Origin of the sequence: Actinacidiphila epipremni, assembly GCF_012034175.1 — a bacterium.
GTDB classification, from domain to species: domain Bacteria; phylum Actinomycetota; class Actinomycetes; order Streptomycetales; family Streptomycetaceae; genus Actinacidiphila; species Actinacidiphila epipremni.
In genome coordinates, this window is sequence record NZ_JAATEJ010000033.1 from 1 (window position 1) to 82,007 (window position 82,007).

Annotated in this window: 76 protein-coding genes and 2 pseudogenes; 50 read left to right on the forward strand and 28 right to left on the reverse strand. The window is 72.4% G+C overall.

The genetic code is table 11. From position 1 onward, the window contains the following. The 7 genes and pseudogenes from HCN08_RS30390 to mqnP all read left to right on the forward strand — a co-directional run. A pseudogene (locus tag HCN08_RS30390) lies at window positions 1–219 on the forward strand (hypothetical protein); the annotation flags it as partial. 88 nt (window positions 220–307) lie between these two features. Next, on the forward strand, window positions 308–919 hold the full coding sequence (locus HCN08_RS30395; RefSeq protein ID WP_167986520.1) for a TlpA family protein disulfide reductase: 612 nt from the start codon (window positions 308–310) through the stop codon (window positions 917–919). A 1-nt stretch (window position 920) separates the two neighbouring features. Beyond that, window positions 921–1,697: a cytochrome c biogenesis CcdA family protein gene (locus tag HCN08_RS30400; protein WP_322974783.1), complete on the forward strand. Its 777-nt coding sequence runs from the start codon at window positions 921–923 to the stop codon at window positions 1,695–1,697. Window positions 1,698–1,701: 4 nt separating this feature from the next. Then, on the forward strand, window positions 1,702–3,435 hold the full coding sequence (gene resB, locus HCN08_RS30405; RefSeq protein WP_167986521.1) for a cytochrome c biogenesis protein ResB: 1,734 nt from the start codon (window positions 1,702–1,704) through the stop codon (window positions 3,433–3,435). Continuing rightward, window positions 3,432–4,538, forward strand: a complete 1,107-nt coding sequence (ccsB, locus tag HCN08_RS30410) for a c-type cytochrome biogenesis protein CcsB (protein ID WP_322974784.1) — start codon at window positions 3,432–3,434, stop codon at window positions 4,536–4,538. Before resB ends, ccsB begins: the two co-directional genes overlap by 4 nt. Window positions 4,539–4,574: 36 nt before the next feature. Continuing rightward, the gene (locus HCN08_RS30415; protein WP_167986522.1) at window positions 4,575–6,032 is read left to right on the forward strand and encodes a menaquinone biosynthesis decarboxylase; all 1,458 of its coding nucleotides are present in this window, start codon (window positions 4,575–4,577) and stop codon (window positions 6,030–6,032) included. Further along, window positions 6,029–6,955, forward strand: coding sequence for a menaquinone biosynthesis prenyltransferase MqnP (gene mqnP, locus HCN08_RS30420; protein ID WP_167986523.1), 927 nt, complete (start codon window positions 6,029–6,031; stop codon window positions 6,953–6,955). Before HCN08_RS30415 ends, mqnP begins: the two co-directional genes overlap by 4 nt. A gap of 38 nt (window positions 6,956–6,993) precedes the next feature. Here mqnP and HCN08_RS30425 read toward each other — a convergent pair whose 3' ends face one another. Next, window positions 6,994–8,139 (reverse strand): hypothetical protein, encoded by a 1,146-nt coding sequence (locus tag HCN08_RS30425; protein WP_167986524.1) that lies wholly within the window; start codon window positions 8,137–8,139, stop codon window positions 6,994–6,996. 163 nt (window positions 8,140–8,302) lie between these two features. Then, window positions 8,303–8,905 (reverse strand): rhomboid family intramembrane serine protease, encoded by a 603-nt coding sequence (locus tag HCN08_RS30430; RefSeq protein ID WP_167986525.1) that lies wholly within the window; start codon window positions 8,903–8,905, stop codon window positions 8,303–8,305. 260 nt (window positions 8,906–9,165) lie between these two features. Between HCN08_RS30430 and HCN08_RS30435 the strand changes: the two genes are divergently transcribed. The 7 genes from HCN08_RS30435 (at window position 9,166) to HCN08_RS30465 (ending at window position 14,649) form a co-directional block, all read left to right on the forward strand. After that, window positions 9,166–9,882: a UbiX family flavin prenyltransferase gene (locus tag HCN08_RS30435; RefSeq protein ID WP_322974790.1), complete on the forward strand. Its 717-nt coding sequence runs from the start codon at window positions 9,166–9,168 to the stop codon at window positions 9,880–9,882. 50 nt (window positions 9,883–9,932) lie between these two features. Next, window positions 9,933–10,388 (forward strand): Lrp/AsnC family transcriptional regulator, encoded by a 456-nt coding sequence (locus HCN08_RS30440; RefSeq protein ID WP_167986527.1) that lies wholly within the window; start codon window positions 9,933–9,935, stop codon window positions 10,386–10,388. Window positions 10,389–10,432: 44 nt separating this feature from the next. Continuing rightward, window positions 10,433–11,596 carry an aminofutalosine synthase MqnE gene (gene mqnE / locus HCN08_RS30445; RefSeq protein WP_167986528.1) on the forward strand — a complete coding sequence of 388 codons (1,164 nt, stop codon included), beginning with the start codon at window positions 10,433–10,435 and terminating at the stop codon, window positions 11,594–11,596. Window positions 11,597–11,679: 83 nt separating this feature from the next. Next, entirely contained in the window at window positions 11,680–12,201 is a 522-nt protein-coding gene (locus tag HCN08_RS30450; RefSeq protein ID WP_167986529.1) for a GNAT family N-acetyltransferase, read from the forward strand. Between the two features lie 732 nt (window positions 12,202–12,933). Further along, complete coding sequence (locus tag HCN08_RS30455) at window positions 12,934–13,410, forward strand: hypothetical protein (RefSeq protein WP_167986530.1); 477 nt, start codon at window positions 12,934–12,936, stop codon at window positions 13,408–13,410. Window positions 13,411–13,732: 322 nt separating this feature from the next. Then, window positions 13,733–14,035, forward strand: coding sequence for a DUF4229 domain-containing protein (locus HCN08_RS30460; protein WP_167986531.1), 303 nt, complete (start codon window positions 13,733–13,735; stop codon window positions 14,033–14,035). Then, window positions 14,035–14,649, forward strand: a complete 615-nt coding sequence (locus HCN08_RS30465; RefSeq protein ID WP_167986532.1) for a TetR/AcrR family transcriptional regulator — start codon at window positions 14,035–14,037, stop codon at window positions 14,647–14,649. The genes HCN08_RS30460 and HCN08_RS30465 overlap by 1 nt, the downstream gene beginning before the upstream one ends. On the opposite strand, the gene HCN08_RS30470 is transcribed toward HCN08_RS30465, so the two are convergent. Then, window positions 14,643–15,230 carry a TIGR03086 family metal-binding protein gene (locus tag HCN08_RS30470; RefSeq protein WP_167986533.1) on the reverse strand — a complete coding sequence of 196 codons (588 nt, stop codon included), beginning with the start codon at window positions 15,228–15,230 and terminating at the stop codon, window positions 14,643–14,645. The genes HCN08_RS30465 and HCN08_RS30470 overlap by 7 nt on opposite strands. A 49-nt stretch (window positions 15,231–15,279) precedes the next feature. On the opposite strand from HCN08_RS30470, the gene HCN08_RS30475 reads away from it, so the two are divergent. Further along, a complete protein-coding gene (locus HCN08_RS30475; RefSeq protein ID WP_167986534.1) occupies window positions 15,280–15,738 on the forward strand; it encodes a MarR family winged helix-turn-helix transcriptional regulator in 459 nt (152 codons plus the stop codon). A 491-nt stretch (window positions 15,739–16,229) separates the two neighbouring features. Here HCN08_RS30475 and HCN08_RS30480 read toward each other — a convergent pair whose 3' ends face one another. The 3 genes from HCN08_RS30480 to HCN08_RS30490 are packed head-to-tail and all read right to left on the reverse strand — an operon-like array spanning window position 16,230 to window position 17,866. Further along, window positions 16,230–17,099: a helix-turn-helix domain-containing protein gene (locus HCN08_RS30480; protein ID WP_167986535.1), complete on the reverse strand. Its 870-nt coding sequence runs from the start codon at window positions 17,097–17,099 to the stop codon at window positions 16,230–16,232. A 46-nt stretch (window positions 17,100–17,145) separates the two neighbouring features. After that, window positions 17,146–17,397 carry a helix-turn-helix transcriptional regulator gene (locus HCN08_RS30485; protein ID WP_167986587.1) on the reverse strand — a complete coding sequence of 84 codons (252 nt, stop codon included), beginning with the start codon at window positions 17,395–17,397 and terminating at the stop codon, window positions 17,146–17,148. After that, on the reverse strand, window positions 17,378–17,866 hold the full coding sequence (locus HCN08_RS30490) for an ATP-binding protein (protein WP_167986588.1): 489 nt from the start codon (window positions 17,864–17,866) through the stop codon (window positions 17,378–17,380). The genes HCN08_RS30485 and HCN08_RS30490 overlap by 20 nt, the downstream gene beginning before the upstream one ends. Before the next feature lie 427 nt (window positions 17,867–18,293). Between HCN08_RS30490 and HCN08_RS30495 the strand changes: the two genes are divergently transcribed. Further along, complete coding sequence (locus tag HCN08_RS30495) at window positions 18,294–19,067, forward strand: GntR family transcriptional regulator (RefSeq protein WP_167986536.1); 774 nt, start codon at window positions 18,294–18,296, stop codon at window positions 19,065–19,067. Between the two features lie 25 nt (window positions 19,068–19,092). Next, window positions 19,093–19,611, forward strand: coding sequence for a GNAT family N-acetyltransferase (locus HCN08_RS30500; RefSeq protein ID WP_167986537.1), 519 nt, complete (start codon window positions 19,093–19,095; stop codon window positions 19,609–19,611). Between the two features lie 145 nt (window positions 19,612–19,756). On the opposite strand, the gene HCN08_RS30505 is transcribed toward HCN08_RS30500, so the two are convergent. Together HCN08_RS30505 and HCN08_RS30510 are read right to left on the reverse strand one after the other, a co-directional pair. Next, window positions 19,757–20,638, reverse strand: coding sequence for a MaoC family dehydratase (locus tag HCN08_RS30505; RefSeq protein ID WP_322974785.1), 882 nt, complete (start codon window positions 20,636–20,638; stop codon window positions 19,757–19,759). A 1-nt stretch (window position 20,639) separates the two neighbouring features. After that, window positions 20,640–21,908, reverse strand: a complete 1,269-nt coding sequence (locus HCN08_RS30510; RefSeq protein ID WP_167986538.1) for a 3-oxoacyl-ACP reductase — start codon at window positions 21,906–21,908, stop codon at window positions 20,640–20,642. Window positions 21,909–21,998: 90 nt separating this feature from the next. Here HCN08_RS30510 and HCN08_RS30515 point away from each other — a divergent pair, with 90 nt between their 5' ends. Together HCN08_RS30515 and HCN08_RS30520 are read left to right on the forward strand one after the other, a co-directional pair. Continuing rightward, complete coding sequence (locus HCN08_RS30515; protein ID WP_167986539.1) at window positions 21,999–23,339, forward strand: acetyl-CoA C-acetyltransferase; 1,341 nt, start codon at window positions 21,999–22,001, stop codon at window positions 23,337–23,339. 718 nt (window positions 23,340–24,057) lie between these two features. Beyond that, the gene (locus HCN08_RS30520; RefSeq protein WP_407648913.1) at window positions 24,058–26,004 is read left to right on the forward strand and encodes an AMP-dependent synthetase/ligase; all 1,947 of its coding nucleotides are present in this window, start codon (window positions 24,058–24,060) and stop codon (window positions 26,002–26,004) included. Between the two features lie 249 nt (window positions 26,005–26,253). Here HCN08_RS30520 and HCN08_RS30525 read toward each other — a convergent pair whose 3' ends face one another. Continuing rightward, entirely contained in the window at window positions 26,254–26,457 is a 204-nt protein-coding gene (locus HCN08_RS30525; protein WP_167986541.1) for a cold-shock protein, read from the reverse strand. 282 nt (window positions 26,458–26,739) lie between these two features. Between HCN08_RS30525 and HCN08_RS30530 the strand changes: the two genes are divergently transcribed. From HCN08_RS30530 to HCN08_RS30555, 6 genes are all read left to right on the forward strand, one after another. After that, window positions 26,740–27,603, forward strand: a complete 864-nt coding sequence (locus tag HCN08_RS30530; RefSeq protein WP_322974786.1) for a menaquinone biosynthetic enzyme MqnA/MqnD family protein — start codon at window positions 26,740–26,742, stop codon at window positions 27,601–27,603. Window positions 27,604–27,696: 93 nt separating this feature from the next. Further along, complete coding sequence (gene mqnC / locus HCN08_RS30535; protein ID WP_167986590.1) at window positions 27,697–28,890, forward strand: cyclic dehypoxanthinyl futalosine synthase; 1,194 nt, start codon at window positions 27,697–27,699, stop codon at window positions 28,888–28,890. Between the two features lie 28 nt (window positions 28,891–28,918). Further along, the gene (locus HCN08_RS30540; RefSeq protein WP_167986543.1) at window positions 28,919–29,611 is read left to right on the forward strand and encodes a demethylmenaquinone methyltransferase; all 693 of its coding nucleotides are present in this window, start codon (window positions 28,919–28,921) and stop codon (window positions 29,609–29,611) included. A 181-nt stretch (window positions 29,612–29,792) separates the two neighbouring features. Next, complete coding sequence (locus tag HCN08_RS30545) at window positions 29,793–31,622, forward strand: zinc ribbon domain-containing protein (RefSeq protein WP_167986544.1); 1,830 nt, start codon at window positions 29,793–29,795, stop codon at window positions 31,620–31,622. A gap of 119 nt (window positions 31,623–31,741) precedes the next feature. Continuing rightward, window positions 31,742–32,317: a DinB family protein gene (locus tag HCN08_RS30550; RefSeq protein ID WP_167986545.1), complete on the forward strand. Its 576-nt coding sequence runs from the start codon at window positions 31,742–31,744 to the stop codon at window positions 32,315–32,317. A 107-nt stretch (window positions 32,318–32,424) separates the two neighbouring features. Continuing rightward, complete coding sequence (locus HCN08_RS30555; protein ID WP_167986546.1) at window positions 32,425–33,711, forward strand: geranylgeranyl reductase family protein; 1,287 nt, start codon at window positions 32,425–32,427, stop codon at window positions 33,709–33,711. Window positions 33,712–33,800: 89 nt separating this feature from the next. Here HCN08_RS30555 and HCN08_RS30560 read toward each other — a convergent pair whose 3' ends face one another. The 10 genes from HCN08_RS30560 to HCN08_RS30605 all read right to left on the reverse strand — a co-directional run bounded on the left by HCN08_RS30560 (window position 33,801) and on the right by HCN08_RS30605 (window position 40,858). Beyond that, the gene (locus tag HCN08_RS30560; protein ID WP_167986547.1) at window positions 33,801–35,879 is read right to left on the reverse strand and encodes a serine/threonine-protein kinase; all 2,079 of its coding nucleotides are present in this window, start codon (window positions 35,877–35,879) and stop codon (window positions 33,801–33,803) included. A gap of 123 nt (window positions 35,880–36,002) precedes the next feature. After that, window positions 36,003–36,449, reverse strand: coding sequence for a VOC family protein (locus HCN08_RS30565; RefSeq protein ID WP_167986548.1), 447 nt, complete (start codon window positions 36,447–36,449; stop codon window positions 36,003–36,005). A 47-nt stretch (window positions 36,450–36,496) separates the two neighbouring features. Next, window positions 36,497–36,880 carry a VOC family protein gene (locus tag HCN08_RS30570; RefSeq protein WP_167986549.1) on the reverse strand — a complete coding sequence of 128 codons (384 nt, stop codon included), beginning with the start codon at window positions 36,878–36,880 and terminating at the stop codon, window positions 36,497–36,499. Window positions 36,881–36,916: 36 nt separating this feature from the next. Beyond that, window positions 36,917–37,318 (reverse strand): PPOX class F420-dependent oxidoreductase, encoded by a 402-nt coding sequence (locus tag HCN08_RS30575; RefSeq protein ID WP_322974789.1) that lies wholly within the window; start codon window positions 37,316–37,318, stop codon window positions 36,917–36,919. Window positions 37,319–37,389: 71 nt separating this feature from the next. After that, window positions 37,390–38,547 carry an ATP-grasp peptide maturase system methyltransferase gene (tgmC, locus tag HCN08_RS30580; protein ID WP_167986550.1) on the reverse strand — a complete coding sequence of 386 codons (1,158 nt, stop codon included), beginning with the start codon at window positions 38,545–38,547 and terminating at the stop codon, window positions 37,390–37,392. Further along, window positions 38,544–39,512 carry an ATP-grasp ribosomal peptide maturase gene (gene tgmB, locus HCN08_RS30585; RefSeq protein ID WP_206319431.1) on the reverse strand — a complete coding sequence of 323 codons (969 nt, stop codon included), beginning with the start codon at window positions 39,510–39,512 and terminating at the stop codon, window positions 38,544–38,546. Before tgmB ends, tgmC begins: the two co-directional genes overlap by 4 nt. Beyond that, window positions 39,509–39,778 carry a putative ATP-grasp-modified RiPP gene (tgmA, locus tag HCN08_RS30590; protein ID WP_167986551.1) on the reverse strand — a complete coding sequence of 90 codons (270 nt, stop codon included), beginning with the start codon at window positions 39,776–39,778 and terminating at the stop codon, window positions 39,509–39,511. The genes tgmB and tgmA overlap by 4 nt, the downstream gene beginning before the upstream one ends. A gap of 40 nt (window positions 39,779–39,818) precedes the next feature. Then, window positions 39,819–40,187 (reverse strand): hypothetical protein, encoded by a 369-nt coding sequence (locus tag HCN08_RS30595; protein WP_167986552.1) that lies wholly within the window; start codon window positions 40,185–40,187, stop codon window positions 39,819–39,821. Continuing rightward, entirely contained in the window at window positions 40,184–40,612 is a 429-nt protein-coding gene (locus tag HCN08_RS30600; protein ID WP_167986553.1) for an ATP-binding protein, read from the reverse strand. The genes HCN08_RS30595 and HCN08_RS30600 overlap by 4 nt, the downstream gene beginning before the upstream one ends. A 45-nt stretch (window positions 40,613–40,657) precedes the next feature. Then, window positions 40,658–40,858 (reverse strand): hypothetical protein, encoded by a 201-nt coding sequence (locus tag HCN08_RS30605; RefSeq protein WP_167986554.1) that lies wholly within the window; start codon window positions 40,856–40,858, stop codon window positions 40,658–40,660. Window positions 40,859–41,069: 211 nt separating this feature from the next. On the opposite strand from HCN08_RS30605, the gene HCN08_RS30610 reads away from it, so the two are divergent. The 3 genes from HCN08_RS30610 to HCN08_RS30620 all read left to right on the forward strand — a co-directional run bounded on the left by HCN08_RS30610 (window position 41,070) and on the right by HCN08_RS30620 (window position 42,700). Beyond that, the gene (locus HCN08_RS30610; RefSeq protein ID WP_167986555.1) at window positions 41,070–41,951 is read left to right on the forward strand and encodes a helix-turn-helix domain-containing protein; all 882 of its coding nucleotides are present in this window, start codon (window positions 41,070–41,072) and stop codon (window positions 41,949–41,951) included. 3 nt (window positions 41,952–41,954) lie between these two features. Further along, complete coding sequence (locus HCN08_RS30615; protein ID WP_167986556.1) at window positions 41,955–42,149, forward strand: DUF397 domain-containing protein; 195 nt, start codon at window positions 41,955–41,957, stop codon at window positions 42,147–42,149. Window positions 42,150–42,232: 83 nt separating this feature from the next. Beyond that, window positions 42,233–42,700 (forward strand): pyridoxamine 5'-phosphate oxidase family protein, encoded by a 468-nt coding sequence (locus HCN08_RS30620; RefSeq protein ID WP_167986557.1) that lies wholly within the window; start codon window positions 42,233–42,235, stop codon window positions 42,698–42,700. Between the two features lie 103 nt (window positions 42,701–42,803). Here the strand turns inward: HCN08_RS30620 and HCN08_RS30625 are convergent, their stop codons facing one another. Next, the gene (locus HCN08_RS30625; protein WP_167986558.1) at window positions 42,804–43,763 is read right to left on the reverse strand and encodes a C40 family peptidase; all 960 of its coding nucleotides are present in this window, start codon (window positions 43,761–43,763) and stop codon (window positions 42,804–42,806) included. 579 nt (window positions 43,764–44,342) lie between these two features. Between HCN08_RS30625 and HCN08_RS30630 the strand changes: the two genes are divergently transcribed. The 14 genes from HCN08_RS30630 to nuoN are packed head-to-tail and all read left to right on the forward strand — an operon-like array spanning window position 44,343 to window position 60,313. After that, window positions 44,343–44,702: an NADH-quinone oxidoreductase subunit A gene (locus HCN08_RS30630; protein ID WP_167986559.1), complete on the forward strand. Its 360-nt coding sequence runs from the start codon at window positions 44,343–44,345 to the stop codon at window positions 44,700–44,702. 33 nt (window positions 44,703–44,735) lie between these two features. After that, window positions 44,736–45,290 carry a NuoB/complex I 20 kDa subunit family protein gene (locus HCN08_RS30635; RefSeq protein ID WP_167986560.1) on the forward strand — a complete coding sequence of 185 codons (555 nt, stop codon included), beginning with the start codon at window positions 44,736–44,738 and terminating at the stop codon, window positions 45,288–45,290. Further along, window positions 45,287–46,018 (forward strand): NADH-quinone oxidoreductase subunit C, encoded by a 732-nt coding sequence (locus HCN08_RS30640; RefSeq protein ID WP_167986561.1) that lies wholly within the window; start codon window positions 45,287–45,289, stop codon window positions 46,016–46,018. Before HCN08_RS30635 ends, HCN08_RS30640 begins: the two co-directional genes overlap by 4 nt. Next, on the forward strand, window positions 46,015–47,352 hold the full coding sequence (locus tag HCN08_RS30645) for an NADH-quinone oxidoreductase subunit D (protein ID WP_167986562.1): 1,338 nt from the start codon (window positions 46,015–46,017) through the stop codon (window positions 47,350–47,352). The genes HCN08_RS30640 and HCN08_RS30645 overlap by 4 nt, the downstream gene beginning before the upstream one ends. Continuing rightward, window positions 47,349–48,092 carry an NADH-quinone oxidoreductase subunit NuoE gene (gene nuoE / locus HCN08_RS30650; RefSeq protein WP_167986563.1) on the forward strand — a complete coding sequence of 248 codons (744 nt, stop codon included), beginning with the start codon at window positions 47,349–47,351 and terminating at the stop codon, window positions 48,090–48,092. The genes HCN08_RS30645 and nuoE overlap by 4 nt, the downstream gene beginning before the upstream one ends. After that, window positions 48,092–49,426 carry an NADH-quinone oxidoreductase subunit NuoF gene (gene nuoF, locus HCN08_RS30655; protein ID WP_167986564.1) on the forward strand — a complete coding sequence of 445 codons (1,335 nt, stop codon included), beginning with the start codon at window positions 48,092–48,094 and terminating at the stop codon, window positions 49,424–49,426. Before nuoE ends, nuoF begins: the two co-directional genes overlap by 1 nt. Continuing rightward, window positions 49,423–51,918 (forward strand): NADH-quinone oxidoreductase subunit G, encoded by a 2,496-nt coding sequence (locus HCN08_RS30660; protein WP_167986565.1) that lies wholly within the window; start codon window positions 49,423–49,425, stop codon window positions 51,916–51,918. Before nuoF ends, HCN08_RS30660 begins: the two co-directional genes overlap by 4 nt. Beyond that, window positions 51,915–53,288 (forward strand): NADH-quinone oxidoreductase subunit NuoH, encoded by a 1,374-nt coding sequence (gene nuoH, locus HCN08_RS30665; RefSeq protein ID WP_167986566.1) that lies wholly within the window; start codon window positions 51,915–51,917, stop codon window positions 53,286–53,288. The genes HCN08_RS30660 and nuoH overlap by 4 nt, the downstream gene beginning before the upstream one ends. Further along, entirely contained in the window at window positions 53,281–53,931 is a 651-nt protein-coding gene (gene nuoI / locus HCN08_RS30670) for an NADH-quinone oxidoreductase subunit NuoI (protein ID WP_167986567.1), read from the forward strand. The genes nuoH and nuoI overlap by 8 nt, the downstream gene beginning before the upstream one ends. Next, window positions 53,928–54,854 (forward strand): NADH-quinone oxidoreductase subunit J, encoded by a 927-nt coding sequence (locus tag HCN08_RS30675; RefSeq protein WP_167986568.1) that lies wholly within the window; start codon window positions 53,928–53,930, stop codon window positions 54,852–54,854. Before nuoI ends, HCN08_RS30675 begins: the two co-directional genes overlap by 4 nt. After that, window positions 54,851–55,150, forward strand: coding sequence for an NADH-quinone oxidoreductase subunit NuoK (gene nuoK, locus HCN08_RS30680; RefSeq protein WP_033177728.1), 300 nt, complete (start codon window positions 54,851–54,853; stop codon window positions 55,148–55,150). Before HCN08_RS30675 ends, nuoK begins: the two co-directional genes overlap by 4 nt. Before the next feature lie 14 nt (window positions 55,151–55,164). Continuing rightward, a complete protein-coding gene (nuoL, locus tag HCN08_RS30685; RefSeq protein WP_167986569.1) occupies window positions 55,165–57,069 on the forward strand; it encodes an NADH-quinone oxidoreductase subunit L in 1,905 nt (634 codons plus the stop codon). 2 nt (window positions 57,070–57,071) lie between these two features. Further along, complete coding sequence (locus tag HCN08_RS30690) at window positions 57,072–58,661, forward strand: NADH-quinone oxidoreductase subunit M (protein ID WP_167986570.1); 1,590 nt, start codon at window positions 57,072–57,074, stop codon at window positions 58,659–58,661. Then, window positions 58,658–60,313, forward strand: coding sequence for an NADH-quinone oxidoreductase subunit NuoN (gene nuoN / locus HCN08_RS30695; protein WP_167986571.1), 1,656 nt, complete (start codon window positions 58,658–58,660; stop codon window positions 60,311–60,313). Before HCN08_RS30690 ends, nuoN begins: the two co-directional genes overlap by 4 nt. Before the next feature lie 61 nt (window positions 60,314–60,374). Here the strand turns inward: nuoN and HCN08_RS30700 are convergent, their stop codons facing one another. Further along, window positions 60,375–60,836, reverse strand: a complete 462-nt coding sequence (locus HCN08_RS30700) for a chromosome partitioning protein (protein ID WP_167986572.1) — start codon at window positions 60,834–60,836, stop codon at window positions 60,375–60,377. A gap of 343 nt (window positions 60,837–61,179) precedes the next feature. Between HCN08_RS30700 and HCN08_RS36310 the strand changes: the two genes are divergently transcribed. The 3 genes from HCN08_RS36310 to HCN08_RS30715 are packed head-to-tail and all read left to right on the forward strand — an operon-like array spanning window position 61,180 to window position 67,512. Next, window positions 61,180–63,231 carry a VMAP-C domain-containing protein gene (locus HCN08_RS36310; RefSeq protein WP_167986573.1) on the forward strand — a complete coding sequence of 684 codons (2,052 nt, stop codon included), beginning with the start codon at window positions 61,180–61,182 and terminating at the stop codon, window positions 63,229–63,231. Next, on the forward strand, window positions 63,228–64,232 hold the full coding sequence (locus tag HCN08_RS30710) for an AAA family ATPase (protein ID WP_167986574.1): 1,005 nt from the start codon (window positions 63,228–63,230) through the stop codon (window positions 64,230–64,232). The genes HCN08_RS36310 and HCN08_RS30710 overlap by 4 nt, the downstream gene beginning before the upstream one ends. Beyond that, window positions 64,204–67,512: an SAV_2336 N-terminal domain-related protein gene (locus HCN08_RS30715; RefSeq protein WP_167986575.1), complete on the forward strand. Its 3,309-nt coding sequence runs from the start codon at window positions 64,204–64,206 to the stop codon at window positions 67,510–67,512. Before HCN08_RS30710 ends, HCN08_RS30715 begins: the two co-directional genes overlap by 29 nt. Before the next feature lie 50 nt (window positions 67,513–67,562). On the opposite strand, the gene egtD is transcribed toward HCN08_RS30715, so the two are convergent. From egtD to egtA, 4 genes and pseudogenes are all read right to left on the reverse strand, one after another. Beyond that, window positions 67,563–68,540, reverse strand: a complete 978-nt coding sequence (egtD, locus tag HCN08_RS35865; protein WP_167986593.1) for an L-histidine N(alpha)-methyltransferase — start codon at window positions 68,538–68,540, stop codon at window positions 67,563–67,565. A gap of 420 nt (window positions 68,541–68,960) precedes the next feature. Beyond that, window positions 68,961–69,548 (reverse strand): annotated as a pseudogene (locus HCN08_RS35870) (class II glutamine amidotransferase); the annotation flags it as partial. Beyond that, window positions 69,548–70,876, reverse strand: coding sequence for an ergothioneine biosynthesis protein EgtB (gene egtB / locus HCN08_RS30730; protein WP_167986594.1), 1,329 nt, complete (start codon window positions 70,874–70,876; stop codon window positions 69,548–69,550). The gene egtB and the pseudogene HCN08_RS35870, both read right to left, overlap by 1 nt. Before the next feature lie 213 nt (window positions 70,877–71,089). Next, on the reverse strand, window positions 71,090–72,424 hold the full coding sequence (egtA, locus tag HCN08_RS30735; protein ID WP_167986576.1) for an ergothioneine biosynthesis glutamate--cysteine ligase EgtA: 1,335 nt from the start codon (window positions 72,422–72,424) through the stop codon (window positions 71,090–71,092). Window positions 72,425–72,982: 558 nt separating this feature from the next. Here egtA and HCN08_RS30740 point away from each other — a divergent pair. From HCN08_RS30740 to HCN08_RS30760, 5 genes are all read left to right on the forward strand, one after another. After that, window positions 72,983–74,005, forward strand: coding sequence for a polyprenyl synthetase family protein (locus HCN08_RS30740; protein WP_167986577.1), 1,023 nt, complete (start codon window positions 72,983–72,985; stop codon window positions 74,003–74,005). Between the two features lie 293 nt (window positions 74,006–74,298). Continuing rightward, window positions 74,299–75,582: a LolA family protein gene (locus HCN08_RS30745; protein ID WP_167986578.1), complete on the forward strand. Its 1,284-nt coding sequence runs from the start codon at window positions 74,299–74,301 to the stop codon at window positions 75,580–75,582. A gap of 165 nt (window positions 75,583–75,747) precedes the next feature. After that, the gene (locus HCN08_RS30750; protein WP_167986579.1) at window positions 75,748–76,749 is read left to right on the forward strand and encodes an ABC transporter ATP-binding protein; all 1,002 of its coding nucleotides are present in this window, start codon (window positions 75,748–75,750) and stop codon (window positions 76,747–76,749) included. Further along, complete coding sequence (locus tag HCN08_RS30755) at window positions 76,736–77,656, forward strand: ABC transporter permease (protein WP_167986580.1); 921 nt, start codon at window positions 76,736–76,738, stop codon at window positions 77,654–77,656. Before HCN08_RS30750 ends, HCN08_RS30755 begins: the two co-directional genes overlap by 14 nt. Window positions 77,657–77,819: 163 nt before the next feature. Beyond that, window positions 77,820–78,980 (forward strand): lytic polysaccharide monooxygenase, encoded by a 1,161-nt coding sequence (locus tag HCN08_RS30760; protein WP_167986581.1) that lies wholly within the window; start codon window positions 77,820–77,822, stop codon window positions 78,978–78,980. A gap of 90 nt (window positions 78,981–79,070) precedes the next feature. Here HCN08_RS30760 and HCN08_RS30765 read toward each other — a convergent pair whose 3' ends face one another. The 3 genes from HCN08_RS30765 to HCN08_RS30775 form a co-directional block, all read right to left on the reverse strand. Continuing rightward, window positions 79,071–79,634, reverse strand: coding sequence for a flavodoxin family protein (locus tag HCN08_RS30765; protein ID WP_167986582.1), 564 nt, complete (start codon window positions 79,632–79,634; stop codon window positions 79,071–79,073). Window positions 79,635–79,722: 88 nt separating this feature from the next. Beyond that, on the reverse strand, window positions 79,723–80,739 hold the full coding sequence (gene rarD / locus HCN08_RS30770; RefSeq protein WP_167986583.1) for an EamA family transporter RarD: 1,017 nt from the start codon (window positions 80,737–80,739) through the stop codon (window positions 79,723–79,725). A 208-nt stretch (window positions 80,740–80,947) separates the two neighbouring features. Then, entirely contained in the window at window positions 80,948–81,832 is an 885-nt protein-coding gene (locus HCN08_RS30775; RefSeq protein ID WP_167986584.1) for an SDR family oxidoreductase, read from the reverse strand. Window positions 81,833–82,007: the final 175 nt, after the last annotated feature.

An 82,007-nucleotide genomic window follows, 5' to 3' on the forward strand; every position in this document is an offset into this window, starting at 1 on the left:
GAGGCGGCGTTCAAGTACATCGCCGCCGCGGGCCACGACGACGTACGGATGGTGTCCTTCCGGCAGTTGGTGGACTGGCTGGACGCGCAGGACCCGGCGGTGCTGGAGCGGCTGCGGTCGCTGGAGGTCGGCCAGAAGCCCTCGCAGGGCTGGAAGGACTTCCTCGCGGCGCCCGCGCCCGCGCCCGGCAAGGCGGTCGCGGGCGCCCCGAGCGCCTGACCCGGTCCTTACTTGGGGCGATTGCCGCTTTTGGTGCCGGTGTCGGGGGTGTGGAAGATCGCCCGAAGGCCCATGCGAAACTTTTCACATGAGTCCTTCCCGCGCCTCCCGGCGCCGCCCGGCGCGCACCGCCGCCGTGCTGGCCGGGGCAGCCGCCGTGGCGCTGTCGCTCAGCGCATGCTCCTCGGGGTCGTCGCCGACCAGCTCGCAAGGCTCGAACTACGTCGACGGCACCGGTGAGATCACCCTGGTCAAGGCCGTCGACCGCAAGCCCGCGCCGGACATCTCCGGCAAGACGGTCAGCGGCGGTCAGACCAGCCTGGCCGCGTACAAGGGCAAGGTCGTCGTCGTCAACATGTGGGGCTCGTGGTGCGACCCCTGCCGCCACGAGGCCCCGCACCTGGCCGAGGTCTCCGCCGCGGACGCCGCCAAGGGCGTGCAGTTCCTCGGCATCAACACCCGCGACCTGACCTTGTCCAACGCCGCCGCCTTCGAGAAGAGCTTCGGGATCACCTACCCGAACCTGTTCGACCCGTACGGCAAGCTGATCCTGAAGTTCCCCAAGGGCAGCGTCAACCCGCAGTCGCTGCCCTCCACGCTGGTCATCGACCGGCAGGGCCGGATCGCCGCGCGCGCCCTCAAGCCGCTCAGCACCCAGGAGCTCAACGAGCTGATCGACCCGATCGTCGCGGAGCAGTGACGTGGTCGGGAACGGCGCACTGACCGTGCTCGCGGTCGACCAGAACCAGACGGTGCTCACCGGGGCACTGCTGGCCGCCATCCCGATCGCCGCCTTCGCCGGGCTCATCTCCTTCTTCTCGCCCTGCGTGCTGCCGCTGGTGCCCGGCTACCTCAGCTACATGACCGGCGTCACCGGCACCGACCTCGGCCAGGCGCGGCGCGGCCGGATGCTGGCCGGCGCGTCGCTGTTCGTGGTCGGCTTCAGCGCCGTCTTCGTCTCCGGCGGCGCGCTGTTCGGCAACTTCGGGCAGACCCTCCAGGTGCACCGGGAGGGCCTCACCCAGATCTTCGGAGCGCTGACCATAGTGCTGGGCCTGGCCTTCATGGGCATGGTCGGCGGCATCACGCAGCGCGAGTTCCGCTTCCACGTCCGCCCCTCGACGGGCCTGGCCGGCGCGCCGCTGCTCGGCGTGCTGTTCGGCCTGGGCTGGACGCCGTGCGTCGGCCCGACGCTCGGCGCCGTCAACGCGCTGGCCTTCAACGACGCGAGCGCGCTGCGCGGCGCGGTGCTGATGGCGTTCTACTGCGCCGGGCTCGGTGTGCCCTTCATCGTGGCGGCCATAGCTTTCCGCCGTACGTTGGGCGCCTTCGGCTGGGTCAAGCGCCACTACGCGTGGGTCGTCAGGACCGGCGGGGCCATGCTCGTGGCGGTCGGCGTCCTGCTGCTCACCGGAGTGTGGGAACACATCACGTACCAGATGCAGATCTGGTCGTCCGGCTTCACCCCAGGGATCTGACCCGATGAGCATCACTGAGAAGACCGAGCGCGACGACCTCGGCGCGGCCGGCGCGCAGCTGAGCACCGCCCCCGCGGACACCCTCGCCGAGGCGCCGGGCCTGGGCGTGCTGGGCTGGCTGCGCTGGATGTGGCGGCAGCTGACCTCGATGCGGGTCGCGCTGATCCTGCTCTTCCTGCTCTCGCTCGCCGCGATCCCCGGCTCCCTGATCCCGCAGCACAACGACCAGCTCAAGGTCGACGCGTTCCGGGCCGAGCACACCACGGTCAGCCCGATCTACGACCGGCTCGGCCTCTTCCACGTCTACAGCTCGCCGTGGTTCGCGGCGATCTACATCCTGCTGTTCGTCTCGCTCGCCGGCTGCATCGTGCCGCGCAGCTGGCAGTTCGTCGGCCAGCTGCGCTCCCGCCCGCCGGCCGCGCCCCGCAACCTCACCCGGCTGCCCGCCTACAGCACCTGGCGCACCGGGTCAAGCCCCGAGCAGGTCGCCGAGGCGGCCCGCAGGGCGCTGCGCGGGCGGCGGTTCCGTACCAGCGTCGCCGGCACGTCGGTCGCCGCCGAGAAGGGCTACCTGCGCGAGTTCGGCAACCTGCTCTTCCACGTCTCGCTGTTCGGCCTGCTCATCGCGTTCGCGCTGACGTCGCTGGAGAAGGCCGAGGGCGGCAAGCTCGTCGTCGAGGGCGACGGCTTTGTCAACAACCTCACGCAGTACGACGACTTCAGCGGCGGCACCCTCTACGGCGCCGACGACCTCCAGCCGTTCGGCTTCCACCTGGACAGCTTCGACTCCAAGTACGCCACCAGCGGCCCGGAGAAGGGCACCGCGCTGCTGTTCCGGGCGAACATCCACTACTACAGCGGCACCGACGACGCGAAGTCGACCAAGGGCGAGATCTCGGTCAACCACCCGCTGAGCATCGGCGGCGAGAAGGTCTACCTGATCTCGCACGGCTACGCGCCCGTCGTCACCATCACCGACGGCAAGGGCAACAAGACGCAGTCGATCGTGCCGTTCCTGCCGCAGGACACCGCGCTGACCTCGATCGGCGTCATCAAGGCGCCCGACGGCGTCGGCAAGGACGGCACGCCCGAGCAGCTGGGCTTCCGCGGCACCTTCACCCCGACCTTCGCCGTCGACAACGTGCGCGGGCCGCACTCGACCTTCCCGACACTGCAGAACCCGGCGCTGATCCTCAACGCCTGGTACGGCGACCTCGGCATGAACCAGCCCGCGGCGCAGAACGTCTACCAGCTCGACACCACGCACCTGAAGCAGTTCACGGACGCCCAGGGCGACCCGCTGTCCGCGGCGCTGCGGCCCGGCCAGACCATGCAGCTGCCGGACGGCGCGGGCAGCCTGCGCTTCGACGGCATCAAGACCTGGGCGAGCTTCACCATCTCCCACCAGTCCGGCAACGAGGGCGCCCTCATCAGCGGGGTCGGCGCGATCCTGGGCCTGCTGGGCTCGCTGTTCATCCAGCGCCGCAGGATCTGGGTGCGCGCGCTGCCGGCGCCCGGCGGCGGCAGCGTCGTCGAGGTGGGCGGGCTCGGCCGCAGCGAGTCCGCGCGGATCGCCGACGAGATCGGCGACGTGGCCGTCCAGCTGCTGCCCGACGCACCCGTCGCCCCGGACACACCGGACACACCGGACACAGCGGGCGCGCCCGAAGAGCCCGAGCACGCCGAGAACCCAGCCGCGACCGACGACGAAACCGACGACGAAGGAGCCCGCGCGTGAACATCGCTGCCGCGGTCAACGAGAACTTCGCGAACTACAGCAACTACCTGATCCGCTCGGCGATGTTCGTCTACGCGCTCGCCTTCCTCGCCCACCTCGCCGAGTGGGTCTTCGGCGGGCGCAGCCGGATCGCGGTGCAGTCCGCCGCGCTCGTCGCCGAGGGCGCCGAGGGCGGCGACACCGGGGCCGCGGACCAGAAGGCCCAACAGGTCACGGTGAAGACCGCGGGCGGCGGCACCGTCACCCTGGAGCGGCCCGCCGTCGTCACCCGCGCCTCCGCCAGCGACCGCGGCATCGCCGACGGCCCCGGCGCGGCCGGCGAGGACGAGCAGGGCGACATGTACGGGCGCATCGCGGTGTCGTTCACCGTGCTGGCCTGGCTGCTGCACGCCGCCGGCGTCGTCTTCCGCGCCGCGTCCGTGCAGCGCGCCCCCTGGGGCAACATGTACGAGTTCTCCACCACCTTCGGCGCGGTCGCCGTGGGCACGTACCTGCTGCTGCTCGTGCTGCGCAAGAACGTCCGCTGGATCGGGCTGTTCCTGACCACGTCGGTGCTGCTGGACCTGGGCCTGGCCACCAGCGTGCTCTACACCAACAGCGAGCAGCTGGTGCCGGCGCTGCACTCGTACTGGCTGTGGATCCACGTCAGTTGCGCGATCATCTCCGGCGCGATCTTCTACCTCGCCGCGGTCGGCACCCTGCTGTTCCTCTTCCGCGACCACTACGAGGTCGCCGTCACCGCGGGCCGGGCGAGCAACGGGCGGTGGGGCGACATCATGCGCCGGCTGCCGTCGGCGGCGAGCCTGGACAAGTTCGCGTACCGGATGAACGCGCTGGTCTTCCCGCTGTGGACGTTCACCATCATCGCCGGCGCGATCTGGGCGCAGGCCGCGTGGGGCCGCTACTGGGGCTGGGACCCCAAGGAGACCTGGGCGTTCATCACATGGGTCGCCTACGCCTGCTACCTGCACGCCCGCGCCACCGCCGGCTGGAAGGGCCGCAAGGCCGCGTATCTCGCGCTGATCGCCTTCGCGTGCTTCCTGTTCAACTACTACGGCGTGAACATCTTCGTCAGCGGCAAGCACTCCTACGCCGGGGTCTGACCCGGGCGCGCGGAGCGGGATGCGAGACTGGGGCCCATGGCTTACGACGATCTCCGCTCGTTCCTGCGCGCGCTGGAGAAGGAGGGCGACCTGCGGCGGATCACCGCCGAGGTCGACCCGTACCTGGAGGTCGGCGAGATCACCGACCGGGTGAACAAGGCCGGCGGCCCCGCGCTGCTCTTCGAGAACGTACGGGGCTCGGCCGCGCCGCTGGCGATGAACGTCTACGGCACCGACCGGCGGCTGCTCAAGGCGCTCGGCCTGAAGGCGTACACCGACATCGGCGACAAGATCGCCGGGCTGCTCAAGCCCGAACTGCCGCACGGCTTCGTCGGGGTGCGGGAGGCCTTCGGCAAGCTCGCCGGGATGGTCCACGTGCCGCCGAAGAAGGTCAAGCCGGGTGACGCGCCCGTGCAGGAGGTCGTCCTGACCGGTGACGACGTCGACCTCGACGCGCTGCCGGCGCTGTTCACCTGGCCGCAGGACGGCGGGTCCTTCTTCAACCTGGGCCTGACCCACACCAAGGACCCCGAGAGCGGGGTGCGCAACCTCGGCCTCTACCGGTTGCAGCGGCACGACCGGCGCACCATCGGCATGCACTGGCAGATCCACAAGGACAGCCGCAACCACTACCAGGTCGCCCAGCGGCGCGGTGAGCGGCTGCCCGTCGCGATCGCCTTCGGCTGCCCGCCCGCCGTCACGTACGCCGCGACCGCCCCGCTGCCCGGCGACATCGACGAATACCTCTTCGCCGGCTTCGTGCAGGGCAAGCGCATCGAGCTGGTGGACTGCAAGACCGTGCCGCTCCAGGTGCCCGCGCACGCCGAGGTCGTCATCGAGGGCTGGCTGGAGCCCGGAAAGACGCTGCCGGAAGGGCCGTTCGGCGACCACACCGGCTTCTACACCCCGCAGGAGCCCTTCCCGGCGCTGACCGTCGACTGTGTGACGATGCGCCGCCGGCCGGTGCTCCAGTCCATCGTGGTGGGCCGGCCGCCGACCGAGGACGGGCCGCTGGGCCGCGCCACCGAGCGGTTCTTCCTGCCGCTGCTGAAGATCATCGTGCCGGACATCGTGGACTACCACCTGCCGGAGGCGGGCGGCTTCCACAACTGCGCGATCGTCTCGATCGACAAGAAGTACCCCAAGCACGCGCAGAAGGTCATGCACGCGGTGTGGGGCGCCCACATGATGTCGCTCACCAAGCTCATCGTGGTCGTCGACGCCGACTGCGACGTCCACGACCTGCACGAGGTCGCCTGGCGGGCGCTGGGCAACACCGACTACTCCCGCGACCTGACCGTCGTGGAAGGACCCGTCGACCACCTCGACCACGCCTCGTACCAGCAGTTCTGGGGCGGCAAGGCCGGGATCGACGCGACCCGCAAACTGCCCGAGGAGGGCTACACGCGGGACGGGGGCTGGCCGGAGATGGTGCTCTCCGACCCGGAGACGGCGGCGAAGGTCGACCGCCGATGGAGGGAGTACGGCCTGTGAGCGCGGACACCGCCACCCCGGACCTGTTCGGACCGCAGCCCAGCCCGCAGCACGGCCGGGTACGGGCCTTCCTGCGGCTGGTGATGATCGAGCACTCGGTCTTCGCGCTGCCCTTCGCCTACATCGCGGCGCTGACCGCGATGTTCCGCGACGACGGGCAGGTGCACTGGGGCGAACTGCTGCTGATCACGCTGGCGATGGTGGGCCTGCGCACCTTCGCGATGGCCTGCAACCGGATCATCGACCGGGAGATCGACGCCCGCAACCCGCGCACCGCGAGCCGCGAACTGGTCACCGGGGCGCTGTCGGTACGGACCGCGTGGACCGGCGCGCTGATCGCCGTCGTGGTCTTCCTGGGCGCCGCCGCGCTGCTCAACCCGCTGTGCCTGGCGCTCGCGCCGGTCGCGGTGGTGCCGATGGTGGTCTACCCCTACGGCAAGCGCTTCACGAACTTCCCGCACGCCATCCTGGGCCTGGCGCAGGCCATGGGCCCGATCGGGGCGTGGCTGGCGGTCACCGGCTCCTGGTCGTGGCAGGCAGTGATACTGGGCCTTGCGGTCGGGGTGTGGATCGGCGGCTTCGACCTGATCTTCGGCTGCCAGGACGTCGCCGCCGACCGGGCGCACGGCGTGAAGTCCGTGCCGGCCCGCTTCGGCATCCCCGCCGCCCTCTACGGGGCCCGCGCCAGCCATGTCGTCACCACGGCGCTGCTGGTCTGGTACGGGGCCGCGACCGGCGCGGGCGGCCTGTGGTGGACGGGCCTCGCGGTCGTCGCCGGCGCCTTCCTCTACGAGCACTCCATCGTCCGGCCGCACGACCTGAGCCGGCTGAACCGGGCCTTCTTCACCGTCAACGGCGTCATCGGCATCACGCTGTTCGTCTTCGCGCTGGCCGACCTGCTCGCGCGCGGCCTCGGCGGCTGACACCCGCCGGCCGGGGCCGCGCGCGGGCGGCGGTCCGGTCAGGCGTCGTCGTCGCCGCCCAGGCCGCCGAGCTGCGCCATGACCAGGCCGACCAGATCCTGCGGGTTGAGCGGCTGGGCGCCCTTGGGCGCCTCGACCGGGGCGGCGCCGCCGTCCAGCGACATGTCCAGCGGCAGCTTGCCGTGGACGGTGTCGTCGAGCTGCGCCATGTCGAGGGTGATGTGGGAGAGCGTGCCGTCCTTGATGGCCAGGTCCAGATCCACCGGCTTGTCCGGCACGTCCTGGAGGTCCTTGGACATGCGGCCGGGCAGCTGCCCGGCGAGCGAGCCGAGGCCCCCTTCCAGGTCCTTGACCAGGGTGCGGGCCGGGATGGTCGCCTTGACGTGGTCGGCGCCGTCGTGGGAGCCGAGGTCGGTGAGCTTGGCGTCCCGGGTGAGCGACTGCTGGAGCGGGGCGAGTAGCTGGGCCAGCGTCTTGTCGGCCAGGTCGGTGGGCAGGCCGGTCGGCAGGCCCGAGGGCAGGCCGAGGCCGTCCAGCGGTGAGCCGGCGCCGTCGTCGGAGGAGCCATCGGAGCCGGTGTCGCCGGAGCCCGTGTCGTCCTTGCCCAGCGTCTTGAAGAACTCGCCGAACGCCTCGGGGTCGACGGACACCCAGCCGCCCTTCGCGAGCGCCTTGACCGACGCGAAGGAGGACGGCATCGAGTCGACTGAGGCCAGCAGGTCGTTGATGTCGGAGAGCTCGGAATTGTCCGGGTCGAGGGACGCGATGCCCTTCAGGTCCACCTGGAGGTAGACCTTCTGGCCGACCGAGCGCACACCGGCCAGCGGCTTGCCGCCCTTGCCGTTCGAGGCCCCCGAGAGGACCTGGAGGCCGACGCTGCTGCCCTTGTCCTTGCTCTTGAGCTCCGCGAGCGGCTTGTCGGAGCTGAAGCCGGCCTTGACGCTCAGCCCGGCGAGCATCTTGGCGTCGGCGAGCTCGAAGTCGTCCTCGTCCTTCATGGCCGCGTAGATCTGCTGCGCGGTGGCGTCGAAGGACAGGCCGAGCGTGACGGACTTCTGCTCGCCGAGCTTGGTGAAGGCGTTGCTGACCTTCCCCTGCGGGGTACTGGGCTCGTCGCTGCCGCATGCGGCGGCCCCGGCGGTTATCAGCGCCACCACTCCGGCGGCGGCGAGACCCTTGCGCATGGTGTTGATGTCGAACTCCTCGGTCGCCGCGGCGCAATTCCGTACGCGCCGGCTTTACGGAAACTTGGCAGAAGACTATCTGTGGAGCCGCTGTGGGCTCCTGTGGGTATTCCGGCCGGCCCGCGGTGCTCCCGGCTGCCGGAACCCGGCAGCCGGCGCGGTGTCAGGAACGCAGGGCCACCGAGCGGTCGCGGAAGAGGAACGCCGCGACGACCCCGCCGACCAGGCCGAACAGATGCGCCTGCCACGACACCCCCGTCGCGGTCGGCAGCACGCCCCACAGGATCGACCCGTAGAGCACGCCCACGACCAGACCCACGATCACGTCCAGCGCCCGGCGGTCCACGAAGCCGCGGATCACCAGATAACCGAACAGGCCGAAGATGAGCCCGGACGCGCCGAGGGTGACGCTGTGCGCGGGCGATATCAGCCACACGCCGAGCCCGCTGATCACCGTGATCGTCAGCGCGACCGCCAGATAGCGGGCGATGCCGCCGAGCGCAGCGATGAAGCCCAGCACCAGCAACGGCAGGCTGTTGGACGCCAGATGCGAATAGCCGACGTGCAGGAACGCCGCCGGGACGATGTCCAGCAGCTCACCGGTCTTGCGCGGGGTGATCCCGTAGGTGTCCAGCCGCTGGCCGCTGAGCGCGTTGACGATCTCGATGGCCCACAGCAGCGCGAGCCAGCCGATCATCAGCAGCGCCGCGGCGGCGACCCGCCCGCCGGCCCGTACCGGGGCGAGCAGCGAACCCGGCACGCTCATCCGCGATCCGCCGGATCGGCCCGTGGTGCTTCCGTACGCCACCGAGAACCCCCTGCTGCCACGACGACCCCCCCGATCGATGCGCGTGCCCTTCACCACAGAAGACGCCCGGCCGGCGCACAGGGTTCCCGGCGCGGCGGTCCGGCGCCCGTCCGGTTACGCTTCGGCGCGTGAGCGAGGCGGAGGACACGGCGGCCGGCGGCACCGGGGAGGGCGGGCCCGGCGGCCGTACGCGCCCCCGTACGCCCTGGGTCGTCGGGGTGTCCGGGGCCTCGGGGACGCCGTACGCGGCGGCGGTCGTGCGCGGGCTGCTCGCGGCCGGCGAGGACGTGGACCTCGTCGTCAGCCGGGCCGCCCGGCTCACCCTGCTGGACGAGACCGGCGGGCCCTTCCGCGACGCCCACTGGCGCACCGACCTGGCCCGCGTCCTGGCCCGCGGCGCCGACGGCACCCCCGACGCCCACCCGGCGCAGGACCTGGCGCGGGTACGGCACTGGCCGGCCGGCGACCTGGCCGCCGGGCCGTCCTCCGGCTCGTACCCGGCCAAGGGCATGCTCGTCGTGCCGGCCAGCACCGCGTGCGTGGCCGGGGTGGCGCTGGGGCTGTCCAAGGACCTGCTCCAGCGGGCCGCGAGCGTCACGCTCAAGGAGCGCAGGCCGCTGGTCGTCGCGGTGCGCGAGACCCCGCTGAACGGCCAGACGCTGCGTCACCTGGTCGCGCTGGACGACGCCGGGGCCGTGGTGCTGCCGGCCTCGCCGGCCTTCTACACCGGCGCCCGGTACATCCAGGACCTGGTCGACTTCGTCGCCGGGCGGGTGCTGGACGCGGCGGGCGTGCCGCACGCGCTGTACCGGCGGTGGGAGGGCGGCCTCGGGCAGACCGGGCCCGCGTCCGGGGAGGGCTCCGGGCCGGCGGGTCCCGGGCAAAATGGGCCCGGGCAGGCAGATGCGCAGGGCGCGGGCCCGTCCATGCCTTAGATTCGTGTCCAGACAGCGCAGTCGCGGCACGAACAGGAGGGTCCCCCCTGATGGACGCGGTGGACAGACAGCTCATCCAGGCGTTGCGTGAGAACGGCCGGGCGTCGTACGCGGAACTGGGCCGGCTGGTGGGGCTGTCCGGCCCCAGCGTCACCGATCGCATCAACCGGCTGGAGCAGGCCGGCGTCATCACCGGCTACCGCGCCACCGTCGCCCCCGCCGCGCTCGGCCTCGGCGTCACCGCGCTCGTCGGCCTGCAGCTCAGCGACGCCGCCGACCACGAGGACGTCGCCACCCGGCTGCGCGACCTCGACGAGATCGAGGACTGCTGGTTCATCGCCGGCGACGACTCGTACATGCTCAAGGTCAGGGTCGGCGACGTGGACGGCCTGGAGCACACCATCCGCCGGCTGTCCGGCACCAAGGGCGTGGCCCGCACCCGTACCACGATCGTGCTGTCGACCAAGTGGGAGAACCGGGTCGGGGCGCTGCCCGAGGAAGTCTGAGCGTAGGGTCGAAGGCGATCGACCCCGGGCAGGAGGAGAAGCGCATGGACGCGGGGCTCAAGCGGGAGCTGGAGCAGAAGGTCTACGCAGGTGAGCGGCTGACCCGTGAGGACGGCATCGCCCTCTACGAGTCCGACGACCTGGCGTGGCTGGGCGGGCTCGCGCACCATGTGCGCACGCAGAAGAACGGTGACGTGGTCCACTTCAACGTCAACCGGCACCTGAACATGACGAACGTGTGCACCGCCTCGTGCGCGTACTGCTCCTTCCAGCGCAAGCCGGGCGAGAAGGACGCGTACACGATGCGCATCGAGGAGGCCGTGCGCCTGGCCAAGGCGATGGAGGGCGACAACCTCACCGAGCTGCACATCGTCAACGGCCTGCACCCGACGCTGCCCTGGCGCTACTACCCGCGCTCGCTCAAGGCCCTCAAGGAGGCCCTGCCGCAGGTCTCGCTCAAGGCGTTCACCGCCACCGAGATCCACCACTTCGAGACGATCTCCGGGATGTCCGCCTCCGACATCCTCGACGAACTCATCGACGCGGGGCTGGAGTCGCTGACCGGCGGCGGCGCGGAGATCTTCGACTGGGAGGTGCGCCGGCACATCGTGGACCACCGCACCCACTGGGAGGACTGGTCCCGCATCCACCGCCTGGCGCACTCCAAGGGCCTCAAGACGCCCTCGACGATGCTCTACGGCCACATCGAGGAGCCCCGGCACCGGGTCGACCACGTGCTGCGGCTGCGCGAACTGCAGGACGAGACCGGCGGCTTCCAGGTCTTCATCCCGCTGCGCTACCAGCACGACTTCGTGGACATGAAGGACGGCAAGATCCGCAACCGCCTCCAGGCGCGGACGACGATGGCGACCGGCGCGGAGGCGCTCAAGACGTTCGCGGTGTCGCGGCTGCTGTTCGACAACGTGCCGCACGTGAAGGTCTTCTGGGTGATGCACGGCCTGTCCACCGCGCAACTCGCCCTCAACCACGGGGCGGACGACATGGACGGCTCGGTCGTCGAGTACAAGATCACGCATGACGCGGACGACTTCGGCACGCCCAACAAGCTCACCCGCGACGACATCCTGGAGCTCATCCGGGACGCCGGCTTCCGGCCGGTGGAGCGCAACACGCGCTACGAGATCATCCGCGAGTACCCGGGGCCGGACGGGGAGCGGCGCGAGTCGCCGCAGCCGATGCGGGTGTGAGTTCTGCTACGGCCGCGTGGCGCGGCCGGTGGTGTGAGGCGGCTCACGGGGATGCGGCTCGGCGTAATGGCTAGTGTTGTGCCATGACCCTTACGTGCGAGCTGGACCCCGTCCTCGACGAGGAGGTCCGCGAGGGCGTCCTCGCGCTGTGGACGGACGTCTCCAACGCCGACGGCGCGGTCGGTTTCGTGCCGCCCGTCACGCCCGAGGACATCCGCCCCACCTTCGAGGACTCCCTCGCCGAGGTCGCCGCGGGCCGCCGCCGGCTCATCCTCGGCCGCGACGAGGACGGCCGCATCGCCGCGACCGCCTTCCTGGCGTACAACGAGCACCGCCTCATGACGCACTGGCTGTGGCTCTACACGCTGATGGTCCACCCCCGCCACCAGGGCCGCGGCTACGGCCGCACCCTGATGTCCGCGGTCGAGCGGACCGCCCGCACCTTCCCCGGCATCGAGGCGATCCGCCTCACCTGCCGCGGCGGCACGGGCGTCGACACCTTCTACGCCGCCTGCGGCTACAAGGAGGTCGGCCGCGTCCCGTCCGCCATCCGCGTCCGCCCGGGCGACGACCGCGACGACATCATCATGCTCCTGACCCTCTGACCCCTCGGCAGCGGCTGCGCCGCGGGGCAGCAAACCAGGGGGTGCGGGGCTGTGCCTGACGTGCGGCTGGCGCCGCGTGGGCGCGCCCCAGCCCACCACGGCCCGCGCGTCGTCACCGTCCGAAAAAGGCTGTTCGGTGCGTTCCGGACCACCGGCCGGTGACCGGTTGCGCGCGTCGTTCCCCGCGCCCCTGGGGGGCGCTTTCTGCGTTGCCGATGTCCGGGCCGAGCCCAGAGCTACCGGATCACCGGCGTTGCCCTCAGAGCTGCGAGGCGATGGTGTGCATCAGGTCGAGGGATTTCCCGGGTGGTAGGGCGATGCGTTGGATGTGGTCGAGGTGGAGGCGGAAGGCGGTCAGATGGGCTCGGGTGTGGTGGAGGTCGTCGGCCGCCGGGGTGCGGTCTGCCAGGACGGTGTCCAGGCGGGCGACGCGGGTTTCGACTTCCGGTTCGGTGAGGGCCGGGACGGCGGCGCGGAAGAGGGCGCGGGCGTAGAAGCAACGCGCCCTACTGCAACTCGACCTGGCCGCAGGACACTTCGGGAGCGGGCGTCTGGAGCTCGCTTACTTCCTCGCGACCCAAGCTGTGGAAACCGGGCTACGGTACCGATCAGGACGGGTCGTCGAGCGTGCACGGACCTTCCGCCGCCTGTACACGTCGATGACTCCTCCCAAGGCGGTCCGGGACTTTGACGACCGCCTGCATGGCGCCTACCTGTGAGCAAGGACATCGAATGCGCATCGGGATAACCGGACACCGCGGGTTGCCAGAAGGAACCGCCACCCTGGTCCAGTCGGAGATCAGCCGTATCGTCAGCAGTTACCAGCCCGTCGAACTCATTGGTGTCTCGTGCATCGCGGACGGCCCGGACGCATGGTTCGCACGCGCTGTACTCGATCACGGCGGCCACCTTGAAGTGGTGATTCCTGCTGAGGACTACCGAAGCGTCCTCCCCGATTGGCATCACGCGACGTACGACGCCCTTCTCAGTCGAGCGTCAGAGATCCACATGACAGGTCTGACCGCAGCCGACAACCACGCGTTCATGGCAGCCAGCGAGATCCTGGTGGGCCTGGTAGACGAACTCATCGCCGTTTGGGACGGCCAGCTTGCTCGCGGTTACGGCGGGACCGCTGATGTTGTCCGCTACGCGGAGAACGTGGGAGTGCCGGTTCGGGTCGTGTGGCCCGATGGGGCCGCACGGGACTGACCGGTTTCATGCCAGCCGGAGAGCCTATCTCCTGCCGGTACTGCCCACGCCACCCTCGCTTTGGCTGGGCGCCAGATTCCTCAGGGCAGCTAGGTCATTTCTGCTGGTCAGAGCGCCTTTGTGCCGGTAAGATCGAGTTAGTCTTTAGACGAAGTCCCCCCGGGGAACTGCGCGACCAGCTGAAGGGGACCGGCACATAGCCACCGGGGCCAAGGGGTGCCCCCTGCCGCCCCGCCCACCGACAGAACCGGAACCCCCCAAAAGCCGCGAGGGGGCGCCCCCCGAGGCACGGCCCGGTGGGGCCGCGTGCTTCACTGGGAGCATGCTTCGGTACACCGCCCTGCGCTTCGGCCTCATCGTCGCCAGCTTCGGTGTCATCTGGGGCCTGGTCCGGCTGCGTATCCTGCCGGCCGGGCTCGGTGACTCGAACTACCTCTGGGTCGCCCTGCTGGCCCTCATCGTGTCCGCCCCGCTCAGCTGGGTGCTGCTGCGCAACGTGCGCGAGCAGGCCGCGCTCACCGTCTCGCAGAAGGTGGAGCGCACCCGGCTGAACCTCGCCGCGAACGCGCAGCAGGAGGACGCGGTGGACGACGCCGCGAGGGACGGCGCCGCGCACACCGCCTGATGCCCGCGGCGGGCGGCAAGCGCGTGCCGCGGGCCGTACGGGAGCGGCAGATGCTGGACGCCGCCGTCGCGGTCTTCGCCCGGCGCGGTTTCCGTGCCGCCTCGATGGACGAGATCGCCGAGGCGGCGGGCGTGAGCAAGCCGCTGGTGTATCTGTACCTCAACTCCAAGGAAGACCTCTTCACCGCCTGCATCCGCCGTGAGGCGGACGCCCTGACCGCCGCGGTGCGCGACGCGGTAGAGGCCGGCGCGCCGCCGGAGCGGCAGCTGTGGGGCGGGCTGCTGGGTTTCTTCGAGCACACCGCCGCGCATCCCGACGGCTGGACGGTGCTCTACAGCCAGGCCCGCACGGTCGGTGAGCCCTTCGCCGCGGAGGTCGCGTCGCTGCGGGCGCGGATCGTCGACTTCGCCGCCGGGCTGATCGCCGCGGCCTGCGGGGGCGCGCCGGGTGCGCCGGAGGTGGCCGCGTACGCCTACGCCCTGGTCGGCGCGGCGGAATCCCTCGCGGGGTGGGCGGCGACGGCGCCGGGACCCGTACCCGCGGGGCGCGAACTGGCCGCGTCCCTCATGACGTTCGCGTGGTCGGGGCTGTCGCGGGCGGTGCCGGCTCAGTAGTCCTCCGGCCGCGGCGTACGGCCCAGGGTGCCGAGGATGCGGGCGAGCGGGCCGGCGTCCCCGGGCACGGGGACCGCGCCGGCGAAGGCGGGGGAGGCCGGCGGGACGGCGCGCGCGAGCGGCAGCACGGCGTCGGGCAGGTCGGGGCCCGGGTCGAAGGGCAGGTCGAGGGTCGCGGCGACGTCCCAGGCGTGGACGAGGTAGTCGAGCAGGTGGAAGCCGATCGCCTGTCCGGCGGGGAAGGGCGTCCGGGTGCCGAACTCCGGGAGGACGAGCCCCTGCTGCGCGTCGGTGAGGTGTGCGAACGCGGCGGTCACGTCCTCGGCGGCGGCCTCGTACGCCGTGACGGGCGTGGCGGTCGCCACGACGGCCCAGGCCGCGGCCTCGGCGCCGGCCCCCCGCGCGGCGGCGGCGAACCCGCGGTGCTGGGCCGTCATGTGCCCGAGCAGCTCCGCGAGGTCCCAGCCGGCGCAGGGAGTGGGGCGGTGCAGATCGGCTACGGTCGACTGCCGGACGAGGTCGCGGCTCAGGCGTACCGCCTGGGCGTCGAGCGCTCGGACCCGGTCGAGATTCGTAGGCATGTGCTTATCGTCTGCCCGCGCATATCATCTGTCAAGGGAGCTTTTACGGATGGCCGCCGCACGTGAGCCCCGCAGGGACCTCGCCGCCATGCTCGTCCCCCTCGGCCGCGCCCTCACCGCGGCCGAGCTGCCGCTGCTCGCCGAGCACGGCCTGAGCATGTGGGCGTACGCCGTGCTGCTCCGCCTGGAGGCGGAACCCCTGCGCAGCCAGGCCGCTCTCGCGGAGTCCATCGGCGCGGACAAGACCCGGATCATCGAGGTGCTCACCGCGCTCGAATCCCGCGGCCTCATCAGCCGCACCCCCGACCCCGCGGACCGCCGCGTCCGCCTCCTCGCCCTCACCCCGGAGGGCTCCCGCGTCCGCGACGCCGCGCAATCCGCGATCCAGTCCCGCGAGGACCGCCTCCTCGCGCATTACCTCCCCCCCACCCAACGCACCCCCTTCCTCACCGCCCTGGCCACCCTCTCCGCCCTCCCCCCGGAATCCCTGACCGACCCCGACCTCTGACGCTACGTCTGCGCCGCAGGGTGCTTTTCATGGCGCGGGGCTGCGTTTGCTGCGCGGCTGCCGCCGCGTGGGCGCGCCCGGTCTGGCGCTGCGTCTGCGCCGGACGGTGATACCCAGGGGCGCGGGGAACTGCGCGACAAGCCAGTGACCGGCGTGCAGGTCGCCACCGTCTGAAAGGGGCTGTTCGGTGCGTTCCGGACCACCAGTCGGTGGGTGGTTGCGCGCGCAGTTCCCCGCGCCTCTGAAGAGCACCCTGCGGCGCGGCGGCAGCCTCAGCCGGGTTGGCGTCGGCATGGCGCCGGACGGTGACACCCAGGGGCGCGGGGAACTGCGCGACCAGCCCACCACGGCCGGCGGGTCGTCACCGTCCGGAAGGGGCTGTTCGGTGCGATCCGGACCACCGGCCGGTGACCGGTTGCGCGTCGTTCCCCGCGCCCCTGGGGGGCGCTTTCTGCGTTGTAGATGTCCGGGCCGTTCCCAGAGCTACCGGATCACCGGCGTTGCCCTGGGAGTTGGGAGGCGATGGTGTGTATCAGGTCGAGGGTTTTTGCGGGTGGTAGGGCGATGTGTCGGATGTGGTCGAGGTGGAGGTGGTAGGTGGTCAGGTGGGCTTGGGTGTGGTGGAGGTCGTCGGGCGCCGGGGTGCGGTGTGCCAGGACGGTGTCGAGGCGGGCGACTGGGGCGTGGGCGTAGAGCACGGCTTGGCCTGGGGTGGGGTGGGCGCCGGCGGTGAAGGGGATGGCCTGGAGCGTGACGTTGTCGCGTTCGGCGGCGGTCGTCAGGCGGCGCAGTTGGGCGCGGAGCACAGCGGGGCCGCCTACCTGGGTACGCAGCGCGCTTTCGTGGACGAGGAATTCGCAGGGTGGGGCGTCGGGGCGGTCGAGGGCCCTGTGGCGTTGTACGCGGTGGGCGACGCGGGCTTCGACTTCCGGTTCGGTGAGGGCCGGGACGGCGGCGCGGAAGAGGGCGCGGGCGTAGTCCTCGGTCTGGAGCTGGTCGGGCATGTGTGTTGTCGTGCTGACCCGCAGGCCGCGGGCGTGCCATTCCAGCTCGGCGATGTCGAGGAATGCCTGGGGCAGGAGATTGCGGAAGTCCTCCCACCAGCCGCGCGTGCGGTCGCTGCACATGGCCAGGAGCGCGTCGGTCAGCGGCGGGTCGGTGGACCCGTACGCGGAGGCGATACGTCGTAGGCGCTGCGGGCTGACGCCGTGGCGGCCGGCCTCGGTGCTGGAGATCACCGTCCGCGTGGTGTCCAGCAGCGCCGCGGCCTGCTCGGTGGAAAGCCCCGCCTCCACGCGCAACGCGCGCAGCTCCGCGCCCAGGCGCCGCTGGCGTGCGCTCGGATTACTCCTCGGCGGCACAGGGATCCCCTCCTGCGTGTCTCTCGTGTCGTGCGGGCGGGGGCGCCTATGGGGCGCCGTGACGCTTGCGTTCCAGAACGACGATCGGGCAGTTCAGCGCGGCAGCGATCCTGAGAAGGTTCGCCGGAGTCGCGCTCCGCCACCCCGACTCGATCTCGCCCATCAACTGCTCGGAGATCCCTACGCACTCGGCAAGTGCCCGCTTGGTCAGACCCGCCTTCTCCCGGGCCCACGTGACAGCCTCCGGCTCATGGTTCAGCGTGAGCGGACGCGTCCGCCTACGGCCGTGCGCCGTCATCACGGATCAGCCCATCCCGCCCACCGTGCACCAACTCGGCCCCGTCGCCGACATCACCGCACTCCGCCCACACCAACTTGCCCACGCCCGCACGACCGGCGACTCCCCAACGGCCACCCGTCAGGACGTCCACCAGGGCAAGGCCACGACCGGACTCCTCACACCCGGACACCCGCCGCAATTGCGGCTCGGCCTCGCCGGCATCGTGCACCTCGATCCGCACACCGCCCCTGCGGCGCTCGAACCGCGTCTCGATGTGACGCCCCCGCGGCTCCCCCGCATGCCGAACCGCATTGCCGAAAAGCTCGGAAAGCACCAGCACCGCGGAGTCCGTCACATCGTCCGGCATGCCCCACTTCAGCAAGTGGAACCACAGGTCATCGCGGGCCCGCCGGGCATTCCTCGGGTCGTGCGTCCACCGACGGGCGACCACATCAGGACCCGCGGGGGCGTTCGGCACGGGCAGCATCACCGCGACTCCCCCTGAACCCCCAGGCCCGCCACAAAGGGCCGCACCACAGGAGAACGGCGCGCCCGCCCCGCAGACACGTCGTACTCAGGAACGAGCGCAGGCGCGCACACCGTACGCTCGCCGGCCGGCAGTTCACCGTGCCTGGCACGGTACCTGCCGACATCCAGCGGCCGACGCCGTAACCCCGTCGCATGAATCAATCGGACGATAGTCTGAATCACTGTCAGCGCTCCTCATAGCGTTGGCCATGCCCCCGGATCGGTCGCACGGTCGCGGGGGTCCTGGCACGACCTGGGGCGGCGGCTTGCTCAGCGGTAAGGTGCCGCCCCAACTGGCTTGAGCCACCTGGTGGCTTGAGCCAGTTGACCACGGGCGATTCGACCGCGTCAAGCGACTGGCTTGAGCCAGTTGCTATGCTCGCCTCATGACCTCGCCCGACACCCCTTCCGCGCAGCCGGCCAGTAGGCGTATCGCTCAGGCACTCCGATCGGCGATCGAGCGCGGCGAACTGTCTGCCGGAGACAAGCTCCCCTCCGAGCGGGTCTTGGCAGAGCAGTACGGAGCAGCCCGGAACACCGCCCGCGAGGCCGTCCGGCTCCTTGCGGAACAAGGGCTTGTCACCGCGCGCCACGGGCGCGGCGTCTTCGTTCGCGCACCCCAGCGCCTCTTCCGCTTCGGCAGTGACCGCTACTCCCGCAAGAACCGCGAGACCGGCCTCACGCCGTTTCGGCTGGAGGCCCAGCGCCAGGGAAAGACCGCGCGGATCGAGGTACTCGGCATCACTCGGGAAGTGCCTCCGCCCGACATAGCGGAGCGCCTCAAGGTTCCCAGCGACGACGAGAGCGTCGTGCACCGGGAGAACCACTACTTCGCAGACGATGACCCGGTTCAGATCGTCTCGACCTATCTCCGATGGGACGAAGCACAAGGAACCCTGTTGATGCAACCGAAGACGGGTCCCCATGGGATCTACGGTCGCCTCGAAGAGCTGGGCCATACCATGACCCGCGTACGCGACGAGATCAGCGCGAGGATGCCGACTCCGCGCGAAGCCGCGCTCCTTGATCTTCCGCCCGGCGTGCCGGTGCTCGAAGTGCTGCACACGAGCTTGGATCAAGAGCTGGAACCCTTCGAGGTTTCTCGGTACGTGCACCGCGCCGACCGGACCGGCCTTCTCTACGAACTGCCCGTCGAATGAATCACCCTGCGTACTGGAGGGTTCTGTGACCGGCCTCATCGTTCGTACCATCCGGAATGCCGACGTTCCCGGGGCAGCGGCTGCGCTGGTAGAAGTACATGCGACCGATGGCTACCCGGTCGAGGGCGTGGCGCAGCCGACGGAATGGATCTGCTCACCTGCCACTGCGCAGGCCTGGGTCGCAGAGGTCAATGAGCGGATCGTGGGACATGTAGCAGTCCTGCACCCACGTGGAGAGGACGCCGTCACGCTCTGGCTTGCGCGAGGTGGCGGCGAAAACGCTCACGTCGGTGTTCTCGCGCGTCTCTACGTCGTACGCGAAGCCCGTGGGCGCGCCGTGGGTGAAACGCTGATGCGAACAGCCATGGACTACGCCCGACAACGCGACATGCGCCTGGTCCTCGACGTAATGACCAAGGACGTCGGCGCTATACGCCTTTACGAGCGGCTGGGTTGGCAGCGGATCGGCCAAGCAGTTCACCGGTACGGGGATGGCCAGCAGGCCGCCGCTATTTGCTACGTCTCACCGGCTCAGCAGGCTTAGGCCAGATCCGTGGCCGAACTCGGCGTGCGGGTCGTCGCCGTCCGGAAGGGGCTGTTCGGGGCGTTGCGGGCCGCCGGTCGGTGGGTGGGTTGCGCGCGCCCCCTGGAGAGCACCGTGCGGCGCAGGCGCGGGCTTTGGGGAGGGGCTAGGCGGACATCGTGCCCCTGACGTGGGTGCCCAGGGGGGAGCGGAGCTCGAAGGTGGAGGCGGCGGTGGCGTATTCGACCGTCGAGGGGAGGAGGACCGCGCGGTGGAAGGTCGCGTGGAGGGATGTGGCCTCGGGGCGCTGCGCAGCAGCTTGCGCGGCGGTGCACATGCCGTGGGCGATCGCGCGGGGGAAGCCGAAGGGGCGGGCGGTCAGGGGGGAGAGGTGGATGGGGTTGAAGTCACCCGTCACGCGGGCGTAGCGGCGGCCGAGCGCCGCGTCCAACTGCCAGGTGGCCACCGTCGGGAGCGGGCTGCCGGGCCCGGCGTCGGAGGGGGCCGGGGCAGCCGGCTCAGGCACGCCGGGCTCGGGCGTCGGGCGGTCGGGCGTTGGGGGCTCCGGCGTTGGGGGGTCAGGCGTTGGGGGGTCAGGCGGTTTGTGGCGGGAGAGGTAGGTGCTGGTCGAGTGCCAGATGAGCTCGCCGGCGAGGGTGGCCTCCGTCACGAGGGTCACCTCCGTGCCGCGGGGGTGCGGGCGCAGGCCCTGCGTAGAGACGTGGAGGTCCGGGCGGTCCGTCGCTGGGAGGGGAGCGCGTGCCGTGATCGTCAGGCTCGTGTGGACCAGGCCCAGCAGCGGGAGGGGGAAGGACCTCGCGGACATCAGGCGCGCGGCCAGCGGGAAGGCCAGGACGTGCGGGTACGTCAGGGGGAGCGCGGGGCCGGGCGGGAAGCCGCAGACGCGGGCGTACGCGGCGAGCCGCGCGGGGTCGACGCGGACCGCCCGGCGGGTCAGCCGGGCCGGGGCCAGGCGCATCGCGGGGGAGGGGCGCTTCGCCAGGCCCGTGAGGGCGCCGCGGCCGAGCGTCAGCAGCAGGGGCGCCACGTCAGGCGCCCAGCAGCGACTGGCCGCACACCCGCACGACCTGCCCGTTCACCCCGCCGGACGCCGCGTCCGCGAGCCACCCCACCGTCTCGGCGACGTCGACCGGCAACCCGCCCTGCCCGAGCGAGTTCATCCGCCGCCCCGCCTCCCGGACAACGACGGGCACCGCCGCCGTCATCGCCGTCTCGATGAAGCCGGGCGCGACCGCGTTCGCGGTGATGCCGCGCCCGCGCACCTCGCCGTCCGCGGCCAGCGCCCGTACCCACCCGATGATCCCGGCCTTGGACGCCGCGTAGTTGGTCTGCCCGACGTTGCCGGCGATTCCGGCGATCGAGGCGGTGCCGACGATACGGCCGTGGTCCCGCAGTGTCCCGGCCTTCAGCAGCGCGGCGGTCGTGCGCAGCACCGCCCCGAGGTTGACGTCGACGACCGTGTCGAACCGCTCCGCGGGCATGTTCGCGAGCTTGCGGTCGCGCGTGATGCCGGCGTTGTGGACGAGCACGTCGAGGCCGTCCGGCAGCGCGGCGGCGAGCCGTTCGCCCGCGTCGTCCGCGGTGATGTCCAGGGTGAGGGCGCGCCCGCCGAGCCGGGCGGCGACCGCCGCGAGCGCCTCGCCGGCCTGCGGGACGTCGAGCAGGACGACGTCCGCGCCGCCGCGTACCAGCGTCTCGGCGACCGCCGCGCCGATGCCGCGGGCGGCGCCGGTGACCAGGGCGGTACGCGGCCCGGCCGCCGCCGGGACCTCCGGCGCCGGCCCGACCTCGACGACCTGCCCGCTGACGTACGCCGAGCGCGGCGAGAGCAGGAAGTCCAGCGCGCTGCCGGGGACGGCGCCGGGCGCGAGGCGCAGCAGGTTGACGGTGCCGCCGCGGCCGATCTCCTTGCCGAGCGAGCGCGTGAAGCCCTCCAGCGCCTGGTGCGTCGCCGCGTGCGCGAGGCCGCCGTCCTGGGGGCGGGCGCCCAGCAGCACGATCCGGCCGCAGGGGGCGAGGGAGCGGGCGAGCGGGTGCAGCGTGGCGTGGAGTCCGTGCAGGTCGGCGGGCTCGGCGAGGGCGGTGGCGTCCACGACGACCCCGCCGTACGGCTCCCCGGTCGGCGCGGGCGCGGGCGCCGGCGCCGGCTCGCCGGCGGTGAGCCGGAGGACCGGGCCGGGCAGCTCGGGCGTACCCGCGGACCAGCGGCGCAACGGGGTGGGCAGGGGGAGGCCGAGGCGGCGGGCGACGAAGCGGCCGGGTCCGGTGCCGGTGAGGCGGAGATAGCGGTCGGCCATTGGCCTTCTCCTTACTCTGGAGTAAGTTTACCGCCGGTAAGGCTACTGGTGCGTCACGCAGATCGGAAGTTCGGAAGATCGGGAGAGCTCATGCCCGCCACGCCCGCCACGCCCGCCGCCCACCCCGTACCGACCCCTGTACCGACCCTCGCCCCCGCCGTCCGCCGGGTCGCCGTCCTCGCCGGCAACCGCATCCCCTTCGCCCGCGCGGACGGCCCGTACGCGACCGCCTCCAACCAGGACATGCTCACCGCCGCGCTCGACGGCCTCGCCGAGCGGGCGGGCATCGCCGGCGAGAGAGTGGGCGAGTTCGCCGCCGGCGCGGTCCTCAAGCACAGCCGGGACTTCAACCTCGCGCGCGAGACCGTGCTCGGCTCCGTCCTCGACCCGGCGACGCCCGCGTACGACGTCCAGCAGGCGTGCGGCACCGGGCTCCAGGCGGTGTTCGCGGTCGCCGCGAAGATCGCGCTCGGCGTCATCGACAGCGGGATCGCCGGCGGCGCCGACACCGCGAGCGACGCGCCGCTCGGCGTCAACGACCAACTGCGGCGTACGCTGCTCGCCGCCCGCCGCGCGAAGACCCTCGGGGCGCGGGCCCGGGCGCTCGCCGGGGTGCGGCCCCGGCACATCGTGCCCGACATGCCGCGCAACGCGGAGCCGCGCACGGGGCTCTCGATGGGCGAGCACGCGGCGCTCACCGCCGCGCAGTGGGGCATCACCCGCGAGGCGCAGGACGAGTTGGCCGCCGCGAGCCACCGGCGGCTCGCCGCCGCGTACGACCGGGGCTTCTTCGCGCCGCTGGTCACGCCGTACCGCGGGCTCACCCGCGACCAGAACCTGCGGCCCGACTCCACGCCCGAGAAGCTCGCGAAGCTCCGGCCCGTCTACGGCGGGCCCGAGGGCACGATGACCGCGGGGAACTCGACGCCGCTCACGGACGGCGCGGCGGTGGTGCTGCTCGGTACGGAGGAGTGGGCCGCGGCGCACGGGCTGGAACCGCTCGCGTACGTCACGGCGTACGAGACGGCGGCGGTCGACTTCGCCTCCGGGGCGGAGGGGCTGCTCATGGCGCCGGCCTATGCGGTGCCGCGCATGCTCGCCCGAGCGGGGCTCGGGCTCGGTGACTTCGGCTACTACGAGATCCATGAGGCGTTCGCCTCGCAGGTGCTGGCCACGCTGGCGGCGTGGGAGGACAAGGACTTCTGCGCCTCGCGCCTGGGCCTGGACGCCCCCCTCGGCACGGTGGACCGCGCCCGCCTCAACGTCGCGGGCTCCTCCCTGGCCACGGGCCACCCCTTCGCCGCGACCGGCCCCCGCATCGTCGCCACCCTCGCCCACCACCTCGCCACCCACCCCTCCCCCACCCGCGGCCTCCTCTCCCTCTGCACAGCCGGCGGCCAGGGCTCCGCCCTGATCCTCACCACCCCATGAGCCGCAACTTGCGCTGCGGGGTGCTTTTCAGGGTGGTGGCCGCCCGGCGTCGAGGTCGCCCTCCCGGCCGGGGCCTCGCGGCTGCGCCGCGGGGTGCTTTTCGGGGGCGCGGGGCTGTGTTTGCTGCGCGGCTGCCGCCGCGTGGGCGCGATCCGCGCCGCGGGGTGCTTTTCGGGGGCGCGGGGAACTGCGCGGCCAGCCGTATGCGGCCCGCAGGTCGTCACCGTCCGAAAGGGGCTGTTGCTGTCGTGTCCGGACCACCGGCCGGTGGCCGGTTGCGCGCGCAGTTCCCCGCGCCCCTGGGTTGTGGCCGTCTGGCGTGGAGGTCGCCTTCCCGGGCGGGGGCTCGCGGCTGTGCCGCCGGGTATCCACCAGGGGCGCGGGGCTGTGTTTGTTGTGCGGCTGCCGCCGCGTGGGCGCGACCGGCGGGGGTTTGCGGCTGCGTCGGGCGTTGCTTTTCAGGGGCGCGGGGAACTGCGCGGCCAGCTGTATGCGGCGTGCAGGTCGTCACCGTCCGAAAGGGGCTGTTGCTGTCGTGTCCGGACCACCGGCCGGTGGTCGGTTGCGCGCGCAGTTCCCCGCGCCCCTGGTGGATACCCGGCGGCGCAGCCGCGAGGCCCCGCCCGGGAGTGCCGACGCGGCGGCAGCCGCGCAGCAAGCGGAGCTCCGCGCCCCGACAAAGCACCCCGCGGCGCAGCCGCGGTTGACCGCCGGGGACATGCTCAGGCAGAAAGGATTCGCTCGGATGCCCATACGCAAACCACCGCCCCCGCAGGGGCCAAGGCCGGAGGTCACGTTCGAGCGCGGCGGTGCCGTCATGGCCGTGGTGCCGGCGATCGTGGAGGTGCCGCGGCGGGGGAGCCTCGGGGACATCCCGTTCGCGAACGCGGAGGAAGCGCCCGGCGACGTCGTCATGAGCCGGAAGGGGGCGGACGGCCGGTGGCGGGACGTCAGCGCGCGGGAGTTCAGGGACGACGTGCTGGCCGTCGCGAAAGGCTTGCTCGCCGCCGGGCTCAGGAGCGGCGACCGGCTCGCGATCATGGCGCGGACCTCGTACGCCTGGACGTTGCTGGACTTCGCCGGCTGGGCCGCGGGCCTGATCACCGTGCCGGTGTACCCGACCTCCTCCGCCTCCCAGACGCAGTGGATCCTCGCGGACTCCGGCGCCGCCGCCTGCGCGGTGGAAAGCGTCGACCAGGCCCGTATCGTCAGCGCCGCCAGACCCCGCCTGCCGGAGCTCAAGCAGCTGTGGCAGCTCGACACCGGCGCCCTCGACCAGCTCGCCGCCGCCGGCCGGGAGCTGCCGGACGCCCTGGTCACGTCGCGCCGGCAGCAGATGGGGCCGGACACCGTCGCGACCCTCATCTACACCTCGGGCACCACCGGCCGCCCCAAGGGCTGCATCCTCACCCACGGCAACTTCTTCGCCGAGGTCGACAACGCCACCGAGCTGCTGCACCCGGTCTTCAAGGCCGTCAGCACCGAGCCCGCCTCGACCCTGCTCTTCCTCCCCCTCTCCCATGTCTTCGGCCGCATGGTCGCGGTCGGCTGCCTGCGGGCGCGCGTCCGGCTCGGGCACGCCCCGAGCATCGCCACCGAGGACCTCCTCGCCGACCTCGCCGGTTTCCGGCCCACCTTCCTGCTGGCGATCCCGTACGTGCTGGAGAAGGTCTACAACACCGGCCGCGCCACCGCCGAGCAGATCGGCCGCGCCGCCTCCTTCGACCGCGCCGCCCGTATCGCGCAGGCGTACGGCGAGGCGGCCGTCGCCCGGCAGGCCGGCACCGGCCCGGGGCCCGGCCTCGGGCTGCGGCTCGCGCACGCGCTGTACGACCCGCTGGTCTACCGGCGGATCAGGGCCGCGCTCGGCGGCAAGGTGCGGTACGTCATCTGCGGCGGCTCCCCGCTCGGCAAGCGCCTGGCCGCCTTCTACGCCGGCGCCGGCGTCATGGTCTTCGAGGGGTACGGCCTGACGGAGACCACCGCCGCGGCCACCGTGACGCCGCCGCTGAGCCCGCGGCTCGGCACGGTCGGCCGGCCGCTGCCCGGCACGGCGGTGCGGATCGCCCCGGACGGCGAGGTGCTGCTGCGCGGCGGCCAGGTCTTCGCCGGCTACTGGAACGACGAGGGCGCATCCCCGGCCGTCGCGGGGACGCCTGACGGGCGGGGCTCCGGGGGATGGTTCCCCACCGGCGACATCGGCGCGCTGGACGCCGACGGCTACCTCACGATCACCGGCCGCAAGAAGGAGATCATCATCACCGCGGGCGGCAAGAACGTCGCCCCCGCCCCGCTGGAGGACCGGCTGCGGGCCCACCCCCTCGTCGGCCAGTGCATGGTCGTCGGCGACAACCGCCCCTACGTCGGCGCGCTGCTCACCCTGGAGCCGGACGGACTGGCCCACTGGCAGCGCATGCGGCACAAGGAGTCCCTCAGCCGCGCGGAACTCGCCGCGGACCCCGACCTGCTCGCCGAGCTGCAGAAGGCGGTGGACGACGCCAACGCCTCGGTCTCCCGCCCGGAGTCCATCCGCCGCTTCCGCGTCCTGGCCGCCGACTTCACCGAGGACGCCGGGCACCTCACGCCGTCCATGAAGATCCGCCGGGCCGCCGTGAGCCGGGATTTCAGCGCCGATATCGAGGCGCTTTACGGACCCCGGGCGTAACGCGACGCAACCGGGCGCAACCGGACGTATCGCGGCGCAAAGGGGCGCGGAAGGCGCGGAAGGCGCGGAAGCCGCGGAAGGGTACGGGAAGGCGCGGAACGGCCGGGAAAGGCGCAGAAAGGCACAGAAAGGCGCGCGGGCGGCGGCCGAAAAGGCAGGGGCCGCTCCACCGAAGTGGGGCGGCCCCTTGGTACTACAGGTTCTGGGCGCGAAGCGCCACCGACCGGTTGGGCACCGAACTGGTAAGGACTAGTTCGGCGTGACGTTCTCCGCCTGAGGACCCTTCGGGCCCTGCGTGACGTCGAAGGTCACCGCCTGGTTCTCCTCCAGGGAGCGGAAGCCGGAGGCGTTGATCGCGGAGTAGTGAACGAAGACATCCGGGCCGCCGCCGTCCTGGGCGATGAAGCCGAAGCCCTTTTCAGCGTTGAACCACTTGACGGTTCCGGTAGCCATTTAAAGCCCTCCTTGGGCCAAAGGGTCGCCCTGCTCCAGAACCTGCATGTGCGAAGTCTGAAAACTACAAAAGCCTGCGGGTTACATGCTCCGCAGGCTCTGTACTGCAAGGGAAACCAAACTGCAACTTGCGTCGAGCCTAGCATGCCCGCTGACGGCCATGGAAGGCTTTCAAGATCGGTTTTACGCGTGGCGCGCGACACGCCCCCCGCCCGGGGTACGCCCAGGCCACGCGGGGGGCGGTGCGCCCCGCCCGGCCGCGGCAGGAGTAGCGTCCACCAGGTGGACACCTCAGCGCGCACCGACAGCGGCCCGGGCCCGATCCGCCCCCGGGTCGGGCACATCCAGTTCCTCAACTGCGCCCCGCTGTACTGGGGCCTGGCCAGAACCGGCACGCTGCTGGACCTCCAGCTCACCAAGGACACCCCCGAGAAGCTGAGCGCCCAGTTGATAGAGGGCGGCCTCGACATCGGCCCGGTCACGCTCATGGAGTACCTGCGGCACGCCGACGAGCTGGTGGCCCTGCCCGACATCGCCGTGGGCTGCGACGGCCCGGTCATGTCGTGCGTCATCGTCAGCCAGCTGCCGCTGGACCGGCTGGACGGCGAGCGGGTCGCCCTGGGCTCCACCAGCCGGACGTCCGTACGGCTCGCCGAGCTGCTGCTCACCGAGCGGCACGGCGTCCACCCCGACTACTACCGCTGCCCGCCCGACCTGTCGCTGATGATGCAGGAGGCGCAGGCCGCCGTCCTGATCGGCGACGCGGCGCTGCGGGCCTCGCTGCACGACGCGCCGCGGCTCGGCCTGGAGGTCCACGACCTCGGCCAGATGTGGAAGGACTGGACGGGCCTGCCCTTCGTCTTCGCGATCTGGGCCGTCCGCCGCGACTACCTGGCCGCCCACCCCGAGGCCGTGCACGACGTGCACAAGGCGTTCCTCGCCTCCCGCGACCTGTCGCTGGAGGAGGTCGAGAAGGTCGCCGAGCAGGCCGCCCGCTGGGAGGCGTTCGACGCCGACCTGCTGCGCCGCTACTTCACGACCCTCGACTTCTCCCTCGGCGCCGAGCAGCTCGCCGGCATCGCGGAGTTCGCCCGCCGGGTCGGCTTCCCGCGCGAGGCCGAGGTCACCCTCCTGCCCCAGAGCTGACCGTACGGTCGGCGTACGCTGACGGGGTCAGCCCGGCGTCCGCCGCAAGCCCTCCGTGCGGCTCCCCGCCTGCACCTTCCGGAAAGGGACCCCCTGGTGAGCGACCACGCAGCCGTCCTCGAACGCGCCGCCGCCGGCGGCCGTATCACCCCCGAGGAGGCGCTCGACCTCTACCGCGGCGCCCCCCTGCACGCGCTCGGCGCCGCCGCCGACGCCGTACGCCGCCGCCGGTACGCCGGGACCGAGCACATCGCGACGTACATCATCGAGCGGAACATCAACTACACCAACGTGTGCGTCACCGCGTGCAAGTTCTGCGCCTTCTACGCCGCGCCCAAGGACACCGGGAAGGGCTGGAGCCGCAGCCTGGACGACATCCTGCGGCGCTGCGCGGAGACCGTCGAGCTCGGCGGCACGCAGATCATGTTCCAGGGCGGGCACCACCCGGACTACGGCGTGGAGTACTACGAGGAGCACTTCGCCGCGATCAAGCGGGAGTTCCCGCAGCTGGTGATCCACTCGCTGGGCGCCTCCGAGGTCGAGCACATGGCCCGTATCTCCGGCGTCACCGCCGAGGAGGCCATCCGCCGCATCCACGCGGCCGGCCTGGACTCCTTCGCCGGCGCCGGCGCCGAACTGCTCCCGGAGCGGCCCCGCAAGGCCATCGCGCCGCTGAAGGAGTCGGGCGAGCGGTGGCTGGAGATCATGGAGACCGCGCACCGGCTGGGCGTGGAGTCCACCTCCACGATGCTGATGGGCACCGGCGAGACCAACGCCGAGCGCATCGAGCACCTGCGGATGATCCGCGACGTCCAGGACCGCACCGGCGGCTTCCGGGCCTTCATCCCGTACACCTACCAGCCCGAGAACAACCACCTGAAGGGGCAGACGCAGGCCACGCTCTTCGAGTACCTGCGGATGATCGCCATCGCCCGGCTGTTCCTGGACAACGTCGCCCACATCCAGGGCTCCTGGCTCACCACCGGCAAGGAGGTCGGCCAGCTGTCCCTGCACTACGGCGCCGACGACCTCGGCTCGGTGATGCTGGAGGAGAACGTCGTCTCCTCGGCGGGCGCCAAGCACCGCTCCAACCGCATGGAGCTGATCCACCTCATCCGCGCCGCCGGCCGCGTCCCCGCCCAGCGCGCCACGACGTACGAGCACCTCGTCGTGCACGACGACCCGGCGAACGACCCGGTCGACGACCATGTCGTCTCGCACCTGTCCTCGACCGCCATCCCGGGCGGCACCGCCCACCCGGAGCTGAAGCTGCTCGCCGACCGGTGAGCGGCTGCCGAGCCGTTAGGGTGACAGCGTGAGCCGTGCATCACTGGAGAAGCAGCCGGACGACGTCGCCGCGATGTTCGACGACGTCGCGGCGCGCTACGACCTGACCAACGACGTGCTGTCGCTGGGCCAGACCCGGCTGTGGCGGCGGGCCGTCGCGCAGGCGCTGGACGTCGCGCCGGGGGAGCGGGTGCTGGACCTGGGCGCCGGCACGGGCACCTCGTCGCTGCCCTTCCTCGCCGCGGGCGCCACCGTCGTGCCGTGCGACTTCTCCCTCGGCATGCTCCGGGAGGGCAAGAAGCGGCACCCCGAGCTGCCGCTCACCGCGGGCGACGCCACCCGGCTGCCGTTCGCCGACGGCGTCTTCGACGCGGTCACCATCTCCTTCGCGCTGCGCAACGTCCACGACACGGACGAGGCGCTGCGCGAGATGCGACGGGTCGTCAGGCCCGGCGGGCGGCTGGTGATCTGCGAGTTCAGCCAGCCGACGTACCGCCCCTTCCGGACCGTCTACACCGAGTACCTGATGCGGGCGCTGCCGCCGGTCGCCCGCTCGGTGAGCAGCAACCCCGAGGCGTACGTCTACCTCGCCGAGACCATCCGCGAGTGGCCGGACCAGAAGGCGCTGGCGGGGCGGTTGCAGAGTGCCGGCTGGCGCGGGGTGGCGTGGCGGAACCTGACGGGCGGGATCGTGGCGCTGCACCGGGGGACGAAGCCGTAGCGCCGCCGCCGGGCTTCGCCGGGCCGGGTGCCGGCCGGGCGCGCGGGTGAACGCGCGGTCGGCGGGAGCTGTCGCGGAGTGGGCCATTCCGGTGTGGTGGCAGGGGACTGACACCTAGGCTGCGGTGTCTGTGCCGGGGAGCGCGTGTCCCCTGCTGCCTGCGATCGACGGAGTGGCCCTTATGTCGTACTGCCCAGCGTGCGGGAATCCCGTTCCGGACGCTGCCGCCCGGTTCTGCATGAAGTGCGGGCGGGAGCTGCCCGGGGCCGTCCCGACGCCCACGCAGATATCGCCGGCGCCGCCTCCGCCGTACGTGGTGGGGACGCCCGGGCCGTCGCCGGCGGCCCAGTTCACCGGGCGGGTCTTCGCCGGCAACTGGAGCTGGGCGGCGCTGGCCGCGCTCGTCCCGGCGGTGGTGCTGCTGGTCGTCGCGGGCGGGCTCGGCACCTGGTCGCAGCACGCGTTCAAGAGCGACGAGGTCGGCTGGTCCACCCGCAGCCGGATCGCCCTCGCGCTGACCGTCCAGGGCCTCGGCGGCCACCTGACCGTCCACGACGCCTCGCGCGACAGCGGCTTCAGCGGCTTCGGCTGCGCTTCCGGCGATGACGACGACGACTCGGGCTCGGGCTACTACGACGACGGTACGTCGGGTGACGACGGGGACGACTACGGGGATGACGGGTCCTCGGATTACGGGGATGACGGCTCGGACTACGGGGACGACTACGGCGATGACGGGTCGTCCGACTACGGGGACGACGGCTCGGACTTCGGGGACGACTACGGGGACGACGGCTCGGACTTCGGCGACGACTTCGGGGACGACGGTTCCGACTTCGGTGACGGCACGACGACCGGCTTCACCCAGAGCTACGGCTACGTCCAGCCCGCCGGCTACGTCGAGCGCGCCTCCTCCGACTGCGCCGCCCGGAGCGCCGGTCTCTCCGTGGTGCCGCTGAGCTTCACGCTCGTGTGGCTGCTCGCCCTGGTCCTGGTGCTGCGCGCGGTGCGCGGGCGGGGTGCAGGGCCCGAGGCGGCGGTGCGGGTCGCGCTGCTCAGCGCGGTCGCCTCCACCGTGCTCGCGCTCATCGCGCAGCCGAGCCTGCGGGACGTGGAGGTGCACAGCGGGCCGTGGCGCGTCCTGGTGTGGTCCTTCCTGCTGAGCCTCGCGGTCGCGCTGGTCGTCCTCGACGGCCCGGCGCTGCGGGCCAGGTTCGGCGCCGCCTACCGGGTGCTGGGCGCGGCGCTGCTGGGCCTGCTGGTCACGGTGCTGTTCGCCGGCGTCGTCGTCTACGCGGTGGCCGTCGGCAACCATGAGCACCTGGAGGCCACGGGCCTGGTCGTGACGGCCACGATCCTGCCGAACCTGGGCCTGGCCGGCCTCGGCCTCGGCTGGGGCGCGCCTTTCAAGGTCAGCGAGAGCATCGGCAGCCACGAGATGAGCCGGACCTACGGCCTGACCCGGCTGAACCACTTCTGGGACGGGTCCGCCACCCCGCTCGCGGTCCTCGGCGGCGTGCTGTGCGCGCTGGCGATCGGCCTGATCGCGGCGGCCCGCACCCGCAGCCGCGCGGAGCAGTTCGCCGTGGTCGGGGCGTTCACCGCGATGTTCACGGTGCTGGTCGCGATCGGCGGGATCTCCTCGGGCGGCGTGGACGCGCTCGACGCTCTGTACACCGGCAGCGGCAGCCACAGCCACGCTGGCACCGAGGTGTCGCAGGCGCTGCTCTTCGCGCTGCTGTGGTCCTTCGGCGGGGTGCTGGTCGCGCCGGCCCTCCGCCGGCTGTTCGGCGTGGCCCCGCCGCCCCCGGTGTACTCGGCGGGCGGGCCGCAGGGCGCGTACGGGCCCCCGTCGCCGTACGCCCCGCCGCCGTTCGGCGCCCCGCACGTACCGGCGCAGCAGGCCCCGCCGCCCGCGGGGCCGTACGACCTGGGGGTCGTCCAGCCGGAGCGGCTGACCGAGCGGGAGGAGCAGGAGCGGCGCGACGAGGGCGGCGGGGCGCACCGGTGAGCCGTACCGGAGGCCGCTGACCTCAAGGACAGAAGCTGACCGCAAGGGTTCCTAGGGTGGGTGGTGAACCCGAGGCGGCCCTTGCGGGCGGCCGGCAGTCCTTGTGGAAGGCGGACCCCATGACCGGCACCATCACCGGCACCGTGACCGAGAACGGCACCCCCGGCGAGCAGCAGGCCCCGGCGGTGCGCGGGGAGCGGGCGGACCTGCTGGAGGCGCTCGCCAAGCAGCGGCACTTCCTGCGCTTCACCACCCGCGGCCTCACCGACGAGCAGGCGGCCACGCGCACCACGGTCAGCGAGCTGTGCCTGGGCGGGCTCATCAAGCACGTCGCGGCCGTCGAGCGGAACTGGGCGGATTTCATCGTCCACGGCCCGGCGCGGGACGTGGACTTCACGAACATGACGGAGGAGGACTGGGCGCGGCGGCGGGACCAGTTCGCCCTGCTGCCCGGCGAGACGCTGGCCGGTGTGCTGGAGGAGTACGCGGAGGTGGCGCGGGCCACGGACGCGCTCGTCGTCTCCTACCCCGACCTCGACACCGACCACCCGCTGCCCGAGGCGCCCTGGTTCGAGCCGGGCGCGCGCTGGTCGGCGCGGCGGTCGCTGCTGCACATCGTCGCCGAGACGGCGCAGCACGCCGGGCACGCCGACATCATCCGCGAGGCATTGGACGGCGCCAAGAGCATGGGCTGAGCGCGATCCCGGCGGCGGGGACTCATAGACTCGGGGGATGCGCGCGGCCCGCCGCCGCCCGCACCGCCCAGCCGTAGCCGTACTCGCCGCACAACGGGAGAGCCACCGTGCCCGACACCGCCTTGTCCGAGCGCACCGCCGACGTGATCGTCGTCGGCGCGGGCCCCGCCGGTTCGACGACCGCGTACTACCTGGCGAAGGCCGGGCTCGACGTCCTGCTGCTGGAGAAGACCGCCTTCCCGCGCGAGAAGGTGTGCGGCGACGGCCTGACGCCGCGCGCGACCAAGCAGTTGGTGTCCATGGGCATCGACATCTCGCCGGAGGCCGGCTGGCTGCGCAACAAGGGCCTGCGCATCATCAGCGGCGGCCTGCGGCTGGAGATGGACTGGCCGGACCTGGCGGCGTATCCGGACTACGGCCTGGTCCGGCGGCGCGAGGACTTCGACGAACTGCTCGCCCAGCAGGCGGTGAAGGCCGGCGCGCGGCTGTACGAGCGGTGCAACGTCGGGGCGCCGCTGATCGACGAGCGCACCGGGCGTATCACCGGCGTGCAGGCCAAGCTCGGCGTCGAGAAGACCCCGGTGGCCTTCAACGCGCCGCTCGTCGTCGCCGCCGACGGCAACTCCACCCGGCTGTCGCTCGCGATGGGCCTGCACCGCCGCGAGGACCGCCCGATGGGCGTCGCCGTCCGCACGTACTTCACCTCGCCGCGGCACGAGGACGACTACCTGGAGTCCTGGCTCGAACTGTGGGACCGGCGCGGTGCGACCCCGCGCCAACTCCCCGGCTACGGCTGGATCTTCGGCCTCGGCGACGGTACGTCCAACGTGGGCCTGGGCATCCTCAACTCCTCCGCGGCCTTCCGTGAGCTCGACTGGCGCGAGGTGCTCAAGGCGTGGGTCGCCGGCATGCCCGAGGACTGGGGCTACATCGAGGAGAACATGACGCAGCCCATCCGCGGCGCCGCCCTCCCGATGGCCTTCAACCGCCAGCCCCACTACACCCGCGGCCTGCTCCTGGTCGGCGACGCCGGCGGTCTCGTCAACCCCTTCAACGGCGAGGGCATCGCCTACGCGATGGAATCCGGCCAGCTCGCCGCGGACGTCATCACCCAGGCCCACGCCCGCGCCACCCCCGCCCAGCGCGAACTCGCCCTCCAGCGCTACCCGAAGATCCTCAAGGACACCTACGGCGGCTACTACACCCTCGGCCGCGCCTTCGTGAAGCTCATCGGCAACCCGAAGGTCCTCCAACTCTGCACCGAACGCGGCCTGACCCACCCCATGCTGATGCGCTTCGCCCTCAAACTCCTCGCCAACCTGACCGACCCCACGGGCGGCGACGCGATGGACCGCGTCATCAACGGCCTCACCAAGATCACCCCCAGGGCCTGATCCGCTGCTCCCTCCCGCCGCGGGCGGCCACCTCGGGTGTGCCGCCCGCGGGCGTACCGGTCGCGGAAGGTACGGGGGAGGGCGGGGGCTCAGTCGTCGTCGTTGCTGCTGTCCGGCAGGGCGTTGCGCCACAGGGTGATGTCGAGGACGACGTAGGTGCTCGCCTCGTTGGCCTTCGACGCCTGCTTGTAGGTGATGAGGGCGACCGTGCCCTCGGGGGTGCGGGCGCAGATCTGGCTGCCGGCGGTCATCCGGCCCTGGGCGATGTCCTGGGTGTAGCGGGTGTCGTGCAGGCAGGTGTCGAGCGAGCCGGCCTCGTCGTGGTCCAGCAGCACGAGCTTGGTGCTGGACGCCGACAGGCTGCAGTCGCTGAACGAGCAGGAGTACGTCAGGTCGTCGCCGGTGTCGTTCTGCGGCTGGATGTCGGTGTCGCTGAAGTCCAGGTGGTAGCCGTCCGGGAGCTGGATGCCGGTGTGCGGCTCGGGCTGCGGGTTGGGGTCGGCCTGGCTGGTCGGCTCCTCGGTCGCCGTGTCGTCGGACGGGTCGTCGTCGGCGGGCTCGGTCGTCGCCGGGGTGTCGGTGGTGGGCGCGGCGGAGGCGCTGTGGGAGGGCGGGGCGGCGTCGTCGTTCTTGCCGTCGTCGCCCTTGCCGCCGCTCAGCGCGATGGCGCCGCCGACCGCGCCGCCGATGACGACCAGGGCGGCGACGAGGGACAGGACCAGCACCTTGCGCCGGCCCTTGCGGGCGGGCTCGGCGGGGGCGGGCTGCTGGACCGCGCCGAAGGTGCCCTGGGGGGCGTACGGGGAGGGGCCGCCGGGCTGGGGGTAGCCGTACGCGGGGCCGGCGGGGGCGCCGGGGCCGCCGGGTGCGGCCGGGGCGCCGGGTTGCGTGGCCGGGTAGGCGTAGGCGGCCGGGGGCTGCTCGGCGGCGGGCGGTTGCGCGGGGTGCGTGGCCGGGTGGGTCGCGGGGTGCGGCTGGGCGTGCTGCTGAGCTGCCGCGGGCGCGGCCGGGGGCGGGGTGACGTCCGGGCGGGTCGCCGGGGGCGGGGGCGTGTGCGGGCCCTCCGCGGCGGGCGCGGCGGCGGGCCGCGGGGGAGTGGGCGGCGCGGCCGGCGCGGGCGGCGGCACGTCCTTCGCAGCCAGGGCCGCAGCGGCTCCGGCGACGGCGCCCGCACCGGCGCCTGCCACCGCACCCCCACCCGCGACGGCCGGCGGAGCCGCCGGCACCGGCGGCGCGGCAGGCGAGTCCGGCGCGGAGTGCCGGGCCGGGATCTCCGCGGCCAGCGCCCTCGGCAACCACTGGTCGGGCCGCCGCAGTTCGGTCTGCTGCGAGGCCGTACGGCACATCCCCACCACCTCGGCGAGCGACGGCCGCTCGGCCGGCACCTTCGCCAGGCAGCGCCGCACCAGCGGACGCAGGTCCTCGGGCAGCGTGGCCAGATCCGGCTCCTCGTGCACGATCCGGTAGAGCACCGCGTGCGAGGGCCCGTCGCCGTACGCGGGCGCCCCGAGCGCCGCGTACGCCGCGACCTGGCCGAGCGCGAAGACGTCCGTCGCCGGTGTGATCTCCCGCCCCGCGGCCTGCTCGGGCGACATGAAGGCCGGCGTGCCGATCGTGACCCCGCTGCCGGTCAGCGCGGTCGCGTCGGCGGCCCGCGCGATGCCGAAGTCGATGACGCGCGGCCCGTCCGAGGCGAGCAGCACGTTCGACGGCTTGAGGTCGCGGTGCACAAGCCCCGCCCCGTGCACGGCCTCCAGCGCCTCCGCGATACCCGCGACGAGCAGCAGCACCGTCTGCACCGGCAGCGGCCCGTGCGCGACGACCGCCGAGGACAGCGTCGGACCCGGTACGAACGCGGTGGCCAGCCACGGCCGCGGCCCGTCCGCGTCACTGTCGATGACCGGCGCGGTGTACAGCCCCTGCACGCGCTGCGCGGCCTGCACCTCCTGCTTGAACCGCCGGCGGAACTCCGCGTCCTCCGCGAACTCCGGCCGGATCACCTTGACCGCGACCGGCCGCCCCGCGGGCGTGTAGGACAAGTACACCTTGCCCATCCCGCCCGCGCCGAGCCGCGCCGCGAGCCGGTACGCCCCCACCGACGCCGGATCGTCCGCCTCAAGCGGCTGGAACACCTCGCCCGACCCGCTCGCCCCGCCCGCCCCGCTCATTTCGACCGCCCTCGTCCCCGTCGTTGCTGCTGGCGGCATGGAGACTACCGGCCACGGGAACCAAACCCGTCGTTTGTCGCGTAGTTGTGCCATGACAGGCATCCGGCGGTTACTGCACGGCGGTCACTGCACGGCCTCGGCCCTGAGCGGAGCGACACAGAATTCGTTGCCCTCCGGATCGCACATCACCACATGGTCGCGGTCATGCCGCGCGAGCACCCGCGCCCCCGCCCGTACCAGCCGGTCCGCCTCCGCCGCGATCCGCGCCCACCGCTCCTCCTCGGTGCCGTGCCCCGGCACCCGGATGTCTATGTGCAGCCGGTTCTTGGCCGTCTTCGGCTCCGGCACCCGCAGGATCGACAGCCGCGGACCGACGCCGTCCGGATCGCACAGCCACTCGCCGTCGTCCCGCGACTCCTCCTCGTCGATGCCGAACGAGGCCAGCCACTCCCCGCGCGTCGCGAACGGCGCGGGCGGCGGCTCGTCGACGTACCCGAGCGCGGTCTTCCAGAACGCGGTCAGGACGGCGACGTCCCCGGCGTCCAGCGTGAGATCGATATGCGCACCCATGTCCCGAACGCTACGCCCGCCCACTGACAACGGCCCCTGACCTGGGACTACGCGTCCCGCGGCGCCAGGAACTCCAGCCGGTTGCCGAACGGGTCGGCGGTGTGGAAGCGCGCGTACCCGGGAAATTCGCCGTCCCACGTCACCTCGTGCCCGCACTCCGCGAGCCGCCGGGCCAGCTCCGGCAGCGCGCTCACGAGAATCCCCGGATGCGCCTTGCGCGCCGGCGCGAAGTCCGCCTCCACGCCGAGGTGCACCTCAAGTCCCCCGCCGCGGAACCAGCACCCGCCCCGCGGCGCGAGCCCCGGCGGCTTGTCCACCTCGGCCAGCCCGAGGACCCCGCCCCAGAACTCCCGGCACGTGTCCTCGCCCCCGGGCGGGACGGCGAGCTGCACATGGTGCAGCCCGCCAAAGCCGAAACCGTACGCTGCCATGGCCGTCCCTCCGTGCCCTCCGCGCCTGTCCCGGCGTCAGAACGTGACCGCGACCCCCACCTGGTCGGTCCTGCGGCCCCGCCGCGTCAGCCTCCGGCCCAGGTCGGTGAGCCGCACGGAGACGTACTTACGGGCCAGCAGCCGGCGCGCGGCGTCCGTCCCGGCGTCGTCCAGCAGCCGCGCCGTCCCCTCCACGGCGACCGCGCCCGGCGCGACCCGCCCCCGGAAGTTGCACGGCGCGACCTGCACCCGCCCGTCGTTCCTGATCCGCTTGACCTTGCCGCTCCCCACGCCCGTCCAGAACACCAACTCCGTCTCGGACACGGCGTACCAGACCGGCGTGGCCACAGCCCTGCCGTCCCGCCGGAAGGTGGTGACGCTCACGTACTTCCCACGCCGCAGCGCCGACAATGCCTCGGAACCCTCAGTGACGGTCACACCCCCGATCGTACCGACCCCACCCCCGACCCCCGCCCAACTCCAGCCACGCGCGCCCGCGGGTTCGAGCCTCACACCGGTAGACGCCAGCCGGCCTCCTCCTCGCCCTCGCCCTCGATCCACACCCGCTGGTCGCCGTCCGGGCCGACAGCGATACGGAAATCCTCCTGGTGCGGCGCGCCCGCCTCCTGCCAGCGCAGCACTGCCGCCTCCACCTCATCCCAGAGCCGCATGGGGCCGCGCTGGACGACCCGCCATCCGTCCCCGCCGGGAGCCGGCGCGGTCCGGGCCTGCGAGCCGGTGGAGACGTCCCAGAGGATCTGTCCGCTCCCCGCCCCCATCCGCTCGGCCTGCGGCGCCGCGAGCTGCGCGATCCACCCGCCGGTCCACGTGCCCACGACCGCCGGGTCGATGCGTGTCGGCCGCTCCTCGCCCGGAAGCAGGTGCAGCACCGGGCGGGGCGGGCGCTCATGCGGCCGGGCGAGCATGAAGCTGGTGTGCCCGGGGAGGAACCGGCCCTCCGCGGTGCCGGGCCTCGTCACGGTGAGCAGCGCGAGGCCGGACGCGTAGCCCCAGCCGGAGAGGGTGGCGAGGATGCGACCGCCCGGGCGTACCTGGTGCAGCCACGCCAGGGGCACATGGCGGACCGCGCAGGTCGCGATGAGCCGGTCGTACGGCGCTCCGTCCGCAGCCCCCTGGAGTCCGTCGCCGACGACGAGCCGGGGCGCGAAACCGGCGGCCGACAGCGCGACGCGCGCGGCTGACGCCACCTGCGGGTCGTACTCGACGCTCGTCACGGCGCCGTCGCCGAGCCGGTGCGTGCCGAGGGCGGTCGAATAGCCCGTGCCGGTGCCGATCTCCAGCACCTTGTGCCCCGGCTCCACGCCCAGTTGCCGCCACATCCGCACCACGAGCGAGGGCAGGGTGGACGAGGACGTGGGCGCCCCGCCGACGTCCCCGCCGGCCGCGACATCCTGCGGCCGGACGCGCCCGTCGAGCTGGGTGACCAATGTCCGGTCGGCGTAGGCGCCCTCCAGCCAATCGCCGTCGCTCTGCCGTACCGCCCTGAAGCGGGTGGGTACGCTTCCCGCGATCTCCTCGAAGTACCCCGGCACGAACACCTCCCGCGGCACCGTGGCGACGGCACCGGCCCACGGGTCGTCCGCGCCCTCGCCTTCCAGGGCCACCAAGTGCGCGAGCGCGGCCCGCAGTTCCCTTGACCTGTTCACGGGTTGCCGCCTTTCTCCAAGCGGTCGGCGATCGCGCGGGCAATCTCGGCCGTGATGTCCGCCGGCTGCCACGCCCACTGGCCGTTGGGATTGCACTCCAGGAAATACCAGTCACCGCCGGGGGTCACGGCGAAGTCGAACGCGCCGTACACCAGCCGGAATTCGCGAAGGTAGGCGAATACCGAGCGTGTCACCGCGTCCGGCACGTCGACCGGCGTGCAGGTCATGCGGTCCTGCCGGCGACGCCAGTCGAGGTCCGGGCTGTCGATGCGCGTCCCGAACAGTCGCTCGCCCACGACCGTCACCCGTACGTCGAACGCCTTCTCGACGCGGGCCTGGAACATGTGCGGGCATGCGCGCACCGCAGGGGTCACTTCGTGCTCGGACACCGGGCGCACCCATACGGCCCGCGGTTCGCCGTCCACCTTGTAGGGCGTGTTCCACACCGGTTTGTAGAGTGCCGCCCCGGACCTGCACGCGATGAAGCGGCGTGCCTCGCTCTCGTCGCTGGTGATCAGGGTGTCGGGAATCCGGAAGGAATGCCGCCGTGCGGCTGCGAGTTGGGCGGGTTTGTACTCGGCGGCGCGGTTGTTCCAGGGGTGGTTGACGTAGTGCGCCCCGGGCAACGAGGCGAGGATGCCGCCGGACCCCCAGGACGACTGATCGGCGGCGAAGCGCCTGTCCTCGCCTCCGAGCCCGGGCGGACCCGCGTAGGTGGAGGGCCTGCGCACCCACACGGACCGGATGTCGTCCAGGGCGACTTCACGTGTCGGGGTACGCAATGTGCCGTGTCGGCCGTCTGCGCCGTAGTGGGCGGACAGCGCGGCCCCCATGTGCAGGTCGATGCCCGGGTCACAGCGCACTACCGGGACTTGGCGCTCGTGCAGTAACCGGAGCACCACGTCCGCCGTGACGTCACGGTCATTGGTGAGCACCAGGACCGATCCGGCCCGCACGGCGTTCAATCGGACTCGTCCTGGTCGTAGGACTCGGTGGTGTCCGAGTCGGTCGACCCGCCGGGCCCGGCGCCGTCCCCGGGGGACGTCTGGGTGGGCGTGACGCCGCTCGTGCTCGTCCCGTGCTTGCCCAACTCGACGGTGCGCCCCATGTCGTCGACGATCACGGCGACCTGTGTCCCGGGGTCGATGAGCACGGTTGCCGCGGGCACGGCGGGCGTGCTCTCGTACGGGGCCATCCTGCCGATGCCCCAGGGCGGGAGTGTGTGCGTCATGTCTTCCTCTGCTTTCGATCGGCGCGTGAGCGCAGGGCTTTCACGCAGTGGGCTCGGGCTGCCAGGTGTCGTGCAACTGCCAGCTGTGGGCGCCCGGGTGGGCGGTGAACTCGCAGCAGGGCTCGGCGGAAGGCGGGGGACTGGCGTGGGTGCAGTCGGGGAGGACGAAGACGGTGGTGGGGTGGTGGCCGCGGGTCCAGCGGGTCCAGACCGCGCCGGAGGTGGCGCCGGGGAGTTCCATGACGAAGGCGTGGTGGTCGCCGAGGGGGTGCTGCTCCAGGGTGCAGCGCAGCTCGCGCTGGACGTCGTCCGGGGAGGTGGCGCCGGGCGGTGCGAACTTCCGCGCGGCGGCGACCAATGAGGCCGGGAGCGCGGTGCGTTCACCGCAGAGGGTGGGGGCGTGGGTCATGCGCGGGCCTCCGGGTTTGCGGGGAGGGGGAGTTGGGCCCAGACGGCCTTGCCCGAGGTGGGCGCCGGGTACGAATAGCCCCAGCGGCGGCTGAGGCCGGCGACCAACTGGAGCCCGCGGCCACCGGGTTCGTCCTCGGCGGGGTGGCGCAGGACGGGCGGGCGGCGGTCGTCGTCGTAGACGCAGACCAGGACGTGGTCCGGCAGTCGCCGCAGGCTCAGCAGGCAGCCGGGGCTCATAGGTGAAGTGGCGGCGTGCCGCAGGCAGTTGGTGACCAGCTCGGAGATCACCAGCAGTGCGTCCTCGGTGGTCTCGGCGGGCACCTCCCACCCTTTGAGCACGTCCTGCGCCTGCACCCGCGCCCACTGGACGGCGGACGGCTCGCAGGGCAGTTCCATATGCCGGGTGCTGCTCGCATTCCTCATGTCGGAGCCTTGCGCGTAGGTGCGGCTTGTTCGGCCGCCGGGCGGTCATGGCGGGGGTGCCCCGGTGGGTCCCGACAGGGCCAGGCCCAGAGCGCGTGCCAGGTCGCTGAGCAGCGTCATGGCCTGCGCGTCGGTGATCCGCTCGATCCGGGAGCTGGTGGGGCCGAAGAGCAGAAGGAAGCCCGGTGGCTCCGCGGAGCGCCGTAACGGCACGCGCAGGCCCGGAGTCCGACCGGCTTCCTTCACGAGACCCCCGGCGGTAGTGGGCGTAACAGAGTTCCGCGTCACGGCTGTCGTACGTACCGTGACTGCGTAGTACTCACGGTAGAGCGACCGGCATAGGCTGGCAACCGATCTCCAGGAATAAGTGCGTTCTGGGGGAACGGTTCCAAGATCACTGAGTACCGTTGGCGGCCCCGAACCGGGCAGACTGTGTGCCAGAAGGAGAGGAAGAGCGATGGCGGGTGAGCAGAACCCCACCGTCAGGCGGCGACGCCTAGGGTCCGAGCTGCGCAAACTCCGGGAGGCCGCGGGGCGGTCACTGGAGGACGCCGCCGAAGTCCTGGAGTGTTCCCGTTCCAAGATCAGCCGCATCGAACTGGGTTACCTCGGAATCCGCACCCGTGACGTCCGCGACCTCCTCAACGACTACGAGGTCGAGGACGAGGCGCTGCGCACCCACCTGATGGCCCTCGCCAAGGACGGCAACAAGCGCGGATGGTGGGAGGCGTACGGGCACATCGTCACGCCGCCGTACGCCAACTTCCTTCAACTGGAGGCGGACGCCGACTACATCAGGACCTTCCAGTCGATCCTCATCCCCGGCCTGCTCCAGACCGAGGCGTACAGCCGGGCGGTCATCCGGGCCAACCCGGCGCTGGTGCGGGACGAGGAGGTCGACACCCTGATGCGCATCAAGGCGGAACGGCAGCGGCTCCTCACCCACGTCGAGAAGCCGGTGCGGTTCTGGGCGATCATCGGCGAGGCGGCGTTGCGGACCCCGATCGGCGGCCCGAAGGTCATGCGCGGCCAACTCGAGTACCTGGCCGAGGCGGTGGAGCAGAGCAACGTCACGCTCCAGGTGCTGCCGTACGCGGCCGGTGCCCACGCGGGCCTCAGCGGCCCGTTCGTCCTGTTCTCGTACAACGTGCCCAACGACACGGGGATCGTCTTCCTGGAGAACCTGACGAGCAGCCTCTACCTGGAGACGCCGGACGAGGTCGCGAACTACACCCTGGTGTTCGACGCGCTGCGGTCCTCGGCTCTCAACCCCGCCGACTCCCTCGACTTCGTCACCGCAGTGGCCGAAGAGCACACGTCCGACAGAACCACGAGGTAACTCATGAACAGCACCTCCGCGACCTGGCGCAAGTCCAGCTACAGCGGCAGCACCAACGACTGCGTCGAGGTCGCGGACGGCGTGCCCGGCGTCGTACCCGTCCGCGACTCCAAGGACCCCCAGGGCCCCGCCCTGGCGTTCACCCCCGAGGCGTGGGGCTCCTTCGTGACGGGCATCCGGCTCGGCGACTTCGACTGACCCGGCCAAGCCCCCGGTGGGGTGACGTGGCCTAGGTCCAGGGACGGATGTGGGGGTGCGGGGGTGGTCGGTAGCGTCGGGGGATGACGACGAACGGGCAGGGTGGCGGGCCGCGGAGCCGGGTGGGGCGCAAGGAGAACGCGCTGCGGCTGCTCGGCAGTGAGCTGGACGTGTGGGTGGCGACCGCGGATGCGGACGGGGGGCCGACGCTCGTGCCGCTCACGTTCTGGTGGGACGGGGAAGCGGTGTGGCTCGCCACGCGGCCGACGAATCCGACCGGGGTGAACATGGCCGCGTCCGGGACCGTACGGCTGTGCTTCGGGACGACGCGGGACGTCGTGCACGTCGAGGGCGGCGTCACCGTCTTCGCCGCCGACGCGCTGCCGGACGGCGTGGGGGACTCCTTCGCCGCCAAGGACGGCTGGGATCCGCGCAAGGACCCGGAGCCGTACTGCTTCTACCGGGTCCGGCCGCAGCAGTTGCGGGCGTGGGGGACCGTACCGGAGCTCAAGGACCGGCTGCTCATGAAGGACGGCCGCTGGCTCGTCTGACGCCCGGGCGGCGGGCCCCCGCACCCGCACGCCCGCGCACCCGTATCCGCACGCCCGCGGTCCCGATACGCCCGGAGCCCCCTGAGCCGCAAGCCCCGCAGGGCTAGAGCACCCGCACCGCCCAATCCGGCTCCGAATACGTCAGCGGCTTGATCCCCACCGGCGAGGACGGGTTCGCCGCGTCCAGGTACTGGCCGTCGCCGATGTAGACGCCGACGTGGTAGGCGCTGCCCTCGCCGCCCCAGAAGACGAGGTCGCCCGGCTGGAGGGAGTTCAGGGACACCGGCGTGCCCACCGTCGACTGCTCCTGGGAGGTGCGCGGCAGCGAGACGCCGACCTTGGAGAAGGCGACCTGCGTCAGGCCCGAGCAGTCGTAGGAGTCGGGGCCGGTCGCGCCGTAGACGTACGGCTTGCCGATCTGGGCCTTCAGGAACGCGATGAGCTGGTCGACCTTGGAGCCGGACGGCGCCGGTGCCGGCGCGGAGGAGGACGAGGCGGCCGGTGTCGCCGTGAGCGTCGCGCGCTTGCTGCTGCGCGAGGCGGCCAGCGCCGACGCGGTGGCCCGCGCCTTCGCGGCCTTGGCAGCGACGGCCGCCTTGTGCTTCGCCGCGGCGGCGGCTGCCGCCTGCTGTGCGGCGGCCTGTTGGGCCGCTTGCTGGGCCGCTTGCTGAGCCGCCTGCTGCGCGGCCACCGCCCGGGCGGCGGTGAGCTTGACGGCCATCGCGTCCTGCGCCACCGCGTCGGACGCCTGCCGGGCGCTCACGGCCGTCGCGAGCGGCGGCAGCGCGCCGGCGGCGGCCGACGCGGAAGACGCGGAAGACGCCGAAGACGCCGAAGAGCGGGACTTCGCACCGTGGTTCTCGGCGAGCGCCGGCGCCGTCGCCCCGCCGAGGGCGATCGCGCTGACGACGCCGCCGACGAGCCCGGCCCGGCGGGTCCAGTTGGGACGGCTGGGTGCGGCGTGCCGCCGCCGGCCCGAACTCGCGGACGTACGAGATATGTCGGGCGAAACAGTCGTTGGGGACGGAGCGGACACAGTGGCCCGCGGTCTGTTCTGGGACATGCGTCTCTGGCTATCAGGAACGAATGGTTCCGTTCAACAAAGGTGGGCTTCGCCACAGTTGACGTGACCACGGCTCAATTGCCCGTTTCGCGATCTTGCCGTTGGGCCGATTTGATGCGTTCTCATATGCCGAGCCCGTTATGCGCTCGTGCACGCGTTCACGCGGCGGATTCCTCGCCGCCGAGGGCGCGTTGGCGACCGCCGTCGCGCCGCCCGCGCGCTATCACGCCACCGCGTCCAAGGCGAATTTGCCCGCCGCCGCGGTCCCTTGATAAAGAGCGCACGCCTCTGACCAGCAAGAATTCACATAGATGTGACATGAAGTGATCGTTTGGGAGTGATCCGCCTCAAGATCACCGCTCATCCGACTTCATGATCATTGGCCGGGTGGTGGAGATCACAAAGGTCACCCGGTACCCCGTGTCGCAGATCACAGAGCGGGAGGCATAGGATGCAGGCGACTTGGGCTTGTGAACTGCCTCACATAGAAGCGATCTTGTCGCGGACGGTGAGGCGGCCCGCACCCTGGGTCGCGGTCCGTATACGTCAGTCACTGCCGACTGGAAGGAGCGGGGGACGGTGAACGCCTACGCGCCCATTCTCGTGCTGGGGGGCATCGCGGCCGGCTTCGCGATCTTCTCCGTTTTCATGGCCTCGATCATCGGGCCGAAACGGTACAACCGGGCCAAGTTGGAAGCGTACGAGTGCGGTATCGAGCCCACCCCGCATCCGGCCGGCGGCGGGCGCTTCCCCATCAAGTACTACCTGACGGCGATGCTCTTCATCGTCTTCGACATCGAGATCGTCTTCCTCTACCCCTGGGCCGTCACCTTCGACCGCCTGGGGATGTTCGGGCTCGTGGAGATGCTCCTCTTCGTGCTCACCGTCTTCGTCGCCTACGCGTACGTGTGGCGGCGCGGCGGCCTGGAGTGGGACTAGGGACAGGGACGAAGGGGACCAGGGAGCCAACCCATGGGTATCGAAGAGAAACTGCCGAGCGGATTCCTGCTCACGACGGTCGAACAGGCGGCCGGCTGGGTACGTAAGGCGTCGGTCTTCCCGGCCACCTTCGGCCTGGCCTGCTGCGCCATCGAGATGATGACGACCGGCGCCGGCCGCTACGACATGGCGCGCTTCGGCATGGAGGTCTTCCGCGGCTCGCCCCGGCAGGCCGACCTGATGATCGTCGCCGGCCGGGTCAGCCAGAAGATGGCCCCGGTGCTGCGCCAGGTCTACGACCAGATGCCGAACCCCAAGTGGGTCATCTCGATGGGCGTGTGCGCCTCCAGCGGCGGGATGTTCAACAACTACGCCATCGTGCAGGGCGTCGACCACGTCGTACCGGTCGACATCTACCTGCCCGGCTGCCCGCCCCGCCCCGAGATGCTGCTCGACGCGATCCTCAAGCTGCACGAGAAGATCCAGGGCGGCAAGCTCGGCGTGAACCGCGAAGCGGCGGCCCGCGAGGCCGAGGAGGCCGCCCGCAAGGCGCTCCCGACCATCGAGATGAAGGGGCTGCTGCGATGAGCGAGTCCACCCCCGCCGCGGACAACGGCGCGGTCCCCGCCCCCCGCGAGCAGGCCCCCGGCGAGGTCATCGGCGTCCGCCGCGGCATGTTCGGCGCCAACAACGGCGGCGACACCTCCGGTTACGGCGGCCTGGTCCGCACCGTCCGGCTGCCCGGCGCGAGCGCCCGGCCGTACGGCGGCAAGGACGGCGTCTTCGACGAGATCGCCGACGAGCTGGAGGGCGCCCTCGAAGAGCTGGGCCTGCCGCCCGCCGAGGCGATCGAGAAGGTCGTCGTCGACCGCGGCGAGATGACGTTCCACATCGCCCGCGAGCACCTGGTGCGGGTCGCGCACACCCTGCGCGACGACCCCGCCCTGCGCTTCGAGCTGTGCACCGGCGTCAGCGGGGTGCACTACCCCGGCGAGTCGGGCCGCGAGCTGCACGCCGTCTACCACCTGCGGTCGATCACCCACGGCCGGCTCATCCGCCTGGAGGTGGGCGTCCCCGACGCCGACCCGCACATCCCGTCGCTGGTGAGCGTGTACCCCACCAACGACTGGCACGAGCGCGAGACGTACGACTTCTTCGGCATCGTCTTCGACGGCCACCCCGCGCTCACCCGGATCATGATGCCGGACGACTGGCCCGGCCACCCGCAGCGCAAGGACTACCCGCTCGGCGGCATCCCCGTCGAGTACAAGGGCGCCCAGATCCCGGCTCCCGACCAGCGGAGGTCGTACTCATGACGAACGGATACGCGTCGCCCCAGCAGGCCGAGGAGCGCGAGACCACCGAGGGCCGGGTCTTCACCGTCACCGGCGGCGACTGGGACGAACTGGCCGACAGCGTCGCCAAGTCCGACGACGAGCGCATCATCGTCAACATGGGGCCGCAGCACCCGTCCACCCACGGTGTGCTCCGCCTCATCCTGGAGATCGACGGCGAGACGGTCACCGAGGCCCGCTCCGGCATCGGCTACCTGCACACCGGCATCGAGAAGAACATGGAATACCGCACCTGGGTGCAGGGCTCCACGTTCGTCACGCGCATGGACTACCTCACGCCGCTGTTCAACGAGACGGCGTACTGCATGGCCGTCGAGAAGCTGCTCGGCATCGAGGACCAGGTCCCCGACCGCGCCACCGTCATCCGGGTGCTGCTCATGGAGCTCAACCGGATCTCCTCCCATCTGGTGTGCATCGCCACCGGCGGCATGGAGCTGGGCGCCACCACGATCATGATCTACGGCTTCCGCGACCGCGAGATGATCCTGGACATCCTGGAGCTCATCACCGGCCTGCGGATGAACCACGCGTACGTCCGCGTCGGCGGCATCGCGCAGGACCTGCCGCCCGGCGCGGTGGACGCGGTGCGGGAGTTCGTGAAGAAGTTCCGCAAGAACCTGCCGGAGTACGACAAGCTCGCCACCGGCAACCCCATCTTCAAGGGCCGCATGCAGGACGTCGGCTACCTCGACCTCACCGGCTGCATGGCGCTCGGCGCGACCGGCCCCGTCCTGCGGGCCGCCGGCCTGCCGCACGACCTGCGCAAGTCCGACCCGTACCTCGGCTACGAGACGTACGACTTCGAGGTGCCGACCGCCGACACCTGCGACTCCTACGGCCGCTTCCTGGTCCGGCTCGCCGAGATGCACGAGTCGCTGCGCATCGTCGAGCAGTGCCTGGACCGGCTCGCGCCCGGCCCGGTCATGGTCGAGGACAAGAAGATCGCCTGGCCCGCGCAACTGGCCCTCGGCCCGGACGGCATGGGCAACAGCCTCGACCACATCAAGAAGATCATGGGCACCTCCATGGAGGCCCTGATCCACCACTTCAAGCTGGTCACCGAGGGCTTCCGGGTGCCGCCCGGGCAGGCGTACGCGGCGGTGGAGTCCGCCAAGGGCGAACTGGGCGTGCACGCGGTCAGCGACGGCGGCACGCGCCCGTACCGCGTGCACTTCCGCGACCCGTCCTTCACCAACCTGCAGTCCATGGCGGCGATGTGCGAGGGCGGCCAGGTCGCCGACGTCATCGTCGCGGTGGCGTCCATCGACCCCGTGATGGGAGGCGTCGACCGATGACCGACGTGTCACTGGGCATCCCCGAGATGCCCGCGCCCGACTACCCGGCCGACGTACGCGCCCGGCTGGAGAGCGACGCGAAGGAGGTGATCGCCCGCTACCCCGGCTCGCGCAGCGCCCTGCTGCCGCTGCTGCACCTGGTGCAGTCCGAGGAAGGCCACGTCACGCGCACCGGCATCCGCTTCTGCGCCGAGATGCTCGACCTCACCACCGCCGAGGTCACCGCGGTCTCGACCTTCTACACGATGTACCGCCGCAAGCCCAGCGGCGACTACCAGGTCGGCGTCTGCACCAACACGCTGTGCGCGGTGATGGGCGGCGACGCCATCTTCGACGAGCTCCAGCAGCACCTCGGCGTCGGCAACGACGAGACCACCGCCGACGGCAAGGTCACGCTGGAGCACATCGAGTGCAACGCGGCCTGCGACTTCGCACCCGTGGTGATGGTCAACTGGGAGTTCTTCGACAACCAGACCCCCGAGTCGGCCAAGGCCCTCGTCGACGACCTCATCGCCGGCCGCGAGGTACGCCCCACCCGCGGCGCCCCGCTGTGCACGTACAAGGAGACCGCGCGGATCCTCGCCGGCTTCCCCGACCAGCGCGAAGGCGCCGTCGAGGCCAGCGGCGGCGCCGGCCCCGCCTCCCTCGCCGGCCTGCGGCTGCACCGCGGCGAGGCCCCGGCGCACACCGTGCCGCAGCAGTCCACCGGATCGGCCGAACCGGCGCAGGAGGGCGAGTGATGACCGTGGAACCGGCCGAGAAACTGCTCGCGCCCGTCCTGTCCGCCTTCTGGGACGACCCGCGCTCATGGACGCTGGAGACCTACCGCCGGCACGACGGCTACCGGGCGCTCACCAAGGCCTTCGCGATGGCGCCCGACGACGTCATCGCCTACGTCAAGGACTCCGGCCTGCGCGGTCGCGGCGGCGCCGGCTTCCCCACCGGCATGAAGTGGCAGTTCATCCCGCAGGGCGACGGCAAGCCGCACTACCTCGTCGTCAACGCCGACGAGTCGGAGCCGGGCACCTGCAAGGACATCCCGCTGCTCTTCGCCAACCCGCACGCGCTCATCGAGGGCATCGTCATCGCGTGCTACGCGATCCGCTCGAACCACGCCTTCATCTACCTCCGCGGGGAGACCGTGCCCGTCCTGCGCCGGCTGCACGAGGCCGTACGCGAGGCGTACGCGGCCGGCTACCTCGGCGCCGACATCCAGGGCAGCGGCTTTGACCTGGAGCTGACCGTGCACGCCGGCGCCGGCGCGTACATCTGCGGCGAGGAGACGGCGCTGCTGGACTCCCTCGAAGGCCGCCGCGGCCAGCCCCGGCTGCGCCCGCCCTTCCCGGCCGTCGAGGGCCTGTACGCCTGCCCCACCGTGGTGAACAACGTCGAGTCCATCGCGTCGGTTCCCGCGATCCTGCAGCGCGGCAAGGAGTGGTTCAAGTCGATGGGCAGCGAGAAGTCCCCGGGCTTCACGCTCTACTCGCTGTCCGGGCACGTCGCCCGGCCCGGCCAGTACGAGGCCCCGCTCGGCATCACGCTGCGGCAGCTGCTCGACATGGGCGGCGGCATGCGCCCCGGCCACCGGCTGAAGTTCTGGACGCCGGGCGGCTCGTCCACCCCGATGTTCACCGACGAGCACCTGGACGTGCCGCTGGACTACGAGGGCGTCGGCGCCGCCGGCTCCATGCTCGGCACCAAGGCCCTCCAGTGCTTCGACGAGACCACCTGCGTGGTGCGGGCGGTCACCCGCTGGACCGAGTTCTACGCCCACGAGTCCTGCGGCAAGTGCACGCCGTGCCGTGAAGGCACCTACTGGCTCGTGCAGTTGATGCGGGACATCGAGGCCGGCAAGGGCTCGCCCGGTGACCTGGACAAGCTCAACGACATCGCCGACAACATCAACGGCAAGTCCTTCTGCGCGCTCGGCGACGGCGCCGCCGCCCCGATCTTCTCCTCCCTCAAGTACTTCCGCGCGGAGTACGAGGAGCACATCGAGCGCAAGGGCTGCCCCTTCGACCCGGCCCGCTCCACCGCCTGGGCCGACAAGTACCGTACGGAGGCCCACGCGTGACCGTCACCACAAGCAACGCGTCCGCCGACGCGGGCCGGCCCGCGGTGCCGCCGGAGGACCTGGTCTCCCTCACCGTCGACGGCATCCCGATCTCGGTGCCCAAGGGCACCCTGGTGATCCGGGCCGCCGAACTGCTCGGCATCGAGGTCCCGCGCTTCTGCGACCACCCGCTGCTGGACCCGGTGGGCGCCTGCCGGCAGTGCATCGTGGAGATCGAGGGCCAGCGCAAGCCCGTCGCGTCCTGCACCATCACCTGCACCGACGGCATGGTCGTGCACACCCAGCTGTCCTCGCCGGTCGCCGGGAAGGCGCAGCGCGGGGTCATGGAGCTGCTGCTGATCAACCACCCGCTGGACTGCCCGGTGTGCGACAAGGGCGGTGAATGCCCGCTGCAGAACCAGGCGATGAGCGTCGGCGACCCCGACACGCGCTTCGAGGGCAGGAAGCGCACCTTCGAAAAGCCGGTGCCGATCTCGGCGCAGGTGCTGCTGGACCGCGAGCGGTGCGTGCTGTGCGCCCGCTGCACCCGGTTCAGCAACCAGATCGCCGGCGACCCGATGATCGAGCTGCTGGAGCGCGGGGCGCTGCAGCAGGTCGGCATCGGCAGCGGCGACCCGTTCGAGTCGTACTTCTCCGGCAACACCATCCAGATCTGCCCGGTGGGCGCGCTCACCTCGGCCGCGTACCGCTTCCGCTCCCGGCCCTTCGACCTGGTGTCGTCGCCGTCGGTGTGCGAGCACTGCGCCGGCGGCTGCGCGACCCGCACCGACCACCGGCGCGGCAAGGTGATGCGCCGGCTCGCGGCCAACGACCCGGAGGTCAACGAGGAGTGGCTGTGCGACAAGGGCCGCTTCGGCTTCCGCTACGCCCAGCGGCCCGACCGGCTCAGCCACCCGCTGGTGCGCGGCGCCGACGGTGAACTGGCCCCGGCCTCCTGGCCCGAGGCGCTGGCCGCCGCGGCAGCCGGGCTGCGGGCCGCGCACGGCCGGGCGGCGGTGCTGCCCGGCGGCCGGCTGACCGTCGAGGACGCCTACGCCTACGCCAAGTTCGCCCGGGTGGTGCTCGGCACCAACGACGTGGACTTCCGGGCCCGGCCGCACTCCGCCGAGGAGGCCGACTTCCTGGCCGCCGCGGTCGCCGGCCGCGGGCTGGACCTGGACGGCACGGGCCTGACCAACAAGGCCCTGGAAGCCGCACCCGCCGTGCTGCTGGCCGGACTTGAGGCCGAGGAGGAGGCCCCCGGCGTCTTCCTGCGGCTGCGCAAGGCCCACCGCAAGCGCGGGCAGCAGGCGTACGCGCTCGCCACCCACGCCACCCGCGGCCTGGAGAAGGCCGGCGGCATCCTGCTGCCGGCCGCGCCCGGCACCGAACCGGAGTGGATGGACGCGCTCGCCGGCGGCGTCGGGCTCGACGAGGCCGGCCGGCAGGCCGCCGACGCGCTGCGTACCGAAGGCGCGGTCATCCTGGTCGGCGAACGCCTCGCCGCCGTCCCCGGCGCCTACACCGCGGCGATCCGGCTGGCCACCGCCACCGGCGCCAGGCTCGCGTGGATCCCGCGCCGGGCCGGCGAGCGCGGCGCGGTCGAGGCGGGCGCGCTGCCCGGGCTGCTGCCCGGCGGCCGGCCGGTCACCGACCCGCGGGCCCGCGACGAGGTCGCCCGGGTGTGGGGCCTGCCGACGCTGCCCGGCCGCTACGGGCGCGACACCGGCGAGATCCTCCAGGCCGCGGCGAGCGGCGAGTTGGGCGCGCTGGTCGTCGGCGGCGTCGAGATCGCCGACCTGCCCGACCCGGCCGCCGCCCGCGCCGCGCTCGACGCGGCCGGCTTCGTCGTCAGCCTGGAGCAGCGGCCGAGCGAGGTCACCGACCGCGCCGACGTGGTGCTGCCGGTCGCCGCGGTCGCCGAGAAGGCCGGCACCTTCCTCAACTGGGAGGGCAGGGTGCGGATGTTCCAGACCGCGATCAAGCCCGACCAGGCCACCACCCGCCACCAGCTGTCCGACGCCCGGGTGCTGACGATGCTCGCCGGCGAACTGGACGTCGCGCTCGGCCTGCCCGACGTACGCGCCGCCCGCGCCGAACTGGACCGGCTCGCCGGATGGTCGGGCGGTTACGCGCCCGCGCCGCTGGAGTCGTCGGTGCCGCTGCCGCGGCCGGAGTCCGGGCAGGCGGTCCTCGCCGGGCACCGGCTGCTGCTGGACCTGGGCCGGCTGCAGGAGGGCGACGACGCACTCGCCGCCACCCGGCACGCCGCCGTGGCCCGGCTGTCCGCCGCGACCGCCGCCGAAGTCGGCGCCGAGGACGGCGCGTTGCTGACCGTGACCGGGCCCGCGGGCGCCACCACGCTGCCGCTGGCCGTCACCCCGATGCCCGACCGCGTGGTCTGGCTGCCGCTCAACTCGGCGGGCTCCGGCGTCGCTTCGGACGTTGGCGCCCGCCCCGGACAGGTCGTCGCGCTCTCGGTCGCCGCGCAGGCCCAGGAGGTCACCTCATGAGCAGCCAACTGGCCGCCACAGCCGAGAACTTGTCGTTCTTCGGCAACGACACCTGGTGGCTGATCCTCCTCAAGGCCGTCTTCTGCTTCGCGTTCGCGATGCTGACGGTGCTGTTCTCCATCGTGTGGGAGCGCAAGGTCGTCGCGTGGATGCAGCTGCGCATCGGCCCCAACCGGCACGGCCCCTGGGGCATGCTCCAGTCGCTCGCCGACGGCGTGAAGCTCATGCTCAAGGAGGACCTCACCGTCAAGCGGGCCGACAAGGTGGTGTTCGTCCTCGCGCCGATCGTCGCCGCGATCCCCGCGTTCATGTCCTTCGCGGTGGTCCCGTTCGGCCCGGCCGACAACGAGGTGTCCATCTTCGGCCAGCGCACCGCGCTGCAGCTCACCGACCTGCCGATCGGCATCCTCTACATCCTGGCGACCGCGTCCGTCGGCATCTACGGCATCGTGCTGGCCGGCTGGTCGTCCGGCTCGACCTACCCGCTGCTCGGCGGCCTGCGCGCGTCGGCCCAGATGATCTCCTACGAGATCGCGATGGGCCTGTCCTTCGCGGCGGTCTTCCTCTACTCCGGGTCGATGTCCACCTCGACCATCGTGCAGGCCCAGCACGACCGCTGGTACATCATCCTGCTGCCGGTGTCGTTCCTGGTCTACATCTGCACGATGATCGGCGAGACCAACCGCGCCCCCTTCGACATGCCCGAGTCCGAGGGCGACCTGGTCGGCGGCTTCAACACCGAGTACAGCTCGATCAAGTTCGCGCTGTTCATGCTCGCCGAGTACGTCAACATGGTGACGGTCTCCGCGGTCGCCACCACCCTCTTCCTCGGCGGCTGGCGCGCCCCCTGGCCCATCAGCACCTTCTGGGAGGGCGCCAACCACGGCTGGTGGCCGATGCTGTGGTTCGTCGTCAAGGTCCAGCTGCTGCTGTTCTTCTTCATCTGGCTGCGCGGCACCCTGCCCCGGGTGCGCTACGACCAGCTGATGAAGGTCGGCTGGAAGATCCTCATCCCGGTCTCCATGGTCTGGCTGATGCTGGTCGCCGCGGTGCGCGCGATGCGCAACGAGGACTACGACTTCACCAAGATCGTGCTGTACGTCGCCGGCGCCGTGCTCGTCCTGCTGCTCGTCTCGCTGCTCGCCGACCTGCTGCGCGAACGCGAGGACAAGTCCAAGCCGGGCGAGGGCGGGCTGCTGGCGCCGCCCGACCGGTTCGACCCGATGGCCGGCGGCTACCCCGTACCGCCGCTGCCCGGGCAGCAGGCGCAGCACGTGCCGCGCCGGCCCAGCCGCGCACAGCCCCAACTCGTCGGAGCATCCGGTCAGGACGCCCCGGAGCAGGAGAAGCAGGAGGACGGCGATGCCTGAGTTCCTCGGCCCGGTCGCAGGCTTCGGCGTGACCTTCAAGGCCATGTTCAAGAAGCGGCTGACCGAGCAGTACCCCGAGTACAAGAAGCCCACCGCGCCCCGGTTCCACGGCCGCCACCAGCTCAACCGGCACCCCGACGGCCTGGAGAAGTGCGTCGGGTGCGAGCTGTGCGCCTGGGCGTGCCCGGCCGACGCGATCTACGTCGAGGGCGCGGACAACACCGACGAGGAGCGCTACTCGCCCGGCGAGCGCTACGGCCGCGTCTACCAGATCAACTACGCCCGCTGCATCCTGTGCGGGCTGTGCATCGAGGCGTGCCCGACCCGCGCGCTGACCATGACCAACGAGTACGAACTGGCCGACCGCACCCGCGAGTCGCTGATCTTCACCAAGGACCAGCTGCTCGCCGGCCTCACCGAGGGCATGGTCGACAGCCCGCACGCGATCTACCCCGGCACCGACGAGGGCGACTACTACCGCGGTGTCGTCACCGAGGCGGCGCCCGGCACGGTCCGCCAGGTCGCCGTCTCCAAGGGCGAGAAGCCCGACGAGACGGTCTCCGACGGCGCCGAGACCGCCGACGACGCCGAGATCTCCGCCCCCGGCGGGGCCGCTCCGGCGGGAACGGGGGCCGAGGCATGAGCGCGACGGTGACGCTCGCGGCGACCGCGTCGCAGACCTCCACCGGCGAGGCCGTGCAGTTCTGGGTGCTCGGCACGGTCGCCGTGCTCGGGGCGCTCGGCACGGTGCTGATGAAGAAGTCCATCCACAGCGCCCTGTCGCTGGCCGGCACGATGATCGTGCTCGCGGTCTTCTACCTGGCGCAGGGCGCGTACTTCCTCGGCATCGTGCAGATCGTCGTCTACACCGGCGCGATCATGATGCTGTTCCTGTTCGTGGTGATGCTGGTCGGCATCACCGCCGCGGACTCGCTCAAGGAGACCCTCAAGGGCCAGCGCTGGATGGCCGCGGTGTGCGGCATCGGCTTCGGCGTGCTGCTCATCGCCGGTATCGCCAACGCCTCGCTGGACACCTTCACCGGCACCGGTGGGGTCAGCGCCGCCGAGGGCGGCAACGTCCAGGGCCTGGCGCACCTGCTGTTCACCAAGTACGTGTGGGCGTTCGAGATCACCGGCGCCCTGCTGATCACCGCGGCGGTCGGCGCGATGGTGCTCACCCACCGGGAGCGCACCGAGGAGCGGCGCACCCAGCGCGAGCTGTCCGAGGCCCGGTTCCGCGAGGGCGGCCACGTCACCCCGCTGCCGGCGCCCGGCACGTACGCCCGGCACAACGCGGTGGACATCCCGGCGCTGCTGCCGGACGGCTCGATCTCCGAGCTGTCGGTCAGCTCCACCCTGCGCGAGCGCGGCCAGATCCGCGACGTGTCGGACGACGCGATGCGGCGGCTGGCCGGCCTGGACCAGAGCGCCCGGCGCTGGCTGGAGCGCGGCGAGGAGGACCGGCCGCCGCTGCCGTCGTCCGCCGGCGCGGCCGAGCCGATCACGACCGGTGCGCCCGGCGCGTCGTCCGCGGACACCGAGCAGGCCGAGGAGGGTGCCAAGTGAATCCGGCCAACTACCTGTACCTGTCGGCGCTGCTGTTCACCATCGGCGCCGCCGGAGTGCTGATCCGGCGCAACGCGATCGTCGTCTTCATGTGCGTCGAGCTGATGCTGAACGCCTGCAACCTGGCGTTTGTCACCTTCTCCCGGCTGCACGGCAACCTCGACGGGCAGGTCATCGCCTTCTTCACGATGGTCGTGGCCGCCGCCGAGGTCGTGGTCGGGCTGGCGATCATCGTGTCGATCTTCCGTTCCCGCCACTCGGCCTCGGTCGACGACGCCAATCTCATGAAGCTGTAGAGGGGCTGCGCGAAGTGGAAACCCTGATCGGACTGCTCGTCGCGGCGCCGCTGCTCGGCGCGGGCGTGCTGCTGACCGGCGGCCGGCGGCTGGACCGCACCGGCCACCTGCTCGGCACGCTGCTCTCGCTGCTGTCCTTCGTCTTCGGCGCGGTCCTGTTCGTCAACATGCTGGGCAAGGACGCCGACCAACGCGCCCTGCACTCCCACCTGTTCACCTGGGTGCCGGTCGACGGCTTCCAGGCCCAGGTCGGCTTCCAGCTCGACCAGCTGTCGATGACGTTCGTGCTGCTGATCACCGGGGTGGGCACGCTCATCCACGTCTACTCGATCGGCTACATGGCGCACGACGAACGCCGCCGCCGCTTCTTCGGCTACCTCAACCTCTTCCTCGCGGCGATGCTCCTGCTGGTGCTCGCCGACAACTACTTCCTGCTGTACGCCGGTTGGGAGGGCGTGGGCCTGGCCTCGTACCTGCTCATCGGGTTCTGGCAGCACAAGCCCAGCGCGGCGACCGCGGCGAAGAAGGCGTTCATCGTCAACCGGGTCGGCGACATCGGCCTGTCGGTGGCGATCATGCTGATGTTCACCACCTTCGGCTCGTTCGCCTTCGCCGACGTGCTGCCCAAGGCGCAGGACGCCTCGGCCACCCAGCACGCCACGGTCACCGGTATCGGCTTCATGCTGCTGCTCGCCGCGTGCGGCAAGTCGGCCCAGGTGCCGCTGCAGTCCTGGCTCGGCGACGCGATGGAGGGCCCGACCCCGGTCTCCGCCCTCATCCACGCCGCCACCATGGTGACCGCGGGCGTCTACCTCATCACCCGCTCCGGGGCGATCTTCAACGCCGCGCCCGACGCGCAGACCGCGGTGGTCACCGTCGGCGCGGTCACGCTGCTGTTCGGTGCGATCGTCGGTTGCGCGAAGGACGACATCAAGAAGGCGCTCGCCGGATCGACGATGTCGCAGATCGGCTACATGATCATGGCAGCCGGCCTCGGCCCGATCGGCTACGTCTTCGCGATCATGCACCTGGTCACCCACGGCTTCTTCAAGGCCGGCCTCTTCCTCGGCGCCGGCTCGGTCATGCACGGCATGAACGACGAGGTCGACATGCGCCGCTACGGCGGCCTGCGCAAATACATGCCGATCACCTTCATCACCTTCGGCCTCGGCTACCTGGCGATCATCGGCTTCCCGGGCCTGTCCGGCTTCTTCTCCAAGGACAAGATCATCGAGGCCGCCTACGCCAAGGGCGGCACCGAGGGCTGGATCCTCGGCAGCGCGGCCCTGCTGGGCGCGGCGATCACCGCGTTCTACATGACCCGCGTGATGCTCATGACGTTCTTCGGCGAGAAGCGCTGGCAGCCGGACGCCGAGGGCCATGAGCCGCACCCGCACGAGTCGCCGTCCTCGATGACCATCCCCATGATCATCCTGGCCTTCGGCTCGGTCTTCGCCGGTGCGCTCTTCAGCCTCAACTCCCGCTTCGTGCACTGGCTGGAGCCGGTCACCGGCCACAGCGAGGGCGACTCCCCGGTCAGCGCCGGCACCGTCACCGCCGCGACCATGGTGTGCCTGGTCATCGGCGTCGGCATCGCCTGGCTGATGTACGGGCGCCGGTCCGTCCCTGCGGTCGCGCCGCGCGGCTCGCTGCTGACCCGGGCGGCCCGCCGCGACCTGCTCCAGGACGACTTCAACCACGTCGTGCTGGTCCGCGGCGGCGAGCACCTGACCCGCACGCTGGTCTACCTCGACCACTCCCTGGTCGACGGCGTCGTCAACGGCACCGCCGCCTCCGTCGGCGGCCTGTCCGGGCGGCTCCGCAAGCTGCAGAACGGCTACGTGCGCTCGTACGCCGTCTCGATGCTCGGCGGCACCGCGGTGCTGGTGGCCGCGACTCTTCTGATGAGGGCGGTCTGACGATGTCCTTTCCCCTTCTGACCGTGACGGCCGTGGTGCCGGCCGCCGGCGCGGTCATCACCGCGGCGGTGCCGGCGGCACGGAAGACCGCCGCCAAATACACGGCCCTGCTCTTCTCGCTCGCCACGCTCGTGCTCGCGATCGTCGCCCTGGTCCGCTTCGACCCGGACGGCGACCGCTACCAGCTCACCGAATCGCACGCCTGGATCAAGGACTTCGGGCTGCGCTACGAACTGGGCGTCGACGGCATCGCGGTGACCCTCATCGCGCTGACCGCGCTGCTCATCCCGTTCGTGATGCTCGCCGGCTGGCACGACGCCGACCCGCTGGAGGACACCAACCGGCGCTGGCGGCCCACGCAGGGCTTCTTCGCGCTGATCCTGCTCGTCGAGGCCATGGTGGTGCTCTCCTTCGAGGCCACCGACGTCTTCCTCTTCTACATCTTCTTCGAAGCCATGCTCATCCCGATGTACTTCCTCATCGGCGGCTTCGGCGACCGCGCCCACGCGGGCGGCGAGGAGGAGGCCGCGCGCCAACGCTCGTACGCGGCGGTGAAGTTCCTGCTCTACAACCTCGCCGGCGGCCTGATCATGCTGGCCGCGGTCATCGGCCTGTACACCGTGACCGCCGACCAGCTCGGCACCGGCACCTTCTCCCTCCAGGAGATCCTCGCCGCCCGCGGCGCCGGCAAGCTCGACATCGCCACCGACACCGAACGCTGGCTGTTCCTCGGCTTCTTCTTCGCCTTCGCCGTCAAGGCCCCGCTGTGGCCGCTGCACACATGGCTGCCCAACGCGATGGGCGAGTCCACCGCGCCGGTCGCCGTGCTGATCACCGCGGTCGTCGACAAGGTCGGCACCTTCGCGATGCTGCGCTTCTGCCTCCAGCTGTTCCCCGACGCGTCCAAGTGGGCCACGCCGGTGATCCTGGTGCTCGCGGTGATCAGCATCATCTACGGGGCGCTGCTCGCCGTCGGCCAGCGCGACATCAAGCGGCTGATCGCCTACGCGTCCGTGTCGCACTTCGGCTTCATCATCCTGGGCATCTTCGCGATGACCAGCCAGGGCCAGTCCGGCGCCACGCTCTACATGGTCAACCACGGCATCTCCACCGCCGCGCTGATGCTGGTCGCCGGCTTCCTCATCACCCGCCGCGGCTCGCGCCTGATCGCCGACTTCGGCGGTGTGCAGAAGGTCGCCCCGGTGCTCGCCGGCACCTTCCTGATCGGCGGCCTCGCGACCCTGTCGCTGCCGGGCCTCGCGCCCTTCGTCAGTGAATTCCTGGTCCTGGTCGGCACGTTCAGCCGCTACCCGGTGCTCGGCATCATCGCCACCCTCGGCATCGTGCTCGCCGCGCTCTACGTGCTGGTGCTCTACCAGCGCACGATGACCGGCCCGGTCAAGGCCGGCATCGAGGGCATGGCCGACCTCAAGGCACGCGAACTGCTCGTCGTCGCCCCGCTGATCGCCCTGCTGCTGTTCCTCGGCGTCTATCCCAAGCCGATCACCGACATCGTCAACCCGTCGGTGCACCACACGCTCTCCGACGTGCACAAGACCGACCCCAAGCCCGCGCTGGAGGCGAAGAAGTGAGCGCATCCCTCACCGGGACGGCCGTCCACAGCCTGTGGACGGTGGCGGCACCCGCCGACAAGTTCCCCGCCCCGCACATCGAGTACGCCCAGCTCTCCCCGGTCCTGATCGTCTTCGGGATCGCGGCGCTCGGCGTGCTGGTCGAGGCGTTCGTGCCCCGGAAGAACCGCTACACCGCCCAGGTCGCCGTCGCCGCGGTCGGCCTGGCCGCGGCCTTCGCCGCGACCGTCGCGCTCGCCGAGAAGGGCTACGGCACCACCAAGGCCCACATCGCGGCCATGGGCGCGGTCGCCGTCGACGGCCCGGCCCTCTTCCTCCAGGGCACGATCCTGCTGGTCGGCCTGGTCGCGCTGTTCACCTTCGCCGAGCGCCGGCTCGACCCCCGCGCACACGGCAGCCGCGTCGACTCCTTCGCCGCCCAGGGCTCCGCGATCCCCGGCAGCGAGCAGGAACAGGCCGCGGTGCGGGCCGGCTTCACCAGCACCGAGGTCTTCCCGCTGCTGATGTTCGCCATCGGCGGCATGCTCGTCTTCCCGGCCGCCAACGACCTGCTGACGCTGTTCGTGGCGCTGGAGGTCTTCTCGCTGCCGCTGTACATCCTGTGCGCGCTGGCCCGCCGCAACCGCCTGATGTCCCAGGAGGCCGCGGTCAAGTACTTCCTGCTGGGCGCCTTCTCCTCGGCCTTCCTGCTGTTCGGCATCGCCCTGCTGTACGGCTACGCCGGCACGGTCTCGTACGCCGGCATCGCCTCCGTCGTCGACGGCACCGCCCCGATGACCCCGGCGCTCGCCGACACCACCGGCAACGACGCGCTGCTGCTCATCGGCCTGGCGATGGTCGCGATGGGCCTGCTGTTCAAGGTCGGCGCGGTGCCCTTCCACATGTGGACCCCCGACGTCTACCAGGGCGCCCCGACGCCCGTCACCGGCTTCATGGCCTCCGCCACCAAGGTCGCCGCCTTCGGCGCGCTGCTGCGGCTGCTGTACGTCGTCCTGCCCGGCATGCGCTGGGACTGGCGGCCGGTCATGTGGGGCGTGGCGATCGTGACCATGCTGGCCGGCGCGGTCATCGCCGTGACGCAGACCGACGTCAAGCGGCTGCTGGCGTACTCCTCGATCGCGCACGCCGGCTTCATCCTCGCCGGCGTCATCGCGACCACGCCGTCCGGCATCTCGTCGGTGCTCTTCTACCTCGCCGCCTACTCCTTCGTGACGCTCGGCGCCTTCGCCGTCGTCACCCTGGTGCGCGACGCGGGCGGCGAGGCGACGCACCTGTCCCGCTGGGCGGGCCTCGGCCGGCGCTCCCCGCTGGTCGCGGCGGTCTTCGCGGTCTTCCTGCTCGCCTTCGCCGGCATCCCGCTGACGTCCGGCTTCGCGGGGAAGTTCGCGGTCTTCAAGGCCGCCTCCGAGGGCGGCGCGATGCCGCTGGTCATCGTCGGCGTGATCTCGTCGGCGATCGCGGCGTTCTTCTACATCCGGGTGATCGTGCTGATGTTCTTCAGCGAGCCCCGCCCGGACGGCCCCACGGTGGCGGTCCCCTCCGCCCTGACGTCCACGGCGATCGCCCTCGGCGTCGCCGTCACGCTGGTCCTGGGCCTGGCACCCCAGTACTTCCTGGACCTGGCCGACAAGGCGGGCGTCTTCGTCCGCTGAGCCCATCACACCGCGGGGTGCCGGCCGCTTTTCGGGCCCGGCACCCCGCGGTGCGTCGTTCTCAGGTCGCAGTCGGCTTCGGGGGAGCGTTGAAGTGCACGTCCCCCATCTGCAAGGCGGCCATGGAACCATCCTCGGCCTTGATGTCGACGTTGCCGCCCACCACGATCCCCTTGCCCGTGGCGACAAGCGGCCCGTGCTGCGCCTCCGCCGCCTGGGCGGCCTCGACCGCCTCCGCCAACTGCGCGGCGAACCCGTCGTCGCGCCTGGCCTCGTCCTCCAGGGTCAGTTGCAGCAACTGGCGATTGGCGGGCGACAGCTCCGCCGCCCCGGACTGTGCCTCCTCCTCGACGCGGGCCAGCGCCCGCTCACCCCCCAGCCGCGCGGTCACCACGTCATAGACCCGCTCGACGGTCGCGTCCAACGCCTCGTCCACCAGCTGATCAGCCGGCCCCGCCACCCGCCGCAACTTGCGCACCGCCCACGCGAACACGTACCCGACAGCGATCTCCGCACCGAACACCCTTGCCCCCTTTGCGGGTTGACGTCCCGCTTAGGGAGAACGCTACCCGGCCCCATCGGGTTCCAGGGCGGCGTCACCCCACCCGGTTCCAGGGGACGGCGTCACCCAGCGCAGAAGGCACCCGCCACCCACCCACCGTCACAGGTTGGACGGACAGAAGGGGAGGATCCGGGGGGTGCCCCCGCAGGACTGCGCACGCAGGACGGCACCGGATACGCAAGACGTCATGTGCGCAGTCCGAGGAGGTACCCCCCGGAGCGTCCCCGACCCCACCCCCGTCGCCACGCCCCACCTTGAACGAACTCACGGAGCCCGGGGGCCGGTTCTGGCACAGTGGAGCCCCATGGGGGATCCGGATGCGCCCGTGCTCGACGCGTGGGTGTCGGTGTACGGAGCCGGAGCCGAGGTGCCCGCCGGTGCGGGCGTCGTCGTCGCGCCCGGCGTCGTGCTCACCTGCGCGCATGTCGTCAACCTCGCGCTCGGACGCCTGGAGTTCGCCGCCGCCGAGCCCACCGAGACCGACCTGGACGGCGTCCTGCTCACCCTCCCCGCGCTCCCCGGCGCCGCGTACCGCCCGGAGCTGCTGCGCTGGGAGGCCCCCCGACTGGGCGCCAGGCCCGGCCCCTGGGAGGGCGACCTCGCGCTGCTGCGGCTCCCCCCGGGCGCCCCGGCGGTCACGCCGGTACGCGTCGGCGACGCGCCGCTCGGCGGCAAGGCATGGGCCTGGTACGCCAACGGCGACGAACGCAGCGTCGTCGACGTCCTGGTGCAGAAGCCCCTCGGCCCCTGGCTGCTGCTCGACCCCGGCAGCGCCCGGCTCGCGGTGCGCCGCGGCTACAGCGGAGGCCCCCTGTGGGACTCCGCGTCCCGCACCCTCATCGGCGTCATGGTCAGCGTCGAGCCCGACTTCCCCCGCTACTACGCGATCGGCCCCGACCCCGTCCGCGCCCTGCTCACCGCCGCCGGCCTCACCCCACCCGCCCCGTCCACCCTGTCCACCCCACCCGACCCGCGGCGCAACCTGCTGCACAGCCGCCTCACCGGCGCCCTGACCACCCTGGACGCCGAGCGGCACACCCGCGGCAGCGTCCGGCTGTCGTGGGCGCTCGGCCTCCCGCACGACCCCCACCGCTCCCGCCAGGACACCGTCACCGCCGCCCTCGCCCACCCGCGCGGCCTGCCCGCCCTCCGGGACGCCTTCACCGACCCCGCCGCCCCCGAAGGCGACTACGTCGAGCGCGAGTTGACCTCCGCCGTGCTGCGCGCCCGCCCCGTACGGCTGCTCGGACCGCACGACCACGCCCACCTCACCGCGCTGCTCGCCGCCGTGGCCCTGCCGGAGCTGCTGGCCGCCGCCCGCGCCGCCGTACCGTATCTGCCGCTGTACGCCGACCGCGTGCCCGACACCGCCGCGCTGCTGGACCAGTTGGAGGACCGGGCCGCCGATCCCGGGGTGATGCCGCCGCTGCTCCAGGTCGTGGAGGAGGCCGCGGCAGCCCGCCCCGACGTGCGCGAGGACCTGCGCGAGTGGAGCGGGCGGGTCGCGGAGCGGCTGCGGGTGCGGCCCGGTGCGCTGGAGCAGGTCAGGGCCGACGCCAAGGCCCGCGCGCACGGGCGTTCTGCGACCCGGCCGGTGGTGCGGGTGTGGCTGTGGGAGCGCGGCAGGGACGCCTTCAGCTACGTCATCCGGCTCTACGACGGCGACGACCGCCCGCTGCACACCTGGTCCGCCGTGGACGTCCCCCGCGGCCACGACGAGCTGTGCCGCGAACTGTCCGACGCCGTACGGATGCTGGCCGACCAGGGCGACAACGCGGGCGTGGAGTTCCTGCTGGAGCACGGCTCGTTCGGGCTGCCCTTCGACCGCTGGCCCCTCCCCGTCCCCGACCTGCGCCCGCGGCTGCTCGGCGCCGACCACGTCGTCGTCCTGCGCGGCCAGCGGCAGCCCTCCCGCGGGCCCTGGGAGCGGCGCTGGGGCAGCCTCGGCTCGCCGGCGAAGGTCGTCGGCGACGCCGACAGCGCCGACGACCTGCTCGGCGCGAACCTCGACGCCGCCCTCGTCGTCGCGGACTGCGCGCCCGCCGAGGTCGATCCCGTCGTCCGGCTGTGCCGCCACCACGGCGTCCCCGTCGTGCTGTGGCACCGGCACGGCGAGGGCGGCGCCGAGGCGCTGCTCGGCCTCGTCGGCGACGACTGGCGGCACTCGCTGCGCGAGGAGGTCCGGCTGCGCCGCCTCAAGGCCCGGCACGACGAGCGCATGCTCGGCGCGCACCTCGCCCTGCTGTGGGAGGACCCGCGCTGGGATCCGCGCACCGCGGGCCTCAGCGAACCCGTACCGCGCGACCGGCCGACCACGCACGACCCCCACGTGACGACGAAAGGCGGAGCCCAGTGACCGGCGAGCCCACCGAGCCGCGGACGGAACGCCTCTTCCGGGGCACGGGGGAGCACTACCCCGACGATGTCGCGCTGCCCGAACCGCCGCCCTGGCGCCGCCCCCGCCCGGACGGCACCGCACGCGCCGAACGCCCCTACCTCATCGGCCCGGAGCAGGTCGAGGTCGTCAACGCGGCGCTGCGGCTGCGCCGTCCGCTGCTCGTGACCGGCAACCCCGGCACCGGCAAGTCCTCGCTCGCCTACGCCGTCGCCGACGAACTCGGCCTCGGGCCGGTGCTGGTGTGGCCGGTCAACACCCGCTCCACGCTCACCGACGCGCTCTACCGCTACGACGCGATCGGCCGGCTGCGCGGCGAGGCCCCGGCGCCCGGCGCCGACCACGAGCCCAACGCCTCCGCCGGGGTGGGCAGTTACGTCCGCCTCGGGCCGCTCGGCACCGCGCTGGCCACCCGGCACGAGGGTCGGCCGCGGCTGCTGCTCATCGACGAGCTCGACAAGAGCGACGTCGACCTGCCCAACGACCTCCTCCACGTCCTGGAGGAAGGGGAGTTCACCATCCCCGAACTGGCCCGGCTGCCCGAGAGCCCGGACGGCGTCGCCGTCTTCACCGAGGGCTCGCAGGAGCGCGTCACCGTCCACCGCGGCACCGTGCGCTGCGCCGACTTCCCGTTCGTCGTCATCACCAGCAACGGCGAACGCGAGTTCCCGCCCGCCTTCCTGCGCCGCTGCGTCCGCCTCGAACTGCCCGACCCCGGACGGCAGCAGCTCCAGGACATCGTGCGGGCCCACTTCGCCGAGGCCGGCCCCGACGTCCTGGCCGAGCACTGGCCCAAGGTGTGCGAGCTCATCGAGTCCTTCGTCGTCCGCCGCGACCTCGGCGGCCTGGCCACCGACCAACTCCTGCACGCCGTGCACCTGTTGCGCCAGGGCGTCCAGCCCGACGCCCGCCATCTGCGGGAGGCGGTGCTGCGTGAACTCCGCGACGGGGGCGGGCGGTGAGCCCGGGCGAGGCCGCCGCCCGCACCTCGCCGCCGACTCGCTGCCCCGGCTGCGGGCCGCCCTCGCCGGAGCCGGACTCGACCTGACGCCGGGGGAGTTGGCAGACGCACTGTGGCTGGCCCTGGCCGCCCGGCAGCCGGAGCAGGCCGCGCCCGTACCGGAGGCGGTGGAGCAGCAGCCCGCCGTACGGGCCGCCGGGCCGCACCCGCCGCCCGACTCCGGGCCCGAGGCCGCGGAACCGCCCGAAGCCGCCGCCTACGACGGGCCCGACGACCCGGAGCCCGCGCCGGCCCCGGGCCGCAGCCCGGCCCGTACGCCACCCGGCGAGGCCGCCCGGCCCGGCGGCGTCTACGGCCCGTCGCCCGCGCCCTTCCGGCACTCCGTCTACGCCCTCACCGACACCCGGCCCGGCACCGGAGCCGCCGCCGTCCGCGTGCCCGGCGTGCCCGGCCTCCCCAACCCCCTCGCTCTCGTACGGGCGTTGCGCCCGCTCAAGCGCCGGGTGTCCTCCCTGCACCGCTTCGAGCTCGACGAGGCCGCGACCGCCGAGACCATCGCCGACACCGGCGGCACCGACATCGTCCTACGCCCCGAACGGGCCCGCTGGCTCGACCTCGTCCTCGCCGTCGACGACGGCCTCGCGCTGCGCGTCTGGCAGGACACCCTCGCCGAACTCACCCGCGTCCTCGGCACATCCGGCATCTTCCGCACCGTCCGCCGGGTCGGCTTCGCCTCCACCGCGGTCAACTCCGCCGTCGTGGACGGCAACCGCACCGCCGTCCTCGCCGTCACCGACGGCGTCGGCCCCGCCTGGCGCACCGGCGCCGCCCACCGCACCCTCGCCGCCTGGGCCCGCAAGGCCCCCACCGCCGTACTCCAGCCCCTCCCCCTGCGCCTGTGGTCCGGCACCGCGCTGCCCGCGGAGAGGCTACGGGTCCGCACGAACCGTCCCGCCCCGGCCAACCCGGCGCTGCGCGCCTACGACCCCTGGCTCCCACCGCACTTGGCGACACCCCTGCAACTTCCGGTGCCGGTGCTGGAGTTGGGCGACTGGTCGCTCGGCCCCTGGGCCGCGCTGATCGCCTCGCACGGCGGCAGCGCCACGCTCCACGTCGTGGACGCCGCCGCGCCGCCCGTACACACCGCCCAACCGCCGCCGCCCGGCGCCAAGTCCGGCCCCGCCGCCACCAAGCGGCTGCTCGCCTTCCAGGAGACCGTCAGCCCCGAGGCGTACGAACTCGCCGCGCACCTCGCCTCGGTGGACCCCCTCACTCTCCCCGTCATGCGCGTCGTCCAGGCCGCCGCACTCCCCGGCAGCAGTCCCTCGTGCCTCGCCGAGGTGCTGCTGAGCGGCCTGATGCGGCTCGACGAACCGCTCGCCGGCTTCGACGTCTTCACCTTCGACCCCGAGGTGCGGCACCTCCTGCGCATGGTCGTCCCGGCGACCAGCGCCCGCCGCACGATCGACGCGGTGACCGACTTCATCACCCCGCGCCTGGGCCGCTCCCTCGACTTCCCGGCCGTCATCGCCTCCCGCACGGGCACGCTGCCGCTGCCGCGGGGCGGTTCGCCGTTCGCCGAGGTGGCGCTCGCCGCGCCGGGGACGGCGCCCGGGCCCGACGCGGTGGGGCCGCCGCACCCGGCGAAGGAGTACGTGGTCGGGGTGCATACTCCTGCCGGTGAGGTCACGACCGGCTACCTGGTCGCGGACGGCCTGGTCCTGACCGCGGACATGGGCGACCCGGCTCACAACGAACTCCGGACGTCGGTGGTGGAGTTCGCCGACTCCAGCCGTGCGAACGCCACGTTGGTGTCGGAGTCCGGCGACGCCCTGCTGTACCGCCTCGTCGGGCCGACCGCCGACCGTCCGCGCGTGGCCTCCTTGAGCTGGGGCCATGTCGCAGCCGAGGACGCCTCCTACGCCGTGACGGCGGCGATCATGGCGACCTATACCGAATCCGTCCTTCCGGTGCCGCCGCAGACCTCTCCGCGCATCGAACGCACCACCGTGCGGGCGGAGTCCACCGAGCTGACCATCAGCCACGGCGACGCCCCGCCCACGCCGGTGCGCCACGTCACGCACTACCTCGGCCCGCTCGGCGTGAGCGTCCTGGGATGCGGTGCCGCCATCTTCGACGGCGACACGCTGTGCGGCCTCGTCACCCTCACCCGCGACCCGACCGACAGCTACGACCGCGCGATCGACCTCGTCGTCACCCCCGTGACCTCCTTCGCCCTGGCCCCCGGCTTCTACGACGCGATCGGCACCCCGGAGATCGACTGGTTCCGCCCCGGCGAACTTCTCCCGGACCCGGACCCGGCCCCCGCGCCACGCCCCGAGGCGGCGCAGGGCGGCGTCCCCGCCCCGCCGGTCGGCCCGCCGCTCGGGACCTTCCCTCCGCTCGCCCCGCCGCCCGCGGCCCCCGCGCCGAGCGGTCGGCCGCAGCCCGCGGCGTGGGAGCCCGAGGAGATCCGCGCGCAGCTCATGGAGCTGCTGCTGTGGCTGCGGGAGGAGGTGTCCTTCGACATCCTCGAAACGCTGTGGCCGCCCGAACTGCTCGCCAGGACGCTGGGATCGCTGCACAGCGGCGGCACCGCCCGGGTGAACTGGACGCGCCGCTACGTCAGCCTCACGTCGGTGTCATGGAACCCGGTGGGCAACAGCGACCCCGGGGGGCGGGCCCTCGCGGAGCGCGCGCTGCTGGCCGCGTACGAGGAGGAGGAGTCGGTCTCGCCGCGCCGCGGCAGCGTCGACGAGGACCGACTCGCCGCGCACGTATTGAAGTTGGCGGACAGGATCCGGCCCGAGGACGACAACGCCGACGACGCCCGGCTCTACTCCCGCGCCGGCCGCCACCTGTTGCGTACCGACGACGCCCCGACCGGGGTGGGCCTGTGCGAACGGGCGCTGTCCTACGTCGAGTTGCGGCACCCTCCGGACTTCCCCGTCGTCGGCCTGCTGGCGGTGGACTCGCGGGCAGCGCTCGCGGATGCGACCGTACCGGAGTCGGGCCTGCGCGCCTTCCTGGCCCTGTCACCCGAGACCGTGGCCGCGTACCGGCCGCCCGGGGTCACCGACGGCGAGCGAATGGTGCGGATACACCGGGAGTTGACGCAGGCCGAGCCGCTGCGGCGGGCCCTCGACAGCGAGGCCCTGCCCGTCTACCAGCGGGCCCTCGCGTGGTGCACGAGCAACCTCGGGCGCGGCCATCTGCTCACCGAGCACCTGCTGGACGTCGTCACCACCCTCGGCCGCCGCGGCCGTCCCTCCACCAGCTGAGGGGGCGCGGGGGTCCAGCCCCCGCGCCCCCAAAGCCAGCCCGGCAAAGGCTAGTTCGGCACCGCCATCAGCAGCGCGAACCGCTCCTCCGGGTCCGTCCACCACTGCCGTACCGTGAAGCCCCCGGCGTGCAGCTCCGCCGTCAGCGACTCGCGGCGGAACTTGCACGACAGCTCCGTGCGCACCTCCTCGCCCGCGTCCAGCGACAGGCTCAGGTCCAGTTCCGGGATCTTCACCGTCTGCGCCGCGCGCGAGCGCAACCGCATCTCGATGCGCTCCTGCTCGGCGTTCCACACCGCCACGTGGTCGAAGGCGTCCACGTCGAAGTCGGCGCCCAGCTCCCGGTTGAGCACGTGCAGGACGTTCTTGTCGAACTCCGCGGTGACGCCCTGCTCGTCGTCGTACGCCCGCACCAGCACCCGCGGGTCCTTGACCAGGTCCGCGCCGAGGAGCAGCACGTCGTCGCTGGTGAGGGAGAGGGCCAGCATGCGGTAGAAGGCCTGCCGCTGGGCCGGGTCGAAGTTGCCGATCGTGCTGCCGAGGAAGGCCAGCAGGCGCGGCCCGGGCTCGTCGGACAGCGGCAGCCCGGCCTCGAAGTCGGCGACGGTCGCGGTGACTTCCAGGCCCGGGTAGTCGCGGCAGATCGCCTCCCCGGCCTCCGCGAGGGCCGCTCCGCTCACGTCGAGAGGCGCGTACCGGCGCAATGTGCCGCCGGCGGTGAGGGCGTCCAGCAGCAGCCGGGTCTTGCGGGAGGAGCCCGAGCCCAGCTCGACGAGGGTGGCCGCCCGGGTGAGCGCGGCGATCTCGGGGGCGCGCCGGACCAGGATCTCCTGCTCGGCCCGGGTCGGGTAGTACTCGGGCAGCCGGGTGATCTCCTCGAACAGGTCGCTGCCGCGCTTGTCGTAGAACCACTTGGGCGGCAGGGTCCGCGGCCGTTCGGCCAGGCCCGCGCGGACGTCGGCGTGCAGGGAGTCGGTGAAGTAGCCGGCGGGCAGCCGGTCGTCGAGGGTGAAGCGGCTCTCGGCCATACGGTGTCGCTCCTTGCGGTCCTTGCTCTCCTGACGGGCGTCCGTGCGGGCGCCCGTGCGGTCGGCCGGCCCCGGGGGGCGCAGCGCGATGATCCGTACCCCCGCGGTCGTGGCCAGCAGCAGCGAGCGGTCGGGGACCTCCCGCCACTCCCCGAAGCCGCTCCCGATCCCGATCCCGGCCCCGAGCCCGGTCCCGGTCCCGTACGGGCGCCCGTGCGCGCCGCCCGACCCGTCCCCGTCCCCGTGCGGGCGCCGGTACGTGCTCCCGTACGCTCCCGGCTCCGCGGTCGTCGGCTGCTCGTCCGGCTCCGAGGCGACCAGCACCGCGCCCGGGCCCGTGCGGTACCAGAGGGTGTCGCCCCACGTGGTGGCCGCGATGACGCGGCCGTCGGTGAGGAGCAGGTTCAGCCGGGCCTGCGGGCGCGCCGCGGCGACCCGCCGGACGACGGAGGCGAGCGCGAGGCCCGGCGGCTGCCCCTGGCGCAGCAGGGCGCTGAGCATCGCCCACAGCACCCCCGAGTCGCTGCGGGTCTCCAGGCCCAGGAGCTCGGCCTCGCTCAGGCCGGTCGGCAGCCGCGTCCAGTCCCGTACGGCGCCGTTGTGGCTGAACAGCCAGCGGCCGTCCCGGAAGGGCGCGGCGGCCGACTCGTCCTGCGTCGTGCCCTCGGTCGCCGAGCGCACGGCGGCCAGGACCGCGCCGCTGCGGATCGCCGGGGCGAACTCGGCGAGGTTGGTGTCCGCCCAGATGGGCACGGCCCGCCGGTAGCGCACCGGCTCGACGAAGCCGTCCCCGCCCGTATCCGCCTCGTCCCCGTCCGGGGTGCCGTCCTGCGCGGGGTTCCGCGCCGCCGGCAGCGGGTACCAGCCGACGCCGAAGCCGTCGGCGTTGACCGTGCCGTAGCGCTGCCGCCGGGGCCGCCAGGACTGCTCGTACAGGCCGTGCGCGGGCCGTAGCAGCAGCCGGTCCAGCGGCACCGGCGGGCCGACGTAGGCCAGGTGCCGGCACATCAGCCGCGCCCCGCACCCGGCGCGGGGTCGGCCTGCCGCTCGGCGGGCTCCTCGTCGCGGGCGGTGCGGAAGCCGGCGAAGATCTGCCGGCGGATGGGGTAGTCCCAGTTGCGGAAGGTGCCGCGGGCCACGACCGGCGAGACGCCGAAGGCACCGCCGCGCAGCACCTTGTAGTCGGGGCCGAAGAAGACCTCCGAATACTCCTTGTAGGGGAAGGCGGCGAAACCGGGGTAGGGGGCGAAGTCGGACGACGTCCACTCCCACACGTCGCCCAGCAGCTGCCGGGCGCCGCTCGGCGCAGCCCCCTGCGGGTAGCTGCCGGCGGGCGCCGGGCGCAGATGGCGCTGGCCGAGGTTGGCGTGCTCCGGGCCGGGCTCGGCGTCGCCCCACGGGTAGCGGCGCGAGCGGCCGGTCGCCGGGTCGTGCCGGGCGGCCTTCTCCCACTCGGCCTCGGTCGGCAGCCGCCGGCCGGCCCAGCGGGCGTACGCGTCGGCCTCGTACCAGCACACGTGCACCACGGGCTCGTCGGCGGCGACCGGCTCGGTGCGGCCGAAGACCCGCCGCGTCCAGCCCTCGCCGTCCCGCTCCCAGAACAGCGGCGCCTCCAGCCCCGCCTCCCGGACGTGCGCCCAGCCCTCGGGCGTCCACCACACCGGGTCGTCGTAGCCGCCGGCGGCGATGAACTCCGCGTAGGCGCCGTTGGTGACCGGCACGGTGTCCAGCCAGAAGCCCGGCACGTCCACCTGGTGCGCGGGCAGTTCGTTGTCCAGGGCCCACGGCTCGGTGCTGGTGCCCATGGTGAAGGGGCCGCCGGGTATGTGGACCTCGGACGGGAGCAGGGCCGCGTCGGCGGGCGCGGGCGGCGGGGCGGGCGCGTCCAGGACGGGCGGGCCGCTGCGCAGCTGGTGGGTGGCCAGCATCGTCTCGTCGTGCTGCTGCTCGTGCTGGGCGAGCATGCCGAAGACGAACGCGCCGGCCAGCAGCCGGTCCGGCTGTTCGGGTGAGGTGTCGACGGTGGCGAGGACGTCGGCGGTCTGCTCGCGCACCGCAGCGAGGTACGCGCGGGCCTGCTCAGGGCTGAGCAGCGGCAGGGCGGGGCGGTCGGCGCGCGGTGTCCGGAAAGCGTCGTAGACGTGGTCGAGGTCGGGGCGCAGTCCCGGCCGCCCGCCCGCCTCGCGGACCAGCCACAGGTCCTCCTGGCTGCCGATGTGGGCCAGGTCCCACACGAGCGGCGACATCAGGGGGGAGTGCTGGGCGAGGAGGTCGGCCTCGTCGACGGCGTCGGTGAGCAGTTCGGTACGGCGCCGGGCCGCCTCCAGGGCGGCCAGGGCCCGCGCGGCGGGCGTACCGGCGGCCGGAGCCGGGGCCGGAGCCGGAGCCGGAGCCGGAGCCGGAGCCGGGGTCGACGCCGGTGCCGGGGCCGGTGTGCGCGGGGCGGAAGGGGTGGGAGTGGCTGAAGTGCCGGATGCGGCGGAAGTGGTCGCGTTCCGGGGCGTGCCGGTGGTGGTGCGTGGGTCTGTCACGACGAACCTTTCGGAGGGTCAGACGCGCGTCAGCGCGTCCAACTGGTCGTGTGCGGGACATCGGCCGCGATCGGCGTAGCGCTCGGCGAAGGCGGAGACCGCCGTACGCAGGGCCACGGGCGCGGCGGCGCGCGCGAGGGCGCTCTCCGCGGCGAGGAAGCAGGCGCGGACGGCCTTGCCGAGTTCCGGGTCGGCCGGGCCGGTCCGGGCGGCGCGCCGCCAGATGTCGTCGGGGGGAAGCGGCCCGTGCGGGCACAGCGCTTCGGTGGCCGCGAAGGCGGCGTCGGCGGCGACCGGGTCGTCCAGCAGGGTCGCCGCGAGTGCGGTGGCCACCACCCACGCGTCGCCGTCCTGGGCGTCCACCATCCGCAGTTCCAGCCAGCCCCGCGGTCTGACCGGGGGGAAGAGGGTGCTGAGGTGGTAGTCGAGGTCGTCGAGCGTCGGGCGGCGCAGCGCGGGCGCGTCGCCGCGCAGCCACCCGCGGAAGGTGAGGCCGGGCGGCGCGGTCCAGTCGGCGGCGCCGCCGGTTACGCCGCCGGTTACGCCGTCCGGGGGGAGGCCGGCAAGCTCGGGGGTGAGCTCGGCGGCGGTCTCCGGGACGCGTACGCACAGCACCTGCGCGTCCAGCGCGTAACGCGCCCAGGCGCTGCGCGGGTCGGGGGCATGGGCGGGCGGCCGGGTACGGCCGGGGTCCATCGCGGCCCAGGTCGCCTGCCGGGTGGAGACCCAGCCGGTCGGGCGCCCGTCGCTGAGCGGCGAGTTCGCGAAGGCCGCGACCAGGACCGGGCCGAGCCGGTGCGCCAGCTCCCAGCGCCGCCGGTAGCCGGTGATCCCGTGCGAGTCGTCACCGCCGTCCAGGTTGACCTGGAGCGACGCCGTACGCCGCATCATGGCCCGGCCCCAGGGGCCCTCGCGGTCGAAGAAACGTTCCATCGCCCGATAGCGCGGTGCGTCCAGCAGCCTGGGGGGATCGCGGTACGGGTCAAGCCCGCGGCCGACGAGGACCAGTCCCGCCCGGTCCATCGCCCGGCGCAGGGCCGCGAGGTCCACGGCCATCGCCTCGACGCAGGCGGGGAGCGAACCGGCCGGCGGGGAGCTCAGCTCCACCTGGCCACCGGGTTCGCGGGTGATTGTGCTGCCCCGGGGCATTCCACCGGGGACTTCGACCGGCGCGAGGGCCGCGTGCAACCGGTCGGCGGATATCAGCATTCGCGGATCGGAGCGGTCATGCACGAGCCACTCCAACTCCACCCCGGTCCGCACGGGCGGCCCGGTCTTGAAACAGACGCCCTGAACATGGGCTTCCGCCTCGTCCTCCAGCAAATCCAGCGGTTCCAGCTGTTCGGCTGCCATCGATCCACCTCCTCATCGACAATTCGCAGGCGATTCCCGGCGGGATTTATTCCCGTCGGGTCTTACCCCGATGCGAGGACATGTCACATGGTGATGCCGTGATTTTAGGTCGCTTCGTGACGGACCGGTCTTACGTGATGATGAACGTTCGCCCGTGGCCCGGACGCCGCCCAGCGCCCGCCGCGGAGTGTGACCGTCCGTCGCGGAACGCCGTCACGACGATGCTACGTGGGGACGCCGCGGCGTGCCTGCGGACGCGTGCGGGGGCGCGGCGGGGGCACGTGAGGGGGCAGGAAGCGGGGAAGGAGCGGGGCACGCGATCGGGCTTGAGTCGGGCCTGACTCGGGCCTGAATCGGCCGGGAGTCGGGCAGGAGGAGCATGCCGGGCTCATGCCGCCTGCATAAGGCCATGCCCCGGCGGTGATCCACAGCCGACCGGCTAGGCTGCCCGTGTAAGGAAATACCGAGCCGAGCACCACGTCAGCGCCAGCGGAGCCGCCCGCGAAGCGCCCCGTCAGGACCGCGCCACAAGCCAGATCAGCGACAGGAGCACCCCTCGTGAACGTCGTCGGGCCACCCTTCGGGCTGAGCGTGTGGGACCCCGCTCTCGATGCCGACCTCAGAGCCGGGATCGCCGCGGTGGAGGAGGGACTGCTCGAAGCCACCAAGAGCGACGTCCCCTTCATCACGGACGCCGCCCGGCATTTGCTCCAGGCGGGCGGAAAGCGCTTCCGGCCACTTTTGGTGATGCTCGGCGCCCAGTTCGGCGACCCGCACGCGCCGGGCGTCATCCCGGCCGCCGTCGTCGTGGAGCTCACCCACCTGGCCACGCTCTACCACGACGACGTGATGGACGAGGCCGACGCGCGCCGCGGCGTGAGCAGCGCCAACGCCCGCTGGGGCAACTCGGTGGCCGTGCTCACCGGCGACTTCCTCTTCTCGCGCGCCTCGCACATCCTCGCCGACCTCGGCCCCGAGGCGGTCCGCGTCCAGGCCGAGGCGTTCGAACGGCTGGTGACCGGCCAGATCCTGGAGACCGTCGGCCCGCGCGACGGCCGCGACCCGCTGGACCACTACATGGAGGTCCTGGCGGGCAAGACCAGCTCGCTGATGGCCGTCTCCGGGCGGTTCGGCGGCATGATGTCGGGCGCGGGCGAGTCGGTCGTCCACACCCTGACCCAGTTCGGCGAGCGCATCGGCATCGCCTTCCAGCTCGCCGACGACGTCCTCGACATCGCCAGCGACCACCACGAGTCCGGCAAGACGCCCGGCACCGACCTGCGCGAGGGCGTCCCGACGCTGCCGGTGCTGCACGTACGGAAGATGTACGCGCGGGCGGGCGGCGACGTGTCCGCCGACGACCGCCGGCTCAACGAGCTCCTCGACGGCGACCTGACCGACGACACGCTGCACGCCGAGGCCCTGGCCCTGCTGCGGGCCCACCCCGCGCTCGACATCGCCCGCCGCGACTCCCTGCGGTACGCCGAGGAGGCGCGTGCCGCGCTGGCCCCGCTGGCGGAGTGCCCGGCGAAGGCCGCGCTCGCGGGCCTGTGCGACGCGGCGGTCCACCGGGCGGGCTGAGCCCCCGTCGACCGGGCGACCCGGAGGACGGGGAGGACGCCGAGGACCCCCAAGACGCCGAGGACCCCGAGGACCCCGAGGAACGTCGGGGTCCGTACTCCTGGGCGTGTACGGGAAGGGCCGCGCGTCATCCCGCTGGTGTACGCGAAGTTGAGCCCGGGGGCTGATGTGACAGGACGGCCGATTTGGTGTCATGGATACACACCACTTCGGGGCGGACCGGGCGACAATGACCGGGGGAGTGGACGAGTGCGCGACAGCTGACCGCCGCTGACGACGGAGGTAGGGACGTAATGGCACTGATCCAGCCGGCGCAGCCGGAACAGCCGCAGGCGGGTGGGCCCGAGGAGGCGCGCCGCCGCCGCAAGGCACTGCGGTACGCGGTGCCCGCCGCGGTCGTGGGGGTGACGGCGGCGACGGTCGGCCTGGTCCCGGCGCTCGCCGACAGCGGCGACCCGTCCCTGCCCTCGCTCACCGCCGAACAGCTCCTGACGAAGATCGCCGCGTCCGACACCCAGACGGTGGACGGGACGGTCAAGATCACCACCGACCTGGGCCTGCCCTCCGCGCTGTCCGGCACCACGGCGAGCGGCCTGTTCGGCGGCGCCGCGGCCCCGCCGAGCCTCGGCTCGCCCGACGCCTCGCGCGCCGAGCCGCAGCGCCAGCTCGTCCAGTTGCTCGTCGGCAGCCACACCCTGCATGTGGCCGCCGACGGCCCGGACCGGCAGAAGATCTCCATCATCCAGCCCGCCGCCGAATACAGCCTGATCCACGACGGCACCCAGCTGTGGGCGTACGACAGCTCCTCCAACGAGGCGTATCACGCCACGCTGCCGCAGGAGCAGCAGCACAAGGCGCAGCCGCGGCAGCTCCCGCAGGACTTCCCGGCGACCCCGCAGGCCGCCGCCCAGCAGATACTGAAGGCCGCCGACGGGAAGTCCGCCATCACGACGGACGGCACCGCGCGCGTCGCCGGCCACAGCGCCTATGTGCTGGAGGTCCGCCCCGAGTACGCCCAGGACTCCACGATCGGCGCCTTCCGGATCGCCGTCGACGCAAAGACCGGGGTGCCGTTGAAGTTCACCCTGGAGCCCAAGGGCGGCGGCAAGGCGATCGTCGACATCGCCTACACCCGGGTGAGCTTCGCCAAGCCCGCCGCGAGCACCTTCCACTTCACGCCGGGCAAGGGCGTGAAGGTGACCGAGGGCAAGGCGACGCAGGAGCCGAACGGGCCCAGGGCCGGCGCCGGTATAGGCCGGCCGGCGTTCGTGGGCTCCGGCTGGGACACGGTCGCGGTCTTCTCGACCAAGGGCGCGCTGCCCTCCGGCACCCTGCCGTTCGACGGCAAGGACGGCCGGCCGGGCAAGGCGGGCAAGCCCGGTGCCGAGGCCAAGAACGACCCGGCCCAGCTCGGCGCGATCCTGGGCGGCTTCGGCAAGCAGGTGACCGGCTCCTTCGGCACCGGCACCCTCTTCCACACCCGCCTGGTCAATGTGCTGCTGACGCAGGACGGCACGGTGTACGCGGGCGCGGTCGACGAGTCCGCCCTGACGTCCGCGGCGTCCACCGCCCACTGACCCGGGGGGCCCGACGCCCACTGACCCCGCAGGCCCCGGCGCCACGACCCGCAGGTGGTGGGAGCACCACCCGCGGGCCGACCACCCGCGGGCCCGGCGTCGGCAGCCTGCCGGCCACCACCGCCCGCCCACGACGACCACCCGCCGAACGGACCAAGGAGCGCGATGAGCCAGCCGCCTGCCACCGACGTGGTGCCCGCGCCACGCGGTGGCGTGGAGCCGGACGGGGACGTGGTGATCGAGACCCGGGGGCTCGCCAAGCAGTACCGGGGCACGCTCGCCGTCGACGGGCTGGACCTGCGGGTGCCGCGCGGCAGCGTCTTCGGCTTCCTCGGGCCCAACGGCTCGGGGAAGACGACGACGATCAGGATGCTCATGGGCCTGATCGAGCCGACCGCGGGCAGCGCCCGGGTGCTGGGCCGGCCGATGCCGGGCGCGTCCCGCGCGGTGCTGCCGAAGGTCGGCGCGCTCATCGAGGGCCCCGCGCTCTACGGCTTCCTGTCCGGCCAGGACAATCTGCTGCGGTTCGACTCGGCCGACCCGACCGCCGACCCCCGCACCCGGGCGGTACGGGTGGCGGCGGCGCTGGACCGGGTGGGCCTGTCGGCGGCGGCCCAGAAGAAGGCCAAGGCGTATTCGCTGGGCATGAAGCAGCGCCTGGGCCTGGCGTCCGCGCTGCTCCAGCCGCGTGAGCTGCTGGTGCTGGACGAGCCGACCAACGGCCTGGATCCGCAGGGCATGCGCGAGATCCGCGGGCTGGTGCGGGAGCTCGCGGAGGACGGCACGACCGTCTTCCTGTCCTCGCATCTGCTGGACGAGATCGAGCAGGTGTGCACGCATGCCGCGGTGATGGCCCGCGGCCGGCTGATCACCCAGGGGACGGTGGCGGAGCTCGCCGCCGGCACCCGCGGCCGGCTCGCGGTCACCACCCCCGACCCGGCGCAGGCCGTCCGGGTGCTGGAGGAGCACGGCGTGAGCGAGCTGCTGGCCGACCCGCACACCGGCGAGGTCACCGGCGAGTTGCCCGCCACCCCGCCCGACCTCGTCGAGCTGAACGCGGCGCTGGTCACCGCGGGGGTGCGGGTCCGGGCGTTCGGGGTGCGCCGGGCCTCGCTGGAGGACGCGTTCGTGGCCCTGACGGGAGAGGGTTTCAATGTCGCAGGCTGACACGACGATCGCCGCGGGGGAGGACATGACCCCGCTCGGGGAGCCGGCGCCCGGGCCCCGGGCGGTGCGCCCGGCGTGGGTGCTCGGCCTCTTCCGGTCCGAGCTGCTGACCGTCTTCCGCCGGGCGCGCACCCTCGCGCTGCTCGGGGTGCTCGCGGGCGTGCCGGTGCTGGTCGGGATCGCGATCCGGATCGAGACGAGGAACGGCGGCTCGGTCGCCGGGAACGACGGCGGCGGACCCGCCTTCCTCGAACAGGTCAGCAACAACGGCCTGTTCCTGGCCTTCGCCTCGCTCGCCGCGACGCTGCCGTTCTTCCTGCCGATGTCGATCGGGGTGGTGGCCGGCGACTCGATCGCCGGTGAGGCCGCGACCGGCACCCTGCGCTATCTGCTGGTCGCCCCGGCCGGGCGGGTCCGGCTGCTGCTGGCCAAGTACGCCTCGGTGCTGGCCTTCTGCGTCGCGGCGACGCTGACGGTGGTGCTGTCCGCGGTGATCGTGGGCTTCAGCCTCTTCCCGGTGGGCTCGGTGACGCTGCTGTCCGGCAATAGCGTCTCCCTCACCGACGGCATCCTGCGCGGGCTGCTGATCGCCCTGCTCGTGGCGTCCTCGCTGGTGGGTCTCGCGGCCCTCGGCCTGTTCATCTCGACGCTGACCGACAGCGGCATCAGCGCGATGGCGGCGACGGTGGGCCTGCTGATCACGGTGCAGATCGTCAACAACATCCCGCAGTTGCACGCGATCCAGCCGTACCTGTTCCCGCACTACTGGCTGAGCTTCGCCGATGTGATGCGCGCGCCGGTCATATGGTCCGGTGTCCTGAAGAACCTCGCCCTCCAGGCCGTCTACGCCGCCGCCTTCGGGTCCGCCGCCTGGGCCCGCTTCACCACCCGCGACATCACGGCGTAGCGCGCGAACGGTTTACACGCTCCTGATCTGCTGTTAGCTTCACGTCATGGGAGCGCTCCCATAGGTGCGCGCCCGGATTCACGGTTCTCCCCCCACTCCGCCCCTGAGGACCCGGCTGCGGTGGACCACGGCCTCGGGGACGTCGCCGGAAAGGTCACCACCTGTGAAGAAAAAGAGGCAGCTCTCTTTAATCGCCGTACTGGCGACGCTGCTGTCGGCCCTCGGCATCGTCTTCCTCACGCAGGGCGAGGCCCAGGCCCACGGCGTCGCGATGATGCCCGGCTCCCGCACGTATCTGTGCTACAAGGACGCCCAGACGCCGAGCGGTGCGCTCCAGCCCACCAACCCGGCGTGTGCCGCGGCGGTGGCGCAGAGCGGGACGACGCCGCTGTACAACTGGTTCGCGGTGCTCGACTCCAACGCGGGCGGCCGTACGTCCGGCTATGTGCCGGACGGCACCATCTGCAGCGCGGGCAACAAGTCGCCGTACGACTTCTCCGCCTACAGCGCCGCCCGTGACGACTGGCCGAAGACCCACCTGACGTCGGGCTCGTCGATCCAGCTGCAGTACAGCAACTGGGCCGCGCACCCGGGCACCTTCCATGTCTACCTCACCAAGCAGGGCTGGTCCCCGACCACCCCGCTGGCGTGGGCGGACCTGGAGTCGATCGGCACCAGCACCAACCCGCCCGCGGTGGGCTCGCCCGGCACGGACGGCGGTCACTACTACTGGGACCAGGCGCTGCCGGCCGGCCGCTCCGGTGCGGCGCTGATGTTCATCCAGTGGGTGCGGTCGGACAGCAACGAGAACTTCTTCTCCTGCTCCGACATCGTCTTCGACGGCGGCCACGGTGAGGTCACCGGTATCCGTGACGGCTCGGTGCCGCCCACCACGCAGCCGCCGACCTCGCAGCCCCCGACGTCCCAGCCCCCCACCTCCAAGCCCCCGACGTCGCAGCCGCCGACGTCCCAGCCCCCGACCTCCGCGCCGCCCACCACCATGCCGCCGATCGACGGCGACTGCATGGCGCTCTACTCGGTGGACAGCTCCTGGAGCGGCGGTTTCCAGGCCACGGTCGAAGTCATGAACCACGGCACATCACCCTCCAGCCATTGGAAGGTGACCTGGACACCAGGGGACGGCACGACCATCAGCAACATCTGGAACGGCACGCAGTCCACCAGCGGCGGCAAGGTCACCGTGTCCAACGCCGCCTACAACGGCACGATCGCGCCGGACGGCAACACGACGTTCGGCTTCACGGCGAATTCCACGTCCGGCATCACCACGCCGAACGGTTCCATCACCTGCTCGTTCTCCTGACGGGCCGGCAGTAGGACGTCCGCCCCGTACGGCCCGACGGCCGTACGGGGCGGACGCGTTTCCGGGCGTTTCCGAGCGCTTCCGGGCGCTTCAGGGCGTGAAGAAGGTCTTCGCCCGCAGCACCGCGTCCTCGTCCTCGGCGATCTGGCCGGGGCGGGTGGCGCTGCCCAGCAGCACCCCGCGGAAGTCCATCCGCATGTAGCGCGCGGTCTTGGCGAGCGTGCCGGCCAGGGCGTCCGCGTCGCGGTGGTCGGTGCCGGCGAGGGCGGTGACGCCCCACAGGGTGCGGCCGGCCATCCGGGGCCGGAAGTCCAGGTCCGGGACGCGCATCCAGCCCGACCAGTGGTCCAGGTACTGCTTGACGGGCGTGGAGAGCGAGTACCAGTACAGCGGCGAGGCGATGACCAGGTCGGTCGCGTCGAGCGTCGCGTCCAGCAGCGTCCGGGCGGGCCCGGTCGGCGAGGGGTAGTAGCCGTCGCCCTCGTGCCGCCGGTCGGTGAAGGCGGGCAGGTCCATCTCCGCGAGCCGCACCCAGTGCTGCTCGGCGTCGGACGGCAGCTGGGCCGCCGCCAGCTGGGCCAGCGCCTCGGTGTTGCCCCCGGCGCGGGTGCTGCCGAGGAGGAAGAGGAAGCGCCGTCCGGTGAAGTCATGCATGTGCATATATTGCGCCTGCAAGAAATCTGCCGTCAAGGCGAGCCATGTCACAGTGCCCCGAGCCGCCCCGGCCCCGGTGGGCGGCCGGCTACGCGCCCTCGCGCAGCGCAGCCGCCGCCGCGGCCGAGGCCGCCCCGTCCACCGGCGCAGCCGCCACCGGCCCGGCCCCCTCCGCGCCCGCCGCGCCCTCCGCCGGCGCAGCCGCCCGGGCCGACGCCAGCTCGGCCCGTGAGCGCCGTGCCGCCAGCAGCGCGTCGCCGGTCAGCAGCAGCAGCGCCGACCACACCAGCAGGAAGCCCACCCACTGCTCGCCGGACATGGTCTCGTGGAAGTGCAGGATCCCGATCAGGAACTGGAAGACCGGCGCCAGATACTGCAGCAGCCCCAGCGTGGACAGCGGCAGCCGGTTCGCCGACATCCCGAAGCAGACCAGCGGCACCGCCGTGACCAGCCCGGCGAGCGCCAGCAGCCCCGCGTGCCCGGCGCCATGGCCGGTGAACGTCGCGTCACCGCGCGCCCCCAGCACCAGCAGGAAGCCCAGCGCCGGCAGGAACTGCACCGACGTCTCGGCGGCCAGCGACTCCAGCCCGCCCATCGCGATCTTCTTCTTCACCAGCCCGTAGCTGCCGAAGCTGAAGGCCAGCACGAGCGCGATCCACGGCAGCCGCCCGTAGCCGAACGCGAGCACCGCGACCGCCGCCCCGCCGATGCCGACCGCCGCCCACTGCACCGGCCGCAGCCGCTCGTGCAGCACCAGCACGGCCAGCCCTATCGTGACCAGCGGGTTGATGAAGTAGCCGAGTGAGGTCTCCACCACATGCCCGGCGTTGACGGCCCAGATGTACGTGCCCCAGTTCACCGACACCACGGTCGCCGCGACCGCCACCAGCGCCAGCCGGCGCGGCTGCCGTACCAGCTCCGCCAGCCACGCCCACCGGCGCAGCACCAGCAGCAGCACGCCGACCACCACCAGCGACCACACCATGCGGTGCGCCAGGATCTCGCCGGCCCCGGCCGGCTCCAGCAGCGGCCAGTAGAGGGGGAAGAGCCCCCACAGTCCGTAGGCCGCGAAGCCGTACACCAGCCCTGCGCGCTTGTCGCCCATCGCCGTCCGCCATCCTCCCCGTGCGCCGGTGCCGCCGGCCGTACGCGGTGCGGCGGGTCCGTACGGGTACGACGTGCTGCGGCCCTGACGACGGTAGCGGTCGGCGGACCGCGGTGCCAGGCCCGTATCGCACAATGGTCCTGACACCGCTCCCAGGGTCCTGGCACGTACGGCCGCGCCGGCCGGTGGTGCCGCCCGGAGCCGGCGGTTACGCGTCGCCCTTCAGCGCGCCCAGCGCCCGCAGCTCCAGCGCGACCGTCTCCCGCAGCGGTGTCGTCGGACGCCCCGTCAGCTGCGACAGCTCACCGGTCGTACCGGCCAGCCGCCCCCGCCCGATCGCCTCGTCGACGTCCACCAGCACCGCCGCGAACGCCGCGGGCACCCCGACGCCGGTCAGGATCTCCTGCCGCTCCGCACCGCTGATGTTCTGGTACGCCACCGGCTGCCCGGACAGCTCCGCGACGGTCGCTGCGTATTCGGCGAAGCTCCACGCGGTGTCGCCGCTCAGCTCGTACGCCCGGCTGTCGTGCCCCTCACCGGTCAGGACGACGGCCGCCGCGGCGGCGTAGTCCGCCCGGGAGGCCGACGCGACCCGCCCCTCGCCCGCGTTGCCGATCACCACGCCGTGCTCCAGCACCGCCGGCAGGTTCGCGGTGTAGACCTCGGTGTACCAGCCGTTGCGCAGGAAGGTGTACGGCACCCCCGAGGAGAGGATCAGCTCCTCGGTCGCCCGGTGCTCGTCGCCGAGCGTGAAGTCGGCCGCCGGTCCGCCGAGGATGCCGGTGTACGCCAGCTGGGCGACGCCGGCCCGCGCCGCCGCCTCGACGACCGCGGTGTGCTGCGGGATCCGCCGGCCCACGTCGTTGCCGGAGATCAGCAGCACCCGGTCGCCCTCGGCGAACGCGTCCTTGAGCGTCTCGGGCCGGTCGTAGTCGGCGACATGCACCCGCACGCCGCCCGCGGCGAGGTCGGCGGCCTTGTCGGGGTCGCGCACCACGGCGGTGATCTCGCCGGGCGCGACCCCGTGCTCCAGCAGGTCGGCGATGACGAGCCGGCCCAGATGGCCGGTGGCTCCGGTGACGGCGATGCTCACGGTGGATCTCCCGGGGGAAGGGGGTGACGAAGTCGTTGATCACCGTAACGCCGGCCCGCGGCGGAAAAGTCCAGGGGCCGCCGGGGGAGTCCCCGGCGGCCCCTGTCGGCATGTCACACCCTCAGGGCACGATCCAGGTGTCGTTGCCGGCGAGGAGGGTGGCGAGGTCGCCGGC

Coding starts and splice junctions, on each gene's coding strand:
- HCN08_RS30755 (WP_167986580.1), top strand. CDS start 76,736: ATGTCGCAGGCTGACACGACGATCGCCGCGGGGGAGGACATGACCCCG.
- HCN08_RS30545 (WP_167986544.1), top strand. CDS start 29,793: ATGTCGTACTGCCCAGCGTGCGGGAATCCCGTTCCGGACGCTGCCGCC.
- HCN08_RS30635 (WP_167986560.1), top strand. CDS start 44,736: ATGGGTATCGAAGAGAAACTGCCGAGCGGATTCCTGCTCACGACGGTC.
- HCN08_RS30620 (WP_167986557.1), top strand. CDS start 42,233: ATGACGACGAACGGGCAGGGTGGCGGGCCGCGGAGCCGGGTGGGGCGC.
- HCN08_RS30425 (WP_167986524.1), bottom strand. CDS start 8,139: ATGCGCAAGGGTCTCGCCGCCGCCGGAGTGGTGGCGCTGATAACCGCC.
- egtA (WP_167986576.1), bottom strand. CDS start 72,424: ATGGCAGCCGAACAGCTGGAACCGCTGGATTTGCTGGAGGACGAGGCG.
- HCN08_RS30510 (WP_167986538.1), bottom strand. CDS start 21,908: ATGGCCGACCGCTATCTCCGCCTCACCGGCACCGGACCCGGCCGCTTC.
- HCN08_RS30595 (WP_167986552.1), bottom strand. CDS start 40,187: ATGACCCACGCCCCCACCCTCTGCGGTGAACGCACCGCGCTCCCGGCC.
- HCN08_RS30485 (WP_167986587.1), bottom strand. CDS start 17,397: ATGACGGCGCACGGCCGTAGGCGGACGCGTCCGCTCACGCTGAACCAT.
- HCN08_RS30600 (WP_167986553.1), bottom strand. CDS start 40,612: ATGAGGAATGCGAGCAGCACCCGGCATATGGAACTGCCCTGCGAGCCG.
- HCN08_RS36310 (WP_167986573.1), top strand. CDS start 61,180: ATGGGGGATCCGGATGCGCCCGTGCTCGACGCGTGGGTGTCGGTGTAC.
- nuoI (WP_167986567.1), top strand. CDS start 53,281: ATGCCTGAGTTCCTCGGCCCGGTCGCAGGCTTCGGCGTGACCTTCAAG.
- HCN08_RS30495 (WP_167986536.1), top strand. CDS start 18,294: ATGACCTCGCCCGACACCCCTTCCGCGCAGCCGGCCAGTAGGCGTATC.
- HCN08_RS30395 (WP_167986520.1), top strand. CDS start 308: ATGAGTCCTTCCCGCGCCTCCCGGCGCCGCCCGGCGCGCACCGCCGCC.
- HCN08_RS30615 (WP_167986556.1), top strand. CDS start 41,955: ATGAACAGCACCTCCGCGACCTGGCGCAAGTCCAGCTACAGCGGCAGC.
- HCN08_RS30550 (WP_167986545.1), top strand. CDS start 31,742: ATGACCGGCACCATCACCGGCACCGTGACCGAGAACGGCACCCCCGGC.
- resB (WP_167986521.1), top strand. CDS start 1,702: ATGAGCATCACTGAGAAGACCGAGCGCGACGACCTCGGCGCGGCCGGC.
- nuoH (WP_167986566.1), top strand. CDS start 51,915: ATGAGCAGCCAACTGGCCGCCACAGCCGAGAACTTGTCGTTCTTCGGC.
- HCN08_RS30520 (WP_407648913.1), top strand. CDS start 24,058: ATGCTCAGGCAGAAAGGATTCGCTCGGATGCCCATACGCAAACCACCG.
- HCN08_RS30690 (WP_167986570.1), top strand. CDS start 57,072: ATGTCCTTTCCCCTTCTGACCGTGACGGCCGTGGTGCCGGCCGCCGGC.
- HCN08_RS30560 (WP_167986547.1), bottom strand. CDS start 35,879: ATGAGCGGGGCGGGCGGGGCGAGCGGGTCGGGCGAGGTGTTCCAGCCG.
- HCN08_RS30640 (WP_167986561.1), top strand. CDS start 45,287: ATGAGCGAGTCCACCCCCGCCGCGGACAACGGCGCGGTCCCCGCCCCC.
- HCN08_RS30565 (WP_167986548.1), bottom strand. CDS start 36,449: ATGGGTGCGCATATCGATCTCACGCTGGACGCCGGGGACGTCGCCGTC.
- HCN08_RS30430 (WP_167986525.1), bottom strand. CDS start 8,905: ATGAGCGTGCCGGGTTCGCTGCTCGCCCCGGTACGGGCCGGCGGGCGG.
- HCN08_RS30490 (WP_167986588.1), bottom strand. CDS start 17,866: ATGCTGCCCGTGCCGAACGCCCCCGCGGGTCCTGATGTGGTCGCCCGT.
- HCN08_RS30440 (WP_167986527.1), top strand. CDS start 9,933: ATGGACGCGGTGGACAGACAGCTCATCCAGGCGTTGCGTGAGAACGGC.
- mqnE (WP_167986528.1), top strand. CDS start 10,433: ATGGACGCGGGGCTCAAGCGGGAGCTGGAGCAGAAGGTCTACGCAGGT.
- HCN08_RS30515 (WP_167986539.1), top strand. CDS start 21,999: ATGCCCGCCACGCCCGCCACGCCCGCCGCCCACCCCGTACCGACCCCT.
- HCN08_RS30525 (WP_167986541.1), bottom strand. CDS start 26,457: ATGGCTACCGGAACCGTCAAGTGGTTCAACGCTGAAAAGGGCTTCGGC.
- egtD (WP_167986593.1), bottom strand. CDS start 68,540: ATGGCCGAGAGCCGCTTCACCCTCGACGACCGGCTGCCCGCCGGCTAC.
- HCN08_RS30470 (WP_167986533.1), bottom strand. CDS start 15,230: ATGCCTACGAATCTCGACCGGGTCCGAGCGCTCGACGCCCAGGCGGTA.
- HCN08_RS30460 (WP_167986531.1), top strand. CDS start 13,733: ATGCTTCGGTACACCGCCCTGCGCTTCGGCCTCATCGTCGCCAGCTTC.
- HCN08_RS30450 (WP_167986529.1), top strand. CDS start 11,680: ATGACCCTTACGTGCGAGCTGGACCCCGTCCTCGACGAGGAGGTCCGC.
- HCN08_RS30475 (WP_167986534.1), top strand. CDS start 15,280: ATGGCCGCCGCACGTGAGCCCCGCAGGGACCTCGCCGCCATGCTCGTC.
- HCN08_RS30625 (WP_167986558.1), bottom strand. CDS start 43,763: ATGTCCCAGAACAGACCGCGGGCCACTGTGTCCGCTCCGTCCCCAACG.
- HCN08_RS30765 (WP_167986582.1), bottom strand. CDS start 79,634: ATGCATGACTTCACCGGACGGCGCTTCCTCTTCCTCCTCGGCAGCACC.
- HCN08_RS30675 (WP_167986568.1), top strand. CDS start 53,928: ATGAGCGCGACGGTGACGCTCGCGGCGACCGCGTCGCAGACCTCCACC.
- nuoF (WP_167986564.1), top strand. CDS start 48,092: ATGACCGTGGAACCGGCCGAGAAACTGCTCGCGCCCGTCCTGTCCGCC.
- HCN08_RS30415 (WP_167986522.1), top strand. CDS start 4,575: ATGGCTTACGACGATCTCCGCTCGTTCCTGCGCGCGCTGGAGAAGGAG.
- HCN08_RS30570 (WP_167986549.1), bottom strand. CDS start 36,880: ATGGCAGCGTACGGTTTCGGCTTTGGCGGGCTGCACCATGTGCAGCTC.
- HCN08_RS30745 (WP_167986578.1), top strand. CDS start 74,299: ATGGCACTGATCCAGCCGGCGCAGCCGGAACAGCCGCAGGCGGGTGGG.
- HCN08_RS30750 (WP_167986579.1), top strand. CDS start 75,748: ATGAGCCAGCCGCCTGCCACCGACGTGGTGCCCGCGCCACGCGGTGGC.
- nuoE (WP_167986563.1), top strand. CDS start 47,349: ATGACCGACGTGTCACTGGGCATCCCCGAGATGCCCGCGCCCGACTAC.
- HCN08_RS30645 (WP_167986562.1), top strand. CDS start 46,015: ATGACGAACGGATACGCGTCGCCCCAGCAGGCCGAGGAGCGCGAGACC.
- HCN08_RS30610 (WP_167986555.1), top strand. CDS start 41,070: ATGGCGGGTGAGCAGAACCCCACCGTCAGGCGGCGACGCCTAGGGTCC.
- HCN08_RS30455 (WP_167986530.1), top strand. CDS start 12,934: ATGCGCATCGGGATAACCGGACACCGCGGGTTGCCAGAAGGAACCGCC.
- rarD (WP_167986583.1), bottom strand. CDS start 80,739: ATGGGCGACAAGCGCGCAGGGCTGGTGTACGGCTTCGCGGCCTACGGA.
- tgmA (WP_167986551.1), bottom strand. CDS start 39,778: ATGACGCACACACTCCCGCCCTGGGGCATCGGCAGGATGGCCCCGTAC.
- HCN08_RS30465 (WP_167986532.1), top strand. CDS start 14,035: ATGCCCGCGGCGGGCGGCAAGCGCGTGCCGCGGGCCGTACGGGAGCGG.